The organism is Pseudomonas sp. HMSC066A08 (assembly GCF_001813025.1).
In the GTDB taxonomy this organism is placed as follows: Bacteria; Pseudomonadota; Gammaproteobacteria; order Pseudomonadales; family Pseudomonadaceae; genus Pseudomonas; species Pseudomonas aeruginosa.
The window spans coordinates 1-81058 of record NZ_KV811329.1 but is presented as its reverse complement, the minus strand read 5'-3'; the positions used below and the strand labels follow the sequence as shown (position 1 = coordinate 81058).

Below are 81058 nucleotides of genomic sequence, written 5' to 3'. Positions count from 1 at the left end.
CAAGGCGCGGATCAAGATCCTGGTCAAGGCGCTGGGCATCGAGGCTTTCGCCCGCGAGGTGGAGGACGAGTGGCAGCACCTGCGCGACGGCCCGGCGCAACTGACTGCCGAGGAGTGCCAGCGGGTCGCCGAGCGCTTCGTATTGCCGCGCTACCTGCCGCCGGCCGGCGGCGAGCTGGCCTACGGCAGCGCCCGTGCGGCCGATCCGGCCTTCGCCCGCTGGGCCTCGCGCAACGTCCAGGCGCACAAGGTGCCGGGCTACGCCTCGGTGGTGCTGTCGACCAAGCCCGGCGCCAGCGCGCCGCCGGGCGACGTCACCGCGGAGCAGATGGAGCGCGTCGCCGACTGGGCCGAGCGCTACGGCTTCGGCGAGATCCGCGTGGCCCACGAACAGAACCTGGTGCTCCCCGACGTGCGCCTGGAGAACCTCCACGCGCTGTGGCGCGAGGCCTGCGCAGCCGGCCTCGGCACGCCTAACCAGGGCCTGCTCAGCGACATCATCGCCTGTCCCGGTGGCGACTACTGCGCGCTGGCCAACGCCAAGTCGATCCCCATCGCCCAGGGTATCCAGCAGCGCTTCGAGGACCTCGACCACCTGCACGACATCGGCGAGCTGAGCCTGAACATCTCCGGCTGCATGAACGCCTGCGGCCATCACCACATCGGCAACATCGGCATCCTCGGCGTCGACAAGAACGGCAGCGAGTGGTACCAGGTCACCCTCGGCGGCGCCCAGGGCAAGGACAGCGCGCTGGGCAAGGTGATCGGGTCATCGTTCAGCGCTGCCGAGGTGCCGGCGGTGATCGAACAGATCGTCGAAACCTTCACCGACCTGCGGGTCGGCCCGGAACGTTTCATCGACACTTTCAACCGGGTCGGCCTGGAGCCGTTCAAGGCCCGGGTCTACGCCAGGATGGAGGAACCGGCATGAACAACCTGATCCGTTTGCGCGATGGCGTCGCCGAGGTCTGCCGCGACGATCCCTGGCAACTCCTGCGCGAGTTGCCCGACGCGCTGCCGCCGGGGCCGTTGCTGCTGCCTCTGGCGGCCTGGCTGGAGCGCCGCGGCGAGGCCGGAGCCGCCGCGCCCTGGCTGGCGCCGGACGATGAGGTGGAGGCCTTGCTGCCGCACTTCGCCGAGCTGCCGCTGATCGCCGTCGACTTTCCCAGCTTCCGCGACGGCCGTGGCTACAGCCTGGCCTACCTGCTGCGCGTGCGCCTGGGCTGGAGCGGCGAGTTGCGCGCAGTGGGCGACGTGTTGCGCGACCAGCTCAGTCATATGCGCCAGTGCGGCTTCGATGCCTTCGCGGTGCGCGAGGACAAGAACGTCGAGGACGCGCTCAAGGGGCTCGCGGGCTTGAGCGTGCTCTACGGCCGTTCGGCGATCGAGCCGCGACCGTTGTTCCGCCGTCGCTAGGCATATGCCCCCGGACCGACGCCGATACCTGCCGCAACGCCGACCTGGCCCCTCTCCCGCTGCGGGCGCGGGGCGCGCCCCTCAGCCGTAGATCGAGGAGCTGGCGGACGGCGCCGGCGCGCCGCCCTTGAAGCGCCCCGCCAGTTCGCGCAGCGAACGCATCAGCAGGCTGGTGTCCACGCCCACCGCGACGAACGCGCAGCCCAGCTCCAGGTAGCGCCGCGCCAGTGCCTCGTCGGCGGAGAGGATGCCGGCGGCCTTGCCGGCCGCGCGGATGCGGCGGATGGCGTCCTCGATGGCTGTCTGCACCTCGGGATGGCCGGGATTGCCGCGATGGCCCATGGCTGCGCTGAGGTCGGCCGGACCGATGAACACGCCGTCGACGCCCTCGACGGCGGCGATCGCGTCGAGGTTGGCCAGGCCCTCCAGGTTTTCCACCTGGACCAGCAGGCACATCTGCTCGTCGGCGTGGTCCAGGTACTCCGCCACGCTGTTCCAGCGCGAGGCCCGGGCCAGCGCACTGCCGACCCCGCGTACGCCCGCCGGCGGATAGCGCACGGCACGCACCAGCCCTTCGGCCTGGGCGGCGCTGTCGACCATCGGTACCAGCAGGGTCTGCGCGCCGATGTCGAGCAGTTGCTTGATCAGCGCGGTGTCGCCCTGCACCGGGCGAATCACCGGCTGGCCGGGGTAGGGCGCCAGCGCCTGCAACTGGCCGAGCAGGCTGCGCAGGTCGTTGGGCGCGTGCTCGCCGTCCAGCAGCAGCCAGTCGAAGCCGGCGTTGGCGGCCAGCTCCGCGCAGTAGGGATCGGCCAGGCCGAGCCACAGGCCGATCTGCGCCTCGCCGCTGCGCAGGCGTTGCTTGAAGCGATTGACGGGCAGGTCCATGGAAATGCCTCCTCAGACGAAACGGCAGGAGATGCTGCCGAGCAGGTCGTAGTCGACGTGGAAGGTGTCCCCCGGCGCGGCCGCCACCGGGCGGGTGAAGGAGCCGCCGAGGATCACCTGGCCGGCCTCCAGGCAGACGCCGTAGGGCGCCAGCTTGTTGGCCAGCCAGGCGACGCCCTTGGCCGGGTGGTTGAGCACCGCGGCGGAGACGCCGGACTCCTCGATCACGCCATTGCGGTAGAGGATCGCCGGTACCCGCCGCAGGTCGATATCGCCTGGCCGCACGGCCCGGCCGCCCATCACCACGCCGGCGTTGGCGGCGTTGTCGGAGATGGTGTCGAAGACCTTGCGCGTGACTTTCGTTTGCGGGTCGACCTGCTGTATGCGCGCATCGATGATCTCCAGCGCCGGGATCACCCACTCGGTGGCCTCGAGCACGTCGAACAGGGTGCAGTCCGGTCCCTTCAGCGGCTTGCCGAGGATGAACGCCAGCTCCACCTCGACCCGCGGCACGATGAAGCGCTGGAAGGGGATGTTGCTGCCCTCCTCGAAGAACATGTCGTCGAGCAGGGCGCCGTAGTCCGGTTCGCTGATGTTCGACGAGACCTGCATGGCGCGCGAGGTCAGACCGATCTTGTGGCCCTTGAGCACGCGCCCGTCGGCGATCTTGCGCTCGACCCAGGCGCGCTGGATGGCGTAGGCGTCCTCGATGGCGATGTCCGGGTAGTCGAGGGAGAACTGCCTTACCTGCTGGCGCGAGCGTTCGGCGGCGTCGAGGCGGTTGGCGGCTTCCTGGATCAGACGGGGATCGAGCATGGTCGGGGTCTCTCGGTTCAGCGTGGGTTGACCACGGCGGCGGGGGTCCGCAGGACCAGGCCGGCGCCGAGGGCGATGAGGATGGCCAGCAGGTACAGGGCCAGGCTGGCGCTCTGGGTGGTGTCGCGCATCCAGCCGATCAGGTAGGGCGCGAGGAAGGCGGCGATGCTGCCGAAGGAACTGACCAGGGCGATTCCGGCGGCCAGGGTGGCGCTGGAAAGGAAGGCCGGCGGCAATTGCCAGAACATCGGCAGGGCCGCGCTGGCGCCCATCCCGGCGATCACCAGGCCGGTCATCACCAACCAGGCGCTGGTCGGCGCCAGGGCCGCCAGGCTGAAACCGGCGGCGGCCATCAGCAACGGAATGCCCAGGTGCCAGCGGCGCTCGCGCAGGCGGTCGGAGGAACGGCCGATGAAGATCATGAAGGCGCAGCCGGCGAGATAGGGCACCGCGCTGAGCATGCCGATGCGGCTGTCCTGGGCGATGCCGGCGCCATGGATCAGGCTCGGCATCCAGAACGCGATGGTGTTCACCGCCAGCATCACCGCGAAATAGATCGCCACCAGCAGCCACACCTGCGGATTGCTGAAGATGCCGGAAAAGGACGTGATGGTCTTGCGCTGTTCCTCGCCGGCCAGTTCTTCGCGCAGCAGGTGCTTCTGCTCGTCGCTGAGCCACGCCACCCGTTCGAAGCTTTCCGGCAGCGAGCACCAGACCACCACGCCGAGGAACACAACCGGCAGGCCTTCGATCAGGAACATCCACTGCCAGCCGCGCAGTCCGAGGGCGTCATGGAAGCCTTCTAGGATCCAGCCCGAAAGCGGTCCGCCGATCACCCCGGCCATGGGCACGGCGATGGCGAACAGAGCGGTGATCTGCCCGCGTCGGCGCGCCGGGAACCAACGGTTCAGGTAGACCAGGATACCGGGGAAGAAGCCGGCCTCGGCGACCCCCAGGAGAAAGCGCAGCAGGTAGAAGCCGCGCGCGGTCTCCACCAGCAGCATGGCGGTGGAGAGACAGCCCCAGACCAGCATCAGGCAGGCGATCCAGCGGCGCGGGCCGATCCGTTCCAGCATCAGGTTGCTGGGCAGGCCGAACAGCGCATAGGCGATGAAGAACAGCCCGGCGCCGAGACCGTAGACGGTGTCGCTGAAGTGCAGGTCGGCGCTCATCTGCAACTTGGCGAAACCGATGTTGATGCGGTCCAGGTGGGCGAAGACGTAGCACACCAGCAGCAGCGGCATCAGCCGCCAGGTGACGCGGTCGTGGGTGCTGTCGCTGAGAGGCAGGGTGGTGCTGTTCAGGGTGCTGGCTGTGCTCATGATCTTGTACTTTTTGTGAGCGCCCGGACGTCCCGGCGACCTGTCGGTGGCCGGGAGGCGAGCTGGGTGAGTGCAGCGTTGCGGCGGGCCGGTCAGCCCGCCGGGTGGTTCAGGAATTCATGCACGTTGTTGCGCTTGTAGTTCAGCTCCGCGTCCAGTTCGGTGAGTTCGAAGGACAGCGCCAGCAGGCGTCGCGCCTGGAGCTCGGCGAAGTGCGCGGTGATCACCTCGAAAAGTGCCTCGGCGACTTGCCGGCGAGTCTCCAGGTCGCGACCGGCGCCGACTTTCAGGGTCATGTGGACGAAGGCATAGTCGTGCTTGCCGTCGGCCATGCGCCAGGTGTCCAGGCGCACGCCGCGGCTGCGGATGCCGCCGAGCGGGAAAACGCCGCTGGCGCCGAGGCAGGCGTGGACCTTCTCGAACAGCCCGGGCAGGTCGGCTTCGGCTTCGATGTTGTCGGTGTATTCGGCGATGAAGTGCGGCATGGTGGCGTCCTCAGAGGCGGCTGGCGCAACTGGCGCCGGCTGGGTTGCCGGCCTGGGCGGCGGGGATCGCCGAGCCGTCCTGGGCGGTGACCGGGAATACCGCGTTGATCTGCCCGGTGCCGGAGGAGCCGAAGTAGGGCGTCACGACCTCCGCCTTGCCGTCGTAGGCCGACCAGCCGAGGGCGCCGAGGAGCATCGCGGTGTCGTGCATGAAGCCTTCGCCATGGCCCTTGGAGGCGTACTCGGGGAGCATCCCGCAGAACTCGGCCCAGCGGCCCTCCTGCCACATCTGCACGACTTCATGGTCGAGAACCTCGAGGAACGGGCTCCAGATGCGGTCGGAGAAGTCCGGCGCCTGGCCGTTCTGGGCGAAGCGGTGGGACAGCGAACCGCTGGCGAGGAACGCCACCGTGCCGTCGTAGTGCTCTTCCACCGCCTTGCGCATGGCCCAGCCCAGGCGCGCGCTGTCGTTCAGGTAATGCACGGTACACAGGGCGGAGACCGAGACCACCTTGAAGTGGCGGTCCTGGTTCATGTAGCGCATCGGCACCAGGGTGCCGTACTCCGGGCCGAGGGTAGTGGCGTCGTGGGCCAGGGTCTCCACGCCGAGCGCGTTGCAGCCCTCGGCGAGGATGCGGCCCAGCTCCGGGTTACCGGGGAAACCGTACTCCATGTTGGCGATGAAGTGCGGCAACTCGTTGCTGGTGTAGAGCCCCTCGAAGTGCGGCGCGCAGTTGATGTGGTAGCCGGCGTTGACCAGCCAGTGGGTGTCGAACACCACGATGGTGTCGACCCCCAGTTCGCGGCAGCGCCGGCCGATCTCGCGGTGCCCGTCGATCGCCGGCTGGCGGCAGCCGTGGCGCGGGCCGGGCAGCTCGGACAGGTACAGCGAGGGTACGTGGGTGATCTTGGCAGCCAGAGCGACTTTGCCCATGACGATTCTCCTGGTGGCCCGTTGGGCCTGGCAGCGGGCGCGGCCGTTGGCGGCTGGCCCGGATTCTTCTGATTGTGTCTGCACGCCGGCGCTGCTGGCGGCCTCGGGCGGCCGCTCTGCACGAGCGCGCCCTACACGCCCCAGCGGGGGATGTGATGGCTGCCCATGGATATACACACGTTCTTGATCTCGGCGAATACCTCGAAGCTGTATTCCCCGCCTTCGCGTCCGGTGCCCGAGGCCTTCACCCCGCCGAACGGCTGGCGCAGGTCGCGCACGTTCTGGCTGTTGATGAAGACCATCCCGGCCTCGATGCCGCGTGCCAGGCGATGGGCCTTGCCGATGTCCTGGGTCCAGATGTAGGAGGCCAGGCCGTATTCCACGTCGTTGGCCAGGCGCAGCGCCTCGGCTTCGTCCTTGAACGGGATCAGGCAGACCACCGGGCCGAAGATCTCCTCCTGGGCGATGCGCATGCGGTTGTCCACGTCGGCGAACACCGTGGGCTGGATGAACTGCCCCTTGCTCAGGTGCGCCGGCAGGCCGGACGGACGCTCCAGGCCGCCGGCCACCAGGTTGGCGCCTTCCTCGAGGCCGATGCGGATGTAGCCGGTGACCTTGTCGTAGTGGGCCTGGGTGATCATCGAGCCGACCTGGGTCTTCGGGTCCTGCGGATCGCCGACGATCAGGCGCCTGGCGCGCGCGGCGAACTCGGCGACGAACTGCGGGTAGACGCTTTCCTGGACGAAGATGCGACTGCCGGCGGTGCAGCGTTCGCCGTTCAGCGAGAAGATGGTGAACAGCGCGGCGTCCAGCGCCCGCTCGAGGTCGGCGTCCTCGAAGACCAGCACCGGCGACTTGCCGCCCAGCTCCATCGAGTACTTCTTGATCCCGGCCGCCTCCATGATTCGTCGCCCCGTGGCGGTGCCGCCGGTGAAGGACACCGCGCGCACGTCGCGGTGGCGGACCAGCGCGTCGCCGGCGCTGGCGCCGTAGCCCTGGACCACGTTGAACACCCCCGGCGGAATGCCCGCCTCGTGCACCAGGCGGCCCAGCTCGTTGGCGGTCAGCGGCGACAGCTCGGACATCTTCAGCACCGCCGTGTTGCCCAGGGCCAGGCACGGCGCGGTCTTCCAGGTGGCGGTCATGAACGGTACGTTCCACGGCGAGACCAGGCCGCAGACGCCGACCGGCTGGTACAGGGTGTAGTTGAGCATCTGGTCGTCGACCGGATAGCTGTGCCCGTTCATCCGCGTGCAGACTTCGGCGAAGAACTCGAAGTTGTGCGAGGCGCGCGGGATCAGCACGTTCTTCGTCTGGTGGATCGGCAGGCCGGTGTCGAGGGTCTCGAGTTCCGCCAGGTGCGGCACGTTCCGGTCGATCAGCTCGCCGAGCCGGCGCATCAGGCGCGCGCGCTCCTTGGCCGGGGTATTGGCCCATTTCGGGAAGGCTTCCCGGGCCGCCGCCACCGCCGCGTCGATTTCCGCCGCGCCGCCGCTGGCAACCTCGCCGATCAGCTCGCCGGTGGCCGGGTTGTAGTTCTCGAAGACGTCCTTGCTTTCGACCTCGCGGCCATTGATCCAGTGTTTGATCATTCTGCGTGCTCCTGTGCGCGGGCGCGGAAGAATTCGGCCTCGCTGACGATTCGGTTGACCAGGCGACCGACGCCTTCCACCTCCACCACCACTTCGTCGCCGGGGACCACGTCGGACAGGCCTTCCGGGGTGCCGGTGGCGATCATGTCGCCCGGCTGCAGGGTCATGAAGCTGGAGAAGTATTCGATCAGGTAGGGAATGTCGAAGATCATGTCCGCGGTGCTGCCTTCCTGGCGCAGCTCGCCGTTGACCCAGGTGCGCAGGACCAGCCGGTTCGGCTCGGGAACCTCGGCCGCGTCGACGATCCACGGCCCCACCGGGGTGGTGGCGTCGCGGTTCTTAACCCGCAGGTTGGGCCGGTAGTAGTTCTCCAAGTAGTCGCGGATCGCGTAGTCGTTGCACACCGTGTAGCCGGCCAGGTAGCCGAGGGCGTCCTCGCGGCGGACGTTGCGCGCCGGCTTGCCGATCACCGCCACCAGTTCGCACTCGTAGTGCATGTAGTCGACGTTGTCCGGACGCCAGCTGACCTGGCGGTGGCCGGTGTAGGTGCCCGGCGACTTGATGAACGCCAGCGGTTCGCTGGGCGCCTTGAACGACAGTTCGGCGGCATGGTCGGCGTAGTTCAGGCCGAGGGCGAACATGCTCCCGGTGGCCGGCGGCAGCCACTCCACCCGGTCCTCGGCGAGCAGGGTGCCGTCGGCCAGGCGGACGGCGTTGGCGTCTTCCACGGTGACCTGGTGAACCCGGCCCTGGTAGCGGATGCGTGCGTGTTTCATGGTCGGTTCCTCATTCCGCGACGATGCTGTTGGCGAGGCGGCCGAGGCCGTCGATCTCGACCTCGACGCGGTCGCCGGGATGCACGTCGACGCGCCCTTCGGGGGTGCCGGTGATCAGCACGTCGCCGGCGTGCAGGGTCATGAACTCGCTGATCTCGGCGATCAGTCGCGGGATGTCGCGCACCAGGTTGGCGGTGTTGTTGCGCTGGCGCAGTTCGCCGTTGACGTACAGCTTCAGCTCCAGCGCATGGGGATCGACGATCTCTTGCGCCGGCACCAGGTGCGGACCGAGCGGGCAGAAGCCGTCGCGGCACTTGGCTTTCACCGCCGGACGGTAGTAGCTGTCTTCCGGCAGGCTGAACTCGTTGACGATCACGTAGCCGGCGACATGCGCCATGGCCTCTTCCTCCTTCACCCGGCTGGCGTCGCGAGCGATCACCACGCCCAGCGCCGGGCCCGGTTGCAGGCGTTCGACGCCGCGCGGGAAGAGCACCGGGGCGTCGTGCTCGTTGCGGGTATTCGGTGTCTTGATGAACAGCACCGGCTTCACCGGCGGCTTCTGGTAGGGCGGCTGCCGGAATTCCGGCAGGCGGCTGTCGAGCAGGCCCTTGTAGTTCAGCGCGACGCCGAACAGGGTGCCGGCGGCGACGTCATTCAGTGCGCGGCTCATTGTGGTGGTGTCTCCTGGCGCGATAAGCGAACGGCGAGGGGGCCGTCCTGGCGAAAACTCGTTAATGTGTTAACGTTATATTTAACATGTTAATGATCGTCAACCCCGGCTGCTGCGCCATTCGTCCCGGGGAGGTGGCAAGAGGCGCCGTCTGCGGTATACGGATGCCCGCGACGGCTTGCGTGCGCAGCCGGGAAGAACAACAAAGAGAAGATCGCCATGCCAGAGCGCCAGCCGATCCCCAACATCAACATCGGGCAGGTCTACGACCAGCGCTATGCCGATGCCGAGGTGCACTACGACGCGCTCGGCAACCTGGCCGGTTTCTTCGGCCGCAACATGCCGGCGCACCGGCACGACCGCTTCTTCCAGGTCCACTACGTGAAGCATGGCGCCGTTCGGGTCTATCTCGACGAGCGGCAATACCTGGAGTCGGGGCCGATGTTCTTCCTCACCCCGCCGACCGTGCCGCACGCCTTCGTCACCGAGGCGGAGGCCGATGGCCATGTGCTGACCGTGCGCCAGCAACTGGTGTGGAGCCTCACCGAAGCCGAGCCGGGCCTGGCGTCCGGGCCGCTGGTGGCGCCGGCCTGCGTGGCGCTGGGCAACCTGGAGGGGGCGGCGGCCGAGGAGGCGGCGCGCCTGGCGCTGCTCTTCGAGCAGTTGCGCAGCGAGTCGATGGCCAGCCGCTCCGGCCGCCAGCAGGCGCTGCTGGCGTTGACCCGGCTGGTCATGATCAGCCTGCTGCGCCTATCGGCCAATTCGGTGGCTGCGCGGCCGATGCGTCACGAAGACCTGCAAATCTTCCAGCGTTTCAACGCCCTGATCGAGGAGCGCTACGCCGAGCATTGGCCGCTGTCGCGCTACGCCAGCCGGATCGGCGTCACCGAGGCGCGTCTCAACGACGTCTGCCGGCGTATCGCCGACCTGCCGTCGAAACGCCTGGTATATGACCGGCTGATGCAGGAGTCCAAGCGCCTGCTGCTGTTCACCGGCGGCTCGGTGAACGAGATCTGCTACCAGCTCGGCTTCAAGGACCCGGCCTACTTCAGTCGCTTCTTCGTGCGTTACGCGGGGCTCACCCCCAGCGCTTACCGCCAGCGACAGGCCGACGGGGAGTCCCGTCGCTGAGCGGGTGGGCGGGTATACTCGCGCTCCCACTCGAACAGGAAGCGTTTCTCCATGCATGATGCAGCCACCTCCATGCCGCCGCAGGCTCCCGCTACCTGGGCCGACTACCTTGCCGGCTACCGCTGGCGAGGGCAGGGCGAAGGATGTTCCGCGGCCACTGTCCACCGCCTGGAGGCTGCGCGGCGGCCGACCCTGTTCGTCAAGCAGGAAGTGCTGTCCGCACATGCCGAGCTGCCCGCCGAAATCGCCCGCCTGCGCTGGCTGCACGGTGCCGGCATCGACTGCCCGCAGGTGCTGAACGAAACCCAGAGCGACGGCCGGCAATGGCTGCTGATGAGCGCAGTGCCGGGGGACACGCTGTCCGCGCTGGCGCAGCGCGGCGAGCTGGAGCCCGGGCGCCTGGTGCGCCTGGTGGCCGCCGCCCTGCGCCGGCTGCACGATCTCGATCCGGCTGCCTGTCCCTTCGACCATCGCCTGGGACGGCGTCTGGACACCGTGCGCCAGCGGGTCGAGGCCGGGCTGGTGGACGAGGCGGACTTCGACGACGACCATCGTGGTCGCAGCGCCTCGGAGCTGTACCGCCTGCTGCTCGACCGGCGTCCGGCGGTCGAAGACCTGGTGGTCGCCCATGGCGACGCCTGCCTGCCAAATCTGCTGGCGGAGGGGCGGCGCTTCAGCGGCTTCATCGATTGCGGCCGGCTTGGCGTCGCCGACCGCCACCAGGACCTGGCCCTGGCCGCGCGGGACATCGAGGCCGAACTCGGCGCGGCCTGGGCCGAGGCCTTCCTCGTCGAATACGGCGGCGATATCGACGGCGAACGGCTGGCGTACTTCAGGCTATTGGACGAGTTCTTCTAGAGTAGGGGCGGTTCGGATCCGGTGCGGATTCGGCCTGTCTTTGCACGGAAACGGGGTACGACGGCACCCGCCATCGCGTCTCTTCTTGCCTGCTCCGTAGAGTCGCCGGCTCAGTTCAGCCGGTACTGCGCCAGTTCCTTCGCCGAAAGCACGCGCATCCGTTTGGGATCGGTGCTTTGCATGGCCTGTACCAAGGTGCTGGGGACATCCATTTCGCGGAAGTAGGCGGCGGAGTCGTAGCGCATGCCGTTGGCCGAGCGCGAGTGCAGCGAGTCGCCGTGGGCGTAGTAGGGACGGTGCAGGCCGACGTAGCCGCGTACGGTCTTGCGCTTGCCGGCCGCCAGCAGGTAGACGCAGGTGCCCTGGCAGACGCTGCTCGACGGCACCAGCGCGTCGAAGCCGGATTCGCGCAGCAGGCGGCCCATGCGAATCGCCTCCGGCACGCTGCCGCCGATGCTGTTCAGCAGGAGCAGCTTGCGCGAATAGGTTCCCGGATTGTTGCGCAAACCCTTGAGCAGCGTCTCGTAGTCGCCCGGCGCGATCTCCTCCGAGACGCGGACCGTCAGCACCCGCCCCATGCTCTTGTGTTGCAGCGAATGCACTTCGACCCTGGCCAGTGCGGGAGCCGCGCAGAACACGGCGAGGCAGGCGAGGACGGTCCGGAGGCGGAGGCGGGGCATGGAACGGGGCGATCCTGTCAGACGGCGATGGTTGCCGAAGATACCTGCAAGCGTTGCATTGTGCACGGTCCTCGTCGTCAGGACGAGGAGCCGGTCTCCGCCTGGCGCACCGGCAGGCGCAGGCAGAAGGTGATGACGTCGTCGCGGCAGTCCACGTCGATACGCCCCTGGTGGGCCTGGGCGATGGCCTGGGAGATGTACAGGCCGATACCGAGGCCGTTGCGGTTGCGCTGGTTGTCCGCCGACTCGCGCTTGAACGGTTCGAACAGGTTGGCCAGCTGCGCTTCGGAGAGGCCGCTGGTTTCGTTGAGCACGCTCAGGCACACCTCGTCGCCCTGGCGGGTCAGGGTGACCAGCACCGGCCGGCCGGGCAGGCCGTGATGACGGGCGTTGCTCAGCAGGTTGGCGGCGACCTGGGCGTAGCGGTCCGGGTCGACCACGGCACGAACCTGCGGGTCGATGGCGATCTCGATCACCAGGCCGGGATAGGCGACGTCGGTTTCGCAGACGATCTGCCGCACCAGTTGCGAGACGTCGGTGTCGACCGGGTTCACGGTGAGGCCGATGCCCGACTGCAGGCGGCTCATGTCGAGGATCTGGCTGACCAGCCGTTCCATGCGGCTGCTGGACGCGGAAATGTGTTGGCGCAGTTCGGTGGTGCGGGTGTCGCTGGAGGACAGCAGGGCCGCCGCCATGGAGATCGACTGCAACGGGTTGCGCAGGTCGTGGCCGAGCACCGCGATCAGGCGCTGGCGCATGCGGTCGACTTCGGCCGCATGGTTGAGGCACAGTTCCATCAGGTCCAGGCGCAGCTTTTCGGCGATCGCCAGGTCGGTTTCGCTCCAGGGCGTGGAGTGGCCGCGGACCACTTCCTCCCAGGCCTCGAACGAGCCGCGTGGGGTCAGCCGCGGGCCGGAGGGGCCGATGGTCAACAGCTTTTCCGGCTTGCCGCCCCAGCGGATGCGGTGCACTTCCTCGTGGCGGAACCAGAAGATCCAGCCCGATTCCTGGCGGTGGAAACGGATCGCCAGCACACCGCAGCAGTCGCCGCCGTCCGGAGAGTCCTCGCTGGGCTGCGGCCAGTTGTCGGTGTGGTAGATGTCCCGTTCCGGGTCGCGCTGCAGGCGTTGCAGGACATTCCCGGCCTGGCGCTCGAAGTCGCCGCGGATGCTCAGGGTGCGGCCGCCGAGCATGACCAGGGCGCCGTCGCAGGGAATCAGTGTGGCGATGCCATCGTCCGGGCGGGCCAGTGCGCCGAACAGGTCGTCGGCGTCCCGCGCGCGGCGAGCCAGGGCCAGCCTGCGCTCGGTGGACACGCGTAGCAGTTCGGCGATACGCCCCTGCTCCAGGCGCTCGACGATGGCGCTGCAGACCTGGGAGAAAATCTGGAACGACATGCGCACCGGGTAGGGAATCAGCTTGGGCGACATGTGATGGCAGGAGAACAGTCCCCAGAGCTTGCCGCCGACCACGATGGAGATGCTCATCGAGGCGCGCACGCCCATGTTGGTCAGGTATTCGCAGTGGATCGGCGAAACGCTGCGCAGCACGCTGTAGCTGAGATCGAACGATTCGTTGGTCTCCGGGTTCAGCGCGGGAAACACGCGCATCGGCGTATAGGCCACGTCGGCGATCAGCCTGATCGGGTTCTGGATGTACAGGCGCCGCGCCTGGGCCGGGATATCCGAGGCCGGGTAGCGTTGCCCCAGGTAGCTTTCGAGGTCTTCGCGACGGCTCTCGGCGACCACCTCGCCGGAGTCGTCATGACGGAAACGGTAGGCCATCACCCGGTCGTAGCCGGTCATCCGGCGCAGTTCGTCGGTGACGTTGCTGAGCAGGCTGGCGGTGTCGTTGTGCAACTGGACCTGGGCGATGATGCGCTGGGCATTGAGGATGAAGGAGGTGATCGACAGCGTGTCCGCGGTGCGGACCTCGAACTCCAGGTAGAACACTTCCTTGTAGCTGTGGCCGATCACGTCGAACAGGTGTTCGCCGATCCGCGTCTCGACGCTGTTCGACCATGGGCCGTTGCCGGTCAGTCCCTCTTCGAGCATGCGCAGGACCTCCGGCCCCACCTGCTCCGGCGTCAGGTAGGAACCCGGCGAGGCGACGAAACCCAGTAGCGCCTGGATGTTCTCGCTCGCCGCGAGGACCATGCCGTCCGCGCGCAGGGCGACCAGCGCCCCATGCGGCTGGATCGCGCCAGGCACGTGGATGGGTTCGTCCTCGCAGTTCGCCAGGGTAACCGGGGTGATGCTCGTCATCTATCGTCCAGCCTGGTCTCCAGGCAGTCAGGCTTCGTCGAGAACCCATCGACGAAACGAAAGGAATGTAGCCTGTGCCGCATCCTGCGCAAGGCCGATGGCTTCGGGGCTGTCGATCTGCCGGTCGAGTTGTTCGAGAAACTCCTGCCAGTGCACCCCGGTCGCCTGGCCGTAGCCCCGCAACCACTGTAGCGGCAGACCGGGCAGGCGTGGAGCTAGTCGTTTGTAGAGATACGCGCCGCCCAGCGTCGCGCCTTCCATCACGTAGGCCACCCCGAAGACCTCCGCGGCCCGTGTCGCATTCGGCAGGTCGGCGCAGCGCGGTAGCGCCTCCACCTGCGCGCGGCTCATGCCGCCGGCCTGCAGGTCGCTTTCCAGCCAGGCGCTCTTGACCAGCCGCGCTTCGGCCCGCAGCGCCGCCGGCCAGCCGCTGCGGTTGTCGCGCAGCGCGCGCTCCAGGGGGTCGAGCCAGCCAAGGATGCGTCCGGCATGGTCGAGGTAGGCGCGGTCGTCGAGATAGTCGTCGCCCAACGGCGAACGGCGGTCCAGTTCTGCGTGCAGGTCACGGGTGGCGTCGCGGAGTGCGGCGAGGGCTGGCGATGTAGATGAGGACATGAGGTCAGGGCCAGCGATTCGAGGCATGAACGGAAAAGAGTAGCAGGAAGCCGTACGCCCGGCTCGGAATAAATGGGCATCCCCGCGCGCGGCGCAGGGATGCCGGAGCGGGCGCGCTCAGGCCGCCTCGGTCTGCACCACCCGGTAGCAGGGGACGTAGGCCGCGCCGCCGGGCAGCTTCATCCGGTGCTGCTTGACGAAGGCCTGCAGCAGGCGGTCCAGCGGCAGCATCACCGCCGGGTCGCCGTGGATCTCGTAGGGCCCGTACTGCTCGATCATGCGGATGCCGTTGTCCTTGACGTTGCCGGCGACGATCCCGGAAAACGCGCGGCGCAGGTTGGCCGCCAACTCGTGGGGCGGCAGGCTGCGGCTGAGCTGGAGGCTGGCCATGTTCTCGTGGGTCGGCTCGAACGGGCGCTGGAAGCTTTCATCGATCTTCAGCATCCAGTTGAAGTGGAAGGCGTCGTTGCGCTCGCGGCGGAACTGCTTCACTTCCTTCAGGCCCTGGGCCATCTGCTTGGCCACCTCGGCCGGGTCGTCGATGACGATCCGGTAGTGGCGCTGCGCCGCATGGCCGAGGGTCGCCCCGACGAATTCATGGAGCTGCTGCAGGTAGGCTTCGGCGCTGCGGGGACCGGTGAGGATGACCGGGAAGGGCAGGTCCTGGTTGTCCGGGTGCATGAGGATGCCCAGCAGGTAGAGGAACTCTTCCGCGGTCCCGGCGCCGCCGGGGAAGATGATGACCCCGTGGCCGACGCGGACGAAGGCTTCCAGGCGCTTCTCGATGTCCGGGAGGATCACCAGTTCGTTGACGATCGGGTTCGGCGCCTCGGCGGCGATGATTCCCGGTTCGGTCAGGCCCAGGTAGCGACCGCCGACGATGCGCTGCTTGGCGTGGCTGATGGTGGCGCCCTTCATCGGTCCCTTCATCACCCCCGGTCCGCAGCCGGTGCAGACGTCCAGGCTGCGCAGGCCGAGCTCGTGGCCGACCTTCTTGGTGTACTTGTATTCCTCGCTGCTGATCGAGTGACCGCCCCAGCAGACGACGATCTTCGGCTCGACGCCGGGGCGCAGCGTACGGGCGTTGCGCAGCAGCTGGAAGACGTAGTCGGTGAGGCCCTGGGAGCTGTCCAGGTCGACGTGCTGGCTGTCCAGCCCGCTCTGGGTATAGACGATGTCGCGCAGGGCGCTGAACAGCATCTCGCGCGTGCTGGCGATCATCTCGCCATCGACGAAGGCGTCGGCCGGCGCGTTGATCAGCTCAAGGCGCACGCCGCGGTCCTGCTGGTGGATACGCACCTCGAAGTCCTTGTAGGCGTCGAGGATGGTCTTGGCGTTGTCGCTGTGGGCGCCGGTATTGAGGATCGCCAGGGCGCACTGGCGGAACAGTTGGTAGGTCTTGCCGTTGGCGGTTTCGCTCAGTTGTTGCACTTCGCGTTGGGAGAGGGTTTCCAGCGTGCCTTTCGGACTGACCGAGGCGTTGATCACAGGGCGATGAGACATGTGCGATTCCATGCAGGGGACGCGGCGGCGTAGAAGAGCAGCGGCATCCGGATAAGGGAGCGCCGGGCAGGTTGCGTGCCGGGGGAGAGGGCGATCAGCCGTCGGAGTGGGGCGACGAGGCAACCGTGCGCTGGGGCTTGGCTCCAGGGTCTTGGTTAAATGTAATAGCGAGAACCTGACTGATCTGACAAGGAAAATCTCGAATTTATCTGTCGCCGGCCTGGCACCGGGGAAATCCTGCCACTGGCCGTGGGCGAAAAGATCCGGCATCGGCCGGGATAATCGACTCTTCTCCTGCTATCGTTGCGTTTCCGCCGGATGCTCGGCCAGTCGAAGGGAGGAACGAACCATGTCGTATGAACAGTCCAGCAGCGTACCTAGCGACTTTCTTTCCTCCTTTTTCCAAGAGCCTGTCATCCATGATCGAACTCAGAACCATCACCCGCGACGACTGGGAAACCTGCATTGACCTGAAGGTCGCCCGCCACCAGGCGCACTTCGTCGCTTCCAACCTCTATTCGCTGGCCCAGAGCCGCTTCCTGCCGGGGTTCCGCGCGGTCGGCATCCACCACGGCGGGCGCATGGTCGGCTTCGCCCTCTACGGCCCCGACGCCGACGACGGCCACTACTGGCTCTACCGCCTGATGATCGACCGCCGCTACCAGGGCAAGGGGCACGGCCGCGCCGCCCTGCAACGGATCATCGCCAATGTGCGCCGGACGAGGCGGCGCAGCGATCGCCTGATGGTCGCCTACGCCGTCGACAACGAAGTGGCCCGCCAGCTTTATCGGGACGCCGGCTTCGTCGAACAGGGCCTCGCGCCCTGGGGCGAGACGATGGCCTGCCTGATGTTGCCGGAGCCGTCGCATCGCTCCGGGAAGGTCGCCGGAGCGCCGGGCGGGCGTGCAGCGCACGGCGTCCCGGCGTAGAATCGCGGGATTCGGCAGTTCCCTCCAATACCTATAACGACCATCCAACGCACATCGCCGCCCCGGACCCTTGCGTCCGGGGCGTTTTCCGTCGTGCGTGGCGAGGGTCGCGGGACCTGCCCGTCCGCCCCCTGCTCCGGAACCGAACGCCCCATGGACAGCACCTCCGAAACCCGCAGCGGCAGCTGGCTGAGCGTGATCGCCCTGGCCCTGGCCGCCTTCATCTTCAACACCACGGAGTTCGTCCCGGTCGGCCTGCTCAGCGACATCGGCCACAGCTTCGAGATGCCTACCTCGCAGGTCGGCCTGATGCTGACCATCTATGCCTGGGTGGTGTCGCTGGCCTCGTTGCCGATGATGCTGCTGACCCGCAATATCGAGCGGCGCAAGCTGCTGGTCGGGGTATTCCTGCTGTTCATCGCCAGCCACGTGCTGTCCGGGCTGGCCTGGAGCTTCCAGGTGCTGATGCTCAGCCGGATCGGCATTGCCTTCGCCCACGCGGTGTTCTGGGCCATCACCGCTTCGCTGGCGGTGCGCGTGGCGCCGCCGGGACAGCAGGCCAAGGCGCTAGGGCTGCTGGCCACCGGCACCACCCTGGCGATGGTCCTGGGCATCCCGCTGGGGCGGGTGGTCGGCGAGGCCCTGGGCTGGCGTACCACCTTCATGGCCATCGCCGGACTCTCGGTGCTGACCCTGCTCTACCTGGCGCGCTCCCTGCCGCTGCTGCCAAGCCAGAACTCCGGTTCCCTGCGCAGCCTGCCGATGCTGTTCCGACGCCCGGCGCTGGTCAGCCTGTACGTGCTGACCGTGGTGGTGATCAGCGCCCAGTTCACCGCCTACAGCTACATCGAGCCCTTCGCCAAGCAGGTGGCGCAGATGAGTGGCGAGGCGACCACCCTGCTGCTGCTGTTGTTCGGCGGCGCCGGGATCTTCGGTTCGATCCTCTTCAGCCGCTACAGCGAGGCTTTCCCGCGAGGCTTCCTGCTGGCCGCGATCCTCGCCTTGGGCAGCAGCCTGGCGCTGCTGTTGCCGCTGTCCGCGCAGCCGACCTGGCTGATGGCGCTCAGCCTGCTCTGGGGCATGTCGATCATGTGCTTCGGCCTGGCCCAGCAGTCCCGCGTCCTTCGCCTCGCCTCGGACGCCACCGACGTGGCCATGGCGCTGTTCTCCGGCCTGTACAACGTCGGCATCGGCGCCGGCGCGCTGCTCGGCAGCATGGTCAGCGAACGCATGGGCCTGGCCTCGATCGGCAATGTCGGCGCCGTGCTGGCGCTGGCCGGCCTGCTGCTCGCCCTGTTCGCCGCACTGCGCTACGCGGAGGCGCTGAAAAGCACGTCGTTGTGAGTGCTCATTCACTGGCCCAGATGATTCGGCGGAGGAATCCGCCTGCTTGATCTAGTCTTCTGGGACGAAAAGGCGCAGGGAGTGCGGTATCGCCCAGCGTCGGGCTGGCGCAGGGACGGAATATCGGGTGAACGTACAACAGAGCAAGTTCAGGCTGAGCCGCTGGGCGGGCGCGACGCTGGCGCTCGGACTGCTGCTGTCCGGGCTGGGCGCCTGGGGGTTGGCGCTGGTCAACGAGCAACAGGCGCGGATGGCGCTGGAACGCGAGGCGGAACTGCTGGCCGAGGCGGTGACCCGCCGCGTGGAACTCTACCAGTACGGCTTGCGCGGGGTGCGCGGTGCCTTGCTGACGGCGGGCGAGGCGCACATCGACCGCGAACTGTTCCGCCGCTACAGCCTGACCCGCGACATCGACCGCGAGTTTCCCGGCGCCCGCGGCTTCGGCTTCATCCGCCGGGTGGCGGCCGCCGACGAGGCCGGGTTCCTGCGCCAGGCGCGGGCCGACGGCCAGCCGGAGTTCCGCATCCAGCAACTGACTCCGCACGATGGCGAGCGCTACGTCATCCAGTACATCGAGCCGGTGGCGCGCAACGGCCAGGCGCTGGGCCTGGACATCGCCTCGGAAGCCAATCGCCGGGAGGCCGCCCGCGCCGCCCTGGAGACCGGCCAGGTGCGCCTGACGGGGCCGATCACCCTGGTCCAGGCCAGCGGCTTGCGCCAGCAATCGTTCCTCATCCTGATGCCGATCTACCGCAGCGGCATCACTCCACCGCCGGGGCCCCAGCGCGAACTCGAAGGCTTCGGCTGGAGCTATGCGCCGCTGCTGACCGGCGAGGTGCTGGCCGGGTTGCCCATCGACAACGCGGCGATCCACCTCGAACTCAGCGACGTCACCGGCGACGGCGCTGCCGTGCCCTTCTTCGTCAACGGCGCCGTAGCGCCGGCGCAACGCCTGTTCGGCCACATGCTGCGGCGGGAGGTCTACGGTCGGCACTGGCAGATGGCGTTCAGCGCACTGCCGCTGTTCGTCCAGCGCCTGCACCAGCCTTCGCCGCGCATCCTGTTCCTGGCCGGCGGCCTGGTCAGCCTGTTGCTGGCGGCGCTGGTCAACGCCAGCGCCCTCGGCCGCCTGCGCCGGCGTCGGGAGGCGGCGACCCAGGCGCGGCTGGCGGCGATCGTCGGCAATTCGGCGGACGGCATCATCGGCGTCGGCCTCGACGGCGTCATCAGCGACTGGAATCGCGGGGCCGAGGCGTTGTTCGGCTACCGCGAGGAGCAGGCCGTCGGGCGGAGGGTGGTGGACCTGTTGGTGCCGCCATCCAAGGAGAACGAGGAACTCGACATCCTCGCTCGCATCGCCCGTAAAGAACAGGTGGTCAGCTTCGATACCGTGCGCCGGCACCAGGACGGCCACCTGCTCGACGTGGCGGTGACCGTCTCGCCGATCCTCGGCCCGGACGGCGGCGTGGTCGGCGCCTCGAAGACCGTGCGCGACATCTCCGCGAAGAAGGCCGCCGAGGCCCGCATCCGCGAACTCAATACCGGCCTGGAGCACCAGATCGCCGAGCGTACCGCCGAACTGCGTCGGTTGAACGTACTGCTCGGCAGCGTGCTGCAGGCGGCGTCCGAGGTGTCGATCATCACCCTCGATCGCGACGGCATCATCAGCGGCTTCAATCTCGGCGCCGAGCGGATGCTCGGCTACCGCGCCGACGAGGTGGTCGGCAAGGCCTCGCCGACCCTGCTGCACAGCGAGCGGGAGTTGCTCGCCCGCGGCCAGGAACTGGGCGAAGAGGGTTTCCGCGTGCTGGTGGCGCGGGCCGAACAGGAGGGCGCCGAGACCCGCGAATGGACCTATCTGCGCAAGGACGGCTCGCCGCTCAGCGTGACGCTTTCGGTCACCGTCCTGCGCGACGAGGCCGGGGCGATCAACGGCTACCTGGGCATCGCCGTCGATGTCACCGAGTGGCGTAACGCCGAGCGCGAGATGGCCGCGGCGCGCGACCAGTTGCAAATGGCCGCCGACGTGGCGCGCCTGGGCATCTGGCGCTGGAACCTGGCCGACGACAGCCTGCAGTGGAACGAGCGCATGTGCGAGCTGTATGGCCAGCCGCTGGCGTTGCGCGACGGCGGCCTGGTCTACGAGCATTGGCGCAGCCGCCTGCATCCGGAAGACCTCGAGCGCACCGAGGCCAGCCTGCGCGCGGCGGTGGACGGGCGCGGCAACTACGATGTGATCTTCCGCGTGGTGCTGCCCGACGGCGGCATCCGCTTCATCCAGGCCGGCGCGCAGGTCGAGCGCGACGCCGACGGCAACCCGCTGCAGGTCACCGGGATCAATATCGATATCACCAGCGACCAGCAACTACAGGCGCGCCTGCGCGAGGCCAAGGAGCAGGCGGACGCCGCCAGCGCGGCGAAGTCGTCGTTCCTGGCGAACATGAGCCACGAGATCCGCACGCCGATGAATGCCGTGCTGGGCATGCTGCAACTGGCCCGGCAGACCGATCTCAACGAACGCCAGCGCGACTACCTGGACAAGGCCAGCTCGGCGGCAACCTCGTTGCTCGGCCTGCTCAACGACATCCTCGACTACTCGAAGATCGAGGCCGGCAAGCTGGTCCTGGAAATGCTCCCCTTCGAGCTGGAGCCGCTGATGCAGGACCTGGCCGTGGTGCTCTCCGGCAACCAGGGCGACAAGGACGTCGAGGTGATCTTCGACATCGATCCCGAGCTGCCCAGCGCGGTGGTCGGCGACCGCCTGCGCCTGCAGCAGATCCTCATCAACCTGGCCGGCAACGCCCTGAAGTTCACCGCCCGCGGGCACGTCCTGGTGAGCTTGCGGCGTCTGGCGCACGACGCCCACCTGGTGCGCCTGCGGGTGCTGGTGGCGGACACCGGCATCGGCATCAGCGCGGAACAGCAGCAGCGCATCTTCGAAGGTTTCACCCAGGCCGAGGCGTCCACCTCGCGACGCTTCGGCGGCACCGGCCTTGGCCTGTTCATATGCAAGCGCCTGGTCGACCTGATGGGCGGCGAATTGCGAGTCGAGAGCACGCCCGGCAGCGGTAGCCGGTTCTGGTTCGACCTGGACCTCGACGTCGCCCACGACCAACCGCTGCGCGCGGCCTGCCCCGGGGCCGGCGAACCGCTGCGGCTGCTGGTGGCGGACGACAACCTGGTGGCCGGCGAGCTGCTCGAACGCACGGTCGGCGCCCTCGGCTGGCGCGCCGACTGCGTCGGCAGCGGCAGCGAGGCGGTGGCGCGGGTCCAGGCGGCGATGGCCGAGGGCCGTCGCTATGACGTGGTGCTGATGGATTGGCGCATGCCCGATCTCGACGGCCTCAGCGCGGCGCAACTGATCCGCCAGTTGCAGGGCGACCTGCCGCCGCCCATGGTGATCATGATCACCGCCTACGGCCGCGAGGTGCTGGCCGATGCGCGCGACCACAGCGCGCCGCCCTTCGTCGATTTTCTCACCAAGCCGGTCACGCCCAAGCAACTGGCCGACTCGGTGCTGCATGCGTTGCACGGCGAACAGGGCGCCCCGGCCAACCCGCCGCCGCGCCCGGCGGAGCGCGCCCAGCGGTTGCGGGGCGTGCGTCTGCTGGTGGTGGAGGACAACGCGCTGAACCGCCAGGTCGCCGCCGAGCTGTTGAGCAGCGAGGGCGCCCGGGTGGCCCTCGCCGACGGCGGGCTGGCGGGCGTTCAGCAGGTGCTGGAGGCGAGCGTGCCATTCGACGCGGTGCTGATGGATATGCAGATGCCGGATATCGATGGTCTCGAGGCGACCCGGAGAATCCGCGCCGACGGGCGCTTCGCCGGGCTGCCGATCCTGGCCATGACCGCCAACGCCGCGCTGGCCGACCGCGAAGCCTGCCTGGCGGCGGGCATGAACGACCATGTGGCGAAGCCGATCGACAAGGAGCGCCTGGTGCTTTGCCTGCTCGGTCATCTCGGCAGGAGCGGCGGCGACAGGGGGGCGCCGGCAACGACAGCGGACGCGGGCGAACTGGTCGAGGCGCGGGGCGATATCGTCGGGCGTTTCGGCGGCAGCCTGGAGCTGATCGTCCAGGTATTGCGGCGCTTCGTTCCGGATATGCAGGACCTCTTCGCCCAGCTCGAACGCCAGCTCGGCGAGGGCGATGTCCAGGGCAGCGTCGCGACCCTGCATACCATCAAGGGCAGCGCTTCCACCGTTGGCGCCAGCGCCCTGGCCGGCCGTGCCAGCGAGCTGGAGCAGGCCCTGCGCCGCGCCGATCCGCTGCGCGGCATGGAAATCCTCGCCGGCATCCGCCTCGACGAACTGCGCACCCTGTGCGATGCCTGCCTGCTGCGCCTGCAGGCGATGTTCGGCGACGTGCGGGCGGAGTCGGCGAGCTGAACCCCGGCGCGGTGGCCAGTCCCGCCAAGGCTTCAGGCTGACCCGGGGCTCGCCTGCATCCGCTGCGGCCTGTAGGGCGAATAACGCCATGGGCGTTATCCGCCGATACTCCTGAAGCCCGCACAGGTCTTGAGCGACATCCTCTTCCTGTCGTTCAGTACCTTCAGGCGTCGCGCAGCAGGTCGTGGGCGTTGAGCAGGGCGTAGGCGACTTCCGGGCGCTTCTCCAGGCCGCGGCGGATGGCGGCGGGAATCGCCTGGCGGGTCTTGCGGCAGAGCCCCGGCTGCTCCTCGAAGCGCATGCGGATGCCGCGCATGCTGCGCACCTCGCCGAAGGCCGGGGCGATGCGCAGGCGGATGCCCAGTTGTTCCTCCATGCGCCGCAGCAGGTGTTCCAGGTCTTCCAGGCTGCGCAGGGCTTCCAGGCGAGCGGCCAGGCGCTGCTCTTCCTGGCGGGTCAGGAGAAGGATGCGACGGTCCGCGCCGGGCGCCTCCAGGCGCTCGCGTTCGCAGACGCAGGCGCCGGGCGGGCAGGGCTGGCGGAGGGGCGGGGAAGCGCTCATGGCACCATCATAGCCAGGACCGGCGTCCCGCGCCGCTACGCTCCGTCGCCCTCGCGAGCGCGCCTCAGCGCTTCAGCGGCACCTTGGCCTGCTGCTCCAGGCCGCTGAGGATGGCGTAGGCGATCTTCACCCGCTCGGCATTGGGATAATTGCGGTTGGCCAGGATCACCAGGCCCAGGTCGCGGCCTGGGATGAACGCCACGTAGGCGCCGAAGCCGTTGGTGGAGCCGGTCTTGTTCAGCAGGCGCTGGCCCTCCAGCGCCTGTGGCGCGGGCAGTCTGGCGATCCTGTGCGGTTGCAGCGCCATCGGCGTCGAGTTGCCCGCCTGCAGGCGCTTCAGGGAGATCGGCCAGTCGTAGGCTTCCCAGCCCAGGCCCTGGGTCATGTCGCCGACCTTGTAGTAACCGCGATGGGTGGCATCGAGCGCCTGCGCCCAGGGCTTGTCCAGGCGCTCCGGATGCAGGTTGGCATCGACGAAGCGCAGCAGGTCGGCCGCGCTGGTCTTCACCCCGTAGCCTTCGGCATCCAGCGGGCCGGGACCGACCCGTAGCGGGCGGTCGTCCTTGCCGTAGCCCTGGGCGTACTGCGCCAGCGCCGCCTCGGGCACGTCGAGGTGGGTCTGTTCGAGGCCCAGTGCCGGGAACAGTTGCTGCTCCATGATCCGTTCGAACGGCTGGCCCAGGCTGCGCGCGGCGAGATAGCCGAACAGACCGATGCTCGGGTTGGAGTAGAGGCGCTGGCTGCCCGGCGTGTAGGTCGGCTGCCACTGGCGGTAGTAGTCGCGGATCTGTGCCTGGTCTTTCTGCACCGAGTCGGGGAACTGCAGCGGCAAGCCGCCGGCGGTATAGGTCGCGAGGTCGAGCAGGCTGATGCCGTCGAAGCGGCTGCCTTGCAGCGCCGGCCAGTGCAGGCTGGCGCGGTCGTCGAGGCGCATCTTGTCCTGGGCCAGGGCATAGCCGGCGAGGGTGGCGGTGAAGGTCTTGCTCACCGAGCCGATCTCGAACAGGGTCTCCGGCGTCACCCGGCGACCGTCCTCTTTCGAAGCCAGCCCATAGCTGAAGTAATGCGGTTCTCCTTTCAGGCTGATGGCCACGGCCAGGCCCGGAATATCATTGGCCTTCATCACCGGTTGTACGGCGGCGTCGACTAGTGTCTTCAGGCGATCCGCCGGGGCCTCGCCGGCAATGGCCGAGGTGGCGGCGAACAGCAGTGTGGAGGCGGCGATGCCGCACAGGCAGGGGAATCCGGTATCGCGCATGAGGATTGGCGTCCTTTGTCGTTGGCTGCATGAGAAACCGCCCCGGGAGCGCTCCTTGATCGGCGGGCGGGGAAAATCTAGGCTTGCGCAGGATTTGCGGCAAACGACGAATACTCGCGGCAGCCATTAGAAAAATTTGGAGCAGAGATTGGTTCGACCCCATTTGCCGCTGAACGCCCTGCGCGCCTTCGAAGCTTCGGCCCGGCACCTGAGCTTCACCCGCGCGGCCATCGAGCTGTGCGTGACCCAGGCGGCGGTCAGCCACCAGGTGAAGAGCCTCGAGGAGCGTCTCGGCGTGGCCCTGTTCAAGCGTCTGCCGCGCGGCCTCATGCTGACCCACGAGGGCGAGAGCCTGCTGCCGGTGCTGTGTGACTCCTTCGACCGCATCGCCGGCCTGCTGGAACGTTTCGAGGGCGGCCACTACCGGGACGTGCTCACCGTCGGCGCGGTCGGTACCTTCACGGTCGGCTGGCTGCTGCCGCGGCTGGAGGACTTCCAGGCGCGCCATCCCTTCATCGACCTGCGCCTGTCCACCCACAACAACCGCGTCGACATCGCCGCCGAGGGGCTCGACTACGCGATCCGCTTCGGCGGCGGCGCCTGGCACGGCACCGAGGCGCTGGCGTTGTTCGAGGCGCCGCTGACGGTGCTCTGCTGCCCGGAGGTCGCCGCCCAGTTGCACAGTCCCGCCGACCTGCTGCAGCACACCCTGCTGCGCTCCTACCGCGCCGACGAGTGGCCGCTGTGGTTCCAGGCGGCCGGACTGCCGGCGTACGCGCCGCTGACCCGGAGCATCGTCTTCGACACCTCGCTGGCCATGCTCGAGGCGGCCCGCCAGGGTGTCGGCGTGGCCCTGGCGCCGGCGGCGATGTTTGCCCGGCAACTGGCCAGCGAGAGCATCCGGCGTCCGTTCGCCACCGAAGTGAGTACCGGCAGCTACTGGCTGACGCGCTTGCAGTCGCGGGGGGAGACCAGCGCGATGCTGGCGTTCAGGGAGTGGTTGCTGGAGATGGCTGCCGTTGAGGCGCGGGGGAGATAACGGTTATGCAGGCTATTCAAGTGTCGATGAAGAAGTAATCACCTTCCTCGCGCCTTTTTTTATACGCCCGGGCTCTCCCAAGGTTGATACGGTTTGAGGCGTTGGGGTTGTGATTGGAATTGCTGACGGCGTGGCGGATATGGACCGGCTCGTCGGCGTTGCTGATCGCTCCGCTAAGCGTCACTCCCAGGCTGGCGGCATAGGCCCGGCGTGCCGCAACGATCTCGCTCTCGAGCATGCCTGCTTTCCCTGCTGCGGCAACGACGGCGAGTTCGCATAGGCGGCCAGCCTTCCTCGGGGAAACCCTCAGGTCGGCGCCTGCGGACCACAGGGCAAGCAGCGCTTTGGACGGAGCACAGCCATTTCTGCTGTGCTCTTCGATTGTCTCCAGGAGCGGACTCATATGGCCTCTTGAAAACTGTCGGCGGATTGCCAGCAGTATCGACGCTGGTGCGCTTAAAGCAACGCGGAGCAGGCGGAGATTGCGGCGAAGCGGCGGATAACGCTTCGCGTTATGCGCCCTACGGGAGCGGTGCTCGGCTTGCCGGCGGAAGGCGTCTACGGCTTTCCGGTTCCCGCGTCGAAATAAGAGCCCGTGGACTTGGCCAGTCCCGTCCAGATCTCGTCGAGATTGCGGAAGTTCCAGGCTTCCGCCGGCTCGAAGCCGACGATCCGGTCGGTCTGTCCAGCCCTACCCAGGTCTACCACCTGCTGCGGGAGCGGCATCTTCGAGCGGGCCGAGAAGAATACCTTGACCCGTGGCGTCAGCAGCGAGCGGCCGTGTTGTTCGAGGACCACGCCGAGGCGCCCGCTTTCCAGCCTGACCAGCGCGCCGACCGGGTAGATGCCCACCGCCTTGACGAAGGCGCGGAACACCTGCGGGTCGAAGTGCCCGTTCCATTCGGCCATGCGCCGGATCGCCTCGGCGGCGTTCCAGCCTTTCTTGTAGGGACGGTTGGAGGTGATCGCGTCGTAGACGTCGCACACCGCGCCCATTCGCGCCAGCAGGCTGATCTGCTCCTGCGCCAGGCCGAAGGGGTAGCCGGTGCCGTCGATGCGCTCGTGGTGGTGCAGGCAGACATCCACCACCAGGGCGCTGACCTGGCGGCAATCGAGCAGCATCCGCGCGCCGTTCTGCGGATGCCGGCGAACCAGGCCGAACTCCTGCTCGGTGAGCTTGCCGGGCTTGTTCAGGATCGGATCGGGCACCGCCATCTTGCCGATGTCGTGCAGCAGTCCGGCCAGTCCCGCCTCGCGTACCAGCGGGTCGGGCAGTTCGAGCTGGCGGGCGAGGGCGATCATCAGCGCACAGACCGCCACCGAATGCATGTAGGTGTATTCATCCGAGGTCTTCAGCCGTACCAGGCTGAGCAGCGCGTTGGGATGGCGCAGCACCGAGGCGGAGATTTCGTCCACCAGGTCCGATGCATGCGCGGTATCGATGGCCTGGCCCATGCGCGCGTCGCGGAACATGCTGACCACGGCGGCCTTGGCACGGCTGCAGAGCAGGGCGGCGTGGCGGATTTCCTCCTCCAGGGCGACCCGCGCCGGCGAAGGGCCGGCCGGCATGGTGACCGGCAGGACCGCAGCGGCCGAGACCGCCGCTTCCTCCGGGAGGTCGAGGCCCTTGCCGGCATCGATCCAGACTTCCTTCACGGCGCTTTCGCGCAGGCGCTCCAGGTCGGCCTGGCTGTCGAGCAGGAAGCCGCCTCTTTTCCAGAACGGGTGGTCCAGCCACGAGCCGCAAAGGCTCTGGACGAACATACCGAGGCGAAGCTGGGTTACCGGAATGCGTTTCAGCACGATGGGCTCGACCTCGAGACTGGGCCAGGTGGCTGTCTCCTAACGGTAGCCGAGATGGCCTGGCGGGAGTGAGAGATGCCCGGCACTTCGTCGGCATGCCCGCGCTCGATTGCGTATCGCTTTGTATCCATGCGCGGTTTCGATACCTCCGGCGTACAAATCCACGTGTCGGACGATACACCCCCGATACATCTCCCAGGCGAAATGGCCACATCCGAACCGCGGCGCCCGGGACGACCCCAGAAGGTCCCGTCGCCCGGTTCGTATCGGCGCCCACCAGCGCCGCGCCTGCGGCCCGGCCGCGTTTATTGTGGAGAAGAAGCATGTCCGTTTTCGATTCGCGTCAAAAGACTTCCGCCAGCCTGCTCGGTGCCGTACTGGTGGGAGGAATGCTGCTCGGCGGTTCGGCGTTCGCCGTCGAGCCGCTGGGGCAGGGGTTGCAACTGGCGGCGGCGAGCGCCGGCGAAGGCAAGTGCGGAGAAGGCAAGTGCGGCAGCGGCGGCTCCGCGAAGACCTCGGCCAAGGCCGGCGCCGAGGGCAAGTGCGGGGAGGGCAAGTGTGGCGACGCCTCCTTTGCCCGAACCGACACCGATCGCGATGGCAAGGTCTCGCGCGCCGAGTTCCTCGCGGTGGCCAAGGACCGTGCCGGTGAGTTCGACAGCATCGATAGCGACCATGACGGCTTCATTTCCGAAGCCGAGGCCTACGAACACCTGCGCAAGACCTACGAGGCCAACGGCAAGCCGATGCCCGCCGGGCTGTTCAGCAAGCTGGAGCAAGGCCGGCACTGAGCCTTTCCACCCCCTGGCGGCGCCCTCTCTTTCCCCTGGGAAAGCGGGGGCGTCGCCGTTTCCGGAGCTATCCCATGACCCTGATCGACAACGCCGCCGGCCTCGGCCTGAGGCGCGGCCTGCTTCCGCAACTGCTGGCGATGGCGCCCGGTGCGGTGGACTTCCTCGAATGCGCGCCGGACAACTGGATCGGCGTCGGCGGTGCCTTCGGTGCCGACCTGGAGCGCCTGGTGGAGCGCTTTCCACTGACCTGCCACGGTCTCTCGCTGTCCCTCGGCGGCTCCACACCGCTGGATGCCGCCTTCATCGAGCAGACCCGACGCTTCCTCGTCCGCCACCGGGTCGCGTTGTACAGCGAGCACCTCAGCTACTGTTCCGACGATGGCCATCTCTATGATCTGTTGCCGCTGCCGTTCACCGAAGCTGCGGTGCGTCACGTCGCGGCGCGCCTCCGCGAGGCGCAGGAACGCCTGGAGCGGCGCATCGCGGTGGAGAACATTTCCTACTATGCAGCGCCGTACCGGGAGATGAGCGAGATCGAGTTCGTCAACGCGGTACTCGACGAGGCCGACTGCGACCTGTTGCTGGACGTCAACAACCTGTTCGTCAACGCCTGCAACCACGGCTACGACGCCCTCGACTTCCTCGCCCGGCTGCCACCCGGGCGGGTCGCCGCCTATCATGTGGCGGGGCACTACGACGAGGCGCCGGACCTGAAGATCGACACCCACGGTGCCGCCGTGAAGCCCGGCGTCTGGGCCTTGCTCGGAGCCGCCTATCGTCGCTTCGGCGTGCGCCCGACCCTGCTCGAGCGGGACTTCAACTATCCGCCGCTGGGCGAACTGCTGCTGGAAGTGGAGCAGATCCGCCAATGGCAACGCGACGAGGGACGCCGTCATGGATGAGCGCCTGCGCCAACAGCAGTTCAGCCTCGCCCGGCACCTGCGCGACCCGCTTGGCAATGCGCCGCCGCCGGACATCGAAGAACGCCGCCTGCGGGTCTACCGCGAGCTGTTCTACAACGCCATCGAAGGCCTCCTCGCCAGCGGCTTCCCGCGCTTGCGCGGGCTGCTTGGCGAGCAGCAGTGGCATGGCCTGGTGCGCGAGTTCTATCGCGAGGAGAGAAGCCATACCCCCCTGTTCACCCGTATCGCCGGGGTCTTCGTCGACTACCTGCGGCAGCGGGGCGAGTCTCGGCCGGCGTGGCAAGCCGAGTTGGCCCACTTCGAATGGAGCGAGACGCGCCTCTACCTGGCCGAGCCCGACGATCCGCCGTATCGGCATGAAGGCGACCTGCTCGACGGAGTGCCGCTGCTGTCGAGCCTGGCGCTGCCGCTGGGCTATCGCTGGCCGGTGCATCGGCTCGAAGAGGACGTCGCGCTCGCCGAAGCGCCTGCGGAACCGACCCTGCTGTTGATGCACCGCGATTCCTCGCATCGCGTGCATACCGCGCGCCTGACTCCGTTGGCCTACCGCCTGCTGGAGTCGCTGGCGAGCCGGCGCCTGAGCGGGCGCGAGCACCTGGCGGCGCTGGCGCTCGAAGCGCGGAGTGCGCCCGGAGCGCTCGACGCGGCGGGGCTGGAGTTGCTGGCAGCGTTGCGGACCCAGGGTGTCGTGCTCGGAACCCTGGATCGCAATCGGGCGGGCGGATGACGACGCAGCCCTTGTGGGGTCGATGCATCGGCGGATAGCGCCTTTGGCGCTATTCGCCCTACGTGGTGGGTGGGACGGTCTTGGTGTAGGGCATATAACCGCTTGCGGTTATCCGCCGTGGTGGGTCCGGTGTATCGGCGGATAGCGCCGTTGGCGCTATTCGCCCTACGCGGTGCGCGGGTTGGTCCTGGCTTGCTGTGAAAACCCCGGAGGCGATCGTGCTCCGGGGTTTTTCCGTGGCTGGCCGAATCCTAGCGGGACAGGCCCAGGCGCTGCCCGAGCCAGTGGTCCAGGCTCAGCTTCCCTGCTCCCGCCAACAGCAGCGGCAGCAGCGCCGCCAGGTAGATCGCCGGGAGCTTGAAATTGCCGAAGCCGTGGTCGGTGATCGAGTAGCCGCGGGCCAGTTCCGCCAGGCTCGACCACTCCGCCGGCCAGTGTACGGCGGCGGTCGCCACCAGGGTGACGACGATCAGCACCAGGGCGGTCAGGCGGGTACCGAGGCCGAGCAGGAGGAACAGCGCGCCGAGCAGTTCGGCCCACAGCGACAGTTCCCAGTTGAAGGCGGCGGGCAGGTGGTCGAAGGGAAAGGGGGAAGCCGACTGGATATCGCCGAACCAGTTCTCGCCGTTCCACTTTTCCCAACCGGACTCGAAGAACTCCCAGGCCAGGAACAGTCGCAGGGACAGGTCGGCGCTCCAGCCGCCGCAGCGGTCGAGCAGGGCGAAGGGTCGGCGCCAGGCGCGCAGGTCGGATGCTTGCATGATCGATGTCTCGTCGAGGGCGGTGGGTGGGTCAGGCCGGCTGTACGTCGCGACGACGCAAGCGCACGGCGAGCTTGGCGGTGAGCTTGAGGACGATGGCGGAGAAGATCGTGGCGAACGCCAGTACGTACCAGCCGCCCATGGGGATGCGTTTGAAGAACGACAGGCAGAAGATGCCCGCCAGCACCCAGGTGCCGGTCGAGTGCAGGGCTTTCCAGGCGCGTGGGCCGAGCAGTCGGGCCGGGGTGCGGAAGGAGGTGAGGGTGAGCAGCAGGATGAACAGGTAGCCGATCGAGCCGGGGATGTTCGCCGCGACCGAGCGGCCGCTCCAGAATGTCTCGGGGAACAGCTTCCAGTAGGCCAGGATCAGCAAGGCGTGTACTGCGTGGGAGAAGGCGAAGGCCAGGCCCAGGTAGCGCCTTTCACGGAGCAGCGCGCGGGTACCCGGGCCGGGCACCAGGGTCGCCAGCGAGGACGCGAGGAAGGCGGCGAGGAACAGCGCGAAGGAGCTGCGCGCGGTGGCGCGGATGGCGCTGCGCAGGCCCTCCACCGGTTGCGCCTGGAGAGCCAGGACGAGGGCGGTCATGCACAGCACGGCGACGGCGAGGACGGCGAACAGTCGCCAGCCGTGCCAGGCGGATTGCGAGGTTGGGACGGTCATGGTGAGGCTCCTGGTTGCCGGGAGCGGCTCGGCGATGTGCCGCCGCTTCCCGTGGCCAGGAGTGTTGCAAGCGGGTTTATCCGCAGTGTGTCCGCCGAGGGCGGTTATGTATCGCTCTGTACGGGCGCCTCAGGGGTCCAGCTCGATGCGCGCGCAAAGCCCGCCGCCGGCGCGGTTGGCCAGGGTCAGGCGGCCACCGAGGGCCAGGCTCAGCTGCTGCGCGATGGCCAGGCCCAGGCCGGTGCCGCCGGTGTCGCGATTGCGCGAGTTTTCCACCCGGTAGAAGGGCTTGAGTACCTCGTCGAGTTCCTCGGCGGGAATCCCCGGGCCATTGTCCAGCACCTGGATTCGCGTGCCGCCATCGGTACGGCGTTCCACTTCCAGGCGCGCGGCGCCGGCGAACTTCAGCGCATTGTCGACCAGGTTCACCAGCACCCGGCGCAGGGCGTGCGGACGGGTGTCGATCACCGCGCCGGTACGGCCGTCGAGTTGTACCTGCTTGCCGCTGTCCTGGTAGTCGAAGACCAGGCTGTCGAGGAAGGCGTCGAGGTCCACCCGGCAACTGGTCTCGGTGCTGCCGTGCATGCTGCGGGCATAGGCAACGCCTTCGCGGACCAGATGCTGCATTTCTTCGAGATCGTTCCACAGCTTGTCCCTGTCGCTGGAGGCGTCCATGAACTCGACGCGCAGCTTCATCCGCGTGATCGGCGTCTGCAGGTCGTGGGAAATCGCCGCGAGCAATTGCATGCGCTCCTTGAGGTAGTCGGCGATGCGCGCCTGCATGGCGTTGAAGGCCGCCGCCGCATGCGCCACTTCGCGTGGGCCGGTTTCCGCGAGAGGCTGAGCCGGACGATTCGGATCGAGATGTTCCACGGCCTTCACCAGCCGGGTCAGCGGGCCGATGGCGGTGCGCACCGCGAGACCGGTGCAGAGCAGCAGCAGGAACAACTGCACCAGCAGCACCAGCGGCAGCCAGCCGGACAGCGGCACCGGGGCCGGCGTGACGTCGATGGTCAGCGGGCTGCCGTCGCGCAGGCGCAGGAGGACCTGGAAGTGCGGACGGCTGTCGGCCACCGTGCGCAGGGTCAGCGGGTACCGACCGTCGAGGGCGCGTTCGATGGAGTGCGCGGCAACCGGCGCGTCGGCCAGCGCCAGCGGCTGGCCGGGCTCGCCGGCGTCGAGGCGATAGCGGTAGGTGCGTCGTTCCAGGCGCGGCAGCCAGGCCTCGCGCTCGGCGGGCGTCAGGCGGTCGAGCATGGCCACCGAGATCGCCACGTCCTGTTCGAGGCTGTCGAGCATCATGTGTTTCGCGGTCTGGTAGCGCTCGTAGAACTGCGAGGCGAAGGACAGCCCGTAGGCCAGCACCAGCCCGGCGAAGAGGATCAGCGCCAGGCGCGCGGCGAGGCTGCGCGGGCGCGGCACGGCGAGCTTCATGGATGGGCCTCGACCAGTCGCACCGGCAGCGAGAACACATAGCCCTCGCTGCGTACGGTCTTGATGTACTCCGGTTCGCGGGCGTCGTCGCCGAGGCGTTGGCGCAGGCGGCTGACCAGCAGGTCGATGGAACGGTCGAAGATGTCCGCCTCGCGGCCCTGGGTCAGGTTGAGCAACTGGTCGCGGCTGAGCACCCGTTGCGGATGATCGAGGAATACCCGCAGCAGGCGGTACTCGGCGCCGCTGAGGGCGACCACGGTGCCGGCGTCGTCGAGCAGGTGGCGGGCGCTGGTGTCCAGCTGCCACTGGCCGAAGCCGATCAGCCGGCTGCTCTCGCTCACGGTGAGGTTCGGCGGCAGCATCCGCGTACGCCGCAGCACGGCGTTGATCCGGGCGAGCAGTTCGCGGGCGGAGAAGGGCTTGGTCAGATAGTCGTCGGCGCCCATCTCCAGGCCGATGATGCGGTCGGTCTCGTCGTTGCGCGCGGTGAGCATCAGCACCGGCGTGGCCTTGTGCTTGCCGACGCGCAGCTCGCGGCAGAGCAGCAGGCCGTCGTCGCCGGGCATCATGATGTCGAGGACGATCAGGTCCACCGTGTTGGCTTCGAGGAACGCGCGCATCTGCCGGCCATCGGCGACGATGGTGGTGCGCAGGCCGTTCTTCTTCAGGTAGTTGCCTACCAGCTCGCGAATCTCGCGGTCATCGTCGACGATCAGGATGTGATCGACATGCTCCATTGCCTGGCTCCCGTGGCGGTTGGTGTGCTTGCAGGCAGTGTATCCGCGCCTGCGGCGCTTGCCTGCCGGGGTTTGTATTGCACTGTATCCGGAGCCGGGGCGAATACCGGGGCGTGCAAAAAAGCCCGGTTGTCGCTGTCGCGAACGGGGAGACCACGGATGGCGCCGGGCGCGATTCGTCCGGCGGGAGCGGGGCGGCGAATGTACGGCCATGTATCGGCCGGCAGCGGCGATACAGCGGCTGACGAAACGGCCATTCCGGCGACACATCCGGGACAACTCCGCGGCCTGGAATAGGCCTCGACGAAGGCATGTCGCCTTCCACCGACGCGGTCCTGCCGCCAGGAGATCCCCCCATGACTCGCACCCTGCTCGCCACCACCCTGCTCGCCGCGCTTGCGCTTCCCGCGTTCGCCGCCCAGGCCGCCGCACCGGTACCGACCGAAAGCTACCGCTACGGCATGCCGCTGGATGTGCACAAGGTGGTGGCGACCCAGGAACAGGCGTCGACCACCTGCGAGATCGTCGATGCACGGATGGACTACCTCGACTCCGCCGGCAAGCTGCATTCGCTGGCCTACCGCAAGTACGCCAGCGCCTGCAGCCAGGGCGGCTAGTCAGGCATGGGACAACAGCGGGAACAGCAGCTCGCGCCGGTCGAACCAGGGCTCGGCCTGGCCGAGGACGAACAGCGCGTCGTCGTCGCCGATGGGGCGCATGCTGAAGCCGCTCGTGTCGAAGGGCGTGAAGCCGAGCCGCAGGCGACGAGTTTCCGGCCGGGCCAGTTCGGCGGCCAGGGTGCGCGGATCGAGCGGACGCGGGGCGAAGACATCCAGCAGGAGCAGGTCCGCGCTGTCGTGCTCGGCGACCGCGTAGGCGTCGTGGCGCGCCGAGTGGAAGACATTGTCGCGCAGGAACGAGGTGCAACTGAACATCAGTTGCCCCGAAGCGTGGCGCAGCGCCAGGGGCGAGACGGGCACGGCCCGTTCGAGGGCATCGAGGAAATGCCGGCGGCGCGCCGCATCGCCCATATCCACCGCGACGAAGCTGCCCGACGTCGCCGTGATCGGAGCGCTCGGCTCATGCTCGCGCACCCGGCGGAAGCCGAAGCGCGGGTAGAAGTCGAGCACCGTGTCGTTGGCGAACAAATAGAGCATGTCGCAGCGTTCGTGCCAGTCCGCCAGCACCCGTTCGAGCAGCAGGCGGCCGAGGCCGCGGTTGCGGTACTCCGGCGCGGTCATCACCGTGCCGAGTTGCACGTAGCGCCTGGCGACGCCGTCCACCTCGAAATTCATCAGATTGACCGAGACGTTGGCCACCAGTTGGTCGTCGTGGAGCAGCGCGTAGGGCTGGTAGTCATCGGACCAGAAGCCGTCCCGGTACCACTGTTCGAAGTCGAAGCCATAGGTACGCTCGGTCAGCGTGTTGAACTGGGCGCGGCGGCGCCCGTCGTGGCGGAAATCGCGGATCAGGGTGACGTTCAGGTCGCCCGCGGTCAGGTTCATTGCCGATCCTCGTCGGTGGTCCGGTAGGCCGGCCAGCATACGGGTGAACGAGGATCGGGCAAAGGGAGGGCGGCTAGGCGTCGGCGAGATCCTCCGGCAAGGGCTGCTGCATGGCGCGGGCAGCCGCTGCCGGCTTGCCGAGGATCAGGTCGGCGGCCTTCTCGCCGATCATGATCGCCGGGGCGTTGGTATTGCCGGTGATCAGCGTCGGCATGATCGACGCATCGGCCACCCGCAGGCCTTGCAGGCCGTGCACGCGCAACTGGTCGTCGACCACCGCGAGCTGGTCGTGGCCCATCTTGCAGGTGCCGACCGGATGGAACACGGTGCCCAGGTTGGCGCGGATCCAGGCCTCGATCTGGCCGCGGCTGGAAACCTGCGGGCCAGGTACCAGCTCGCCCTTGAGGTGGCGGGCGAAGCTGCGGCTGGCGGCCAGTTTGCGGACCAGTTGGAAACCCTGGACCAGGGTATCGAGGTCGGCCGGGTGGCTGAGGAAGTTGGCTTCGATTAGCGGCCGGTCGTGCGGGTCTGGGGAGTTCAGGCGGACCCGTCCGCGGCTCTGCGGGTGCATCACCGCGACGTGCAGGCTGACCCCGTGGCCGAAGGGGACCAGGCGCTGCGGCTGGTTCTTCAGCGCGGGGGCGACGATCAGCCCCAGCTCCGGGGTCGGCGCCTGCGGGTCGAGGCGGAGGAAGCCACCGGACTCGACGGTGTTCGAGGTCAGCGCCCCGCGCCGGCCGAACAGGTACTGCCAGGGCGAGCGCAGCAGCGGCAGCCAGCCCTTCGGCGAGAAGCCCAGGCCGTAGCCGAGCTTGGCCTCGGTGCGGTACATCAGCACGATGTCCTGGTGGTCCTGCAGGTTCTCGCCGACCCCAGGCAACTCATGGCGCTGGACGATGCCGTGGCGCGCCAGTTCCGCCGCCGGGCCGATGCCGGAGAGCAACAGGAGCTGCGGCGAGTTGATCGAGCCGGCGCTGAGGATCACTTCGCGGCGTGCCTGCAATTGCACGACCTCGCCAGCCTGGCTGATCTCCACGCCGGTGGCGCGGGTACCTTCCAGCAGCACACGCAGGGTCAGCGCCGGGCTGAGCACGGTGAGGTTGGGCCGCGCCAGGGCCGGGTGCAGGAAGGCGCGCGCCGCGCTACAGCGTTCGCCGTTGACCTGGGTGACGTGGAACGGGCCGATGCCTTCCTGGCGCTCGCCGTTGAAGTCGGCGTTGTACGGCCAGCCCATTTCCTCGGCGGCCTGGAAGAACACCTGGTTGATCGGGTGCGGGCTGCGCTGCGCGGCGACGTTCAATTCGCCGCCGCGCCCGTGCCAGGGCGATTCGCCCGGCTCGAAATGTTCCGAGCGGCGAAAGTAGGGCAGCAGCTCGTCGTAGCTCCAGCCACGGTTGCCGAGGGATGCCCAGCGGTCGTAGTCGTGGCGGTCGCCGCGGATGTAGATCATCCCGTTGATCGCGCTGGAGCCGCCCCAGACCTTGCCGCGCGGGCAGGCGATCGGCTGGTTGGCGGTGCCGGGCTGGGCGGCGAAGCGATGCATCCAGTTCCACTTCGGGTTGGCGATCAGGCGGATGATCCCGGCCGGCGTGCGGATGTAGGCGGCGGGGAGCGGCGTGCGGTCGCTGGGGCCGGCCTCGACCAGGCAGACCGAGACGGCGGGATCGGCGGAAAGCCGGTTGGCCAGGACGCAACCGGCGGAGCCGGCGCCGACCACGATGTAGTCGAACGAGCGGCGGGCAGTGGAAGTCATGTCGGCACCTTTCTGGGTGTGCTGCCGGGCCTCGCCCGGCGTTCTTTTTCGCCCCGCGCCCATGGGCGCGACGCTACTCCATTGGACGGGGAAGCGCGCCTGGCCGCTTGTACCAGCCTGCCGGCGGGGTTGACCGAGGCTGCCAGGCGGCGCGCTAGAGCCCCAGCAGCGAGCCCATGTCGACCATCAGTTGCAGGCCGACGACGAAACCGTCTCCGCTCAGTTCGCGAGCGCCGGGGTTGTAGTAGTTGTCCGGGTTGAAGATGTACTGCACCGACGGCTCCAGCGCGATGTGCGGGGTCAGTGCGATGTGCGCATTGGTTTCCAGGGCGTACACGTCGCGCTGGCCGAGTTTCGCATCGCCGCCAGCGGCGATCCGCGCCTGGCGCTGGAACTCCAGCTGGTGATCGTTCAGGCGCAGGTAGCTGGCCTTGAGGTTGAGCTTGTCCCGCGTGCGGTCGAAGGGCGCATGGTAGGTCAGGCCCAGCTCGGCGAAATGACGGAACGGCTGCTTGTCGTCGGCCGATACCGACAGCGAGCCGAACAGCCCCAGCGCCCTCGGCGAATCGAGGCGGCCGCCGTCGGCGCGCCAGAACAGCTGCTGGAACTTGAAGAAGCCGCCGGCGCTGCCGTGGTCGCTGGCGCCGGTGAGCGGGTCGACCTGGTTGGCGGTGTTCAGGTAGGCGTTGAGTTCATAGTGCGAGCGGTAGGGATCGAGGCTTTCCTCGCGCTTGTCGCCGATCCCCAGCAGCAGGCTGGTGCCGCTGGCGTCGTCGGTGCCGAAATCGAGGCCATGGCGCTTCTTCAGGTAATCCACCGGGTTGGACTCGAAGGCCCCGGCGTGCAGGTACAGGGTCGGGGTCGCCCGGTACTTCAGGTAACCGCCCCAGGCGCCGTAGGGCGGCGGCAGGATGCCGGTGGAGGCGTCGATGATCGGGTCGTTGCAGGTGACCACGGTCTCGCAGTTGTAGATCAGGAAATAGCGCCGCGCATTGGTCCGTCCGAGATGGCTGTCGAGGCGTCCGCCCAGCCACTGCTGCTGCCAGGTGAGCAGGCTCAGCTGGTTGGCGCCGATGTCGTTGTGCAGCGGCGCGCCGCCGAAATAGCTGCCCACCGCGCCCTGCCAGCTCGGCCCGGTGGGCTGGCCGGTGCCGCGGTCGAGGATGAACAGGGTTTCCTCGATGTGCAGCGAGGCGCCGTCCAGGCCGGCGAGGGTGGCGAGGTCGAGGTCGGCGCCGAGGAACAGGTCGCCGCTGTTGCCGAAGCTGTGCTGGCGCGGGCCGGTGTCGAGGTTCTTCAGCGACAGGCTCCAGAACTGCGCGTGGGTCTTCACGCCGTGGCGCTGGAGTCGTTCGCCGAACCCGGCCAGCGGGCCGCTGCGGCTGTCTTCGGCGGCCTGCGCGGAGAGACCGAGGAAACCGGCGCAGAGCAGCGCCGGCAAGGTGCGGAGGGTTTTCATGGCAAGGCACTCGTCTTGTTGTTGTTCTGTCGTGCGCATCGCTGTCCGCCCCAAGCGGACAGGTGCATCCGGAGCGAAGGCGGCTCAGGCGCAGAGATAGCCGCCGTCCACCGCCAGCACGGCGCCGGTGACGAAGCTCGCGCCGGGACCGCAGAGGAAGGCCGCGGCGCTGGCCACTTCGGCCGCCTCGCCCCAGCGCGCCAGCGGCGTGCGCTGCATGATCCGGCGGGTGGCCTCGATGTCGGCCTTGAGCCCGGCGCCCAGCGGCGTGTCGATCCAGCCGGGGGCGACGGCGTTGACCCGGATGCGCTCGGCGGCGTACTCGCAGGCCAGGGACCGGGTCAGCTGGACGATCGCGCCCTTGCTGGCGCTGTAGGCCGGGCGGTCGGCGGAACCGAAGGTGCTGTACATCGAGGCGATGTTGAGGATGCTGCCGCCGCGCTGCGCCAGCAGCGGCCGGGCCAGTTGGCTGGCGAGCATGGCGGCGCTCAGGTTGAGGCGCAGCACCCGTTCGAAGGTAGCCAGGTCGTATTCCTCGCGGTCGCGGCTGATGCCGGCGTTGTTCACCAGCACGTCCAGGCGCGGCAGCTTTTCGAACAGCCGCTGCAGGCGCTGGCTGTCGGTGATGTCCAGTTCTTCCCGGCGAATCCGCGGATGATGCGGTGCGTGCACGCCGTCGGCGTCCAGGCCGAGGGCGAGGACTTCGGCGCCGAGTTCGGCGAACTGCACGGCGATGGCCGCGCCGATGCCGGAGCTGCCGCCAGTGACCAGCACCTGCTGGCCGGCGTAGATATCGTGTTGGAAAACCATCGGCGATCGTTCCTTCAGGTGTCGGCCAGGGCCGGGTTGGGATTGACCAGCACCTTGACCTGCGACTTGTCGCGCAGCAGGGCCTCGAAACCGTGCTCGACGGCCTGCTCCAGGGGCACGCTGCGGGTCACTGCGCGGGCCAGGTCGAGGCGGCCATCGGCGAGCAGGGCGATCAGCTCCGGGTAGGCGTCGCGGTAGCCGACGCTGCCGAGCAGGCGCAGTTCGCGGTTGACCAGGTCGAAGGCGTCCAGCCGGACCTCGCCCATCAGGCTCACCAGCACCAGCTCGCCACCCTTGCGCAGGCTGGCCAGGGCGGCGTCGAGGCTGGCCTGGCTGCCGGCGGCCTCGAAGGCGCAATCGAGCGCGCCACTCTCGCGCAGGCGCGCCGCCGTGTCGCCGTCACGGGCGTCGAGCGCCCGGCTGGCGCCGAATTCGCCGGCCAGGGCGAGGCGCTCGGGACTGACGTCGACCGCGGCGATGTCCTCGATTCCGCGCAGGCGGGCGAGCATCACCAGCAGCAGGCCGATCGGACCGAGCCCGAACACCGCGCAGCGCTGGCCCGGCGCCAGGCTGCTGCGGCGCAGCGCGTGCAGGGCCACGGCGGCCGGTTCGAGCACGGCGGCCTGGCGGAAGCTCACCGCGTCCGGCAGGCAGTGCAGCATGTAGGCCGGCACCCGCGCGCGCTCGGCGAAGCCGCCGTCGCCCATCAGGCCGATGAAGCCCATCGACTCGCAGAGGTTGTAGCGGCCCTCCCGGCAGTAGCGGCACTCGCCGCAGCGGTATTCCGGCTCCACCGCGACGCGGTCGCCGATGCGCAGTCCCTCCACGCCAGGGCCGAGCGCGGCGACCACGCCGCAGAACTCATGGCCGAGGGTCAGTGGCGCGCGGCAACCGGACAGCGGGTGTGCCTCGACCTGGGGAATCGAGTGCGGGCCGCTCTGGTATTCGTGCAGGTCGCTGCCGCAGATGCCGCAGTAGGCGACTTCCAGTTCGACTTCGCCGGGCCGCGGCGCCTGGCGTTCCAGCTCGCTCAGGCGGAGGTCGCGGGCGGCGTGCCAGCGCAGTGCTTTCATGGTTGGTTTCCTTGCAGGACGGAGGTAGGCGCGCTGCGCTGGCGCGCCAGCACGGCGGGCGCGGTTTCGCGCAGGAACAGCGAGAGGAACGCGGCGAGCAGGGCGCCGCCGCAGGACATCCACATGACGATGGACAGGCCGAAGCGGTCGGCGGCGAAGCCGGCCACGGTCGGCGCGAGGAAACCGCCGACCAGTTCGCCGAGGCCCATGATCAGGCCGAGGGCGGTGGCGATGACGCTGCGCGAGACGGTCTCCGCCGGGATGGTCGCCATGAACAGGGTGAAGCAGCCGAGCCCGGTGTAGGTCAGCAGCAACAGCAGGCCGAGGCTGGTCGCGTTCGGCGCATAGAGCAGCGCCAGCGGGCAACACGCGGCGAGCAGGGAGAACGCCACCAGGGTCGGCCGACGGCCGATGCGATCGGATATCGCCGGTACGGCGAAGCCCCAGACCACCCAGGCGACACCCAGGCAGCTCATCAGCCTGCCCATGGTCGCCGGGCTGAAGCCGCGAGCGTTGACCAGGAAGGTCGGGGTAAAGGAAATCAGCACGATGAACCAGGTGACGAATACGCAACTGATCAGGGTGCAGAGCAGGATGTTGCGGCTCTTCAGCAGTGCCAGGCGCTTGCCTTTCGCTTCTTCTGCGCGCGGCGCCGGGCGCTGCGCGCGGGGCGGGTCGGGACGCACATGGCGCCAGATCAGCCAGGCGATCAGCAGGCCCGGCAGCAACGAGACGATGAAGGCGTGGCGCCAGCCGAGGGCTTCGGCCAGGGCCACCAGCAGCGGCGGGCCGATCACCGCGCCGAGCAGGCCGGCCGCCGAGCCCTGTAGCAGACCCATGTTGAGGCCGCGGCGATGCGGCGAGGAGGCCTCCACCATCAGCGATTGCGAGAGCGGCAGGATCGGCCCCTCGGCCAGGCCCATGATGCCGCGGAACAGCAGCAGGCTGAGGAAGCCGCCGACCAGCCCGGACAGCGCCGAGCACAGCGAGAACAGGATCACCGCCACGATCAGCAGCGGCTTGCGCTGGCCGCGGCGGTCGGACCAGGCGCCGACCAGCGCGCCGGATACCGCCCAGGCCAGGGCCAGCACCGAGGAGAGCATGCCCAGGTGGCTGTTGCTCAGTTGCAGCTCCTGTTCCATGAAGGGAAACAGGAAGGACAGCGCCAGGCGGTCGAAGAAGACGAAGCCGAAAGTCAGGAACAGCACGCAGAGCAGGACGTTTTCGTAACTGGCGGAATTGTTGTTATGCGCCATGTCGGTCTCCAGGCCGGGCGGGCCGGCCGGCGGGGAGGCGCGCGTCCGCCAGGGCGGCGCGCGCCCGGGGTCAGCGGAACAGGGAGTCGATGTAGGCGGCGCCGACGCCGATCTTGTCGTAGTGCGCGCGGCACATCGCGATGTAGTCGTGGACGTCGAAGATGCCGTCCGCGTTGCCCTTCTCGTCGAGCCAGACCAGCGGCCCCTTGACGATGAAGAACGCACGCATCGGCTGCTCGTGCTCGTAGGCCACCAGGGTGTGGCCCTCGCCGGGCGTCTCGTAGACGAAGTCGCCGGCGGTGGCGGTCCAGTCGTGCTCCAGGTAGCCCCACTTGCCGCTGATGGTGTAGGCGAACACCTCGTGCGGGTGGTAGTGGCGGTTGACCAGGCCGGCGCTCGTCGCCATCAGGATGTCGCACCAGCGGTTTTCGCTTGGCGAGATCCACAGCGGGCGCGACTTCACGGTCTCGGTGAAGGGCACGTAGAGGCGCTCGTCCTCGGTCGGCGCGTTGCGCAGGTAGACCTCGGGCTTGGCGTCCGGCTTGAAGCAGTCGGGAATCGGTTGCAGGTCTTTCCAGAATTCACGGGTGGCGAGTTCGGGCATGGGGCGGCCTCTGTCGTTGTTATCGTCGGGCCGACTCTAGCCATGGGCGGGCCTTCGGGTTTGACCCTGGCGGCCAGGAAACTTGCGCTTTTCGGACATGGCCTGGCGCGACCCGCGGCGCGCCGCCAAGCTGGCCTGCCCAGCGTCGGAGCCGGCTGGAGGGCGATTGACGGAGGAAAGGATTCAGATGTTAATGACGGGGTGCCAGGCGCCTCGCCGACCGACCGCGACAGGTCGGCGGAGCGGTCCGGCGCCTGGCCCCGGAGGCCTTGCCTGAGGTCCGGGAGGTCCACGCAGCGTTAGACGAGAAGAATAAAAATGCCCGCACATGCCTTGCTCGAAACCCGGCGGGCCAGCACCCAGGACATTCCCCTGGAGCAGCGGCTGGCGTTCTGGGAGGACTACAACGCTTCCATCCTGGTTGGCCTGAAATGTTCGTCGTATTCCCAGGCCGGCTTCGCCGCGACCCAGGACAACCTCTGCCTCGAACGCCTGCGGCTGGCCCGCATCGGCGGCAACGAGCACGTGGTGGAGCGCGACCGCTCGATGATCCGCGCAGTGCCCAAGGAGTCGATCTTCGTCTCCCTGGTGCAGGGCAGCCAGTCGTTCTTCTACCAGGACAACGGCTGCAACCTCCTGCAACCGGGTGAGCTGGTGATCTACCGGACCGACAAGCCCTACCTGTTCGGTTTTTCCGGACCGATGCGGCAGTTCATCTTCGACATTCCCCAGGACGATTTCGCCGAGCGCTGCCTGCGCGACTTCAAGGGACCGCTGAAGATCGGCGCGGAAAGCCCGGTGCAGCGCCTGCTGGTGCGGACCCTCGGCGAGCGTACCCGGGATTTCCTCGACAGCCCCCATGGCGCGGATGCCGAGCGCTACCAGGAGGAAGCCTACGACCTGCTGGCGAGCATCATCAGCGACCATGCCGGCGAGCACCGCGCCAGCGCCCTGGGCGCGTCCTATCTGCTGGCGGCCAAGCAGTACATCCAGCAGCATCTCGACGAACCCGCCCTGAGCTGCGAGCGGGTGGCCGCCGCCACCGGTGTCTCCAGCCGGCACCTGGCGCGGCTGTTCGCCCAGGAAGGTAGCTCGCCCGGGCGCTACCTGCAGGAACGGCGCCTGGAGCGGGCCCGCCAGTTGCTCGCTTCGCCCCAGGGCCGGCGCCTGGATGTCGCCGAGGTCGCCTATCGCCACGGCTTCTCCAGCCAGGCGCATTTCGCCCGGGCCTTCAAGGCGCGCTACGGGATGACGCCGAGCGAGGCGCGTGGCCGCTAGACCCGACTACCGTACCTTTCCTCCTCCTACTGCCAAGGACCCGTTCCGTGACCGACAAGAAAGAGCAGATCGCCCGTTTCATCCAGCACGAATTTCCCCAGACCCGGGTCGTGGTCGAAGCCGTCGGCGAGCGTAGCGCCACGGTCTGGCAGGCGGTCGACGCCAGCGACCTGCGCCCCGGTGGCACGGTCTCCGGGCCGACCCTGATGGCCATCGCCGATGTCGCGCTGTACGTGGCGGTACTGGGCGAGATCGGCATCGTCCCGCTGGCGGTGACCACCAGCCTGACCATCAACTTCCTGCGGCGTCCGGCGGCGGACCGCCGGGTGGTCGCCGAGTGCCGCCTGATGAAGGTCGGCAAGACCCTGGCGATGGGCGAGGTCTCGCTGTTCTCCGAAGGCGACGCGGAACCGGTCGCCCATGTGGTCGGCACCTACTCGATCCCGCCGGCGCACCGTCGCTGAGGGCCTGGCCGGGTTCTCGGCGGTGGCTTCGAAACGCTGGCGGAGGATTCCCGGAGGCGCCGTTCAGGCCGCCCGCCGGGGGCATTGCAGGCGATGGAAGCTGCGGCTGAAGTAGACCAGGCCGTCGCCCTGCTCGAGGACCTGGATGTCCTCCAGTTCCAGCAACAGCACCGAGTGGGTGCCGATCTCCTGGACTTCGGCGATGCGTCCCTGCAGGTTGGCCAGGGCGCCGTGCAGCACCGGCAACCCGGCGAGGCCCTCGCGCCAGTCGTGGAGGGCGAAGCGGCGTTCCATCGGGACCTCGGTCATGCCGGCGAAGTGGCGGGCCACCTCTTCGTGCTCGCCGCTGAGGACGTTCACGCAGAGTCGGCCGTTGGCCTTGAACACCGTGTTCATCTCGCTGTTGCGGTTGATGCAGAGCATCAGCGTCGGCGGGCTGTCGGTGACCGAGCAGACCGCGGTGGCGGTGATCCCGCAGCGTCCGGCCGGGCCGTTGCTGGTGATCACGTTGACCGCCGCCGAAAGATGCGCCATGGCGTTGCGGAAGGCCTGCTGCCTGGGTTCGAGCTGGGACATGGGAATAACCTCCGGACGCGACGCGGGCGTCATTGGCGGATGCGATCGAGTACGTTGATGTCGTCCGGGTTGTGCAGGTGCGGCACGGTCCAGCCGTTCTCGTCGTAGTCGCCCATGCACTGCTCGACCATGCCGAGCATGCCCTTCATCGCCCCGCTGCCGATCGCCTGGCGCAGGGCCTGCATGCGGATCTCGTCCTGGCTGCCGGCGTAGTTGATCTCGTACAGCTCGTGGCGGCCGCCGAACTCGCTGCCGATGGCGTCCCAGAGCAGCTTGAGGATCTTGATCCGCTCCCGGTGGCCCATGCCGCCGGAGCCGCGGCAATAGGTGGAGAGGTACTTGTCGAGCTGCGGATTGTGCAGGTCGCGAACGCCGGAGGGCAGGTAGATCAGGCCGCTGGCGACCACCTGCTCGATGGTCTTCTTGATCTCCGGGTAGGCCTGCGGCGCCAGCACGCGGTAGGCCTGCAGGGCCTCGGCGCTGGGCAGGAAGGCACCGCCGTGCCATTGGCTGGCGTTGCCGTACATGGCGTCGGTCAGCGACCAGAACAGGTTGCGCCAGGCCACCACTTCGCCGACCTGCGCCTGCACGCCGCGGAACTCCAGGGAGCCGGTGCATTGCAGGGCCTTGTAGAGGGCGCCGGTGATGAAGTCGAGCTTGACCGCCAGGCGGGTGCAGCCCTGCATCGGGAACAGCCGGCCGAAGCCGCCCTGGGGGAACCACTGCTTGCAGCGCTCGAAGTCGCGGTAGATCAGTACGTTCTCCCAGGGGATGAACACCTTGTCCATCACCAGGATCGCGTCGTTCTCGTCGAAACGGCTGGACAGCGGGTAGTCGAACGGCGATCCGGCGATGCCCGCCACCAGTTCGTAGGAGGGGCGGCAGATCAGCTTCATGCCGGGGGTGTTCATCGGTGCGATGAACATCAGGGCGAAGTCGGTGTTGTCGCCGAGCAGTTGCGCCGAGCCCTGGCCGACGAAGTTGTAGTGGGTCAGCGCGGAGTTGGTGGCGACCACCTTGGCGCCGCTGACGACGATGCCGCCGTCGACTTCCTCGTCCACCGAGATGAACACGTCCTTGACCTGGTCCACCGGCTTGTCGCGGTCGATCGGCGGGTTGACGATGGCATGGTTGAGGTACAGGCAGGCTTCCTGGATGCGCTTGTACCAGGTTTTCGCGTTGTCCTCGAAACGCCCGTAGAAGCCCGGGTTGGCGCCGAGGGCGCTGCCGAAGGCGGCCTTGTAGTCCGGGGTGCGGCCCATCCAGCCGTAGGTCAGCCGCGACCACTCGGCGATGGCGTCGCGTTGCTGGCGCAGTTCGTCGGCGCTGCGCGCGTAGCGGAAGAACTTGTGGGTATAGCCGCCGTTGCCGGTATCGGTCTCCCAGCAGAGCTTGTCCTTGCTCTGCGGATCGTGCAGGGCGTCGTAGAGCCGGGCCATGGAGGCGGCCGCGTTGCGGAACGCGGGGTGGCTGGTGACGTCCTTGACGCGGTCGCCGTAGATGTAGATCTCACGGTCGTCGCGCAGGCTGGCGAGGTATTCCTCGCCGGTGAACGGACGGGTGGCAGAGGCACGGAAATCTTCGGGTTTCATCATCGACTCCAGTCATTGTTGTTATCTGCGCGAGAGCGCCTGGAGGGATGATGGGACGGGACGAGAGCGAGCTGAATGGCTTTTCCGGGGAATGAATTGCACTTTCCATGACCGTCCGGAATGCGCGGCGCCCGGCCGTGCGAGACGGCCGGGTGGCGGCGCGTTCAGCGGTCGGCGGGTTGCCAGCTGATCTCCAGGCTTTCGCTGCTGGCCATGCGTTGCAGATGGTCGGCGACCACGTTCTGCATGTGCGCGAGGCTGTCTTCGTCGGGGCTGTTGAGGACCATCAGCACGTGGTCCGGATGGGCCAGCAGCTCGCAGTTGGAGTCGCCGAAGTCGATGAAGCCGCGCTCGGGCGTGAGTTCGACCTCGAACTTGTGCCCCCAGTGCTTGCACAGGCGGTTGATGTAGCGGGCGGCCGATTCGGTACGGACGTGGGAGGTAGAGCGGAACATGAAGCGAATCCTCTCGATAGGGAGTTCCGATACTAACCTGCTGAGAGTCATTCTTATTCATCCATTTCGCAGGGTCTTTCGATAATCGCCCGGCAAATGGAGGGCCTTTGCCCGTGAGGCTGGGCGTTCTTCGCTGATACGCCGGAGCACGCCTGGCGGATAACCGCGAGCGGTTATTCGCCCTACCGGAGCCGCAGGTGGTGGAGGGGGTTGCCGTATGCGCCGAAACGGCGCCCTCGCCCTTCAGGGAGAGGGCGAGCCCGGACGACGAGCCCCGGCAGGGGGTCAGGGCAGGCCGCCGTTCTCCGGCAACAACGCCCCGCCATCCACCACTAGGGTTTGCCCGGTGATGTAGCTCGCTTCGCTGGAGGCGAGGAACAACATGGCATGGGCGATATCCTGCGGTTGGCCGACTCGGCGCAGGGGAATGTGCTCTGCGAGATCGCCGGCTTCGCCAAGGTTGTTCAGCGCCGCGGTGGCGATCAGGCCGGGCTCGACGCCGTTCACGGTGATCCCGTCGCCGGCCAGTTCCAGCGCGGCGGCACGGATGAAACCGTTGACCCCGGCCTTGCTCGCCGCGTAGTGGGCGAGTCCGGGAATCGCCGTGCGCGGTCCGGTCACCGAGGAGGTCACCAGCACCCGCCCCGCCAGGCTGCGGCGCAGCGCGGGAAGGGCTGCCTGGGTCAGCCAGAAGCAGCTTTTCAGGTTCACCGCGAAGGTCTGCTCCAGTGTCTCGTCGTCCAGTTCGGCGAGTGCGCACTGGGCAAAGACCGCGGCGTTATGCAAGAGGATGTCCAACTGGCCGAAGCGCTCCAGGGTGGCGCGCACTGCCTGTTCGGCGGCGTCGCGGCTGCCCAGGTCGACGCTTAGCAGCTCGGCCTCCGCGCCCGTCGCGCGGATCGCCTGCAGGGTGGCCTGCCCGTGGTTGGCGGTGCGGGTCGCCAGGAGCACCCTGGCGCCTTGCGCGGCAAAGCATTCGGCGATGGCGCGGCCGATTCCCTGGCCGGCCCCGGTGACCAGCGCGACGCGATTCTCCAGGCGTCTCACGAGGCACGCTCCAGCAGCTCGCCGAGACATTCGCGCAGCAGGCGGTTGTGCAGGTCGACGTCTTCCGCGCCGGTCGCCGGACAGATCAGCGCCATGTTGTGGAACGGCGTCAGCAGTACGCCACGATTCAGCAGGTAGAGGTGCAGGTATGCCTCGATCTGCCCGTGCCGGGCGCGATGGGCCTCGCCGCCGTTGCGCGGGGCGTGGGTCATGAACAGGTATTCGACGCGCGCGCCGATGCGCGTCACGTGCCAGGGCAGGCGCAGTTCTTCGAGGATCGCGCGAACCCCGTTTTCGAGGCGGGCGGCGAGTTCGAACATGTGCTGGTAGGCGCTGTCGCTCATCACCTCGGCGAAGGTGGCGCGCATCGCCGCCAGTTGCAGGGCGTTGCCGGCCAGGGTGCCGCCGAAGCCGAAGTGGTTGATCGCCTGCCCCGGGTGGAAATGCGGCAGCACCGCCCAGATACGTTCCGCCAGCGCCTGGCTGCAACCCCAGACCGCGCTGGGAATACCGCCGGCGATGCATTTGCCGAGGACGAAGAAGTCCGGCTCCAGGCCATGCGCGCCGCTGTAGCCGGAGGGGCCGCAGGAGATGGTGTGGGTTTCGTCGATGACCAGCGCCACGCCGTGGCGGCGGGTCAGCTCGCGCAGGCCGGCGTGGAAGCCCTCGGCCGGCGGGACCATGCCGACGTTGGTCATGAACGGCTCGGTCAGCACCGCGGCGACGTCGCCGTGGGCGAGCGCGGCGTCCAGCGCGGCGAGGTCGTTGAACTCGACCAGGCGGGTGGTGGCTTCGTGGCGCACCCCGTTGGGATGCACCCCGTCGCGCGGGATCATGTGGCCTTCGTCGTCGAACTCGACCTGCGACTCGTCGACGCTGCCGTGGTAGTTGCAGTTGAACACCACCACCTTGTCGCGCCCGCTGAGCATCCGGCACAGGCGCAGGACGAAGCGGTTGGCGTCGGTCGCCGAGGTGGTCACCTGCCAGTAGGGCAGGCCGAAGCGGCGCGCCAGCTCGGCGCCGACCCACAGGCTGTCCTCGGTCGGCAGCATCAGGGTCGAGCCGCGCCGCGCCTGGCGGGCGATGGCGTCGGCCACCGCCGGTTGGGCGTGGCCGAACATGGCGCCGGTATCGCCGAGGGCGAAGTCGACGTACTGCTGGCCGTCGATGTCGGTGACGCGCGCGCCCCGGGCCTCCTGCACCAGCAGCGGGCAAGTGCCCGGCCACTGCTGCATCCAGTGCAGCGGCGCGCCGTACAGCCAGTGGCGGAGGTTTTCCCGGTACGCCGCCGCCGAACGCGGATGCAATTCGTCGAAGCGCCGCAGTTCGCGCTGGAACAGCGTCTCGACGCGGGGCAGGTCGAGGCCGAGGGTCGTGTTCATGGTCATCCTCAGGGTTCGTGACGGGTCTGGTTGAGCACCCGGGCGAGGGCGCCGACCGGGAAATTCACCGGGGTGGCGAAGTCGTCGCCCTGGTAGCCGAAGATCTTGCCGTCGGTGCGCCCGGCCTCGAGGTCGATGAGCAGCACGCCGAGGGTCGGCACGATCTTCTCGCGCCAGACGAACAGGTACAGGCGCTCGGCCAGCCGGTAGTGGTGGCAGCGGTCGGTGTCGGCCAGGCCCTGTTCGGTGCCGCGCAGGCATTGCCAGGTGTAGAAGCGCGGATTGAGGTAGATGTGCTCGTAGGCCTCGTTGGCGCTATAGACATACTGGTTGCGCAGGCCGAGCAGTTCTTCGCTGGGAGCGTGCGGACAGGCGCCGGCCTGCCAGGGACGGTCGAGGCTGCCGTGCAGGAAGCCGGCCTCGACGCCGGTCAGCTCCTGTCCGCCCAGGGCCCGGGCGAACAGGCCCTGTTCGCAGGTGGCGCGGGCGGGCAGGGTACCGAGCACCGCGGTGAATGCCAGGTGCTCGAGATCCAGCACCAGGCTGACCGACACCGTCCGGCCGTCTTCCTGCTTGAGGAAGTCCACCAGATAGAAGTTCTCCCGCAGCGAGCTGGCGCGGTAGGCCGACTCGCCGCTGGCGCTGCCGCCGGCCAGGCGCCAGTGCAGGCGCTGGCGCTCGAAGCGGTGCTCGATGATCCAGCCGTTGGCGAAGTGCAGGGTCAGGCTGCGTCCGGCAAGCGCGTTGCACGCGGGAAGGACATGGCTGTCCGGGGCGAAGCCGTCGGCCAGGACGCCGACGGTGATCCATTCGGGGTGGGGGGAGGCGGACATGGCGGATCTCCGGTCGCTGGGAAAACGCCATGCTGGCGTACCACGACAACGCACGGTATCGACCGGATGGTTGAGGTGCCGACGGGGCGGCGGGAATTGTCTTGAGTAACGTGAAAGTTTGTGCGGGAAGATACTTTCGGTAATTCGAATAATCGATTTGATATGAGTGCTGTAACTTTATTCTGTTTGTGAGGGGTGGTCTGAAAGTGATTTATATGTGGCTCTCGGAAAAGGACTACATGTATTTTCGTATGTTTATTATTTTTAAGTCTCTCCTTTCTTTCTAACATCCTTCTTCGCGTTACGAGCGATATTTGCCAGCTGCCCGGCAGTCATGGCTGCTCGCAGCGGCTGTTTCTTGTTGCACAAAGACTTGGCTCGCCCACTCGGCCCGAACTTGCAGCGGACCTCGACGGTGTTGTCAGGATGTTCCATCCACTTGAAAGGAAATCAGATGAACATGTTCAAGCGTAGCGTTCTTGCTCCCCTCGCCGTTTCCGGCGCTCTCCTGGTCATGGGTTCTCCCGCGTTTGCGGCTGATGGTGTGGTCAACTTCATGGGCAGCATCTCCGACGTGACCTGTGACATCAACGGTCAGGCGCCGGGCGAAGGCAACGTCACCCATGTCGACCTGGGTACCGTAGCTCCCGGCGTATTCACCGCGGTCGGCACCGCATCCCCCTTCAAGAACTTCGACCTGGTCCTGTCCGGCGCCGGCTGCACCGATGGCAAGAAGGCTTCCATCGCCTTCGACGCCGTGACCAATGTGGACCCGTCCACCGGCAACCTGAAGCTGACCAGCAACTCCCCGGCCGGCGGCGTGCAGATCCAGATCTACAACAACGCCGGCAACAATTCCAAGATCCCGCTGGGCTCGGCCGAGGTTTCGCCGCAACAGGCCGAGATCAAGAACAACACCGCGACCCTGAAATACAAGGCGTCCTATGTCTCCACCGCCGCCACCGTCACTCCGGGCAGCGGCGTGTCCCATATCCGCTACGTGCTGGCGTACCAGTAAGCGGTTCGGGCATAGGGGCGCGACCATGGCTTCGCCAATGCACAATGTTCTCCTCTCTTGGGTTGCGGCGAGTGCCGTGGTCTTCGCCCTGGGCGTCTTCCCGGCCGAGGCCGGGCTGGTCGCCCAGGGCACCCGCGTCGTGTTTCCTGGCAATGAGCGCGAAGTCACCCTGCGGGTAAACAATACCTCCAGCGTGCCGGTGCTGGCGCAGGCCTGGATCGACGATGGACGCGAGGATGTGCCGCCCGAGCAACTGAACATGCCATTCAGCATCACCCCCGCCGTCGCCAGGGTGGAGCCCAGCGGCGGGCTGGTCCTGCGTGTCGCCTACCTCGGCGCGGCATTGCCGAAGGACCGCGAGTCGGTGTTCTGGCTGAATATCCTGGAAGTGCCGCCACGGGACGAGAGCGACGAGAACGCCTTGCAGTTCTCCTTCCGTTCTCGCCTCAAGTTGTTCTTCCGTCCCAGCCAGTTGAAGAGTGCCGACTCCGCAGCGGAAAAACTTCGCTGGAAGTTGGTCGGAAGTGCGGGGCGAAGCCCCGTCGTTCGAGTCGATAATCCAACTCCTTATTTCGTTTCTTTCTCCGACGTCGAGTTGCTTGTCGATGGACGCGCCGCCTCGATCGGCAATGGCATGGTTTCCCCATTCTCCCGGAAAGACTTCGGCGCAAAGAAGAACATGCCACTCGATAGGCGGAACGCTTCCGTCCGCTATGAGGTGGTCAACGATTACGGTGGTCGTTCCACGCTCGAACGAGTGCTCGGCGAATAGCGGGATCCCTCTGGTTCGACATATGGGCGGCGATTATCCATCGCCGCAGGGACTACATATGCCTAAAGTTTTTCGTCATGGGAGGCTTTCGGCTCATGGATCGCGCCATGAGTCGTCTTCCCCTTCGCGCATGGCGAAACAAGGATGTTTCTCCACGCCCGCCCGGTGTCCTGCCCTTGCTCTCCTGTTGTTCCCTCCCCTCTTCTGGGGCGGCGTCGCTTGCGCCGAGCCGCGTGAAGGGGGCGTACGGCACGTGGCGGCGCCAGGTCCGGCCCTCCCGCCGACGCCGTCCGCCGGCAAGGGGGCGTCGCGCCGGATCGTCTTCGATCCGCAGATGCTATCGCTGGGCGCGGGGGGCCGCGCCATCGACACTTCGCGCTTCGAGCGCGGCAACGTCATCGAGCCGGGGCGCTATCGGCTCGACCTGCTGGTCAACAACCAATGGCGGGGTGTCGAGGACGTCGAGTTACGCCGCGAGCCGGGCCAGGACAGCGCGGTGCTCTGCTACGACCGGCGCCTGCTGGAGCGGGCCGGTATCGACCTGGCCAGGAGTGCGCGCGGACAGGGCGGCGTCTCCGGCGGCGTCCCGTTGCCCGAGGGACTGGTCTGCCAGCCACTGGCGCGCCATGTGCCGGGCGCCACGACCAGGCTGGACATTGCCGAGCAGGCCGTCTATCTCTCGGTGCCCGAGTTTTACCTGAGCCTGGCCTCCTCGAAGACCTACGTCGATCCGTCGAGCTGGGACAACGGTATTCCCGCCGCGCTGCTCAACTACAACGCCAGCCTCTACAACACCGATACCCGCGGCCGGAGCAACACAAGCGGTTATGCCGGGCTGAACGCCGGCCTGAACCTGGGCCGGCTGCGCCTGCGCCACAACGGCACGGCCACCTGGTCGCAGCGCAACGGCAGCCATTACCAACGCAGCGCCACCTACGCCCAGACCGATCTGCCGGCCTGGCGCTCGCAATTGCTGGTGGGGGAGAGTTCGACCAGCAGCGAGTTCTTCGATCCGGTGTCGTTCCGCGGCGCCCGGCTTTCCAGCGACGACCGGATGCTGCCGGACTCGCTGCGCTACTACGCGCCGGTGGTGCGGGGGACGGCCAATACCAACGCGAGGGTCTCGGTCTATCAGCGCGGCTACCTGATCTACGAGACCACGGTGGCGCCTGGCGCCTTCGCCCTCGACGAACTACAGGCCGCAAGCTTCGGCGGAGACCTGGAGGTACGGGTGGCCGAGGCCAGCGGCGAGGTGCGCACCTTCATCGTGCCGTTCGCCACCACCGTGCAGTTGCTGCGTCCCGGCACCACGCGCTACAGCCTGACCGCGGGAGAGATCAACGACCCGGGCCTGGAGCGGCGGCCGAACCTGGTGCAGGGCATCTACCAGCGTGGCCTGGGCAACGACCTGACCGCCTATGGCGGCGGCGCCTTCACCGGCAGCTACCTGTCGACGCTGCTGGGCCTGGCCCTGAACACGCCGGTCGGCGGTTTCGCCGGCGACGTGACGCTGGCGCGCACCGATGTGCCCGGCGGCGGCGACCTGAACGGCTCGAGCTATCGTCTTTCCTACAGCAAGAACCTGCCGAACACGGGAACCAACTTCTCGCTGCTCGCCTATCGCTATTCCACCAGCGGCTACCTGGGCCTGCGCGACGCGGCGTTCATGCAGGACCGGGTGGCGCGCGGCGAGCCGCTGGAATCGTTCTCGCGGCTGCGCAACCGGGTGGACGCCAACATCAGCCAGCAACTCGGCGGCGGCAACCTCTTCCTCAACGGTTCCTCGCAGCGCTACTGGAGCCGTGGCGGCCGCGCGGTGAATTTCTCCATCGGCTACAGCAACCAGTGGCGCGACGTCAGCTACACCCTGTCCGCGCAGCGCCTGCGCAGCCAGTACGAAGGCTTCTCCGAGCGGGACCGCGGCGGTGCCAGCAGCACCTTGTTCAGCCTGAGCGTTTCCGTTCCGCTGGGTGGGCCCGGCCGTGGCTCGCCGACCCTGAGCAGCTACCTCACCCATGACAGCAACAGCGGCACGCAGCTCACCAGTGGGGTGTCCGGCCTGCTGGGCAGGCACGATGAGCTTTCCTACGCGCTGTCGGCCTCGCACGATCGAGAACGCGGGGAGACCACGAAGAACGCCAGCCTCGACTACCGCCTGCCGCAGGTGGAACTGGGCAGCAGCCTGTCGCAAGGGCCGGGGTTCCGACAGGTTTCGCTCAAGGCCTCGGGTGGCCTGGTGGCCCACGCCGGCGGGCTGACTGCCTCGCAGATGCTCGGCGAGACCATCGGCCTGGTACATGCCGCCGATGCCCTGGGCGCCCGCGCCGGCTATTCGGGCAACAGGGTCGATGGCAGCGGCTATGCGGTGGTCCCCAACCTGACTCCCTACCAGTCGAACAGCATCGACCTCGACCCCCTCGGGATGTCCGAGGCCGTCGAACTCAAGGCCAGTTCGCGCAACGTGGCGCCCACCGCCGGGGCGGTGGTGCGCCTGGACTATCCGACGCGGATCGCCCATCCGTTGCTGATCGACAGCCGGATGCCCAGCGGCGAGCCGCTGCCCTTCGCCGCGGAGGTGCTCGACGCGCGGAGCGGAGAGAGTGTCGGCGCCGTCGGCCAGGGCAGCCGCCTGGTGCTGCGCGTCGAGCGGGAGCGCGGCACGCTGCGGGTGCACTGGGGCGATGAGCCAGGCCAGCAGTGCCTGATCGACTATGCGCTGGCCGCCCGCGTGGCGCCTGCGACGGTGCTGCGGCTGACCTGCCGCCCCATGGGCGGCGACGGCGGAGGACAACGCTTGTGATTCGTCGATACCTGCGTCGCTGCGGCATGGTTCCGGGCGTGTTGCTGGCGCTGCTGGCGAATGCCGATGCAGCGCTGTCCGTGGTGGGCACCCGCTTCGTTTATCCGGCAGGCTCCGAGGGCCTGACGATTCGCCTCGGCAATGGCGGCATGCGACCGATCCTGGTCCAGTCCTGGCTGGACCGCGGCGATGATTCCGCCGACCCGAGCAGCATCCAGGTGCCTTTCGTCCTGTCGCCGCCCCTGTTGCGCATCGAGCCCCATGAAACGCAGGCGTTGCAACTGCGCCAGAGCGGCGAGGCGCTGCCGGATGACCGGGAGTCGCTGTTCTGGCTGAACCTGCTCGAGGTGCCCTCGAAGAACAAGGGCGACACCAACCTGTTGCTGCTCAGCTACCGCCTGCGCATGAAGCTCCTGTTCCGCCCGCGAGGGCTGCAGGGCGATCCGCAGGAGGCCGTCGGACAGGTGCTCTGGCGCTTGCGCCCAGCCACGACGGCAGGCGCCCGGACCTTGCTCGAGGCCGACAACCGCAGCCCCTATCACGTGTCCCTGGCGCGCCTGGAACTGGGCGAGGGCGACGGCGCGCTGTCCCTCGGCAGCGTCACCCTGGCGCCCTTCAGCCGTACGCCGCTCAGCCTGCCAGGCCCTGCTCCTGCCGGAGCGACGCGGGTGCATTACGACGTGGTGGGGGACAGTGGCCAGTTCAAGTCCGGAGTCGCCTCGGCGCTCCCGCAGGCCTCGCTACACCCGTAGGAGTTCGGCAAGGGCCCGGGGAGATGGGGTCCTGTCGCGACACGGCCCGGCAAATCGGTTGCGGGGCTTCATTGGAGAGGAAATAAGCAGATGAACAAATGCTATGCACTGGTCTGGAACGCATCCCAGGGTTGCTGGAACGTCGCCAGCGAAGGCACCCGCCGTCGCGGCAAGTCCGCCGGCGCGCGGGCGGTAGTCGCCTCGACGCTGGCGCTGCTGGGTGCGGTCGCCATGACCCCGGCCCATGCGCTGCCGACCGGGGGCAAGGTGGTCGAAGGGTCGGGAGATATCCAGCAGGTGGGCGACAAGAGCATGTCGATCAACCAGCATACCGACAAGCTGATCACCAACTGGGACTCCTTCAGCGTCGGTCTCGGCGAGCGGGTCACCTTCAACCAGCCAGGCAGCACGTCGATCGCCTTGAACCGTGTGCTCGGAACCAGGGGCAGCGAGATCCTGGGCAACATCGATGCGAATGGCAAGGTATTCCTGGTCAATCCCAACGGCGTGCTCTTCGGGCGCACCGCCCAGGTCAACGTCGGTGGCCTGGTGGCGTCGACCCAGGACATCAAGGATGCCGACTTCAAGGCCGGCAAGTTCCAGTTTTCCGGCACGTCGACCAGCGAGGTGTCCAACCTGGGCCGACTGACCGCGGCAGAGGGCGGCAGCATCGCGCTGCTGGGGGCGCAGGTCAGCAACCAGGGGACGATCCAGGCGCAGATGGGCAGTGTCGCCCTCGGTGGAGGCGGTGACTTCACCCTGAACTTCGATGGCAACAAGCTGCTCGACATCCAGGTCAACGGCGCTGTCGCCGAGGCGCTGGTGAGGAATGGCGGATTGCTCAAGGCCGACGGCGGCCAGGTGATCATGACCGCCAGGGCCACCAGCTCGCTGCTCGGTTCGGTGGTCAACAACCAGGGCGCCATCGAGGCCAGAACCCTGCGCGGCAGTGCCGGCAGGATCGTCCTCGACGGCGGGGACGGCAAGGTCACGGTCGGCGGGGCGCTGGCCGCCAATGCGCAGAACGCGCCGGGACATGGCGGCAGCGTGGAGGTCAGGGGCAAGGAAGTCGAAGTGAACCTGGCGACCCAGGTGAACACCCTGGCCAGCAACGGTATCAACGGCACCTGGAAGATCAGCGCCGACAAGGTCGACGTCCACCGGACGGCCCTGGCCAGCGGCGGTACCATCCATGTCGACACCCTGTCGCGCAACCTGGCGACCACCAATATCGAGCTGAACTCTACCCAGGGCGACCTCGACCTCAACGGCCCGGTCACCTGGGCGGCGGGCAACAGGCTGACGCTGAACTCGGCGGCCAACCTCAACCTGAACGGCAAGCTTGCCGCCAGTGGCGCCAAGGCCGGCCTGAGCCTGAGGGCCCGGGACGCGATCGAGATCAACGACAATATCGTTCTGAGCGGCGCCGCCAGCAGCCTGAGCCTGGATGCCGGCAAGGGCCACCGGGTCAACGGCGCCGCCTCGGTCACGCTGTCCGGAGCCAACACCACCTATACCTCCGGCGGCTACTACTACACGGTCATCCAGACCCTGGCGCAGTTGCAGGCCATCAATACCAACCTGGACGGCCTGTACGTCCTCGGCAACAAGATCCTGGGCAGCGCGTACTGCACGGCGCTGCAGTCCATCGGCGGTCCCGCCGGGGTCTTCACCGGCACCCTGGACGGCCTGGGGAACACCATCGGCAACCTGTCGATCACCAACACCGGTTCCAACGTCGGCCTGTTCGCCCGCTCCTCCGGTACGCTGACCAACCTGAAGCTGGACAACCTGAGGGTCTCCGACAACAACTACGGTGCCGGACCCTCTTCGCTGGGCGCCCTGGTCGGCGTCAACTCCGGGCGTATCGCCAACGTCACCGCCACCCGCGTCAACGTTCTCGGCAGCAGCCTGCGCTCCAACGCCGTCGGCGGCCTGGTCGGCCGCAACAATGGCGGACGGATCAGCGGTGCCTCGGTCAGCGGCACCGTGAGTGGCTATGCGCCCACCACGGCCATCGGCGGCCTGGTTGGCGAGAACGCTTCCAATGGCCTGGAAGCGATCATCGAAGACAGCACCACCAACACCCTGGTGACCGCCAAGTCCACCGAGCGCAACAGCCTGGGGGGCGTCGGCGGTCTGGTTGGCCTGAACTCGCGCGGCAGGATCGTCAACGCCTCTGCCCAGGGACGAGTCGAGACCTCCAGGGCCGGGCTCAACGTAGGGGGGCTGGTCGGCTTCAACCTGATGGGCGACATCTCCCGCAGCAGCGCCAGCGGCCAGGTCGTGGCCGGCGGCGCCGGCTATAGCGGCGGCCTGGTCGGCCTGAACAGCAACGGCACGATCGCGCAATCCCAGGCCAGCGGTGCGGTTTCCAGCAGCGGCGGGCTGGCGACCGGCGGCCTGGTGGGCAGGAGCGAGGGCGACAGCGTCCTGACCAACGTCAAGGCGAGCGGCAATGTCACGGACAACTATGGCGGGGACATCGGTGGCCTGGTTGGCACCAACACGGCGGCGAGGGTGGATACCGCCGAGGCGACCGGCAAGGTCACCGGTGGGGCCAACAGCCGGGTCGGTGGCCTGGTCGGCAGCAACCTGAATGCCTCCCTTAGCCATGTGATCTCCCGTGGCGACGTGTTCGGCGGGACCAACAGCCAGGTGGGTGGCATCGTCGGCAGCAACAGCGGCGATATCTCCAGCGCGGATACCAGCGGCGTCGTCTCCGGTGGCGCCAACAGCTCGGTCGGCGGCCTGGCCGGAGTCAACTTCGGCACCCTCATGGCGTCCAGCAGCAAAAGTGAGGTCAAGGGTGGGGCGCGCAGCCGCATCGGCGGCCTGGTGGGCGAGAACCAGATCCAGGGCCGGATCAGTTCCTCCTCGTCGGAGAGTTCCGTCAGCGGCGATTACTACGTTTCGATGGGCGGCATCGCCGGGGTCAACCTGGGCACCATCGAGTATTCCGGCGTCAGCGGCAAGATCAACTTCCGTCCGCAATCCAGCTACGGCCAGATCTACGGCTCGCTGGTCGGCGAGAACCGCGGAACCCTGGCCGGCAACTATGTGACCGGCGAGGCGGCGGTCCTGCCGCCGGCGGGCGTCGACTACGGCAACATCTGGTAAAGCCGGCGGGCGGCCCCGGGAAGGGGCCGCCTTGCCTTTCGCAGGTGGTCGCTCGCGCAGGCGGGACGCCCCCTTTCCGTAACAGCAACCTGGAGATACTCCATGCGTGCGAGGCTCTTTGCCGCCGACGTTCCGATCCGCGCTCCGCTTGTCCGGCCGGTCCTGCTCTGCTGCCTGATCGGTGGCCTTTCGCTCCCGCAGGCCTGGGCGCAGGACGAGATCGCCCGGAACTGTACCTTCAGCAATGGCCAGGGCGGATCCTGGCGTACCGTGAACGACCTGACCAGCAGCACACCCCGCGGAACGGTGCTGGCGGTGAGACCGGTCAACCTCTTTCTCAACTACCAGACCTCCAGCGCCGCGGAGCCGCATGAATTGATCCTGGGAGGAAACTGGAGCGGCGTCGGTTACCCCGGCCTTTACGGCACGGTGCAGACCAACGTGCCCGGTATCGGCTACCGGGTCTCGATGGATGCGCAGGACGGGGCAATGCGTCTGGTCCCCGTCGACAGCGTTCCCCATGCCCTCGACAGGCGAGTCACCAGCAAGGCCGGCAACACGATCAACGATTATCTGCAGGAGCTGGTTCTCACGGTCGATCCGAAGGACTTGCCCAGTGGCGAGCTGCAGGTCACCAGCGTATCCGGCAGCGCTACGCTGAACCTGTGGGCGGTGGATATGCTCAAGGGAGAAACCGCCCTGGGAGGGCGTTTCGACGTGCCGACCGGCAACACGCCGGCCGGAATCTGCCGGACGCCTCACCGCCTGGTCGGGCCGGCAGCCATCAATATCGGCGGCGGGCCGCCGCCGGTGATCCCGAACAAGTGCCGGGTCGATGTCGGGCAGACGATCCAGGTCAGGCTGGGGAACGTGGCCCTCAAGGATTTCCCGCGGCTCAACGATACCTCTACGCCGCGCGCCTTCAGCATTACCCTGAGCGACTGCGCGGCGGCGGCGAAACCGCTGGTCGCCTTCAAGGACAAGTACGCCTCGGCGATCCAGCCTGATCCGACGATTCTCAGCCTGAAGAGCGGCGGCGCGGCGGGCTTCGGTATCGTCGTGGACAATGGCCTGACCGGCCAGCGGGTTCGCTTCGATGGCACTCCCTACCCGATGCGCCGTATCGGCGACAGCGCCGATATTCCCCTGAGCGCCGCCTATATCCGGACCGGTGCCCAGGCCGAGCTCAGGGCCGGGGCGGCCGACGGCGCCGCCGAGTTCAGCTTCACCTTCCCCTGAGCGAGATGTAGGTGGTCTTCAGCCCGGCCTGATCCAGCTCGCCCCTGGCGGCGCGCTTCAGTGCCAGTTCGAGGGTGCCCATCACCGCGTTCAGCGGCGTGCGTATTTCGTGGCTCATGGTGGCGAGGAACGCGGTTTTCGAACGGTTGGCCTCGTCGGCCTGGCCACGTGCGGCTTCGAGTGCCTCGATCAGGTGCACCTGCTCGGAAATATCGCACCAGCCGCAGACCACCCCGGCGATCTCCCCGCCGCTATCGCGATAAGGCTGGGGCATAGCGGCTGAGCAGGTCGAGATGAATGGCGGAGGGCGCAGGGAACGCTTGCGCGGCAATCGGCGAGGGCAGGCACAAGCCGCCCCGGATCAGTCGCAGCGTCGGCAGATAGCGGGCGCATCGAGTGATCTGTCGGGCCTGTCGATGGGCTTCCGGCAACCTGTCCGGAGTGTGGAGCACCGGTCGAAGCGCAGTTTTCATTAATGTATTGATAAATGGCAGGTTGATATCGCGGCGACCGGGAGTCCTCTGGCTCCAGGCGAACGGATCAGTGCTTCTGCCCCAGGCAATAGTGCAGGAACTCGCGGCCGGTCATGGGCGGGGCGAGGGCGACCCCCTGGCCGACTGCCACGCCCAGGTCGTCGAGCAGCAGGCGCTGTTCGGCGCTTTCCACGCCGGTGGCCACCAGTTGCACGCCGAGGCTCCTGGCCAGTAGCACGGTGGCGTGGATGATGGCCTGGCAATCGGGGTTTCCCAGCAGGTGGCGAGTAAAGGGGATGGCCAGTTTTATCTGGGTGAATGGCAGGTCGAGCAGGCGTTCCAGGGAGGAATGGCCCGAGCCGAAATCATCCATGGCCAATCCGCAACCGAGCATGCGCAGGCGGGTCAGGTTCTCCAGCAGCAGGGCGGGCGATTCCGCGAAGGGGGCTTCGGCGAGTTCGAAAAGGACATGTTCGGCGCAGGCGCGATGGCGCCGCAGGGCCTGCGCGAGGAACTCCATCAGGCCGGGCGAGATCGCCTGGGCCGGCGCAAGGTTGAAAGCCAACTCCACCGGTTTTCCGTACGCGTAGCGGCGCAATTGTCGTTGCCACTCCAGTCCCTGTCCGAGCATGCGGGCCAGCAGGTCATCGGCGAGTCCCTCGGCCTGTAGTACTTCCAGGAAGGATCCCGGGGTCAGCAGGCCCAGGCGAGGATGGTTCCAGCGGGCGAGTATTTCCGCGCCCTGCAACTGGTTGCCCCGTAGCAGGAGCTTGGGCTGGTAATAGGCTTCGAACTCGTTGCAGGCCAGGCCGCGACGGACGTCCGCCGGCGACGGCGTGGGCCTTTGCGGCAAGGCGGGAAGAGCGGGCGGGAGCATCCTGGACATGTTCCTGAAGGCGGACAGCACATCGAGCACGGCCTGGGTGTCGAAGGATTTGCCGAGGTCGCCGATGAAATCCAGCCCGAGGCGCTGGATCAGGTTGGTGGCCGCCGTCCGCAGCGGGCTTTCCACCGAGGAACTCAGGGCGACGGCCCGCACCAGGCCGACTTCGCTCACCGCCCGGATGAAGGCAAGGCCATCCATTTCCGGCATCTGCAGGTCGCAGATGGCGATATCCACCCCACCGCTTTGCTTGAGCAGGGCCAGGGCCTCGCTGCCATTCTGCGCTTCGTGGATGTCGACGAGACCCGCCCGGCGCAGGGTGGTGACCGCTGCCAAGCGTAGGAACGGATGATCTTCCAGAACCAGAACGCTGATCTGCCGCATGGGATACAGACTTTTCAAATTTTTTTAATTTTTATAGCGAATTAATTGCCAGGTAAATAGTCGGTTTCTGTATTTTTCGTAGAGATTTTTCTATGGGTTTCAGGGTATTTGCTGGATATTTAATTTATTTGGCTTTTAGTCGATGAGGTTCGGGGGAGTGTTCCTGTTGAGTAGTATTCCGGGGTTTATATATCTTCAGGTTGTGTGGGTAAGCGGTTTTCTGAGGCTTTTCAAGTGTCTTTGTTGTTAGTTTTTTAAGTGAAAAATAGTAGTTTTACTATGTAAGGGGAGCGGGACTTACTAGAGAATACACTCGTTCACTTGGGGTCGGGACATGTGCTGTCGACGGGCTCCCGGTTCGTGCTTCCTTGCTGCGGATTGGCACGCCGTTCCCGCGCTGCGCGGGAGGTGCCTAGCCGGAGCATGGTCAGCGCGGTCGAGCTTCCCCGTTCCCTGGCGATGCTGTCCCTCGGCCGTGCCGTGTGTAGTTTAAGGAGAAGCAAGGATGTCCGTACATAGCATTCGTGTCATGGTTGCGGATGATCATCCCGCCATCTCGCTAGGTATTTCCTACGAACTGAGTCGGAATAACTCGCTGGAAGTACTTGGGCAAGTTTCGAACTCTACCGAACTGATCGCGCAGCTCAATGAACATGTCTGTGACGTGGCTATCGTGGATTATACGATGCCCGGAGGAAAGTATGGCGATGGACTGGCGTTGTTGTCATTGCTGCGGCGTCGTTATCCTGGCCTGCAACTGGTGGTTTTCACCATGTTGAATAATCCGGGACTTATCCGGGCCATTCTCAAGCAGGGGATCAACTGCATCCTGAGCAAGTCCGACTCGACCAGTCATCTGCTGATGGCGGTGAGTGCGGCCTATTCGCGAAATCAGTATTTCTCCCCGTCCATTAGGGACATCTTCGTCAATCAGGTTCTCTCTTCCCATACCGAGCGTCTGACCGCGCGCGAGGCGGAGATCGTCCGGCTGTTCGGCTCCGGACTGACCATCACCGAGATCGCCGAGCAGTCGCACCGTAGCGTGCAGACCATCAGCACGCAGAAGGTCAGCGCGATGAAGAAGCTCGGGATCAAGCGCGACGCCGACCTGATCCGTTACGCGGCGGAAGGCGACTGTCGCATTCGTTGAAGCGCCAGATGGCGCGGCTTCACCACGGCAGCGGCTGGTTCCGATAATCGACGAAGCGACAGGCATTCACGCCCGCGGCATCCTCCACCGCCGCGACCAGTCCGGCGGCGCTTTCCTCGACGCTCAGCGGCGCGCTGTCGCCGCCCATTTCGGTACGCACCCAGCCGGGATGCAGGAGCAACAGGCTGAACGGCAACTCCTCGAACTCGCCCTCCCAACTGCGTACCAGGCTGTTCAGCGCCGCCTTGCTGGCGCCGTAGAGCGGCATCGTGGCCGACAGGCCCAGCGCCAGGCTGGCCATCTGCGAACTCATGAACGCCACCACGCCACCCCGGCTAACCCGCCCGGACAGTGCCCTGGCCAGGCGCAGCGGCGCGATGGCATTGGTCAGGAACAGTTGGGCGGTCTGCTCGGCGTCGATTTCCGCCACATCCTGTTGCAGCGGGCCGTAGATGCCGGCGTTGACGATCAGGCGATCGATCCGCCGCTCGCCCAGCGCCTCGCCGATGCGTTCGGCGCAGTCGCGTTGGTTGAGGTCGCCGCTCACCGCTTGCAAGCGCTCCCCGGCCCGCTCCGCCAGTGCCTGCAGCCCGGGAGAGCCTTGCGGTCGCCGGGCGACGGCGAATACCTGTGCGCCGCGTTGCAGGAAGGCATCCGCCAGCCCCAGGCCGATGCCGCGCGAGGCGCCGACGATCAGAACGTTGTGCATGAGGTTCTCCGGGCAATAAAGCGGACAGGATACCCAAGTGCGTCCCGCTGCGGTAACCGCCGCGGCGGCCTCGAACTTACCGCATGGCGCTGCCGCCCAGGCCGGCGAGGTACAGGTCGAGCAGGCGGTCGTCGAACTCCGGCTCGCGCACGGCGCTTCCGCGCAGGTGTTCCTCGACGTTGGTGCAGTCCCAGAGATAGGTGTCCTGGTACAACTCGACGGTGCTGCGGCCGGCGTACATGTTGTCGCGGAACATGCTCAGCAGGGGATAGAGCGGGGCGTCGCGATTGTCTTCCCAGAGACTTACCCAGTCGTCGAACGGCATCTGCCGGAGGGGACGCCCGGCGCGTCGCCCGAGACGGCCGAAGAACTCGTCCAGGGTCAGGCAGCGCGGAATGCTCGGCACCAGGTTGAATTTCTTGCCCAGCGCCGAAGGCTGGCGGGCGATGAGGCTGATCGCCTCTACCATGTAGTCCACCGTGGTCAGGCCCTCGCGCAACTCGCGCAGGAGCGGCACGGCCCGGTACTCCAGGCAGGTCCGCGCCAGCCGGCTCCACCACTGGTAGTCGGCATAGGCGCCGGTACGGCTGTGGCAGGTGGCGTAGCCGAGGCGGAAGGTCATCAGCGGCAGGCCGCGTTCGGCGGCGAGGTCGGCGATCTTTTCCATCACCCATTTGCTGCGCACGTAGCCCATGTCGGTTACCACCGCCGGCAGGTTCTGGTCGATGTCGTCGTCCTCGCGCATCAGGCGCTTGCCGGTATGCAGGTGGCCCCAGCTGTACACCGAGATGCTCGACAGCAGCATCAGCGGCTTGCAGCGGCCGCTGGCGCAGAAGCGCAGGACCTGGCCGAGCCCCTCGACGTTGTCGCGCTTCATGTAGCTGTATGGCTGGATGAAGTTCACCGCGCTGGCGGAATGGAAGACCTGGTCGACGCTGCCGGCCAGCTCGCGATAGGTTTCCGCCGGTAGTCCGAAACCTGGTTCTGCGAGGTCGGCGGCGTAGGCCCTGACCCGTCGCCAGTCCGTCTCGGCGAGTTCGATGCGGTGCTGCCGGGCGGCCTGGCGCAGGCGTTCGAGGGCGTGGGCGTCGTTTTGCGCACGGACCGGACAATGCAGGTCGGCCTCGCGGCTGGCCAGCAGCTCGGCGAGCAGGTGGGCGCCCATCAGCCCGCTGGCGCCGGTGAGCAGGATGTGCCGTGGCGCCAGCAATTGGGCGGTGTCCATGGGCCGGCTGAAATCCACGTCGGCGGGCAGGCGCACGTCCCGTTGCAGCTCCTGGGCCGGTTCGCTGTCCAGCGCCGGCGGCGCTTCGCCGGCGCGCCGCGCCAGGCTGGCCGCCAGTTGGCGCACGCTCGGGGTGCGGTAGAGGTCGTGGATGTAGGCACGGTTGCCGAAGCGCCGGCTCAGTTCGCGCACCAGGGCGGCGGCCAGCAGGGAATGGCCGCCGACCTCGAAGAAGCTGTCGTCCAGGCCGAAGTCGGTATGCCCCAGCACTTCCTGCCAGGCCAGGGCCACTTGCAGTTCGCCGGGGGTACCGAAGCGTTGCTCGTCGAGTCGTTCCTGGGATTGTTCGTCCAGGTGTCGACGCAGAGCCTGGCGGTCGATCTTGCCGTTGACCGTGGTCGGCAGGCTGTCCAGCGACAGGTAGCGGCTGGGCAGCATGTAGTCGGGCAGTTCCTGGCGCAGTGCGGTCTTGATGGCGGCGAGCACGGCCCTGGCATCGCCGTCCTGCTGGCGGGGGACCACGAAGGCGCTCAATTGCTGGCTACCGGAGCGTGGGTCGGCATGCGCCAGCACCACCGCGCCGTGGATAGCCGGCTGGCGCAATAGCGCGGCCTCGACGTCGCCGAGTTCGACGCGGTGGCCGCGGATCTTCACCTGGTCGTCCAGCCGACCGAGGAACTGCAGGCTGCCATCGGCCAGCCAGCGGGCCCTGTCGCCGGTGCGGTAGAGCCGGCGCCGCAGTGCCTGCGAGCAGTGGAAGCGCCTGGCGGTCATGTCCGGGTCGCGCAGGTATTCGCGCGCCAGGCAGACGCCCGCCAGGTTCAGTTCACCGGGTCGGTCGCCATGGCAAGGCCGGTCGTCGGCGTCGAGGATGAATGCCTCGCAGCCGTCGATGGGCGTGCCGATCGAGGCGGGTCGCCGATGTGCTTCGGCGTCGACGATGCGGCAGGTGGCGAAGACCGTGGCCTCGGTCGGGCCGTAGTAATCCACCACGGTATAGGGCAGCCCGCCGGTTGCGACCGGCGGCAGTTTTTCCCCGGCGCAGAACAGGTAGCGTAGCGCCAGCGACGGCGGGGCGGGCTGCTCCGCCAGCGCGGGCACCATCACGGTAGGCGCGAAGGCGTGGCTGATCCGCTGCTCGGCGAAGAATGCCAGCAGCGCCGCCGGGTCTGGGCGCACCTCGTCGGGCACCAGGTGGAGGCAGGCGCCTGCGCACAGGGTGGACCAGATTTCCCATTGGGAAACGTCGAAGCCGACGCCGGCCATCAGGGTGGTGCGGCTCCGTTGGTCCATCTCGAAGCGCCGGTTGTGCCAGCCCACGAGGTTGGCCAGGGAGCGACTCTCGATCACCACGCCCTTGGGTTCGCCGGTGGTGCCCGAGGTGAAGATCACATACAGCGCTTCGCTGCCGTCGAGCGCCGGTCTCGGCGCGGCACCCGCTGCACTCGTCGCGAGCGCCTGTGCGATGACCTCCACCGGTTGCCCCGGCAGGTCCTCGGCCTGGGTGGCGAGGGCCAAGGGGGCCTGGCATTGGCGGAGGATTTCCCGCTTGCGCCTGTCGGGTTGTCGACGGTCCACCGGTACGTAGGCCGCTGCGCACTTGGCGGCCGCCAGGATGGCGATGACCAGTTCGGCCGAGCGTTCGGCCAGCAGGGGCAGCAGGTCGCCCCGGGCGACGCCGCGCCTGGCCAGGTGGGCGGCCAGCCCGTCGCTGAGCCGGTCGAGTTCGCGATAGCTGAACGAGCGCTCGCTATCGACGAGGGCGGGGCGTTCGGGATGGGTATCTGCGTGTTGCCTGAATAAGCCAAGAACAGAATCTTTCGACATGGCTGAGACTCCTGTCTTGCCGGTGGAAAAGACGTTATCCGTGGTTTTTCAGCGTATCGAGCGGGGACCAGGGGGAAGGCTGGCGATAGGCCTGGTCCAAGGCTAGCCCCGAGGGGAGATGCGGCAACTGCCATTTGGTACAGGGTAAGGAGGGCTCGCCGCCGGGGTGCCAGGGGGCGCCCCGGACGTTTTCGGAAGCGGGACCGGACTCAGTCCAGCGGGCCTTCCCGGTCGTCGAAGATCGCTTCTATAGCCAGTCCGAACACCCGGGCGAGCTTGAAGGCCAAGGGCAGGCTTGGATCGTAGCGGCCGGTTTCGATGGCGTTCACCGTCTGCCGCGATACCTCCAGCTTTCCGGCCAGCTCCGCCTGTGACCAACCGCGCTCCGTGCGCAACTCGCGAACGCGGTTCCTCATGCATAGCGCCTCAGTCCCAGGACGCAGCCGATGGCCCAGAACGCGCCCATCAGGGGCCAGACGAAGAACATCGAGAGTTTCGGAAAGCCGGTGGTTTCGAGGAAACCGTAGGTGAAGGTGAGCAGGGCGGTGCCGACGAAGGCCAGGGCGAGGGCTTCGAGATGGATGCGCCGGGCCATTTCGTCGAGGCGCCGCAGGTAACGGATCACCACCAGTGCCAGGGCGACCATCGGCGGCACCGGCAGCAGGGCGAGGAAGACCCGGCCGGCGCCCGGTTCCGTGCCCGCCAGCAACTGGCCGCTGATCAGAACGGCAGCGGCATAGCCGACCAGCGCGAGAAGCAGTTCGAGGAAGAAACGTCTGTGGGTCATGGTTGAATCGTCCGTGTAAAGGGTGCTTTACATTGGACGGGAGGCTGTTTTTTGTCAAGCAGGCTTTACATTTTCCGTGGACTTGCCTTGGCGGGGAGACTCGGGGATGGTAGCGGGCGGCCTCCGGGAGAGCGGCGAACCGGCGCCGACGCCGGAGGCGCCGCACTGGAACCTGGGTTTCGCCCGCGCCCGGCTGGAGGCCGCGGAGCTGCTGCCGGTGGCAGGCGGCGAAGGCTGGGAAGTGCTGCATTTCGCCGACGTCGGCGCCCTGGCCTGGTACCTGTCGAACCTGCCCTGGGTATTTCCCGGTTTTTCCTTCGGGCGCCACCGCGAGCGCCTGCGCGGCTTGTACGAAAGCGGCGAGCCGCTGGCGGTGCGGCAGTTTCTCTTCTGGCTGGAGGCGCGCAGCCCCCAGGCCGCGGGCGGTTAGAGGAAGAGTCGCTTCACCAGCTCGGTGCGGCTGCGCGCGCCGGTCTTGCGGAACAGGTTGAGCAGGTGGGTCTTCACCGTCGGCAGGCCGAGTCCGAGGCACTGCGCCAGGCATTTGTTGCTGACGCCGTCGCGCAGCAGCAGGGCGATTTCCCGTTCCCTCGGCGTCAGGCCTTGCAGGCGCTCGGCGTTGGCCGCTGGCGTGGCGCATGCCTGCGCCGCCAGTTCCATCAGGCCATGCAGGGCGCGCAACTGTCGCAGTTCCTGCTCGGAGAAGGCTCCTAGCCGGGCGTCGCGCAGTAACGACAGGGCCGCCACCGGACGCTGCTGCGCATGCGCCAGTACCTCGACCACGTCGCAGATCCCGTGGCGTCGCAGGAAGCCCTGGTACAGCGCGCTGTCCTTCGCGGGCTGGCGGGCGATACCCTGGCGCAGCGGCACCACCGGCGAAGCGCTGGCCAGGCAGTGGCGCGGCTGCAGCGGATCGTAGTCGCGGTAGTGGCGCAGGTAGTCGCGATGCATGCCGGCCGGCATCCGCAGGAGCTGGAAGTCGTATGCGCGACAGTCCTCGTCGATGCGATAGAACACGCACAGGCTGGCCGGCACCACCTGGGTGAAGGCCTGCATGCAGCGCGGGCCGAGGTCGGGCGACAGGGTCGAAGACATGGCGCGGGGCTCCCGTGGGACGAGGCGGCGGGACGCCCACTGTCCCGCCTGCCGGGCAGAATGTCCATGCCCCCGCGTGCCGTCTTGTCTTTCTCTGCCTGGCTTGGCAGGCAGCGGCAAGAAACCCGGCAGGCTGGAGCAAGCGAGCGGGGGAGCGGCGGGTCCAGAGTATTCCCGGGTAGTAGGCGCATGCACGACGCAGCGCCGTCGCCAAGCCGAGGAGCACACATGAGTATTGCCATCGACCCGTCCGTCAGCGCCTTCTTGCGCAGTCCCCATGGCCTGCTGATCGACGGTGAGTCCGGGCCGGCGCGTTCCGGCGCCGACATGCCGCTGTACGACCCGGCGACCGGCGCCGAGCTGGCTCGCGTGGCCCGCGCCGGCGCCGAAGACGTCGACCGGGCAGTCGCTGCCGCGCGGCGCGCGTTCGAAGGCAACTGGGCAGGCCAGCGCCCGGCCGATCGCGAGCGCCTGCTGCTGCGACTGGCGGAACGGATCGAGGCGCATGGCGAGCAACTGGCGCAGTTGGAAACCCTGAACAACGGCAAGTCGATCAACCTGTCGCGGGCACTGGAGGTCGGCGCCTCGGTCGAGTTCATCCGCTACATGGCCGGCTGGGCGACCAAGATCGAGGGCCGTAGCCTCGACCTGTCGATCGCCGCGGTCCCAGGCGCGCGCTACCGGGCCTACACGGTGCCGGAGCCGGTGGGCGTGGTCGGAGCCATCGTGCCGTGGAATTTCCCCTTGCTGATGGCGATCTGGAAGATCGTCCCGGCCCTGGCCTGCGGCTGCACCGTGGTCCTCAAGCCGGCCGACGAAACCCCGCTGACCGCCCTGCGCCTCGGCCAGTTGTGCCTGGAGGCAGGGATTCCGCCAGGAGTGGTGAACATCGTCACCGGCACGGGCGCCGAGGCCGGCGCGGCACTGGCGGCGCACCCGGGCATCGACAAGCTGGCGTTCACCGGCTCGACCCCGGTGGGCAAGCTGATCGGGCATGCGGCGGTGGAGAACATGACGCGTTTTTCCCTCGAACTCGGCGGCAAATCCCCGGTGATCATCCTCGATGACACCAGCCTGGACATGGCTGCCGCCGGTTCCGCCGGCGCGATCTTCTTCAACCAGGGGCAGGTCTGCACTGCTGGCTCGCGCCTCTATGTGCAGCGCAAGCGTTTCGACCAGGTGCTGGAACGCCTGGCAGCCATCGCCGGCGACCTGAGCATCGGCCCCGGCCTGGATCCGACCACGCAGATCAACCCGCTGGTCTCGGCCAGGCAGCAGGAGCGGGTCCTGGGGATGATCGAAAGCGGGGTGGCTGAGGGCGCCAGCGTGGTCTGCGGTGGGGCGCGCCAGGGTGAGACGGGGTTCTACGTGCAGCCGACGATCCTTGCCGACGTCACCCCGGGGATGCAGGTGGTGCGCGAGGAAATCTTCGGGCCGGTGCTGGTGGCGACGCCCTTCGACGATCTCGACGAAGCGGTGCGCCTGGCCAACGACAGCATCTACGGGCTCGGTGCGAGCATCTGGTCCAACGACCTGCGCCAGGTCATGGACCTGGTACCACGGATCAAGGCCGGCACGGTATGGGTGAATGCCCACAACCTGCTCGACCCGTCGATGCCGTTCGGCGGCTTCAAGCAGTCCGGCATCGGCCGCGAGATGGGCCATGCGGCGATCGAGGCGTACACCGAGAACAAGTCGGTGTGCATCGCCTACTGATATCGATGAAGTTGGGGTGAGCCGATTCGTTCGGCTCTTTCGCTGCCCTCCGCGGCAGCCTTTTGTTCGACACGCCTCGCCTGTCGGCGGAGCGTACGGGACGCCGGCGCGTCCCGCAGGGAGCCTGGCGCGCCCTGGCAGGGCCTGACGCAAGAACAACAACAGCAACGCTGCCGTCGAGGATACGTCGATGTCCAACTCCAGACTCACCCAGCACCTGCTTCGCGGGCGGGTTGGTTTTCCCACCGCCCTGGCCAGTTCGGTCGGGTTGATCATGGCCAGCCCGGTGATCCTCACCGCCACCACCGGCTTCGGCCTGGGCGGCGGAACCTTCGCCGTGGCGATGCTGGTGGCGCTGCTGCTGATGCTGGCGCAGTCCACCACCTTCGCCGAAGCCGCCTGCCTGCTGCCGACCCGTGGCTCGGTCTACGACTACCTGTCGTGCGGCCTCGGGCGCTTCTTCGCGATCACCGGCACGCTGTCGGCCTACCTGATCGTCCATGTGTTCGCCGGCACCGCCGAGACCATGCTCAGCGGCACCATGGCGCTGGTCAACTTCGAGTCGCTGAATACCCTCACCGAGCCGGGCGGCGGCGCCTGGCTGGTGGGCGTCGGCATGGTGCTCTGCTTCGGCCTGCTGAATGCGGTGGGGATCACCGCCTTCGGTCGCGCCGAAGTGATCCTCACCTTCGGCATGTGGAGCACCCTGATGATCTTCGCCGTGACCGGCCTGCTGCGCCTGCCCGCGGTGGAGTTGCAAGGCTGGTTCGGGGCCTCGATGGTCGGCGACGACCTGCCGACCCTGCTGTCGCTGGTGGGCATGGCGATGTTCATGTTCGTCGGTTGCGAATTCGTCACGCCGCTGGCGCCGGAGGTGCGCCATGCTTCGCGGACCCTGCCGCGGGCGATGGCCCTGGGGTTGGTCGGGGTGGCCAGTTGCATGTTCCTCTACGGCGCGGCAATGCGCCGGCAGGTGGAAAACCTCGACCTCGGCGGCGGCCTGCACCTGCTGGAGACGCCGATGGCGATCCCGCGATTCGCCGAGCAGGTGATGGGACCGTTCGGACGCATCTGGCTGGGCGTGGGCCTGCTGTTCGCCGGGGCCGCCACCATCAACACCCTGATGGCCGGCCTGCCGCGGATTCTCTATGGAATGGCGCTGGATGGCGCTTTGCCGAAGGCCTTCACCTACCTGCACCCGCGCTTCAAGACACCGTTGCTGTGCATCGCCGTGGCAGCGGCGATTCCCTGTCTGCACGCCTGGTGGCTGGGCGGCGACAGCGAAGGGATCATCCACCTGGTCCTGGCGGCGGTCTGTGCCTGGGGCACCGCCTACCTGCTGGTGACCCTCTCCGTGGTGCTGCTGCGCATCCGCCGTCCGGACCTGCCGCGGGCCTACCGCTCGCCGCTGTTCCCGCTACCGCAGCTGTTCTCCAGCGCCGGAATCCTGCTGGGGATGTTCTACATCACGCCGCCGGGGATGAACCCCGCCGACATCTACCTGCCGTTCGCCCTGATGCTCGGCCTGGCGGCCGCCTACGCCCTGTTCTGGACCCTGTGCGTACAGCGGGTGAATCCGTTCCGTCCGCTGGCGGTGGAAGAGGTGCTGGAGAAGGAGTTCGCCGAAGAGGACCAGCAGCAACGGGAGAGGGCGCATGTCCGCCTGGGCGCGCTGGTATGAGCGCCACTGGCGCGACTGGCGGCCAGCCGCCTATCGCCCCGGGGCCACCCTGGCCCTGGTGCGGCGCAACCTGGCTGCGTGCGACGGCGAGGCGCAGGACGGCAGGCTGTTGCTGCGTACGAAAGAGCTGAGCCTCGAGGTTCGCGAGCGGGTCCAGGCGCACCTGTTCATGCATATCGTCAGCACCGAGTTCAGCCTGTTCGTGGCGGCGCCTGGGGGGCCGCCGGCCAGCCTGGAGCTGCGTCACGCCGGTTGCCTGCGGCGTCGTGGCATCCTTTGCAAGGTACGCAGCGGGAGCGGGCTCGAGCCGTTGCGGGAGGCCTTGCAGGGGGGCGACCGGGCCTTGCTGGAGCAGCTCATGCCGCTGGACTTCCGGAGTTTGCGCCTCTGCCGCGACGACAGGGGCTGGACCGTGAGCCTGGAACACCTGGGGGCGTGCGAGGTGGTCAACCGCTTCCCCGCCTATCGCCGCTACATCCCCCTGGTCGCCGAGCAGCGCCTGGCCCTGCTGGGCGCCTTCGCCCAATTGCAGCGCCTGCTTTCTCCCGCCTGAACGGCCCTTGCCGGCTCTCCCGGATGCGTATCCGCCGGTCCATTTGCGCTAGCTTGTGGGTATATCGATAACATGTTAATCATATCGGCAGCGCTGCGTGGCTCGGTAATTGCCGCGCCATACAACAATAACGATGGCCGTTGCCGTCAGGAGGTGCCCGGTGCATACCCTGTCTTCCGCACACAACAGCTTCGAAGCCTGGAACCAGGCGTTGCGCCAGGTCTGCGGGCGCTTCGAGTCGCAGCCCGCGCTGAACCGGACGCTGTTCATCGGCGATATCTCGCGGCAGGACCTCGGCGGCCTGGAACTGGCGCAGATCCGCACCAACGCCGGGCGCATCGCCCGCCAGGCCACCCATGCCGATCATGACGACGACCGCCACTGTTTCCTGGTCGTCCAGCGCAGCGGCCATGCACAATTGCGCCAGGATGGGGGCAGCATAGAGCTGGCGCCAGGGGAAATGGCACTGATGGATTCCGCGGGCGGTTGCGAGATCATTCCCCATGGACTCATCGAACACACCTCGTTCCATCTCTCCCGCGAACAGGTATGCCGGCACCTGCCACCCAGCCAGCGGGCCTTCGGCAAACTCTCGCCGAACTGCGCCAGCGGTCGCCTGCTGAGCCTGCTGGTGCAGCAGGTGTGCGCCGGAGAACTGCAACCGTGGGCGGTGGCGGACGAGGGCGGGGCGTTGCAGGAGGCGCTGATCGCCCTGCTCGGGCCGGCGCTACAGCACGCCGGCGAGGAATTGGAGGGACCGCTGGCCGGGCTCTATGGCTATAGTCTGCGCCGGCACGCGGAGCGCCTGATCGAGCAATCCCTGCAGGAGCCGCGCCTGAGTCCGGACATGCTCGCCGGCCGCCTGCGCATCTCGGTGCGCCAGTTGTACCGGTTGTTCGAGGAGCAGGGCGACAGCGTCTGCCGCTACATTCTCCGCCAGCGCCTCAGCCGCAGCGCCGCCGACCTCGGCAACCCACGGCTGCGCGGCGAATCGATCACCTCCATCGCCTTCAAGTGGGGTTTCAGCGACTCGGCGCATTTCAGCCGGGCGTTCAAGAAGCAGTTCGAGGTTTCGCCCAAGGACTATCGGGCCGGCGCGCTACCGGCCTGACGCCGCCGCGCGCTGCCATTCGTCCCGCCGATCCGCGCCGCAGGCGGAGCTGGCCCGGTGAATGCTTGACGCTTCACCGGAGGCACAGCAAGAATGCGGCGTGTCAGGTTGCATGAAAATAACGGCGGCGCTGTCCGGGGTACCTGCCGCGACAAGCAGCACCCGATGCCCGCACCTTTCATGTCGCCAGCGAGGCGCAGGATGTCATTGCCTTGGGGCGTGCGCCGCGTCGCTATTCACTATCAGATTTCGAGTGCCCCCCTACACCATGCGAATGCGCCTGATGCTTTTGGGCGGCGGTAATGCCCTTGGACAGGCGCTGATCCGCCTAGGGGCGGAGGAAGACATCGGTTTCCTCGCGCCCAGACCACCCGAGCAGGGCTGGGATGCCGCCAGCCTCACCACCCTGCTGGACGAAACGCGCCCCGACGCGGTGATCAACCTCGCCTTCTACCACGACTGGTTCCAGGCCGAGCAGGTCGAGGCGGAGCGCCTGGGCGCCCAGGAGCGCGCCGTCGAGCGCCTCGCGGAGCTCTGCCAGCACTACGAGATCCTCCTGGTCCAGCCGTCCAGCTACCGGGTCTTCGATGGCGCCCGCGCCACCGCCTACAGCGAGAAGGACGAGACCCTTCCGCTGGGCTTGCGTGGCCAGGCGCTCTGGCGCATGGAACAGAGCGTGCGCGCGGCCTGCCCGCGACATGTGCTGATCCGCTTCGGCTGGCTGCTGGACGAAAGCCCGAACGGCTTGCTGGGACGTTTCCTCGGCCGTGCCGAACAACCGCAGCCGCTGTTCCTCGCCGACGATCGGCGCGGCAACCCGACGCCGGTGGACGACGCCGCGCGGGTGGTGCTCTCGGTGCTCAAGCAACTCGACTGCCAGGCGCCGCTGTGGGGCACCTACCACTACGGCGGACTGGAAGCGACCACCACCCTGGCGCTGGGGCAGGTGATCCTCAACGAGGCGCGTACCTATCGCTCCAACCTGATCCAGGAGCCTTCGGCGGAGGCGCATGCCGCGCGCCCGGACGCGCTCGACGAGCCGCAGCACGCGGTGATGGTCTGCAAGAAGATCCTCCACACCTTCGGCATCAAGCCGCGCGCCTGGCGCGCAGGTTTGCCGGCTCTATTGGACAGGTACTACAGGCATGTTTGAACGACCCATCCTGATCACCGGCGGCGCCGGTTTCATCGGCTCCCACCTGGCCGACGCGCTGCTGGCGCGCGGCTACCGCGTGCGTGTGCTGGACAACCTGTCCACCGGCAAGCGCGACAACCTGCCCCTGGACGACGAGCGGGTCGAACTGGTCGAGGGCGACGCCGCCGACGCGGCGACCCTGGCGGCCGCCCTGAAGGACTGCGCGGCGGTCGCCCACCTGGCCGCGGTCGCCTCGGTACAGGCCTCGGTGGACGACCCGGTCGCCACCCACCAGAGCAATTTCATCGCCACCCTGAACCTCTGCGAAGCGATGCGCGAGCAGGGCGTGAAGCGCGTGGTGTTCGCTTCCAGCGCAGCGGTCTACGGGCAGAACGGGGAAGGCACGGCGATCGACGAAGACACCCTGAAGTCGCCGCTGACGCCCTACGCGTCGGACAAGCTGGCCAGCGAGTACTACCTCGATTTCTATCGCCGCCAGCATGGGCTGGAACCGGCGATCTTCCGCTTCTTCAACGTCTACGGGCCGCGCCAGGACCCATCCTCGCCCTATTCCGGGGTGATCAGCATATTCACCGAGCGCGCCCTGAAGGGGACGCCGATCACCGTGTTCGGCGACGGCGAGCAGACCCGCGACTTCATCTACGTCGCCGACCTGGTCGATTTCCTGGTCCAGGCGCTGGAGGCGACGGCGGTGGAACCTGGGGCGGTGAACGTCGGCCTGAATCGCAGCATCAGCCTGAAGCAGTTGCTGGCGGAGATCGGCCAGGTGCTCGGTGGCCTGCCGCCGGTGACCCACGCCGACGCGCGAACCGGTGACATCAGGCATTCGCGGGCGAACAACGAGCGCCTGCTGCGGCGTTTCCGCTTCGACCAGCCGACGCCGATGGGCGTGGGCCTGGCGCGCCTGCTCGGCCGCTGATCACCACCAGGGCTTGTTCAGCGCCAGGTAGAAGATCCCGCCCAGCAGGGTGAGGCTGAGGACGCTGAGCAGGCCCTTGCCGGGGCCCCGCGCCATCCGCAGGGCGAACGCCGCGCAGACGATGTAGCCCAGCAACAGTCCCAGCTTCGCCTGCAGCCAGAGCGGCAGCGGCCAGGGCATCGCCAGGTGCACCAGGCCGAGCGCGGTGAGCAGCAGCAGGGTATCCACCAGGTGCGGTCCCCAGCGGCGGATGCCGCTGGCCTTGCGCCCCGACCAGTTCCAGGCCAGGCGCCAGGCGAACAGGGCGGCGCTGCTGAGGGCGAAGGTGATGTGCAGGGTCTTCAGCCAGAGGTACATGGGGTCCGTTTCCGCAGGATGAAAAAAGGCGCCCGAAGGCGCCTTTTCCCGTTGGGGGCGCAAGCCCCGCGACAGTCTACGACTCAGAACTTGTAGCCGAAACCGATCATGTAGACCCACGGATCGACGTCCACGTCGACCTTGGTCTTGTTCACGCCCAGGGCGCTCGGGCCGTTGATGCTGGCCTTGGTGTCGATGTCCATGTACCAGACGGCCATGTTGAACAGCGCGTGCTCGTTGAGCATGTAGTCGAAGCCCAGTTCGCCGGCCAGGCCCCAGGAGTCCTGCAGCTTCATGCTGCTGAAACCCTGCGCCTTGCGGTTGCTGGCGAGGTCTTCGTCGAAGAAGGTGGTGTAGTTCACGCCCAGGCCGCCGTAGGGCTGGAAGGCGCTGTTGGTACCGCCCATGGGGTAGTACTGGAGCAGCAGGGTCGGCGGCAGTTGCTTGATGTCGGCCAGCTTGCCGTCCAGGCCCGGGCCGAGGCCCTTGACGTCGACCTGGTGGTTGAACGGGGTGGCGGCGACCAGTTCCACGCCCCACTTGTCGGCGAACATGTAGGTGAAGGTCAGGCCGAGCTGGGTGTCGCTGTCGACGGTCGCCTTGGTACCGCGCTGCTTGGCGCCGTCCAGCTTGATGTCGGAACTGCTGTCGTCGGGATCGACGGTGGCGAAGCCGCCACGGATGATGAAGTCACCGGCCTTGTGTCCTTGAATATCCGCAGCGGCGAACGGGGAGGCGACGGTGAGGGCCAGCAGGGAAGCGGTAAGCCAGGACTTACGCATGATGAGCTCCATTCCTTGTATTAGAAAGTGTTGGTGCTGCTAATGGTCAGCCAGCTAACAGTTGCCTTCCTTGACACAGCTCAATCAATCCTAGGAGCAAATGTGACCGCCGCAACGTAAATGGCGCGGCGGATTGTCGCATGTCGTTCAGCCACCTTCGTATTCGTAGGGCGTCACCTTGCTCGCCTGCATGCGGTAGCCGGCCGCCGCCAGCTCGCTGCTGGCGTTCTCCACCTTGAAGGTGCCCTCGACCCAGAACGGCTGGTACAACTCGTCCATCTGCACGCCCTTGGCGGTCTTCACGTAGACGATCTGGTTCGACGGCGGCGGCGGTACGTGGATGCAGGCGCCGTAGTAGGGCACCAGGAGGAACTCGGTGACCAGCCCGGCCTCGCTGATTTCCAGCGGTACGATGTAGCCCGGCAGCTTGGCCTCGATGCCGTCCAGTGCCTTCACCACCGGGGCGTTGGGGCTCTGCTGGCTGGCCGCCGGGCCGGCTTCGCTGAGGGCGTTGGCGAGGTCGTGGATCGGCAGCGGCGCGGGGGCGGGCGGGGCGCCGGCCGGGATCAGTTGCGACCAGGTCAGTTCGCGCGGCGCGGCGCGCGCCACGGCACTGCCCAGGAGCAGGGCGAAAGCCAGCAGGAGGACGGTCAGGGAGCGCAGCATCGGGGAATATCTCCGGGTCATAGGCGGATCGACAGGCCATCGGCCAGGGACTGGCGGTAGGCGCGCCAGGCCGGCACGCAGCCGATCAGCACGGCGGCCGCCAGGATAGCCCCGAGCAGGCTCCACTCATAGTCGCTTGGCCAGGCCAGCGGCAGGTAGATGCCGTAGTTGGCCTGGACGTAGCCCTGGCTGGCGGCGATGCCGAGGTAGAGCAGGCCGAGGCCGAGGGCGACGCCGGCCAGCGCCAGGCTGAAGGCCTCGGCCAGCAGCAGGCCGAAGATGTGCCAGGGGCGCGCGCCCACCGAGCGCAGGATGGCCATCTCCCGGCGGCGCTCGTTGAGGCTGGTGAGGATCGCCGTGAGCATGCCGATCAGGCCGGTGAGGACGACGAACAGCGAGACCACGAACAGTGCCTTCTCGGCGGTGCCCATCAGGCCCCACAATTCCTGCAGGGCGACACCGGGGAGGATCGCCATCAGCGGTTCGCCGGGATAGTCGTTGACCTCGCGTTGCAGGGCGAAGGTCGCCACCTTGCTCTTCAGGCCGACCAGGAACGCGGTGATCGCCTGTGGTTGCAGGTCCATGTGCCGCGCCTGCTCGGCACTGACGCGCCCGGCGCCCATCGCCGGCACCCCGTTGCGCCAGTCGACGTGCAGCGCCTCCATGCCGGCCAGGGATATGTGCAGGGTGCGGTCCACCGGGGTACCGGTGCGCTGGAGGATGCCGACCACGGTGAACGGCTTGTCGTCGTGCTTGACCAGGCTCACCGTGCTCACCCCATGGGCCAGCACGATCTTCTCGCCGAGCCTGTAGTGCAGGGCTTCGGCCACCTCGGCGCCGAGCACCACGTCGAACAGGTCCTGGCCGAAGGCGCGGCCCTCGGCCAGTTGCAGTTCCTGGCCGCGGCCGTAGCGGTAGTGCTCGAAATAGCCGGCATCGGTGCCCATTACCCGGTAGCCGCGGTGCGAGTCGCCGAGGGAGATCGGGATCGCCCACTTCACCCGCGGGTTTTCGGCGAAGTGCCGGTAGCTGTCCCGGCGGATGTTGTTGGTCGCGTTGCCGATGCGGAATACCGAGTAGAGCAGCAGGTTCACCGAGCCGGAGCGCGCGCCGACGATCAGGTCGGTACCGGAGATGGTACTGGCGAAGCTGGCCTTGGCCTCGGTGCGGACCCGCTCCACCGCCAGCAGCAGGCAGGCGGAGAGGGCGATGGCGAAGATCGTCAGCAGGGCGGTGAAGCGGCGGTTGGCCAGGCTGGCCAGTGCCAGTCGGAAGAGATACATGCTCAGAGTCCTGCCGGCCGGGCGGCGCGGTTGAGATCGGAAAGGGACAGGCTGCGGTCGAACAGCCCGGCCAGGCTCTGGTCGTGGCTGACGAACAGCAGGCTGGCGCCGGCCTCGCGGCATTCGGCGAAGAGCAACTGGAGAAACGCCTCGCGGCTGTCGGCGTCGAGCGCCGAGGTCGGCTCGTCGGCGATCACCAGCTCCGGCTGGCCGATCAGCGCGCGGGCGGCGGCAACCCGCTGCTGCTGGCCGATGGACAGGCTGTCGGCGCGGCGTTCGTGCAGTTCGCCGCCGAGGCCGAGCTGGCCGAGCAGATGGCTGGCGGCCTGCGCCGGGCTACCGTGGCGTTCGCGGGCGCGCTGACGGCGCAACGCGGAAAAGTGACAGGGTAGCTCGACGTTCTCGCGTACCGAGAGGAACGGCAGCAGGTTGAACTGCTGGAAGATGTAGCCGGTGTGGTCGACGCGGAAATGGTCGCGGCGCGCGGCGGACAGCTTTTCCAGGTCCTCGCCGAGCAGGCGGATGCTGCCGCGACCGGGCTTCTGCACGCCGCCGAGGAGGCCGAGCAGGGTGGTCTTGCCGCTGCCGGAAGGCCCCTTGAGGAACAGGCTCTCGCCGCGTTCGAGATGGAAGTTGGGAATGTCCAGCAACTCCGCCTGGCCGGGCCAGGCGAAGCCGAGGTTGGTCAGGGTGATCAGTGCGCTCATGGGGGTAGGGGCGGAACGCTCCGCCGGAGCCTCGAGAATGGATGGAGGGGCGCCGCGCCGAATCCCTCGCGGCGCCTCCGGAACGATCCTACAGCTTCAGCTCGGCGCTGGCCGGAGCCAGGTCGGCGCCTTTCTGGCCGTCGGGACCGATCAGTTGTACCTGAATTTTCTGGGTGGCGGGGAAGCGCTTGAAGAACTCGGCGAGGGTCAGCAGCTTGAGCAGCTCGGGCTTCTCGCAACTGAGCTGGTAATGGGCGTGGATATCGGCATGACCGTGTTCGTGTTCGTGGCCTGCCTTCTCCTTGTGCGCGTGGGCCGGCGCCTTGTCGCCGAACAGCGGACTCCGCAGTTCCTGGCTGGCCACCGAGCAGCCGGCGGTGACCGGCAGGGCGAACAGCTCCAGCGGTTTTTCCAGCTGAGCGCGGGCCTTGGCCACGGCGGCCTTGTCCGCGTCGGTGCTGGCGGCGTGTTCGAAACCGACCAGGTTCATCGCCGGGCTGTCCAGCTCCAGTTCGAGGGTCTTGCCGTCCAGCGCCACGTTCAACTGGGCGACGCCGTGCTCGTGCTTGCCCAGACTGCCGTGGGCGTGGTCATGGTCGTGGTCGTCATGGGCATGGGCGGCGAACGGCAGCAAGACGAGGGCTAACAGCAGTGGGCGCATGGGCGGGACTCCGAGAGAAAGAGATAATTTTGTTACGTTATAACGATTTTTTCCGTGTGCCTAGTGGGGGGCTACCCCACTTCCATGGACGGTTTGAAAAAGGGCTGAAAACTTCAGATCTTGCCGGGCGACTCGACGACGCATTCGTGGGTTGTGAAACCGCTCGATGTAGTCGAATAAATCCGCCCGTGCTTCATCACGAGTGCGATACGACTGATGGGCAACGCGCTCCCATTTGAGCTGACCGAAGAAGCCTTCACAGGCAGCGTTGTCGCCGCAATGTCCGACGGCACTCATGCTGCAGACCAGCGTGTTGAGATTCAGAAAACGCTGGTAGTCCGCACTGGTGAATTGGGTGGATTCAACCGGTCGTTGCAACACCTTTGATCGTGGAGGTGTTTATGGGGCGACCTACAGGGTGGATGCGGGAGTTGACGGGGCGAGGGGCAATGCGCTCGCCAGGTGCCCCGTCACTTCGCCGAGAGATCGAGCGGCTATTTTGGGAACGATCGCAACCGGGATCACAAGCGAAAGGGCGGCAGAGGCTATTAGCGTATCGTCAGCGGTAGGCACACGCTGGTTCCGTCATCGCGGCGGAATGCCATTATTCATGTCGAACCACATATCAGGAAGGTACTTGTCGTTCGCTGAGCGAGAAGAGATCGGGCTGCTCCGGGCGCAAAGTGTTGGTGTGCGTGAGATTGCTCGCCATCTTGGACGAAGTCCGTCGACCATTTCACGGGAGCTGACTCGTAACGCAGCAACTCGTAGCGGCCGGCTCGAGTATCGCGCTTCAGTCGCGCAGTGGAAGGCTGAATTGGTTGCCAAGAGACCGAAGCCGGCGAGATTGGTGACCAACCCGCAACTGCGCCATTACGTGCAAGAGCGCTTGGAAGGCAAGGTTCATAACGCTAATGGCCGTGAGATTGCCGGTCCTCTACAGGCACCATTCAAGGGACGAAATAAACCACATCGTGGTGACCGTAAATGGGTCAATGGCTGGTCACCCGAACAGATTGCCAACCGGCTGCAAGTCGACTTCCCGGATGACAAGTCCATGCGTATGTCTCACGAAGCCATATATCAGGCTCTCTACATTCAAGGGCGAGGCGCTCTCAAGCATGAACTGGTGAGTTGCCTGCGTACTGGGCGGGCGTTGCGCGTACCAAGAGCCAGGGCGCAGGCCAAAGCATGGGCACATGTCAGCGAGGATGTCATGATTTCCAGCCGTCCTGCTGAGGTGGAGGATCGTGCCTTACCGGGGCATTGGGAGGGTGATCTGATCATTGGCCTGAACCGATCCGCCATCGGGACGCTGGTCGAGCGCTCAAGCCGATTTACCATGCTCGTTCATCTGCCTCGCGAGGAAGGTTACGGGCCGACTCCCCGGACGAAGAACGGCCCCGCTCTTGCTGGCTACGGTGCTGTCACCATGACCAATGCATTGAAGAGGGCCGTGACTGGCTTACCCGTTCAGCTGTGGCGATCATTGACTTGGGATCGTGGAAAGGAGCTATCGGATCACGTCCGCTTTACCATTGAGTCTGGAGTAAAAGTCTTCTTTGCCGACCCTCACAGTCCATGGCAGCGCGGTACGAACGAGAATACAAACGGTCTTCTGCGGCAATATTTCCCGAAAGACACCGATCTGTCTCGTTGGAGTTACCAAGAGATCCAAGCCGTAGCTCATACGCTGAACACTAGACCCAGGAAAACGCTCGGCTGGAAAACACCTGCCGAGGTACTGAACGACTATCTAACATCTATTCAGCAACCCAGTGTTGCGACGGCCGATTGAATCCACCTTGGCTGCCGCGATCCGAATGCAGGATCACTGAC

The 81058-nt window shown here is 67.4% G+C and carries 72 protein-coding genes and 4 pseudogenes; 29 read left to right on the top strand and 47 right to left on the bottom strand.

Annotated elements, in window-relative coordinates; translation table 11 throughout:
* Positions 1–931: nitrite/sulfite reductase (locus HMPREF2886_RS22080; protein WP_139148418.1), on the top strand; the 931-nt coding region annotated here is incomplete at its 5' end.
* The gene (locus HMPREF2886_RS22075; protein WP_003093457.1) at positions 928–1416 is read left to right on the top strand and encodes a DUF934 domain-containing protein; all 489 of its coding nucleotides are present in this window, start codon (positions 928–930) and stop codon (positions 1414–1416) included. The genes HMPREF2886_RS22080 and HMPREF2886_RS22075, both read left to right, overlap by 4 nt.
* A gap of 81 nt (positions 1417–1497) precedes the next feature.
* Here the strand turns inward: HMPREF2886_RS22075 and hpaI are convergent, their stop codons facing one another.
* The 8 genes from hpaI to HMPREF2886_RS22035 form a co-directional block, all read right to left on the bottom strand.
* Positions 1498–2304 (bottom strand): 4-hydroxy-2-oxoheptanedioate aldolase, encoded by an 807-nt coding sequence (gene hpaI, locus HMPREF2886_RS22070; RefSeq protein ID WP_033969562.1) that lies wholly within the window; start codon positions 2302–2304, stop codon positions 1498–1500.
* 12 nt (positions 2305–2316) lie between these two features.
* Complete coding sequence (hpaH, locus tag HMPREF2886_RS22065) at positions 2317–3120, bottom strand: 2-oxo-hept-4-ene-1,7-dioate hydratase (protein ID WP_070748370.1); 804 nt, start codon at positions 3118–3120, stop codon at positions 2317–2319.
* A gap of 17 nt (positions 3121–3137) precedes the next feature.
* Positions 3138–4442 (bottom strand): MFS transporter, encoded by a 1305-nt coding sequence (locus HMPREF2886_RS22060; protein ID WP_039026676.1) that lies wholly within the window; start codon positions 4440–4442, stop codon positions 3138–3140.
* 92 nt (positions 4443–4534) lie between these two features.
* The gene (locus HMPREF2886_RS22055) at positions 4535–4927 is read right to left on the bottom strand and encodes a 5-carboxymethyl-2-hydroxymuconate Delta-isomerase (protein ID WP_033969567.1); all 393 of its coding nucleotides are present in this window, start codon (positions 4925–4927) and stop codon (positions 4535–4537) included.
* A gap of 10 nt (positions 4928–4937) precedes the next feature.
* On the bottom strand, positions 4938–5861 hold the full coding sequence (gene hpaD, locus HMPREF2886_RS22050; protein ID WP_003093449.1) for a 3,4-dihydroxyphenylacetate 2,3-dioxygenase: 924 nt from the start codon (positions 5859–5861) through the stop codon (positions 4938–4940).
* Positions 5862–5992: 131 nt separating this feature from the next.
* On the bottom strand, positions 5993–7453 hold the full coding sequence (gene hpaE, locus HMPREF2886_RS22045; RefSeq protein WP_033969568.1) for a 5-carboxymethyl-2-hydroxymuconate semialdehyde dehydrogenase: 1461 nt from the start codon (positions 7451–7453) through the stop codon (positions 5993–5995).
* On the bottom strand, positions 7450–8229 hold the full coding sequence (locus HMPREF2886_RS22040) for a fumarylacetoacetate hydrolase family protein (RefSeq protein ID WP_003101268.1): 780 nt from the start codon (positions 8227–8229) through the stop codon (positions 7450–7452). The genes hpaE and HMPREF2886_RS22040 overlap by 4 nt, the downstream gene beginning before the upstream one ends.
* A gap of 10 nt (positions 8230–8239) precedes the next feature.
* Positions 8240–8899 carry a fumarylacetoacetate hydrolase family protein gene (locus HMPREF2886_RS22035; protein ID WP_039026677.1) on the bottom strand — a complete coding sequence of 220 codons (660 nt, stop codon included), beginning with the start codon at positions 8897–8899 and terminating at the stop codon, positions 8240–8242.
* A 219-nt stretch (positions 8900–9118) separates the two neighbouring features.
* Here HMPREF2886_RS22035 and hpaA point away from each other — a divergent pair, with 219 nt between their 5' ends.
* Together hpaA and HMPREF2886_RS22025 are read left to right on the top strand one after the other, a co-directional pair.
* Positions 9119–10030 (top strand): 4-hydroxyphenylacetate catabolism regulatory protein HpaA, encoded by a 912-nt coding sequence (hpaA, locus tag HMPREF2886_RS22030; RefSeq protein WP_033969571.1) that lies wholly within the window; start codon positions 9119–9121, stop codon positions 10028–10030.
* Between the two features lie 51 nt (positions 10031–10081).
* The gene (locus HMPREF2886_RS22025; protein ID WP_070748368.1) at positions 10082–10888 is read left to right on the top strand and encodes an APH(3')-II family aminoglycoside O-phosphotransferase; all 807 of its coding nucleotides are present in this window, start codon (positions 10082–10084) and stop codon (positions 10886–10888) included.
* A gap of 110 nt (positions 10889–10998) precedes the next feature.
* On the opposite strand, the gene HMPREF2886_RS22020 is transcribed toward HMPREF2886_RS22025, so the two are convergent.
* From HMPREF2886_RS22020 to ppnN, 4 genes are all read right to left on the bottom strand, one after another.
* Positions 10999–11568: a COG3904 family protein gene (locus HMPREF2886_RS22020; protein ID WP_039026678.1), complete on the bottom strand. Its 570-nt coding sequence runs from the start codon at positions 11566–11568 to the stop codon at positions 10999–11001.
* 77 nt (positions 11569–11645) lie between these two features.
* On the bottom strand, positions 11646–13832 hold the full coding sequence (bphP, locus tag HMPREF2886_RS22015) for a bacteriophytochrome BphP (RefSeq protein ID WP_070748365.1): 2187 nt from the start codon (positions 13830–13832) through the stop codon (positions 11646–11648).
* Positions 13833–13859: 27 nt separating this feature from the next.
* Positions 13860–14447, bottom strand: a complete 588-nt coding sequence (locus HMPREF2886_RS22010) for a biliverdin-producing heme oxygenase (RefSeq protein ID WP_058173120.1) — start codon at positions 14445–14447, stop codon at positions 13860–13862.
* 117 nt (positions 14448–14564) lie between these two features.
* Positions 14565–15950 (bottom strand): nucleotide 5'-monophosphate nucleosidase PpnN, encoded by a 1386-nt coding sequence (gene ppnN / locus HMPREF2886_RS22005; RefSeq protein ID WP_003121931.1) that lies wholly within the window; start codon positions 15948–15950, stop codon positions 14565–14567.
* A gap of 419 nt (positions 15951–16369) precedes the next feature.
* Between ppnN and HMPREF2886_RS22000 the strand changes: the two genes are divergently transcribed.
* From HMPREF2886_RS22000 to HMPREF2886_RS21990, 3 genes are all read left to right on the top strand, one after another.
* Positions 16370–16879, top strand: coding sequence for a GNAT family N-acetyltransferase (locus HMPREF2886_RS22000; RefSeq protein WP_033977764.1), 510 nt, complete (start codon positions 16370–16372; stop codon positions 16877–16879).
* Between the two features lie 153 nt (positions 16880–17032).
* Positions 17033–18223, top strand: a complete 1191-nt coding sequence (locus tag HMPREF2886_RS21995; protein ID WP_070748363.1) for a sugar transporter — start codon at positions 17033–17035, stop codon at positions 18221–18223.
* Between the two features lie 127 nt (positions 18224–18350).
* Entirely contained in the window at positions 18351–22607 is a 4257-nt protein-coding gene (locus tag HMPREF2886_RS21990; protein ID WP_033977761.1) for a PAS domain-containing hybrid sensor histidine kinase/response regulator, read from the top strand.
* A gap of 163 nt (positions 22608–22770) precedes the next feature.
* On the opposite strand, the gene HMPREF2886_RS21985 is transcribed toward HMPREF2886_RS21990, so the two are convergent.
* Positions 22771–23169, bottom strand: a complete 399-nt coding sequence (locus tag HMPREF2886_RS21985; RefSeq protein ID WP_003093424.1) for a hypothetical protein — start codon at positions 23167–23169, stop codon at positions 22771–22773.
* Positions 23170–23233: 64 nt separating this feature from the next.
* Positions 23234–24427: a class C beta-lactamase PDC-66 gene (locus HMPREF2886_RS21980; RefSeq protein ID WP_033977759.1), complete on the bottom strand. Its 1194-nt coding sequence runs from the start codon at positions 24425–24427 to the stop codon at positions 23234–23236.
* Between the two features lie 148 nt (positions 24428–24575).
* Here HMPREF2886_RS21980 and ampR point away from each other — a divergent pair, with 148 nt between their 5' ends.
* Positions 24576–25466, top strand: a complete 891-nt coding sequence (gene ampR / locus HMPREF2886_RS21975; protein WP_070748361.1) for a LysR family transcriptional regulator AmpR — start codon at positions 24576–24578, stop codon at positions 25464–25466.
* Positions 25467–25482: 16 nt separating this feature from the next.
* Here ampR and HMPREF2886_RS34740 read toward each other — a convergent pair whose 3' ends face one another.
* Positions 25483–25869 carry a hypothetical protein gene (locus HMPREF2886_RS34740; RefSeq protein WP_169879127.1) on the bottom strand — a complete coding sequence of 129 codons (387 nt, stop codon included), beginning with the start codon at positions 25867–25869 and terminating at the stop codon, positions 25483–25485.
* Between the two features lie 155 nt (positions 25870–26024).
* Positions 26025–27269 (bottom strand): cyclic di-GMP phosphodiesterase, encoded by a 1245-nt coding sequence (locus tag HMPREF2886_RS21965; RefSeq protein ID WP_070748359.1) that lies wholly within the window; start codon positions 27267–27269, stop codon positions 26025–26027.
* Positions 27270–27592: 323 nt separating this feature from the next.
* Between HMPREF2886_RS21965 and HMPREF2886_RS21960 the strand changes: the two genes are divergently transcribed.
* The 3 genes from HMPREF2886_RS21960 (at position 27593) to HMPREF2886_RS21950 (ending at position 29713) form a co-directional block, all read left to right on the top strand.
* Positions 27593–28060 (top strand): HvfA family oxazolone/thioamide-modified RiPP metallophore, encoded by a 468-nt coding sequence (locus HMPREF2886_RS21960; protein WP_033969594.1) that lies wholly within the window; start codon positions 27593–27595, stop codon positions 28058–28060.
* A gap of 74 nt (positions 28061–28134) precedes the next feature.
* Positions 28135–28965 carry an HvfB family MNIO-type RiPP peptide maturase gene (locus HMPREF2886_RS21955; protein WP_033969596.1) on the top strand — a complete coding sequence of 277 codons (831 nt, stop codon included), beginning with the start codon at positions 28135–28137 and terminating at the stop codon, positions 28963–28965.
* Positions 28958–29713, top strand: coding sequence for an HvfC family RiPP maturation protein (locus tag HMPREF2886_RS21950; RefSeq protein WP_033969599.1), 756 nt, complete (start codon positions 28958–28960; stop codon positions 29711–29713). Before HMPREF2886_RS21955 ends, HMPREF2886_RS21950 begins: the two co-directional genes overlap by 8 nt.
* Positions 29714–29964: 251 nt before the next feature.
* Here the strand turns inward: HMPREF2886_RS21950 and HMPREF2886_RS21945 are convergent, their stop codons facing one another.
* From HMPREF2886_RS21945 to bfmR, 4 genes are all read right to left on the bottom strand, one after another.
* Entirely contained in the window at positions 29965–30474 is a 510-nt protein-coding gene (locus HMPREF2886_RS21945; protein ID WP_070748357.1) for an HvfX family Cu-binding RiPP maturation protein, read from the bottom strand.
* A gap of 31 nt (positions 30475–30505) precedes the next feature.
* Entirely contained in the window at positions 30506–31135 is a 630-nt protein-coding gene (locus HMPREF2886_RS21940; protein WP_003113021.1) for a ferric reductase-like transmembrane domain-containing protein, read from the bottom strand.
* A 129-nt stretch (positions 31136–31264) separates the two neighbouring features.
* Positions 31265–32569 carry a sensor histidine kinase gene (locus tag HMPREF2886_RS21935; protein WP_070748355.1) on the bottom strand — a complete coding sequence of 435 codons (1305 nt, stop codon included), beginning with the start codon at positions 32567–32569 and terminating at the stop codon, positions 31265–31267.
* A complete protein-coding gene (gene bfmR / locus HMPREF2886_RS21930) occupies positions 32566–33306 on the bottom strand; it encodes a two-component system response regulator BfmR (RefSeq protein ID WP_003113023.1) in 741 nt (246 codons plus the stop codon). The genes HMPREF2886_RS21935 and bfmR overlap by 4 nt, the downstream gene beginning before the upstream one ends.
* Positions 33307–33662: 356 nt before the next feature.
* On the opposite strand from bfmR, the gene HMPREF2886_RS21925 reads away from it, so the two are divergent.
* Complete coding sequence (locus tag HMPREF2886_RS21925) at positions 33663–33923, top strand: DUF2790 domain-containing protein (protein ID WP_003113024.1); 261 nt, start codon at positions 33663–33665, stop codon at positions 33921–33923.
* On the opposite strand, the gene HMPREF2886_RS21920 is transcribed toward HMPREF2886_RS21925, so the two are convergent.
* The 7 genes from HMPREF2886_RS21920 to HMPREF2886_RS21890 all read right to left on the bottom strand — a co-directional run bounded on the left by HMPREF2886_RS21920 (position 33924) and on the right by HMPREF2886_RS21890 (position 41766).
* Positions 33924–34811 carry a GNAT family N-acetyltransferase gene (locus HMPREF2886_RS21920; protein WP_070748353.1) on the bottom strand — a complete coding sequence of 296 codons (888 nt, stop codon included), beginning with the start codon at positions 34809–34811 and terminating at the stop codon, positions 33924–33926.
* 73 nt (positions 34812–34884) lie between these two features.
* A complete protein-coding gene (locus HMPREF2886_RS21915) occupies positions 34885–36564 on the bottom strand; it encodes a GMC family oxidoreductase (protein ID WP_033969603.1) in 1680 nt (559 codons plus the stop codon).
* 154 nt (positions 36565–36718) lie between these two features.
* The gene (locus HMPREF2886_RS21910) at positions 36719–38023 is read right to left on the bottom strand and encodes a carbohydrate porin (RefSeq protein ID WP_003093407.1); all 1305 of its coding nucleotides are present in this window, start codon (positions 38021–38023) and stop codon (positions 36719–36721) included.
* 84 nt (positions 38024–38107) lie between these two features.
* Positions 38108–38833 (bottom strand): SDR family NAD(P)-dependent oxidoreductase, encoded by a 726-nt coding sequence (locus HMPREF2886_RS21905; protein WP_070748351.1) that lies wholly within the window; start codon positions 38831–38833, stop codon positions 38108–38110.
* A gap of 14 nt (positions 38834–38847) precedes the next feature.
* Positions 38848–39906 carry a 2,3-butanediol dehydrogenase gene (locus HMPREF2886_RS21900; RefSeq protein WP_070748349.1) on the bottom strand — a complete coding sequence of 353 codons (1059 nt, stop codon included), beginning with the start codon at positions 39904–39906 and terminating at the stop codon, positions 38848–38850.
* On the bottom strand, positions 39903–41162 hold the full coding sequence (locus HMPREF2886_RS21895) for an MFS transporter (RefSeq protein ID WP_029610139.1): 1260 nt from the start codon (positions 41160–41162) through the stop codon (positions 39903–39905). The genes HMPREF2886_RS21900 and HMPREF2886_RS21895 overlap by 4 nt, the downstream gene beginning before the upstream one ends.
* Positions 41163–41232: 70 nt before the next feature.
* The gene (locus tag HMPREF2886_RS21890; RefSeq protein ID WP_003093399.1) at positions 41233–41766 is read right to left on the bottom strand and encodes a 2,4'-dihydroxyacetophenone dioxygenase family protein; all 534 of its coding nucleotides are present in this window, start codon (positions 41764–41766) and stop codon (positions 41233–41235) included.
* 318 nt (positions 41767–42084) lie between these two features.
* On the opposite strand from HMPREF2886_RS21890, the gene HMPREF2886_RS21885 reads away from it, so the two are divergent.
* Complete coding sequence (locus HMPREF2886_RS21885; protein WP_033977736.1) at positions 42085–43044, top strand: helix-turn-helix domain-containing protein; 960 nt, start codon at positions 42085–42087, stop codon at positions 43042–43044.
* Positions 43045–43091: 47 nt separating this feature from the next.
* Complete coding sequence (locus HMPREF2886_RS21880) at positions 43092–43508, top strand: PaaI family thioesterase (protein WP_003137592.1); 417 nt, start codon at positions 43092–43094, stop codon at positions 43506–43508.
* A 63-nt stretch (positions 43509–43571) separates the two neighbouring features.
* On the opposite strand, the gene hpaC is transcribed toward HMPREF2886_RS21880, so the two are convergent.
* The 6 genes from hpaC to HMPREF2886_RS21850 all read right to left on the bottom strand — a co-directional run bounded on the left by hpaC (position 43572) and on the right by HMPREF2886_RS21850 (position 49393).
* Complete coding sequence (hpaC, locus tag HMPREF2886_RS21875) at positions 43572–44084, bottom strand: 4-hydroxyphenylacetate 3-monooxygenase, reductase component (protein ID WP_003104531.1); 513 nt, start codon at positions 44082–44084, stop codon at positions 43572–43574.
* 29 nt (positions 44085–44113) lie between these two features.
* On the bottom strand, positions 44114–45676 hold the full coding sequence (hpaB, locus tag HMPREF2886_RS21870) for a 4-hydroxyphenylacetate 3-monooxygenase, oxygenase component (RefSeq protein ID WP_033969628.1): 1563 nt from the start codon (positions 45674–45676) through the stop codon (positions 44114–44116).
* Positions 45677–45840: 164 nt separating this feature from the next.
* A complete protein-coding gene (locus HMPREF2886_RS21865; RefSeq protein ID WP_033969629.1) occupies positions 45841–46131 on the bottom strand; it encodes a DUF2218 domain-containing protein in 291 nt (96 codons plus the stop codon).
* Positions 46132–46416: 285 nt separating this feature from the next.
* The gene (locus HMPREF2886_RS21860; protein ID WP_073649064.1) at positions 46417–47178 is read right to left on the bottom strand and encodes an SDR family oxidoreductase; all 762 of its coding nucleotides are present in this window, start codon (positions 47176–47178) and stop codon (positions 46417–46419) included.
* Entirely contained in the window at positions 47175–48560 is a 1386-nt protein-coding gene (locus HMPREF2886_RS21855; RefSeq protein WP_070748372.1) for an aspartate aminotransferase family protein, read from the bottom strand. Before HMPREF2886_RS21855 ends, HMPREF2886_RS21860 begins: the two co-directional genes overlap by 4 nt.
* Positions 48561–48568: 8 nt before the next feature.
* Positions 48569–49393, bottom strand: coding sequence for a molybdenum cofactor biosynthesis F family protein (locus HMPREF2886_RS21850; RefSeq protein WP_033969632.1), 825 nt, complete (start codon positions 49391–49393; stop codon positions 48569–48571).
* Between the two features lie 454 nt (positions 49394–49847).
* On the opposite strand from HMPREF2886_RS21850, the gene HMPREF2886_RS21845 reads away from it, so the two are divergent.
* The 6 genes from HMPREF2886_RS21845 (at position 49848) to HMPREF2886_RS21820 (ending at position 59094) form a co-directional block, all read left to right on the top strand.
* Positions 49848–50411, top strand: coding sequence for a fimbrial protein (locus HMPREF2886_RS21845; protein ID WP_058018412.1), 564 nt, complete (start codon positions 49848–49850; stop codon positions 50409–50411).
* Between the two features lie 37 nt (positions 50412–50448).
* Positions 50449–51183 carry a fimbrial biogenesis chaperone gene (locus HMPREF2886_RS21840; RefSeq protein WP_194965626.1) on the top strand — a complete coding sequence of 245 codons (735 nt, stop codon included), beginning with the start codon at positions 50449–50451 and terminating at the stop codon, positions 51181–51183.
* A gap of 334 nt (positions 51184–51517) precedes the next feature.
* On the top strand, positions 51518–53983 hold the full coding sequence (locus HMPREF2886_RS21835) for a fimbria/pilus outer membrane usher protein (protein ID WP_070748345.1): 2466 nt from the start codon (positions 51518–51520) through the stop codon (positions 53981–53983).
* 26 nt (positions 53984–54009) lie between these two features.
* Entirely contained in the window at positions 54010–54735 is a 726-nt protein-coding gene (locus HMPREF2886_RS21830; protein ID WP_033977831.1) for a fimbria/pilus periplasmic chaperone, read from the top strand.
* Positions 54736–54825: 90 nt separating this feature from the next.
* Positions 54826–57855: a two-partner secretion domain-containing protein gene (locus HMPREF2886_RS21825; RefSeq protein WP_042165182.1), complete on the top strand. Its 3030-nt coding sequence runs from the start codon at positions 54826–54828 to the stop codon at positions 57853–57855.
* A 102-nt stretch (positions 57856–57957) separates the two neighbouring features.
* Positions 57958–59094 (top strand): fimbrial protein, encoded by a 1137-nt coding sequence (locus HMPREF2886_RS21820; RefSeq protein ID WP_052151859.1) that lies wholly within the window; start codon positions 57958–57960, stop codon positions 59092–59094.
* On the opposite strand, the pseudogene HMPREF2886_RS21815 reads toward HMPREF2886_RS21820, so the two are convergent.
* Together HMPREF2886_RS21815 and HMPREF2886_RS21810 are read right to left on the bottom strand one after the other, a co-directional pair.
* Positions 59090–59362 (bottom strand): annotated as a pseudogene (locus HMPREF2886_RS21815) (histidine kinase dimerization/phospho-acceptor domain-containing protein); the annotation flags it as partial. The gene HMPREF2886_RS21820 and the pseudogene HMPREF2886_RS21815 overlap by 5 nt on opposite strands.
* 272 nt (positions 59363–59634) lie before the next feature.
* On the bottom strand, positions 59635–60834 hold the full coding sequence (locus tag HMPREF2886_RS21810; protein ID WP_033977719.1) for an EAL domain-containing response regulator: 1200 nt from the start codon (positions 60832–60834) through the stop codon (positions 59635–59637).
* A 505-nt stretch (positions 60835–61339) separates the two neighbouring features.
* Here HMPREF2886_RS21810 and HMPREF2886_RS21805 point away from each other — a divergent pair.
* Positions 61340–61984 carry a response regulator gene (locus tag HMPREF2886_RS21805; RefSeq protein ID WP_033969645.1) on the top strand — a complete coding sequence of 215 codons (645 nt, stop codon included), beginning with the start codon at positions 61340–61342 and terminating at the stop codon, positions 61982–61984.
* Positions 61985–62003: 19 nt separating this feature from the next.
* On the opposite strand, the gene HMPREF2886_RS21800 is transcribed toward HMPREF2886_RS21805, so the two are convergent.
* The 4 genes from HMPREF2886_RS21800 to HMPREF2886_RS21785 all read right to left on the bottom strand — a co-directional run bounded on the left by HMPREF2886_RS21800 (position 62004) and on the right by HMPREF2886_RS21785 (position 66532).
* Positions 62004–62693, bottom strand: coding sequence for an SDR family oxidoreductase (locus HMPREF2886_RS21800; RefSeq protein ID WP_070748343.1), 690 nt, complete (start codon positions 62691–62693; stop codon positions 62004–62006).
* A gap of 76 nt (positions 62694–62769) precedes the next feature.
* Entirely contained in the window at positions 62770–65745 is a 2976-nt protein-coding gene (locus HMPREF2886_RS21795) for a non-ribosomal peptide synthetase (RefSeq protein ID WP_070748341.1), read from the bottom strand.
* A 209-nt stretch (positions 65746–65954) separates the two neighbouring features.
* Positions 65955–66161, bottom strand: a complete 207-nt coding sequence (locus HMPREF2886_RS21790; RefSeq protein WP_033969649.1) for a helix-turn-helix transcriptional regulator — start codon at positions 66159–66161, stop codon at positions 65955–65957.
* Complete coding sequence (locus tag HMPREF2886_RS21785) at positions 66158–66532, bottom strand: hypothetical protein (protein WP_033969651.1); 375 nt, start codon at positions 66530–66532, stop codon at positions 66158–66160. The genes HMPREF2886_RS21790 and HMPREF2886_RS21785 overlap by 4 nt, the downstream gene beginning before the upstream one ends.
* Positions 66533–66665: 133 nt before the next feature.
* Here HMPREF2886_RS21785 and HMPREF2886_RS21780 point away from each other — a divergent pair.
* Positions 66666–66962, top strand: a pseudogene (locus HMPREF2886_RS21780) (class I SAM-dependent methyltransferase); the annotation flags it as partial.
* Here the strand turns inward: HMPREF2886_RS21780 and HMPREF2886_RS21775 are convergent.
* Entirely contained in the window at positions 66959–67627 is a 669-nt protein-coding gene (locus tag HMPREF2886_RS21775; RefSeq protein ID WP_033977714.1) for a helix-turn-helix transcriptional regulator, read from the bottom strand. The pseudogene HMPREF2886_RS21780 and the gene HMPREF2886_RS21775 sit on opposite strands and share 4 nt — an antisense overlap.
* 228 nt (positions 67628–67855) lie before the next feature.
* On the opposite strand from HMPREF2886_RS21775, the gene HMPREF2886_RS21770 reads away from it, so the two are divergent.
* The 6 genes from HMPREF2886_RS21770 (at position 67856) to HMPREF2886_RS21745 (ending at position 74763) form a co-directional block, all read left to right on the top strand.
* Complete coding sequence (locus HMPREF2886_RS21770) at positions 67856–69343, top strand: aldehyde dehydrogenase family protein (RefSeq protein ID WP_003113043.1); 1488 nt, start codon at positions 67856–67858, stop codon at positions 69341–69343.
* Between the two features lie 190 nt (positions 69344–69533).
* A complete protein-coding gene (locus HMPREF2886_RS21765) occupies positions 69534–71024 on the top strand; it encodes an APC family permease (protein ID WP_042165169.1) in 1491 nt (496 codons plus the stop codon).
* Positions 70999–71577 carry a DUF3156 family protein gene (locus tag HMPREF2886_RS21760; protein ID WP_003132379.1) on the top strand — a complete coding sequence of 193 codons (579 nt, stop codon included), beginning with the start codon at positions 70999–71001 and terminating at the stop codon, positions 71575–71577. The genes HMPREF2886_RS21765 and HMPREF2886_RS21760 overlap by 26 nt, the downstream gene beginning before the upstream one ends.
* A 160-nt stretch (positions 71578–71737) precedes the next feature.
* Positions 71738–72688, top strand: coding sequence for a transcriptional regulator FeaR (gene feaR / locus HMPREF2886_RS21755; protein ID WP_033969660.1), 951 nt, complete (start codon positions 71738–71740; stop codon positions 72686–72688).
* A 268-nt stretch (positions 72689–72956) separates the two neighbouring features.
* A complete protein-coding gene (locus tag HMPREF2886_RS21750) occupies positions 72957–73841 on the top strand; it encodes a dTDP-4-dehydrorhamnose reductase (protein WP_070748339.1) in 885 nt (294 codons plus the stop codon).
* Entirely contained in the window at positions 73834–74763 is a 930-nt protein-coding gene (locus HMPREF2886_RS21745) for an NAD-dependent epimerase/dehydratase family protein (RefSeq protein ID WP_070748337.1), read from the top strand. Before HMPREF2886_RS21750 ends, HMPREF2886_RS21745 begins: the two co-directional genes overlap by 8 nt.
* Here the strand turns inward: HMPREF2886_RS21745 and HMPREF2886_RS21740 are convergent, their stop codons facing one another.
* From HMPREF2886_RS21740 to HMPREF2886_RS33675, 7 genes and pseudogenes are all read right to left on the bottom strand, one after another.
* A complete protein-coding gene (locus tag HMPREF2886_RS21740; protein ID WP_039026721.1) occupies positions 74764–75120 on the bottom strand; it encodes a SirB2 family protein in 357 nt (118 codons plus the stop codon).
* An 83-nt stretch (positions 75121–75203) separates the two neighbouring features.
* Positions 75204–75902, bottom strand: coding sequence for an outer membrane protein OprG (gene oprG, locus HMPREF2886_RS21735; protein WP_003093337.1), 699 nt, complete (start codon positions 75900–75902; stop codon positions 75204–75206).
* Between the two features lie 147 nt (positions 75903–76049).
* Positions 76050–76568, bottom strand: a complete 519-nt coding sequence (locus HMPREF2886_RS21730) for a DUF3299 domain-containing protein (RefSeq protein ID WP_003105266.1) — start codon at positions 76566–76568, stop codon at positions 76050–76052.
* 17 nt (positions 76569–76585) lie between these two features.
* Positions 76586–77851, bottom strand: coding sequence for an ABC transporter permease (locus HMPREF2886_RS21725; RefSeq protein ID WP_070748335.1), 1266 nt, complete (start codon positions 77849–77851; stop codon positions 76586–76588).
* Positions 77852–77853: 2 nt separating this feature from the next.
* Positions 77854–78558: an ABC transporter ATP-binding protein gene (locus tag HMPREF2886_RS21720; protein WP_033969664.1), complete on the bottom strand. Its 705-nt coding sequence runs from the start codon at positions 78556–78558 to the stop codon at positions 77854–77856.
* A gap of 88 nt (positions 78559–78646) precedes the next feature.
* Positions 78647–79219, bottom strand: coding sequence for a DUF2796 domain-containing protein (locus HMPREF2886_RS21715; protein ID WP_034075853.1), 573 nt, complete (start codon positions 79217–79219; stop codon positions 78647–78649).
* Between the two features lie 60 nt (positions 79220–79279).
* A pseudogene (locus HMPREF2886_RS33675) lies at positions 79280–79576 on the bottom strand (IS3 family transposase); the annotation flags it as partial.
* Between the two features lie 65 nt (positions 79577–79641).
* Between HMPREF2886_RS33675 and HMPREF2886_RS33670 the strand changes: the two are divergent.
* Positions 79642–81017: pseudogene (locus HMPREF2886_RS33670) on the top strand (IS30-like element ISPa37 family transposase).
* Positions 81018–81058 lie beyond the last annotated feature (41 nt).

Coding starts and splice junctions, on each gene's coding strand:
- HMPREF2886_RS22075 (WP_003093457.1), top strand. CDS start 928: ATGAACAACCTGATCCGTTTGCGCGATGGCGTCGCCGAGGTCTGCCGC.
- hpaI (WP_033969562.1), bottom strand. CDS start 2,304: ATGGACCTGCCCGTCAATCGCTTCAAGCAACGCCTGCGCAGCGGCGAG.
- hpaH (WP_070748370.1), bottom strand. CDS start 3,120: ATGCTCGATCCCCGTCTGATCCAGGAAGCCGCCAACCGCCTCGACGCC.
- HMPREF2886_RS22060 (WP_039026676.1), bottom strand. CDS start 4,442: ATGAGCACAGCCAGCACCCTGAACAGCACCACCCTGCCTCTCAGCGAC.
- HMPREF2886_RS22055 (WP_033969567.1), bottom strand. CDS start 4,927: ATGCCGCACTTCATCGCCGAATACACCGACAACATCGAAGCCGAAGCC.
- hpaD (WP_003093449.1), bottom strand. CDS start 5,861: ATGGGCAAAGTCGCTCTGGCTGCCAAGATCACCCACGTACCCTCGCTG.
- hpaE (WP_033969568.1), bottom strand. CDS start 7,453: ATGATCAAACACTGGATCAATGGCCGCGAGGTCGAAAGCAAGGACGTC.
- HMPREF2886_RS22040 (WP_003101268.1), bottom strand. CDS start 8,229: ATGAAACACGCACGCATCCGCTACCAGGGCCGGGTTCACCAGGTCACC.
- HMPREF2886_RS22035 (WP_039026677.1), bottom strand. CDS start 8,899: ATGAGCCGCGCACTGAATGACGTCGCCGCCGGCACCCTGTTCGGCGTC.
- hpaA (WP_033969571.1), top strand. CDS start 9,119: ATGCCAGAGCGCCAGCCGATCCCCAACATCAACATCGGGCAGGTCTAC.
- HMPREF2886_RS22025 (WP_070748368.1), top strand. CDS start 10,082: ATGCATGATGCAGCCACCTCCATGCCGCCGCAGGCTCCCGCTACCTGG.
- HMPREF2886_RS22020 (WP_039026678.1), bottom strand. CDS start 11,568: ATGCCCCGCCTCCGCCTCCGGACCGTCCTCGCCTGCCTCGCCGTGTTC.
- bphP (WP_070748365.1), bottom strand. CDS start 13,832: ATGACGAGCATCACCCCGGTTACCCTGGCGAACTGCGAGGACGAACCC.
- HMPREF2886_RS22010 (WP_058173120.1), bottom strand. CDS start 14,447: ATGTCCTCATCTACATCGCCAGCCCTCGCCGCACTCCGCGACGCCACC.
- ppnN (WP_003121931.1), bottom strand. CDS start 15,950: ATGTCTCATCGCCCTGTGATCAACGCCTCGGTCAGTCCGAAAGGCACG.
- HMPREF2886_RS22000 (WP_033977764.1), top strand. CDS start 16,370: ATGATCGAACTCAGAACCATCACCCGCGACGACTGGGAAACCTGCATT.
- HMPREF2886_RS21995 (WP_070748363.1), top strand. CDS start 17,033: ATGGACAGCACCTCCGAAACCCGCAGCGGCAGCTGGCTGAGCGTGATC.
- HMPREF2886_RS21985 (WP_003093424.1), bottom strand. CDS start 23,169: ATGAGCGCTTCCCCGCCCCTCCGCCAGCCCTGCCCGCCCGGCGCCTGC.
- HMPREF2886_RS21980 (WP_033977759.1), bottom strand. CDS start 24,427: ATGCGCGATACCGGATTCCCCTGCCTGTGCGGCATCGCCGCCTCCACA.
- HMPREF2886_RS34740 (WP_169879127.1), bottom strand. CDS start 25,869: ATGAGTCCGCTCCTGGAGACAATCGAAGAGCACAGCAGAAATGGCTGT.
- HMPREF2886_RS21960 (WP_033969594.1), top strand. CDS start 27,593: ATGTCCGTTTTCGATTCGCGTCAAAAGACTTCCGCCAGCCTGCTCGGT.
- HMPREF2886_RS21955 (WP_033969596.1), top strand. CDS start 28,135: ATGACCCTGATCGACAACGCCGCCGGCCTCGGCCTGAGGCGCGGCCTG.
- HMPREF2886_RS21950 (WP_033969599.1), top strand. CDS start 28,958: ATGGATGAGCGCCTGCGCCAACAGCAGTTCAGCCTCGCCCGGCACCTG.
- HMPREF2886_RS21945 (WP_070748357.1), bottom strand. CDS start 30,474: ATGCAAGCATCCGACCTGCGCGCCTGGCGCCGACCCTTCGCCCTGCTC.
- HMPREF2886_RS21940 (WP_003113021.1), bottom strand. CDS start 31,135: ATGACCGTCCCAACCTCGCAATCCGCCTGGCACGGCTGGCGACTGTTC.
- HMPREF2886_RS21935 (WP_070748355.1), bottom strand. CDS start 32,569: ATGAAGCTCGCCGTGCCGCGCCCGCGCAGCCTCGCCGCGCGCCTGGCG.
- bfmR (WP_003113023.1), bottom strand. CDS start 33,306: ATGGAGCATGTCGATCACATCCTGATCGTCGACGATGACCGCGAGATT.
- HMPREF2886_RS21925 (WP_003113024.1), top strand. CDS start 33,663: ATGACTCGCACCCTGCTCGCCACCACCCTGCTCGCCGCGCTTGCGCTT.
- HMPREF2886_RS21920 (WP_070748353.1), bottom strand. CDS start 34,811: ATGAACCTGACCGCGGGCGACCTGAACGTCACCCTGATCCGCGATTTC.
- HMPREF2886_RS21915 (WP_033969603.1), bottom strand. CDS start 36,564: ATGACTTCCACTGCCCGCCGCTCGTTCGACTACATCGTGGTCGGCGCC.
- HMPREF2886_RS21910 (WP_003093407.1), bottom strand. CDS start 38,023: ATGAAAACCCTCCGCACCTTGCCGGCGCTGCTCTGCGCCGGTTTCCTC.
- HMPREF2886_RS21905 (WP_070748351.1), bottom strand. CDS start 38,833: ATGGTTTTCCAACACGATATCTACGCCGGCCAGCAGGTGCTGGTCACT.
- HMPREF2886_RS21900 (WP_070748349.1), bottom strand. CDS start 39,906: ATGAAAGCACTGCGCTGGCACGCCGCCCGCGACCTCCGCCTGAGCGAG.
- HMPREF2886_RS21895 (WP_029610139.1), bottom strand. CDS start 41,162: ATGGCGCATAACAACAATTCCGCCAGTTACGAAAACGTCCTGCTCTGC.
- HMPREF2886_RS21890 (WP_003093399.1), bottom strand. CDS start 41,766: ATGCCCGAACTCGCCACCCGTGAATTCTGGAAAGACCTGCAACCGATT.
- HMPREF2886_RS21885 (WP_033977736.1), top strand. CDS start 42,085: ATGCCCGCACATGCCTTGCTCGAAACCCGGCGGGCCAGCACCCAGGAC.
- hpaC (WP_003104531.1), bottom strand. CDS start 44,084: ATGTCCCAGCTCGAACCCAGGCAGCAGGCCTTCCGCAACGCCATGGCG.
- hpaB (WP_033969628.1), bottom strand. CDS start 45,676: ATGAAACCCGAAGATTTCCGTGCCTCTGCCACCCGTCCGTTCACCGGC.
- HMPREF2886_RS21865 (WP_033969629.1), bottom strand. CDS start 46,131: ATGTTCCGCTCTACCTCCCACGTCCGTACCGAATCGGCCGCCCGCTAC.
- HMPREF2886_RS21855 (WP_070748372.1), bottom strand. CDS start 48,560: ATGAACACGACCCTCGGCCTCGACCTGCCCCGCGTCGAGACGCTGTTC.
- HMPREF2886_RS21850 (WP_033969632.1), bottom strand. CDS start 49,393: ATGTCCGCCTCCCCCCACCCCGAATGGATCACCGTCGGCGTCCTGGCC.
- HMPREF2886_RS21845 (WP_058018412.1), top strand. CDS start 49,848: ATGAACATGTTCAAGCGTAGCGTTCTTGCTCCCCTCGCCGTTTCCGGC.
- HMPREF2886_RS21840 (WP_194965626.1), top strand. CDS start 50,449: ATGCACAATGTTCTCCTCTCTTGGGTTGCGGCGAGTGCCGTGGTCTTC.
- HMPREF2886_RS21835 (WP_070748345.1), top strand. CDS start 51,518: ATGCTATCGCTGGGCGCGGGGGGCCGCGCCATCGACACTTCGCGCTTC.
- HMPREF2886_RS21830 (WP_033977831.1), top strand. CDS start 54,010: ATGGTTCCGGGCGTGTTGCTGGCGCTGCTGGCGAATGCCGATGCAGCG.
- HMPREF2886_RS21825 (WP_042165182.1), top strand. CDS start 54,826: ATGAACAAATGCTATGCACTGGTCTGGAACGCATCCCAGGGTTGCTGG.
- HMPREF2886_RS21820 (WP_052151859.1), top strand. CDS start 57,958: ATGCGTGCGAGGCTCTTTGCCGCCGACGTTCCGATCCGCGCTCCGCTT.
- HMPREF2886_RS21810 (WP_033977719.1), bottom strand. CDS start 60,834: ATGCGGCAGATCAGCGTTCTGGTTCTGGAAGATCATCCGTTCCTACGC.
- HMPREF2886_RS21805 (WP_033969645.1), top strand. CDS start 61,340: ATGTCCGTACATAGCATTCGTGTCATGGTTGCGGATGATCATCCCGCC.
- HMPREF2886_RS21800 (WP_070748343.1), bottom strand. CDS start 62,693: ATGCACAACGTTCTGATCGTCGGCGCCTCGCGCGGCATCGGCCTGGGG.
- HMPREF2886_RS21795 (WP_070748341.1), bottom strand. CDS start 65,745: ATGTCGAAAGATTCTGTTCTTGGCTTATTCAGGCAACACGCAGATACC.
- HMPREF2886_RS21790 (WP_033969649.1), bottom strand. CDS start 66,161: ATGAGGAACCGCGTTCGCGAGTTGCGCACGGAGCGCGGTTGGTCACAG.
- HMPREF2886_RS21785 (WP_033969651.1), bottom strand. CDS start 66,532: ATGACCCACAGACGTTTCTTCCTCGAACTGCTTCTCGCGCTGGTCGGC.
- HMPREF2886_RS21775 (WP_033977714.1), bottom strand. CDS start 67,627: ATGTCTTCGACCCTGTCGCCCGACCTCGGCCCGCGCTGCATGCAGGCC.
- HMPREF2886_RS21770 (WP_003113043.1), top strand. CDS start 67,856: ATGAGTATTGCCATCGACCCGTCCGTCAGCGCCTTCTTGCGCAGTCCC.
- HMPREF2886_RS21765 (WP_042165169.1), top strand. CDS start 69,534: ATGTCCAACTCCAGACTCACCCAGCACCTGCTTCGCGGGCGGGTTGGT.
- HMPREF2886_RS21760 (WP_003132379.1), top strand. CDS start 70,999: ATGTCCGCCTGGGCGCGCTGGTATGAGCGCCACTGGCGCGACTGGCGG.
- HMPREF2886_RS21750 (WP_070748339.1), top strand. CDS start 72,957: ATGCGAATGCGCCTGATGCTTTTGGGCGGCGGTAATGCCCTTGGACAG.
- HMPREF2886_RS21745 (WP_070748337.1), top strand. CDS start 73,834: ATGTTTGAACGACCCATCCTGATCACCGGCGGCGCCGGTTTCATCGGC.
- HMPREF2886_RS21740 (WP_039026721.1), bottom strand. CDS start 75,120: ATGTACCTCTGGCTGAAGACCCTGCACATCACCTTCGCCCTCAGCAGC.
- oprG (WP_003093337.1), bottom strand. CDS start 75,902: ATGCGTAAGTCCTGGCTTACCGCTTCCCTGCTGGCCCTCACCGTCGCC.
- HMPREF2886_RS21730 (WP_003105266.1), bottom strand. CDS start 76,568: ATGCTGCGCTCCCTGACCGTCCTCCTGCTGGCTTTCGCCCTGCTCCTG.
- HMPREF2886_RS21725 (WP_070748335.1), bottom strand. CDS start 77,851: ATGTATCTCTTCCGACTGGCACTGGCCAGCCTGGCCAACCGCCGCTTC.
- HMPREF2886_RS21720 (WP_033969664.1), bottom strand. CDS start 78,558: ATGAGCGCACTGATCACCCTGACCAACCTCGGCTTCGCCTGGCCCGGC.
- HMPREF2886_RS21715 (WP_034075853.1), bottom strand. CDS start 79,219: ATGCGCCCACTGCTGTTAGCCCTCGTCTTGCTGCCGTTCGCCGCCCAT.